Source organism: Streptomyces sp. NPDC047042 (assembly GCF_040644035.1).
GTDB lineage: Bacteria > Actinomycetota > Actinomycetes > Streptomycetales > Streptomycetaceae > Streptomyces.
Window position 1 is genome coordinate 1 of the sequence record NZ_JBEYVP010000036.1, and the last position, 111781, is coordinate 111781.

94 protein-coding genes and 11 pseudogenes are annotated in these 111781 nt (G+C 68.1%); 41 read left to right on the forward strand and 64 right to left on the reverse strand.

Annotation, left to right across the window (positions count from 1 at the left end; genetic code table 11):
- From ABZ855_RS35115 to ABZ855_RS35135, 5 genes are all read left to right on the forward strand, one after another.
- A partial coding sequence (locus ABZ855_RS35115) for a CocE/NonD family hydrolase C-terminal non-catalytic domain-containing protein (RefSeq protein ID WP_360813803.1) occupies window positions 1-201 on the forward strand: 201 nt, incomplete at its 5' end.
- Entirely contained in the window at window positions 198-1856 is a 1659-nt protein-coding gene (locus ABZ855_RS35120; protein ID WP_360813805.1) for an AMP-binding protein, read from the forward strand. The genes ABZ855_RS35115 and ABZ855_RS35120, both read left to right, overlap by 4 nt.
- Window positions 1853-2641, forward strand: a complete 789-nt coding sequence (locus ABZ855_RS35125; RefSeq protein WP_360813807.1) for an enoyl-CoA hydratase/isomerase family protein — start codon at window positions 1853-1855, stop codon at window positions 2639-2641. Before ABZ855_RS35120 ends, ABZ855_RS35125 begins: the two co-directional genes overlap by 4 nt.
- Window positions 2638-3396, forward strand: coding sequence for an SDR family NAD(P)-dependent oxidoreductase (locus ABZ855_RS35130; protein WP_360813809.1), 759 nt, complete (start codon window positions 2638-2640; stop codon window positions 3394-3396). Before ABZ855_RS35125 ends, ABZ855_RS35130 begins: the two co-directional genes overlap by 4 nt.
- A 164-nt stretch (window positions 3397-3560) precedes the next feature.
- Entirely contained in the window at window positions 3561-4199 is a 639-nt protein-coding gene (locus ABZ855_RS35135; RefSeq protein ID WP_360813811.1) for a TetR/AcrR family transcriptional regulator, read from the forward strand.
- A 177-nt stretch (window positions 4200-4376) separates the two neighbouring features.
- Here the strand turns inward: ABZ855_RS35135 and ABZ855_RS35140 are convergent, their stop codons facing one another.
- Window positions 4377-5162 carry a DUF5655 domain-containing protein gene (locus tag ABZ855_RS35140; RefSeq protein WP_360813813.1) on the reverse strand — a complete coding sequence of 262 codons (786 nt, stop codon included), beginning with the start codon at window positions 5160-5162 and terminating at the stop codon, window positions 4377-4379.
- Here ABZ855_RS35140 and ABZ855_RS35145 point away from each other — a divergent pair, their 5' ends adjacent.
- Entirely contained in the window at window positions 5163-5363 is a 201-nt protein-coding gene (locus ABZ855_RS35145; RefSeq protein ID WP_360813815.1) for a hypothetical protein, read from the forward strand.
- A gap of 164 nt (window positions 5364-5527) precedes the next feature.
- Here ABZ855_RS35145 and ABZ855_RS35150 read toward each other — a convergent pair whose 3' ends face one another.
- From ABZ855_RS35150 to ABZ855_RS35175, 6 genes and pseudogenes are all read right to left on the reverse strand, one after another.
- The gene (locus ABZ855_RS35150; RefSeq protein WP_360813817.1) at window positions 5528-6487 is read right to left on the reverse strand and encodes an ABC transporter permease; all 960 of its coding nucleotides are present in this window, start codon (window positions 6485-6487) and stop codon (window positions 5528-5530) included.
- Window positions 6488-6737: 250 nt separating this feature from the next.
- Window positions 6738-7928, reverse strand: coding sequence for an XdhC/CoxI family protein (locus tag ABZ855_RS35155; protein WP_360813819.1), 1191 nt, complete (start codon window positions 7926-7928; stop codon window positions 6738-6740).
- A gap of 119 nt (window positions 7929-8047) precedes the next feature.
- The gene (locus tag ABZ855_RS35160) at window positions 8048-10231 is read right to left on the reverse strand and encodes a xanthine dehydrogenase family protein molybdopterin-binding subunit (protein ID WP_360813821.1); all 2184 of its coding nucleotides are present in this window, start codon (window positions 10229-10231) and stop codon (window positions 8048-8050) included.
- Between the two features lie 115 nt (window positions 10232-10346).
- Complete coding sequence (locus ABZ855_RS35165; RefSeq protein ID WP_360813823.1) at window positions 10347-11342, reverse strand: xanthine dehydrogenase family protein subunit M; 996 nt, start codon at window positions 11340-11342, stop codon at window positions 10347-10349.
- Window positions 11339-11824, reverse strand: a complete 486-nt coding sequence (locus ABZ855_RS35170; protein ID WP_360813825.1) for a 2Fe-2S iron-sulfur cluster-binding protein — start codon at window positions 11822-11824, stop codon at window positions 11339-11341. The genes ABZ855_RS35165 and ABZ855_RS35170 overlap by 4 nt, the downstream gene beginning before the upstream one ends.
- Before the next feature lie 204 nt (window positions 11825-12028).
- Window positions 12029-12255: pseudogene (locus ABZ855_RS35175) on the reverse strand (alkene reductase); the annotation flags it as partial.
- Between the two features lie 224 nt (window positions 12256-12479).
- On the opposite strand from ABZ855_RS35175, the gene ABZ855_RS35180 reads away from it, so the two are divergent.
- Window positions 12480-12614, forward strand: a complete 135-nt coding sequence (locus ABZ855_RS35180; protein ID WP_360813827.1) for a hypothetical protein — start codon at window positions 12480-12482, stop codon at window positions 12612-12614.
- A gap of 78 nt (window positions 12615-12692) precedes the next feature.
- On the opposite strand, the gene ABZ855_RS35185 is transcribed toward ABZ855_RS35180, so the two are convergent.
- Entirely contained in the window at window positions 12693-12836 is a 144-nt protein-coding gene (locus ABZ855_RS35185) for a hypothetical protein (RefSeq protein WP_360813829.1), read from the reverse strand.
- 485 nt (window positions 12837-13321) lie between these two features.
- On the opposite strand from ABZ855_RS35185, the gene ABZ855_RS35190 reads away from it, so the two are divergent.
- Window positions 13322-13735, forward strand: a complete 414-nt coding sequence (locus tag ABZ855_RS35190; RefSeq protein ID WP_360813831.1) for a LuxR C-terminal-related transcriptional regulator — start codon at window positions 13322-13324, stop codon at window positions 13733-13735.
- Between the two features lie 467 nt (window positions 13736-14202).
- Window positions 14203-16125 carry a pectinesterase family protein gene (locus ABZ855_RS35195; protein WP_360813833.1) on the forward strand — a complete coding sequence of 641 codons (1923 nt, stop codon included), beginning with the start codon at window positions 14203-14205 and terminating at the stop codon, window positions 16123-16125.
- A 143-nt stretch (window positions 16126-16268) separates the two neighbouring features.
- Here the strand turns inward: ABZ855_RS35195 and ABZ855_RS35200 are convergent.
- The 3 genes and pseudogenes from ABZ855_RS35200 to ABZ855_RS35210 form a co-directional block, all read right to left on the reverse strand.
- A pseudogene (locus ABZ855_RS35200) lies at window positions 16269-16547 on the reverse strand (transposase); the annotation flags it as partial.
- A 56-nt stretch (window positions 16548-16603) separates the two neighbouring features.
- A pseudogene (locus ABZ855_RS35205) lies at window positions 16604-16811 on the reverse strand (helix-turn-helix transcriptional regulator); the annotation flags it as partial.
- Between the two features lie 582 nt (window positions 16812-17393).
- Window positions 17394-18017 (reverse strand): TetR family transcriptional regulator, encoded by a 624-nt coding sequence (locus ABZ855_RS35210; protein WP_360813835.1) that lies wholly within the window; start codon window positions 18015-18017, stop codon window positions 17394-17396.
- A gap of 220 nt (window positions 18018-18237) precedes the next feature.
- Here ABZ855_RS35210 and ABZ855_RS35215 point away from each other — a divergent pair, with 220 nt between their 5' ends.
- Both ABZ855_RS35215 and ABZ855_RS35220 read left to right on the forward strand, forming a co-directional pair.
- Window positions 18238-19326, forward strand: coding sequence for an alkene reductase (locus ABZ855_RS35215; protein ID WP_360813837.1), 1089 nt, complete (start codon window positions 18238-18240; stop codon window positions 19324-19326).
- 142 nt (window positions 19327-19468) lie between these two features.
- A complete protein-coding gene (locus ABZ855_RS35220) occupies window positions 19469-19567 on the forward strand; it encodes a hypothetical protein (protein WP_360813839.1) in 99 nt (32 codons plus the stop codon).
- A 76-nt stretch (window positions 19568-19643) separates the two neighbouring features.
- On the opposite strand, the gene ABZ855_RS35225 is transcribed toward ABZ855_RS35220, so the two are convergent.
- The 6 genes from ABZ855_RS35225 to ABZ855_RS35250 form a co-directional block, all read right to left on the reverse strand.
- Complete coding sequence (locus tag ABZ855_RS35225) at window positions 19644-19844, reverse strand: hypothetical protein (protein WP_360813841.1); 201 nt, start codon at window positions 19842-19844, stop codon at window positions 19644-19646.
- Window positions 19845-19870: 26 nt separating this feature from the next.
- Complete coding sequence (locus ABZ855_RS35230; protein WP_360813843.1) at window positions 19871-21382, reverse strand: aminobutyraldehyde dehydrogenase; 1512 nt, start codon at window positions 21380-21382, stop codon at window positions 19871-19873.
- A 2-nt stretch (window positions 21383-21384) separates the two neighbouring features.
- Complete coding sequence (locus ABZ855_RS35235; protein WP_360813845.1) at window positions 21385-22422, reverse strand: ornithine cyclodeaminase family protein; 1038 nt, start codon at window positions 22420-22422, stop codon at window positions 21385-21387.
- Window positions 22423-22439: 17 nt separating this feature from the next.
- Window positions 22440-23339 (reverse strand): 4-hydroxy-tetrahydrodipicolinate synthase, encoded by a 900-nt coding sequence (gene dapA, locus ABZ855_RS35240; RefSeq protein ID WP_360813847.1) that lies wholly within the window; start codon window positions 23337-23339, stop codon window positions 22440-22442.
- A 51-nt stretch (window positions 23340-23390) separates the two neighbouring features.
- Window positions 23391-24773 carry an NAD(P)/FAD-dependent oxidoreductase gene (locus ABZ855_RS35245; protein WP_360813849.1) on the reverse strand — a complete coding sequence of 461 codons (1383 nt, stop codon included), beginning with the start codon at window positions 24771-24773 and terminating at the stop codon, window positions 23391-23393.
- A 108-nt stretch (window positions 24774-24881) separates the two neighbouring features.
- A complete protein-coding gene (locus ABZ855_RS35250; protein WP_360813851.1) occupies window positions 24882-26264 on the reverse strand; it encodes an MFS transporter in 1383 nt (460 codons plus the stop codon).
- Between the two features lie 329 nt (window positions 26265-26593).
- On the opposite strand from ABZ855_RS35250, the gene ABZ855_RS35255 reads away from it, so the two are divergent.
- From ABZ855_RS35255 to ABZ855_RS35270, 4 genes are all read left to right on the forward strand, one after another.
- On the forward strand, window positions 26594-27262 hold the full coding sequence (locus tag ABZ855_RS35255; protein ID WP_360813853.1) for a GntR family transcriptional regulator: 669 nt from the start codon (window positions 26594-26596) through the stop codon (window positions 27260-27262).
- Window positions 27263-27705: 443 nt separating this feature from the next.
- Entirely contained in the window at window positions 27706-28641 is a 936-nt protein-coding gene (locus ABZ855_RS35260) for an ABC transporter substrate-binding protein (protein WP_360813855.1), read from the forward strand.
- Entirely contained in the window at window positions 28641-29612 is a 972-nt protein-coding gene (locus ABZ855_RS35265; RefSeq protein ID WP_360813857.1) for an amino acid ABC transporter permease, read from the forward strand. Before ABZ855_RS35260 ends, ABZ855_RS35265 begins: the two co-directional genes overlap by 1 nt.
- A gap of 22 nt (window positions 29613-29634) precedes the next feature.
- Complete coding sequence (locus ABZ855_RS35270; protein WP_360813859.1) at window positions 29635-30441, forward strand: amino acid ABC transporter ATP-binding protein; 807 nt, start codon at window positions 29635-29637, stop codon at window positions 30439-30441.
- Window positions 30442-30546: 105 nt separating this feature from the next.
- Here ABZ855_RS35270 and ABZ855_RS35275 read toward each other — a convergent pair whose 3' ends face one another.
- Window positions 30547-31212 (reverse strand): GntR family transcriptional regulator, encoded by a 666-nt coding sequence (locus ABZ855_RS35275; protein ID WP_360813861.1) that lies wholly within the window; start codon window positions 31210-31212, stop codon window positions 30547-30549.
- Window positions 31213-31307: 95 nt separating this feature from the next.
- Here ABZ855_RS35275 and glyA point away from each other — a divergent pair, with 95 nt between their 5' ends.
- The 7 genes from glyA to ABZ855_RS35310 are packed head-to-tail and all read left to right on the forward strand — an operon-like array spanning window position 31308 to window position 39789.
- A complete protein-coding gene (gene glyA, locus ABZ855_RS35280; protein ID WP_360813863.1) occupies window positions 31308-32612 on the forward strand; it encodes a serine hydroxymethyltransferase in 1305 nt (434 codons plus the stop codon).
- Window positions 32609-33829, forward strand: a complete 1221-nt coding sequence (locus tag ABZ855_RS35285) for a sarcosine oxidase subunit beta family protein (RefSeq protein WP_360813865.1) — start codon at window positions 32609-32611, stop codon at window positions 33827-33829. The genes glyA and ABZ855_RS35285 overlap by 4 nt, the downstream gene beginning before the upstream one ends.
- Window positions 33830-33840: 11 nt before the next feature.
- The gene (locus ABZ855_RS35290) at window positions 33841-34137 is read left to right on the forward strand and encodes a sarcosine oxidase subunit delta (RefSeq protein ID WP_360813867.1); all 297 of its coding nucleotides are present in this window, start codon (window positions 33841-33843) and stop codon (window positions 34135-34137) included.
- Window positions 34134-36989 (forward strand): sarcosine oxidase subunit alpha family protein, encoded by a 2856-nt coding sequence (locus tag ABZ855_RS35295; protein WP_360813869.1) that lies wholly within the window; start codon window positions 34134-34136, stop codon window positions 36987-36989. The genes ABZ855_RS35290 and ABZ855_RS35295 overlap by 4 nt, the downstream gene beginning before the upstream one ends.
- Window positions 36982-37590, forward strand: a complete 609-nt coding sequence (gene soxG / locus ABZ855_RS35300) for a sarcosine oxidase subunit gamma family protein (protein ID WP_360813871.1) — start codon at window positions 36982-36984, stop codon at window positions 37588-37590. The genes ABZ855_RS35295 and soxG overlap by 8 nt, the downstream gene beginning before the upstream one ends.
- Entirely contained in the window at window positions 37590-38963 is a 1374-nt protein-coding gene (locus tag ABZ855_RS35305; protein ID WP_360813873.1) for an L-serine ammonia-lyase, read from the forward strand. The genes soxG and ABZ855_RS35305 overlap by 1 nt, the downstream gene beginning before the upstream one ends.
- A 1-nt stretch (window position 38964) precedes the next feature.
- A complete protein-coding gene (locus ABZ855_RS35310; protein WP_360813875.1) occupies window positions 38965-39789 on the forward strand; it encodes a formyltetrahydrofolate deformylase in 825 nt (274 codons plus the stop codon).
- A 379-nt stretch (window positions 39790-40168) separates the two neighbouring features.
- Here ABZ855_RS35310 and ABZ855_RS35315 read toward each other — a convergent pair.
- The 9 genes and pseudogenes from ABZ855_RS35315 to ABZ855_RS35355 form a co-directional block, all read right to left on the reverse strand.
- Window positions 40169-40423 (reverse strand): annotated as a pseudogene (locus ABZ855_RS35315) (4-hydroxy-2-oxovalerate aldolase); the annotation flags it as partial.
- Window positions 40424-41079: 656 nt separating this feature from the next.
- Window positions 41080-43374, reverse strand: coding sequence for a LamG domain-containing protein (locus ABZ855_RS35320; protein WP_360813877.1), 2295 nt, complete (start codon window positions 43372-43374; stop codon window positions 41080-41082).
- A gap of 287 nt (window positions 43375-43661) precedes the next feature.
- Window positions 43662-44597: a hypothetical protein gene (locus ABZ855_RS35325; protein WP_360813879.1), complete on the reverse strand. Its 936-nt coding sequence runs from the start codon at window positions 44595-44597 to the stop codon at window positions 43662-43664.
- A gap of 282 nt (window positions 44598-44879) precedes the next feature.
- The gene (locus ABZ855_RS35330) at window positions 44880-47150 is read right to left on the reverse strand and encodes a LuxR C-terminal-related transcriptional regulator (protein ID WP_360813979.1); all 2271 of its coding nucleotides are present in this window, start codon (window positions 47148-47150) and stop codon (window positions 44880-44882) included.
- 476 nt (window positions 47151-47626) lie between these two features.
- Window positions 47627-48589, reverse strand: coding sequence for a 4-hydroxy-2-oxovalerate aldolase (gene dmpG / locus ABZ855_RS35335; RefSeq protein ID WP_360813881.1), 963 nt, complete (start codon window positions 48587-48589; stop codon window positions 47627-47629).
- A pseudogene (locus tag ABZ855_RS35340) lies at window positions 48586-49548 on the reverse strand (acetaldehyde dehydrogenase (acetylating)). Before ABZ855_RS35340 ends, dmpG begins: the two are co-directional and overlap by 4 nt.
- Before the next feature lie 14 nt (window positions 49549-49562).
- Window positions 49563-50114 (reverse strand): annotated as a pseudogene (locus ABZ855_RS35345) (fumarylacetoacetate hydrolase family protein); the annotation flags it as partial.
- 122 nt (window positions 50115-50236) lie between these two features.
- Window positions 50237-50443 carry a PaaX family transcriptional regulator C-terminal domain-containing protein gene (locus ABZ855_RS35350; protein ID WP_360813883.1) on the reverse strand — a complete coding sequence of 69 codons (207 nt, stop codon included), beginning with the start codon at window positions 50441-50443 and terminating at the stop codon, window positions 50237-50239.
- Window positions 50444-50463: 20 nt separating this feature from the next.
- Window positions 50464-51198 carry a PaaX family transcriptional regulator gene (locus tag ABZ855_RS35355; RefSeq protein ID WP_360813885.1) on the reverse strand — a complete coding sequence of 245 codons (735 nt, stop codon included), beginning with the start codon at window positions 51196-51198 and terminating at the stop codon, window positions 50464-50466.
- Between ABZ855_RS35355 and ABZ855_RS35360 the strand changes: the two are divergent.
- Window positions 51185-51993, forward strand: a pseudogene (locus tag ABZ855_RS35360) (alpha/beta hydrolase fold domain-containing protein). The gene ABZ855_RS35355 and the pseudogene ABZ855_RS35360 sit on opposite strands and share 14 nt — an antisense overlap.
- Before the next feature lie 236 nt (window positions 51994-52229).
- Here the strand turns inward: ABZ855_RS35360 and ABZ855_RS35365 are convergent.
- Window positions 52230-52667, reverse strand: a complete 438-nt coding sequence (locus ABZ855_RS35365) for a hypothetical protein (protein ID WP_360813887.1) — start codon at window positions 52665-52667, stop codon at window positions 52230-52232.
- Complete coding sequence (locus ABZ855_RS35370) at window positions 52664-54301, reverse strand: GMC family oxidoreductase (RefSeq protein WP_360813889.1); 1638 nt, start codon at window positions 54299-54301, stop codon at window positions 52664-52666. The genes ABZ855_RS35365 and ABZ855_RS35370 overlap by 4 nt, the downstream gene beginning before the upstream one ends.
- 263 nt (window positions 54302-54564) lie before the next feature.
- On the opposite strand from ABZ855_RS35370, the gene istA reads away from it, so the two are divergent.
- Both istA and istB read left to right on the forward strand, forming a co-directional pair.
- Complete coding sequence (istA, locus tag ABZ855_RS35375) at window positions 54565-55800, forward strand: IS21 family transposase (protein WP_360813981.1); 1236 nt, start codon at window positions 54565-54567, stop codon at window positions 55798-55800.
- 5 nt (window positions 55801-55805) lie between these two features.
- Window positions 55806-56594: an IS21-like element helper ATPase IstB gene (gene istB / locus ABZ855_RS35380; protein ID WP_360813891.1), complete on the forward strand. Its 789-nt coding sequence runs from the start codon at window positions 55806-55808 to the stop codon at window positions 56592-56594.
- Window positions 56595-56687: 93 nt separating this feature from the next.
- Here the strand turns inward: istB and ABZ855_RS35385 are convergent, their stop codons facing one another.
- Genes ABZ855_RS35385 through ABZ855_RS35400 form a run of 4 tightly spaced genes read right to left on the reverse strand, consistent with a single transcriptional unit; the run spans window position 56688 to window position 62142 of the window.
- Window positions 56688-58583 (reverse strand): ABC transporter ATP-binding protein, encoded by a 1896-nt coding sequence (locus tag ABZ855_RS35385; RefSeq protein WP_360813893.1) that lies wholly within the window; start codon window positions 58581-58583, stop codon window positions 56688-56690.
- Window positions 58580-59461, reverse strand: a complete 882-nt coding sequence (locus tag ABZ855_RS35390) for an ABC transporter permease (RefSeq protein WP_360813895.1) — start codon at window positions 59459-59461, stop codon at window positions 58580-58582. Before ABZ855_RS35390 ends, ABZ855_RS35385 begins: the two co-directional genes overlap by 4 nt.
- Before the next feature lie 11 nt (window positions 59462-59472).
- Window positions 59473-60483, reverse strand: coding sequence for an ABC transporter permease (locus tag ABZ855_RS35395; protein ID WP_360813983.1), 1011 nt, complete (start codon window positions 60481-60483; stop codon window positions 59473-59475).
- Between the two features lie 48 nt (window positions 60484-60531).
- Window positions 60532-62142, reverse strand: a complete 1611-nt coding sequence (locus ABZ855_RS35400) for an ABC transporter substrate-binding protein (protein ID WP_360813897.1) — start codon at window positions 62140-62142, stop codon at window positions 60532-60534.
- A 931-nt stretch (window positions 62143-63073) separates the two neighbouring features.
- On the opposite strand from ABZ855_RS35400, the pseudogene ABZ855_RS35405 reads away from it, so the two are divergent.
- A pseudogene (locus tag ABZ855_RS35405) lies at window positions 63074-63612 on the forward strand (AraC family transcriptional regulator); the annotation flags it as partial.
- Between the two features lie 254 nt (window positions 63613-63866).
- Here the strand turns inward: ABZ855_RS35405 and ABZ855_RS35410 are convergent.
- The 14 genes from ABZ855_RS35410 to ABZ855_RS35475 form a co-directional block, all read right to left on the reverse strand.
- Complete coding sequence (locus ABZ855_RS35410) at window positions 63867-64040, reverse strand: zinc-binding dehydrogenase (RefSeq protein WP_360813899.1); 174 nt, start codon at window positions 64038-64040, stop codon at window positions 63867-63869.
- Window positions 64041-64603: 563 nt separating this feature from the next.
- Window positions 64604-64759 carry a hypothetical protein gene (locus tag ABZ855_RS35415; RefSeq protein ID WP_360813901.1) on the reverse strand — a complete coding sequence of 52 codons (156 nt, stop codon included), beginning with the start codon at window positions 64757-64759 and terminating at the stop codon, window positions 64604-64606.
- The gene (locus ABZ855_RS35420) at window positions 64756-64914 is read right to left on the reverse strand and encodes a hypothetical protein (RefSeq protein WP_360813903.1); all 159 of its coding nucleotides are present in this window, start codon (window positions 64912-64914) and stop codon (window positions 64756-64758) included. Before ABZ855_RS35420 ends, ABZ855_RS35415 begins: the two co-directional genes overlap by 4 nt.
- 37 nt (window positions 64915-64951) lie before the next feature.
- On the reverse strand, window positions 64952-66394 hold the full coding sequence (locus tag ABZ855_RS35425) for an aminobutyraldehyde dehydrogenase (protein WP_360813905.1): 1443 nt from the start codon (window positions 66392-66394) through the stop codon (window positions 64952-64954).
- Between the two features lie 251 nt (window positions 66395-66645).
- Window positions 66646-67017 (reverse strand): cupin domain-containing protein, encoded by a 372-nt coding sequence (locus tag ABZ855_RS35430; protein ID WP_360813907.1) that lies wholly within the window; start codon window positions 67015-67017, stop codon window positions 66646-66648.
- A 98-nt stretch (window positions 67018-67115) separates the two neighbouring features.
- Complete coding sequence (locus ABZ855_RS35435; RefSeq protein WP_360813909.1) at window positions 67116-67904, reverse strand: SDR family NAD(P)-dependent oxidoreductase; 789 nt, start codon at window positions 67902-67904, stop codon at window positions 67116-67118.
- A 92-nt stretch (window positions 67905-67996) separates the two neighbouring features.
- Window positions 67997-68479 (reverse strand): MaoC/PaaZ C-terminal domain-containing protein, encoded by a 483-nt coding sequence (locus ABZ855_RS35440; RefSeq protein ID WP_360813911.1) that lies wholly within the window; start codon window positions 68477-68479, stop codon window positions 67997-67999.
- Between the two features lie 96 nt (window positions 68480-68575).
- Window positions 68576-69175: an SRPBCC domain-containing protein gene (locus ABZ855_RS35445; RefSeq protein ID WP_360813913.1), complete on the reverse strand. Its 600-nt coding sequence runs from the start codon at window positions 69173-69175 to the stop codon at window positions 68576-68578.
- A 35-nt stretch (window positions 69176-69210) separates the two neighbouring features.
- Entirely contained in the window at window positions 69211-70467 is a 1257-nt protein-coding gene (locus ABZ855_RS35450; protein WP_360813915.1) for an FAD-binding oxidoreductase, read from the reverse strand.
- A 356-nt stretch (window positions 70468-70823) separates the two neighbouring features.
- Entirely contained in the window at window positions 70824-71321 is a 498-nt protein-coding gene (locus ABZ855_RS35455; RefSeq protein ID WP_360813985.1) for a CocE/NonD family hydrolase, read from the reverse strand.
- Window positions 71322-71478: 157 nt separating this feature from the next.
- Window positions 71479-72111, reverse strand: a complete 633-nt coding sequence (locus ABZ855_RS35460; protein WP_360813987.1) for a transposase — start codon at window positions 72109-72111, stop codon at window positions 71479-71481.
- Complete coding sequence (locus tag ABZ855_RS35465; protein ID WP_360813917.1) at window positions 72021-72560, reverse strand: winged helix-turn-helix domain-containing protein; 540 nt, start codon at window positions 72558-72560, stop codon at window positions 72021-72023. The genes ABZ855_RS35460 and ABZ855_RS35465 overlap by 91 nt, the downstream gene beginning before the upstream one ends.
- A gap of 802 nt (window positions 72561-73362) precedes the next feature.
- Window positions 73363-74481: a nitronate monooxygenase gene (locus tag ABZ855_RS35470; protein WP_360813919.1), complete on the reverse strand. Its 1119-nt coding sequence runs from the start codon at window positions 74479-74481 to the stop codon at window positions 73363-73365.
- Between the two features lie 527 nt (window positions 74482-75008).
- Window positions 75009-76703, reverse strand: a complete 1695-nt coding sequence (locus ABZ855_RS35475) for a helix-turn-helix domain-containing protein (RefSeq protein ID WP_360813921.1) — start codon at window positions 76701-76703, stop codon at window positions 75009-75011.
- A gap of 233 nt (window positions 76704-76936) precedes the next feature.
- On the opposite strand from ABZ855_RS35475, the gene ABZ855_RS35480 reads away from it, so the two are divergent.
- The gene (locus tag ABZ855_RS35480) at window positions 76937-78166 is read left to right on the forward strand and encodes an FAD-dependent oxidoreductase (RefSeq protein WP_360813923.1); all 1230 of its coding nucleotides are present in this window, start codon (window positions 76937-76939) and stop codon (window positions 78164-78166) included.
- Between the two features lie 465 nt (window positions 78167-78631).
- Here the strand turns inward: ABZ855_RS35480 and ABZ855_RS35485 are convergent, their stop codons facing one another.
- From ABZ855_RS35485 to ABZ855_RS35500, 4 genes are all read right to left on the reverse strand, one after another.
- A complete protein-coding gene (locus ABZ855_RS35485) occupies window positions 78632-80389 on the reverse strand; it encodes a CocE/NonD family hydrolase (protein ID WP_360813925.1) in 1758 nt (585 codons plus the stop codon).
- A 180-nt stretch (window positions 80390-80569) separates the two neighbouring features.
- A complete protein-coding gene (locus ABZ855_RS35490) occupies window positions 80570-80950 on the reverse strand; it encodes a hypothetical protein (RefSeq protein WP_360813927.1) in 381 nt (126 codons plus the stop codon).
- Complete coding sequence (locus ABZ855_RS35495; RefSeq protein ID WP_360813929.1) at window positions 80902-81255, reverse strand: aldehyde dehydrogenase family protein; 354 nt, start codon at window positions 81253-81255, stop codon at window positions 80902-80904. Before ABZ855_RS35495 ends, ABZ855_RS35490 begins: the two co-directional genes overlap by 49 nt.
- A gap of 109 nt (window positions 81256-81364) precedes the next feature.
- The gene (locus tag ABZ855_RS35500) at window positions 81365-81625 is read right to left on the reverse strand and encodes a hypothetical protein (RefSeq protein WP_360813931.1); all 261 of its coding nucleotides are present in this window, start codon (window positions 81623-81625) and stop codon (window positions 81365-81367) included.
- Between the two features lie 476 nt (window positions 81626-82101).
- Here ABZ855_RS35500 and ABZ855_RS35505 point away from each other — a divergent pair, with 476 nt between their 5' ends.
- The 6 genes from ABZ855_RS35505 (at window position 82102) to ABZ855_RS35530 (ending at window position 87621) form a co-directional block, all read left to right on the forward strand.
- Entirely contained in the window at window positions 82102-82560 is a 459-nt protein-coding gene (locus tag ABZ855_RS35505; protein ID WP_360813933.1) for a MaoC/PaaZ C-terminal domain-containing protein, read from the forward strand.
- Between the two features lie 3 nt (window positions 82561-82563).
- Window positions 82564-84195, forward strand: a complete 1632-nt coding sequence (locus ABZ855_RS35510) for a class I adenylate-forming enzyme family protein (protein ID WP_360813935.1) — start codon at window positions 82564-82566, stop codon at window positions 84193-84195.
- Entirely contained in the window at window positions 84179-84598 is a 420-nt protein-coding gene (locus ABZ855_RS35515; RefSeq protein WP_360813937.1) for a Zn-ribbon domain-containing OB-fold protein, read from the forward strand. The genes ABZ855_RS35510 and ABZ855_RS35515 overlap by 17 nt, the downstream gene beginning before the upstream one ends.
- 5 nt (window positions 84599-84603) lie before the next feature.
- Window positions 84604-85746: a thiolase gene (locus tag ABZ855_RS35520; protein ID WP_360813939.1), complete on the forward strand. Its 1143-nt coding sequence runs from the start codon at window positions 84604-84606 to the stop codon at window positions 85744-85746.
- A 178-nt stretch (window positions 85747-85924) separates the two neighbouring features.
- Window positions 85925-86548 carry a TetR/AcrR family transcriptional regulator gene (locus ABZ855_RS35525; RefSeq protein WP_360813941.1) on the forward strand — a complete coding sequence of 208 codons (624 nt, stop codon included), beginning with the start codon at window positions 85925-85927 and terminating at the stop codon, window positions 86546-86548.
- A gap of 287 nt (window positions 86549-86835) precedes the next feature.
- Window positions 86836-87621 carry an SDR family oxidoreductase gene (locus ABZ855_RS35530; RefSeq protein ID WP_360813943.1) on the forward strand — a complete coding sequence of 262 codons (786 nt, stop codon included), beginning with the start codon at window positions 86836-86838 and terminating at the stop codon, window positions 87619-87621.
- Between the two features lie 175 nt (window positions 87622-87796).
- Here the strand turns inward: ABZ855_RS35530 and ABZ855_RS35535 are convergent, their stop codons facing one another.
- The 6 genes from ABZ855_RS35535 to ABZ855_RS35560 are packed head-to-tail and all read right to left on the reverse strand — an operon-like array spanning window position 87797 to window position 91017.
- Window positions 87797-87997 (reverse strand): hypothetical protein, encoded by a 201-nt coding sequence (locus ABZ855_RS35535; RefSeq protein WP_360813945.1) that lies wholly within the window; start codon window positions 87995-87997, stop codon window positions 87797-87799.
- Between the two features lie 38 nt (window positions 87998-88035).
- On the reverse strand, window positions 88036-89130 hold the full coding sequence (locus ABZ855_RS35540) for a replication-associated recombination protein A (RefSeq protein ID WP_360813947.1): 1095 nt from the start codon (window positions 89128-89130) through the stop codon (window positions 88036-88038).
- A gap of 34 nt (window positions 89131-89164) precedes the next feature.
- Window positions 89165-89590 (reverse strand): PPOX class F420-dependent oxidoreductase, encoded by a 426-nt coding sequence (locus tag ABZ855_RS35545; RefSeq protein ID WP_360813949.1) that lies wholly within the window; start codon window positions 89588-89590, stop codon window positions 89165-89167.
- A 36-nt stretch (window positions 89591-89626) separates the two neighbouring features.
- On the reverse strand, window positions 89627-89989 hold the full coding sequence (locus ABZ855_RS35550; RefSeq protein WP_360813951.1) for an MmcQ/YjbR family DNA-binding protein: 363 nt from the start codon (window positions 89987-89989) through the stop codon (window positions 89627-89629).
- 8 nt (window positions 89990-89997) lie between these two features.
- Entirely contained in the window at window positions 89998-90381 is a 384-nt protein-coding gene (locus tag ABZ855_RS35555; protein WP_360813953.1) for an MmcQ/YjbR family DNA-binding protein, read from the reverse strand.
- 60 nt (window positions 90382-90441) lie between these two features.
- The gene (locus tag ABZ855_RS35560; RefSeq protein WP_360813989.1) at window positions 90442-91017 is read right to left on the reverse strand and encodes a hypothetical protein; all 576 of its coding nucleotides are present in this window, start codon (window positions 91015-91017) and stop codon (window positions 90442-90444) included.
- Here ABZ855_RS35560 and ABZ855_RS35565 point away from each other — a divergent pair.
- The 3 genes and pseudogenes from ABZ855_RS35565 to ABZ855_RS35575 all read left to right on the forward strand — a co-directional run bounded on the left by ABZ855_RS35565 (window position 91010) and on the right by ABZ855_RS35575 (window position 94067).
- A pseudogene (locus ABZ855_RS35565) lies at window positions 91010-91878 on the forward strand (AraC family transcriptional regulator). The gene ABZ855_RS35560 and the pseudogene ABZ855_RS35565 overlap by 8 nt on opposite strands.
- Before the next feature lie 256 nt (window positions 91879-92134).
- Window positions 92135-93793: a choline dehydrogenase gene (locus ABZ855_RS35570; RefSeq protein ID WP_360813955.1), complete on the forward strand. Its 1659-nt coding sequence runs from the start codon at window positions 92135-92137 to the stop codon at window positions 93791-93793.
- A gap of 19 nt (window positions 93794-93812) precedes the next feature.
- Window positions 93813-94067 (forward strand): hypothetical protein, encoded by a 255-nt coding sequence (locus tag ABZ855_RS35575; protein ID WP_360813957.1) that lies wholly within the window; start codon window positions 93813-93815, stop codon window positions 94065-94067.
- 269 nt (window positions 94068-94336) lie between these two features.
- Here ABZ855_RS35575 and ABZ855_RS35580 read toward each other — a convergent pair.
- The 7 genes and pseudogenes from ABZ855_RS35580 to ABZ855_RS35610 all read right to left on the reverse strand — a co-directional run.
- Window positions 94337-94435: pseudogene (locus ABZ855_RS35580) on the reverse strand (IS5/IS1182 family transposase); the annotation flags it as partial.
- Window positions 94436-94594: 159 nt separating this feature from the next.
- Window positions 94595-96286: a CocE/NonD family hydrolase gene (locus ABZ855_RS35585; protein ID WP_360813959.1), complete on the reverse strand. Its 1692-nt coding sequence runs from the start codon at window positions 96284-96286 to the stop codon at window positions 94595-94597.
- Between the two features lie 194 nt (window positions 96287-96480).
- On the reverse strand, window positions 96481-98823 hold the full coding sequence (locus tag ABZ855_RS35590; RefSeq protein WP_360813961.1) for a molybdopterin-dependent oxidoreductase: 2343 nt from the start codon (window positions 98821-98823) through the stop codon (window positions 96481-96483).
- A gap of 34 nt (window positions 98824-98857) precedes the next feature.
- Window positions 98858-100510, reverse strand: coding sequence for a CocE/NonD family hydrolase (locus ABZ855_RS35595; protein WP_360813963.1), 1653 nt, complete (start codon window positions 100508-100510; stop codon window positions 98858-98860).
- Window positions 100511-100584: 74 nt separating this feature from the next.
- A complete protein-coding gene (locus ABZ855_RS35600) occupies window positions 100585-101421 on the reverse strand; it encodes an LLM class F420-dependent oxidoreductase (RefSeq protein WP_360813965.1) in 837 nt (278 codons plus the stop codon).
- A gap of 297 nt (window positions 101422-101718) precedes the next feature.
- Window positions 101719-103161, reverse strand: a complete 1443-nt coding sequence (locus ABZ855_RS35605; protein ID WP_360813967.1) for an APC family permease — start codon at window positions 103159-103161, stop codon at window positions 101719-101721.
- Between the two features lie 267 nt (window positions 103162-103428).
- Window positions 103429-104286 (reverse strand): citryl-CoA lyase, encoded by an 858-nt coding sequence (locus ABZ855_RS35610; protein ID WP_360813969.1) that lies wholly within the window; start codon window positions 104284-104286, stop codon window positions 103429-103431.
- Between the two features lie 237 nt (window positions 104287-104523).
- Here ABZ855_RS35610 and ABZ855_RS35615 point away from each other — a divergent pair, with 237 nt between their 5' ends.
- The 5 genes and pseudogenes from ABZ855_RS35615 to ABZ855_RS35635 all read left to right on the forward strand — a co-directional run.
- Complete coding sequence (locus tag ABZ855_RS35615; RefSeq protein WP_360813971.1) at window positions 104524-106371, forward strand: LuxR C-terminal-related transcriptional regulator; 1848 nt, start codon at window positions 104524-104526, stop codon at window positions 106369-106371.
- A 245-nt stretch (window positions 106372-106616) separates the two neighbouring features.
- Window positions 106617-107654: a ribosome-inactivating family protein gene (locus ABZ855_RS35620; RefSeq protein ID WP_360813973.1), complete on the forward strand. Its 1038-nt coding sequence runs from the start codon at window positions 106617-106619 to the stop codon at window positions 107652-107654.
- 235 nt (window positions 107655-107889) lie between these two features.
- The gene (locus ABZ855_RS35625) at window positions 107890-109593 is read left to right on the forward strand and encodes a LamG domain-containing protein (RefSeq protein WP_360813975.1); all 1704 of its coding nucleotides are present in this window, start codon (window positions 107890-107892) and stop codon (window positions 109591-109593) included.
- Between the two features lie 278 nt (window positions 109594-109871).
- Window positions 109872-110382: pseudogene (locus ABZ855_RS35630) on the forward strand (IS701 family transposase); the annotation flags it as partial.
- Between the two features lie 485 nt (window positions 110383-110867).
- A partial coding sequence (locus tag ABZ855_RS35635; RefSeq protein WP_360813977.1) for a pentapeptide repeat-containing protein occupies window positions 110868-111781 on the forward strand: 914 nt, incomplete at its 3' end.

The following is a 111781-nucleotide window of genomic DNA, read 5'->3' on the forward strand; positions in this document are numbered from 1 at the left end:
GTGTTCCTCCCCGGTCACCGCATCCGCGTGGACATCTCCAGCAGCAACTTCCCCCGCTACGACCGCAACACGAACACCGGCGGCGTCATCGCCCGAGAGGGCGAGGAGCAGATGATCCCCGCGATCAACCACATCCACCACGGACCCGACCACCCCAGCCGTCTGGTCCTGCCAATCATCGACCGCAAGGACCAGTCGTGAGCGCCGCCGACCGGGTCGCCGAGCTGGCCGGGACCTTCGCGGCTCCTTCCCTCGACGTGGCCGGACTGCTGTGCGACCGGCACCCCGCCGACCACGTCGCGTTCACCGTCGTCGACGGCGCCGGCACGGCTTCGACATTGACCTACGGCGAGCTGGCCGCGAACTCGCACCGGTACGCGCGGGCGTTGCAGGGGCTCGGGGTCGGTCCGGGCGACCGGGTGGCGACCCTGATGGGCAAGGGCACCGACCTGGTCACCGTCATCCTGGCGATCTGGCGGCTCGGCGCGGTCTACGTCCCGCTGTTCACCGCGTTCGCACCCCAGGCCATCGCCCTGCGCCTGGAGGGCGCGGGTGCGCATGTCGTGGTCGTCGACCCCGACCAGCGCCACAAACTCGACCCGGGCCCCGACATGCCCGACGACCCCCGGCGCCGCGTCGTCATCACCGGCGCCGGCACCTCCCGCGGTGACCTGGTACTGGCCGGCCTCGTCGCGGCCGCGTCGCCCGGGCCGGTGCCCGCCGTAACCACGAGCGGCGATGGCCCGCTGGTGCACATGTTCACCTCAGGCACGACCGGCAAGCCCAAGGGCGTCATCCACCCCGTCTCCTACATCGCGGGCTGGCAGATCTACCTGGAGTACGCCCTGAGTGTCACCCCGGACAGCAGCTACTGGTGCGCCGCCGACCCCGGCTGGGCCTACGGCCTGTACTCCGCGATCGTCGCTCCGATGGCCGCCGGCATCCCCAGCCTGCTGCTGACCGGCGGGTTCTCCCCGGAGACGACCTGGCGCACCCTCCTCGACCACCAGGTCACCGACTTCACCGCTGCCCCCACCGTCTACCGGGGACTGCGCTCCGCGTCGGTGCCGGTGCCGGTGCCGGTGCCGCAGGGTCTGCGGCTGGAGCGGGCGTCCAGTGCGGGTGAGCCGCTGACCCCCGAGGTCAACGAGTGGGCGGGCACCGCGCTCGGCCTGGCGGTGCACGATCACTTCGGCCAGACCGAGGTCGGCATGCCTCTGGCCAACCACCACCATCCCGAACTCGCCCGCCCGCTCAAGACCGGCTCGATGGGCCGACCGGTGCCCGGCTGGAGTCTCACCGTCCTGGACGACGAGAAGGACGAGGTTGCCGGAGCGGGCGTGCTCGGCCGGGTCGCGATCGACGTCGCGGCAAGCCCTCTCATGACGTTCCGCGACTACCAGCTCCCCGGGCAGAGCGGCTCCAAGTTCACCCCCGACGGCCGCTATTACCTCACGGGCGACGCGGGACGGGTCGACGCGGACGGCGACTTCTTCTTCTCCTCCCGAGACGACGACGTCATCATCATGGCCGGGTACCGGATCGGCCCGTTCGAGATCGAGAGCGTCCTCGCCCAGCATCCCGCTGTCGCCGAGTGCACGGTCATCGGCGCACCCGACGAGGTACGCGGCGAGGTCATCGAGGCGTACGTCGTCCTGCGCGACGGCGCCGAAGGCTCACCTCAACTTGCCGCCGAGCTGCAGCAGTTGGTCAAGATCCGCTACGCCGCGCACGCCTACCCGCGCTCGATCCACTTCATCGACGCCCTGCCGAAGACCCCCAGCGGCAAAACACAGCGCTACCTGCTGCGCAAGCGCCGCCGCACCGAACTCGCCACCACCCCGGAGTCACCTTGACCGGCACGGAACCCCTGCTCGTTGAGCAACGCGGCCCCGTCCGCTGGCTGTTGCTCAACCGCCCCGAGCGGCGCAACGCCCTCGACATCCCCCTTATCGAGGCCCTGGACAGGCAGATCACCAGCGCCGAGGCCGACCCCGGCACAGCGGTCGTCGCGGTGGCGGGCAGGGGACGGAGCTTCTGTGCCGGCGGGGACTTCCACCAGTTCCTTCAGCTGCACGACGCGGGCCACAACCCGGTCGGCTTCCTGACCGACGTGTCGGCCTGCTTCAGCCGTATCGCGGCCAGCCCGAAACCCTGGGTCGCCGTCCTGCACGGTCACGCCGTCGCCGGCGGCCTCGAACTCGCCCTGGCCTGCGATGTCGTGGTCGCCGCCGACAGCACGCTCATCGGCGACGGCCACCTCAACCGGCGCCTGGTGCCGGCCGGCGGGTCGAGCGTGCGGCTGCCCCAAGCGGTTGGCCGTGGCCTGTCCCGCTGGCTCCTGCTCACCGGCGAACTGCTGCCCGCGCCCGCTTTCGCCGACACCGGCTGGATCCACGCGATCGTGCCCGAGGCCGACCTCGACACCACCGCAACCCACATCTGCGAGCAGTTGGCCGACCGCCACAGCCCCGCCCAGCAACACCTCAAGACACTGCTGCACCAAATCGACGGAATGGCCCCCGAGCAGGCCCTGCGCGAGGAACTGGCCACCTTCGCCGACAACTGGACGGCGAGCTCGGTGGCCGACGCCCTGCGGGCCTTCCTCACTCCCCCCACCACGAAAGCGGACAACACGTGAATCGCTACCAGGGACGCGTCGTCGCCATCACCGGCGCCGCACAAGGGCTCGGCCTCGCCATGGCGACCCGGTTCGCCGCCGAGGGCGCCACCGTCGCCCTGGCCGACGTCAACGAACAGGCCCTCACCCAGGCCACAGGCACGATCACCGACGCCCACGACACGAAACATCGCACCGACGTGGTGGACGTGACCGACTCGGCCCGGGTCAACGCCTGGATCGACGGCATCACCGCCGACCTCGGCCGCCTCGACGTGCTGGTCAACAACGCCGGCATCATCCGCGACAACCGTGTCGAGGACATCACCGACGACGACTGGCACGCCGTCATCGACGTCAGCCTCACCGGCGGATTCCACTGCGCCCGCGCCGCCTTCGCCCCCATGAAACGCCAGGGCTACGGCCGTATCGTCAGCTTCTCCTCCATGTCCTGGCGCGGGAACTTCGGCCAGACCAACTACGTGGCCGCCAAGGCGGGCATCGTCGGCATGACCCGCACCCTCGCGCTCGAAGGCGCCCGCCACGGCATCACCGCCAACGCCATCGCCCCCGGCCTCATCGAAACCCCCATGCTCGCCTCCATGAACGGCCCCGCACGCGACAAACTCACCCACAAGATCCCCATGCGCCACACCGGACGCCCCGAGGACATCGCCGAAGCCGCGGCCTTCCTCGCCAGCGAGGCCGCCGGCTACATCACCGGCATCGTCCTCGACGTGGACGGCGGCATCTCCATCGGCTCCTCGATCCGATAGCGCTCCTATGAAGGTGACGCGATGACTGTGGGTTCACCATCGGGTACTGGCGCGACCCTGGGTACTTTGATAGGTACGCTAGTACCCATTCGTAAGGCACGGGCTTCCAGCCCTGGACGACCACCCGCCGTTTTCGGCGGAGACGCCCATGCGAGACTGCTGCGGTGACGGCCCCAACTGACTCGCGTGACCGACGCCCGCGCCGAACGGCGCGCAGGCGGGTCGTCGACACCCGTCGGCGGGACGAACTGTTGCGCCAGGCCGAGGCGATCATCCTGGCCGAGGGCTTCACCGCGGTGACCATGGATGACCTCGCCCAGCGGCTGGAGTGCTCCAAGGCGACCCTGTACAGCCTGGCCTCCACCAAGGAACAACTGGTACTGGCCGTCACCCGCACCTTCTTCCGGGAGGCGACCGCCGAGATCGAGCAGGCCGTCCAGGCCGAGCCCGACCCCCAGCAGCGCATCCGGGTCTACCTCACCGGCGTCGGCACAGCCATGCGCCGCCACTCCAACGCCTTCTACGACGACATGGTCAGCTACGAACCCACGGCGCAGATCTACCACAAGAACTCCGCCGCCGCCGCACAGCGGGTCCACGAATTGATCGAGGAGGGCGTGCAGGCCGGCGTCTTCCGCGCGCTCAACGGGCACTTCGCCGCCCAGGTCGTGGCGGTGACCATCGACGCGGTCCAGTCGGGGGCCCTCCTGGAAAGCACCGGACTGACCGCCGGCGACGCCTTCTCCGAACTCGGGGACCTTCTGCTGGACGGGCTCAGTGCGGGGCAGGGCACGCCCGGATAAGACACTGTCCTACGTGGTGAGGCGGATCTTGACCCGGGCATGGGGCGAGAACGTGAACGTGGATCGTGCCGGACGGGTGGTGAGAGAGGGGGCACCGGCGTCCAGCCGCGTGCCCCCGGGGAGCAGACGACCACAGACCCGATCCCTGACACGCGCAGCCGAAGCACCGACGAACGATCACGCCGCCCCGTAGCTCGCTCGGAACAGATCCTGCGCTCGCTCCACGTCCCTCGCCGTTCGGAGCTGCACCTCCAGGTCACCCGTGCCGTGGTGCCCAAGACCGGACACGTCCCGGGTGAAGCCCGGAACGACGTCTACGTCCTGCGGGTCGACCTTCAGATAGACCAAGAGCTTGCTCCGCTGCGGCGGACAGAGGCAGGCAAAATTCCGCAACCGCTGATACGCCCGGTACTGCTTACGCTCGACGCGGTTCACGCCGTCCCCGAGCCCGAGCAGCACCTCGTCGACCGCGTCTGCCAGCTCCACCATCGACACACCCTGGACGTCGGCCGCCGCCCGACCAACCGCATGGCGACGCGCCCGGCGTGGTACGTGCATGCCGCCGCTCACGGACGCCACGGTCTCAAGCCCGAGCAGGTCATTACCGAAGAGTCGGTAGCGGACCAGGTCGATCGACCTCCGGTGCTCACGGACAGCATGTACGTCATAGCGGGTGAAATCGCCTGCGATACAGATCAAGCGCGGCCCGCTCCACAACACCTGCGCAGCGGCCGTCACCCCGAGCCGCTCGCGGACCAGGTGCTCGAACTCAGCCCGGTGGTCCATCAACCATGACAGGTAGAACAAACCCTGATTGATGACGCCAGCATCGACACCCCGCTTGTACTCGACGATGACCGGCGAGCCGTTCTCGTCCAGACCGAGCGAGTCGATCCGGCCTCCATGGACTGGCCCAGTGCCGTACTCACTCGCCAGGAATCGAACGCCCAACAGCGTCTCCATGTGCCCCTCAACGAGGTCCTGTACATCCGCCTCGGCCTCAGCGAGGCGCTGCGCGACCTCCGCCACGCCCCCATTCGTCGTATGGAACAGCTTCAAGCCCGACACCTTCCCCTCCTCTCCTCGAAGACCGAGAACACCAGCGAGGGGATGATTGTTTCCGCGATCACCTTCGACCGCGTGAAGATGGTCTGGGTGAGGTGAACCCGATCCAGTGCGAGGCGATGGACATGGTCTACATCGACGGTGCTGTGCGACGCCACCGCCATCGCGTTTGCTGGCTCTCAGGGCACTTCGAACTCAGCGCTATGCACAGGATGATCATCGATAACTTCTTATAGCAGTCGATCTGTGCGATTTCTCGTTTGTCAGGCCTGCCGGGCTGTCGCCGTGAGGCGCCGCGCCGGGACGTCCCGCCAGAAGACGAGACCGGCGCAGAGCACGGTCCACCCGGCCAGAATGGCGATGCCCTGCACGAGGCCGTCGTTGTCGAAGTGGGACAGGCCCTGGATGGCGCGCACCCCGACACCCACTGGAAGAATCTCTGAAAACGGGCGCAGCCAGCCGGGCAGGTAGGCGGCTGGCAGGGTGCCGCCGCTCGTGCTGTTGCCCAGGGTGAGCAGGATGACGGAGGCCAACGGGAGGCCGGCCCGGCCGAACAGCCGCATGATCGCCATCGTCGCACTGCCGACCGCGGCGCCCATCAGAGCGACGAGCCCCGCGATCCCGAGGAAGGGACCGGGCAGTGCGCCGAAGCCGAGACTTCCCGTGAGCAGGGCGACGATCACGCCCCCGAGCACGCTGAAGGAGGCCAGGCTCGTCATGCGCCGGCGGAACTCCAGGGTGGGGGCCATCTGATAGGTCATCATGCCGAACAGGAAGCCGGCCAGGACGAGACCGAAGGCAGCGTAGAACACCGACATGCTGCGGGTATCCCCGTCCGCCGCCGGCACGACATCTTTCACGACGAGCGTGCGCCCGCTCGACTGGGCGACCGCCGAGAAAGCACTGCTGACCGTGGCGGTGACCGACGGCCCGTTGGCACCGGCGTACAGCAGTTCGGGCGAGCCCTCAGCGCTCGTCAGGTACGCGGCGTACACCGTCCGGTCCCGCACAGCCTGACGAGCAGCGCTCTCATCCGCATACCGCTTCACCTCGAACCCACCCGGCATGCCACGCTCCAGGCCATCGGCTGTCTGCCGGGTCTGCTGCGCGGTGCCGACGACGGCCACCGGCAGGTCGTGCGGCTCGGGTGCGTGGAAAGCCGCGAGGTACACGCTGACGAAGATGGAGCCGATGAGTAGCACGATGGCAACGGGCAGCAGCACGCCCTTCAGCCCGTCGGCAGGGCGCTGCGGCGGGGCGGCGTCCAGGACATGATCATGATGCTTGGAGTGCGCTGTTGACGGCAGGGGTGTTGATCTTGTGGACACTGGGGCCTGTTCGTTCGATGTGGGGGTCAACGAGGCGTACGAGTGGGTCGCCGCCGGTGATGTGTGCTTCCGGTTGGTGATCGGCACCGCATCCATGGGATCCGCGGTGCGAACGAGAGCCCTGGGGGTTGTTCCGACCGGGCCCTCAGACGGTGAGCACCCCGGCAGATGTGACGCCTGCAGTCGGGGCGGGTGAGGTGTTCCCGTGGACTTGGCGGTCGGTTGGGTCATGGTGGATCGGGGTGTGTGAGTCACTCAGGGGCAGGCCTGTTCCGCCCTGGCGGGAGGCGACGATCTCAGCCGCGATGGACAGGGCCGTCTCCTCGGGTGTGCGGGCGCCGAGGTCGAGGCCGATGGGTGAGTGCAGGCGGGTCAGTTCGGCTTCGGTGAGGCCGACTTCGCGGAGTCTGCGGTCGCGGTCCTCGTGGGTGCGGCGTGAGCCCATCGCACCGATGTACGCGACCGGCAGTCGCAGGGCCGCTTGAAGGAGGGGTACGTCGAACTTGGCGTCGTGGGTGAGGACACAGATCACCGTGCGGTCGTCTGTCTCGGTCTGGTGCAGGTAGCGGTGGGGCCAGTCGACCACGATGTCGTCGGCCTCGGGGAAGCGCGTCCGGGTGGCGAAGACGGGCCGGGCGTCGCACACGGTGACGTGGTAGCCGAGGAACTTGCCCACGCGCACCAGAGCCGCCGCGAAGTCGATGGCGCCGAAGACGAGCATGCGCGGCGGCGGGACGCTCGACTCGACGAACACGGTCAGGTCCGGCTCGCAGTGGGTTCCGTCCCGCGCGATGTCGAAGGTGCCCGTGCGGCCGGCGTTCAGCAGTGAGCGCGTTTCCTGCACAACGGCGCGGTCCAGGTCGGGGTGCCCGCCGAGTTCGCCTTCGTAGGAGCCGTCCTGTCGGACTGCCAGCGCCCGCCCGAGGATCTCTCCCGGGCCGCCGATCACGCGGGTGAGTGCCGTCGCCTCACCCCGGGTGGCAGCCGACAGCGCCGTCTGGAATGTTTTCCTGCCCGGTCCATCGGCGGGCACCGGCGTGACCAGGATGTCCAGGACGCCGCCGCAGGTCAGGCCGACGGCGAAGGCGTCCTCGTCGCTGTAGCCGAACCGCTCGCGCACCGCCTGACCGTCGGCGAGTGCCTGGGTGCACAGGTCGTAGACGGCGCCTTCGACGCAGCCGCCGGAGACCGAGCCAATGGCGGTGCCGTCGGTGTCGACGGCGAGAGCTGCGCCCGGCCCGCGCGGCGCGCTGCCGCTGACGGCCACGACCGTGGCCACGGCGAACTCCCGCCCCTCCTCGAGCCATTGGTTCAGCTCATGCGCGATGTCCAGCATGGCGTTTCTTTCTTGTGGTGGTCGGAAATCGCGGATCTGCCGTGAGGCGGCTCAGCCCTCGTCGCGCCGCGGGCGCCCGAACGGGCCCGGCGCGACGAGGGCTTTTGACCGCCGTCGTCTCAGAGCAGTTTGTCCAGCGTGATCGGCAGGTCCCGCACCCGCTTGCCGGTTGCGTGATAGACGGCGTTCGCCACGGCCGCACCGACACCCGTGACACCGACCTCGCCCGCGCCGAGGATGCCGAGGGGTGTGTTCGGGTCCGGTTCGTCGAGGAAGGAGACGTCGATCGGCGGGATGTCAGCGTGGACGGGGACGTGGTACTCGGCCAGGCTGGGGTTCATGATCCGTCCGTTGCGCGGGTCGACGAGGGTCTCCTCGGCCATCGCCAGGCCCAGGCCCATCACGATGCCGCCGCGCACCTGGCTGGCCGCCGTCTTCGCGTTGATCACCCTGCCGATGTCGAACACGCCGACCCACCGCGACACCCGCGTCTCGCCGGTCTCCGCATCGACCTTTACCTCGCAGAACTGCACACCGGTGGCAGCCTTGATCAACCGCTGGGCCCCGAGCAGGAAGCCCGGGAGGAACCGGGCCCGCCCGGCGATCCGGCCGAGCCGCGTCTCGGATCCGATTTTGGCTTCAATGTGTGGCACCTTCGCTCGGCGGAGAATCTCCTCGTTGCTCACGCCGCCCGTCTTGCGGGCCATGGACTTCAGCGTCTGCTTCAGCTCCTCGCACGCCTGCAGCACACTGGCGGCGGTGCTCGCGGTCTGGACGGAGGACGCGGCGGCCGGCCCCATCGGCAGATCGGAATCGCCGTACTCCACGCGGACCGCGTCGAACGGCACCCCCAGCGCGTCGGCCGTGATCTGGGCCTGGGCCGTGGCCGCGCCCATGCCCATCTCCTGGAAGGCGCAGCGCACCAGGACGCTGCCGTCAGCCGACAGCCGGACCATGACGTTGACCGGCATCGACAGTGCCGGGTGGAACGCCGTGGCCACGCCCGTCCCGACCAGCCACCGCCCGTCGCGCGTCGAGCGCGGCTCGGGGTTGCGCTCGTGCCAGCCGAACCGCTCCGCGCCCAGCGCGTACAGTTCCGGCAGCTTGCGGTGGGAGAACTTCCTCTTGCCGTCGATCGGGTCGACCGCTGTCTCGTTGCGCAGGCGCAGCTCGATCGGGTCCATGCCCAGCTCGTAGGCCAGTTCGTCGATCGCGGACTCCAGCGCGAAGGTGCCGATCGCCTCGCCCGGCGCCCGCGTGAAGGTGCTGGGCAGCAGGTCGAGCTGGACGCGGTCATGCCGCGCGAGGATGTTGTCGGCCGCGTAGAGATGTTGGGACACACCGGTGACCTGCTCGAAGGTACCGCCGATCTCGCTGGCGCGGGTGATGCTGGTGTGCAGCAGCGAGGTCAGCTTGCCGTCGCGGTCAGCTCCCAGCGCGAGCCGTTGGATGGAGGGGGTGCGTCCCCCGACCGTGCGGTAGACCGCCTCCCGTGAGAGCACCAGCCGCACGGGCCTTTTGGTCGCGCGGGCCGCCAGCGCGGCGAGGATGGTGCCGGGCCAGATCTGGAACTTGCCGCCGAAGGCGCCGCCGACGAAGGGGGCCAGTACCCGTACGTTCGTCCTGGGGACCCCGAACCGCAGCGCGAGGTGGGTGCGGAACCAGTCGATGGACTGCGTCGCGTCGTGGACGGTGAGCCGGTCGCCGTCCCAGACGGCGATGGTGGAGTGCAGCTCCAGCGCGTTGTGGCTGTGCTGCGGGGTGGTGTACCGCAGGTCCAGCGACACCTGCGCGGTAGCCAGCGCCGCCTCCGCGTCGCCCCTGGTTGCTCCCCGGGGGAAGAACGAGTCGTTCGGTTGCGGCTGTGCGTCTTGTTCGGACGCCTCGAAGTCGACCGAGGACTTGGTGACGGTGTACTCGGCGCGCACCAGCGCGGCTGCCTCCCGGGCGGCGGCGGAGGTCTCCGCGACGACCACCGCGATCGGCTGCCCCTCCCAGTGCACCTCGTCGCTCTGCAGGTAGTTCACCGAGGTCCCGGAGAACAACGCGGTGAAGTTGAACGTTCCGGCCTTGGGCGCCGGTTTCATGGGGGGCGCGTTGAGGTGGGTGATGACGGCGATCACGCCCGGCACCGCGCTCGCCTCGTCGGTGTGCAGGGCGGTGACGCGGCCTCGGCTGATGGTGGCGTGCACGAGTACGGCGTGCGTGAGGCCGGTATACGAGTGCTCGGCGGCGAACTTCGCCGCGCCGGTCGTCTTGACGCCGCCGTCGATACGGTCGAGCGGTTGTCCGATCGTAGTCATGCCGCCCTGCCTTCCTCAGTACGGCCCGGGCGCATGTCACGCGGAAGCCGCGCGGGCCGGGCAGGGATGGTTGTCACACTGACCGGGCGTGAACCGGTTGTCTTGGACCTCGACATCAGGCAGCACTCCCCTCGGTCAGCAGTTGCCTCAGGGTCGCCACGATCGTGCGCCGCGCGAGTTCGATCTTGAAAGCGTTCTGCGGCCCGCCCTCAGCGGCGGCGAGTTCGGCCTCCGCCGCCAGCCGGAAGGCCTCCTCGGTCGCCGGGCCGCCGAGCAGTACCCGTTCGGCTTCGGTGGCGCGCCACGGCTTGGTGGCGACGCCGCCGAGTGCGAGGCGCACCTCCTTGACCACCCCGTCCTCGACGGCTAGCGCTGCGGCGACGGAGACCAGGGCGAACGCGTAGGACGCTCGGTCGCGGACCTTGCGGTAGCGCGAGTTCGCCGCGACCGGCACGGGGGGCAGCTCGACGGCCGTGATCAGCTCGTCGGCGGCCAGCACCGTCTCGATGTGCGGTGTGTCGCCGGGCAGCGTGTGGAAGTCGGCGACCGGGATACGCCGCACGCCGCGCACGCTTTCCACCTCGACGACCGCGTCGAGCATCACCAGCGCCACCGCCATGTCCGAGGGATGCGTGGAGATGCAGTGCTCGCTCGCCCCCAACACCGCGCCACCGCGAGAGAACCCACCGATCGCGTCGCAGCCACTGCCGGGCACACGCTTGTTGCACGCGGAGGTCTGGTCGTAGAAGTACATGCAGCGGGTGCGCTGCAGCAGATTGCCGCCCACCGTCGCCATGTTCCGCAGCTGAGCAGACGCCCCGAGCAGGATCGCCTGCGCCAGCACCGGGTAGCGGGCACGGATGAGGGGGTCCGCGGCGAGGCGGCTGTTGCTCACCAGGGCGCCGACACGGATGGCACGGTCCGGGAGTTCCTCGATCCCGGTCAGCGGCAGGCGGGTGATGTCCACGACCGTCGCCGGGTGCTCGATGCCCTCGCGCATGAGGTCGACGAGGTTCGTCCCGCCGGCGAGGAATTTCACGTCTTCGCCGTCGGCGATCGTGCGCAGTGCCGTGGCCGTGTCCGGGGCGCTGAGGTAGGAGAACGACTTCACTTCGCGACCTCCTTGATCGCGGAGACGATGCCGTTGTAGGCGCCGCAGCGGCACAGGTTGCCGCTCATCCGCTCCCGGATCTCCGCGTCGTCCAGTTCCCCGCCGCTGTCGGCGAGGTGCTCGGTCGCCGCGCTGGGCGCGCCGTCCTTGTGCTCGGCGAGCATGCCGATAGCCGAACAGATCTGGCCCGGCGTGCAGTAGCCGCACTGGAACCCGTCCGTGCGCACGAACGCCTCCTGCAGCGGGTGGTCGACCCCTTCGATGGTCGTAATCTCCCGGCCCTCGTACTGCACCGCCAGCGCCAGGCACGAGTTGATCCGCCGACCGTCCACCAGCACCGTGCAGGCGCCGCACGCGCCCTGGTCACAGCCCTTCTTGGTGCCGGTCAGGCCCAGATACTCGCGCAGCGCGTCGAGCAGACTCACCTGTGGTGAGACGTCCACTCTTCGGGCGGATCCGTTGATCCGCAGCTCGATCTCCACCGTGTCATTCCTCCGGGTTCGCCCGTGGGCTCGTTCTCTGGGGGGCGCCATCAGGCACAAAGGGCTGGATGAGAAGACTCTGGCCTGCGGCCTGGAACACCGCGTTCCGCCCGCCTTGCCATGCTCGCGAAGGGTGATCTTTGCTCAGGTCCGGCGCCGTCGGCGGGCAGCGCCGTCGGTCACATTTGGCCAGGCGTCGGCCTACTGATCGGTGTGCAGGCCGGGGGGATTGGTGCCCTGGCCGACCGCCGACGGCTGGATGCCCTCGGTGATGATCAGGCCGGCGCTCGCGCGCTGGGCGTAGTACGTGGTTATCAGCTCGTCGCCGTGACTGCGGGAGCATCGGCGCGGCCGGAGGGTAATGGTGCCATCGCGATGCGGTTCGCCAGCGCCTTGCCGCTCTGGTCGATCGGGTCGAGCGCGGTAGTCATAGCGGCTTCCTTCACGTAACGGGTCGGGTGAAAGACGCAGGCGGCGGCCTCGCGGCGTACCGGTTCTCAGCACTCCGTCGGAAGGAAGCCTCCGCGGGAGACTCTACACCCGACTGAGACTAAGTCTCTCGATGATTTGCCGTCCGGTTTGCGGCAATAAGGGTGAGATGCAGCTTTCAATCGAGACTGAGTCGCGAATTAAGCTCCAGATGCATATTCCTTGCGTGATCGATTCTGCCGACTCCGCCGACCGCACCCCGCCGAAGCCGCCCGGTCTGCGCGAACGCGTGCGGGGCAAAAGTTCGCGCTGGGGCCCCACGCCGGAGGCCCTGCTCAGCGCGCTTTACCTGACCACGTGACACGTCCCCGCGTGTCCGAATCGACGACCTGGAGAACCCTGCCCGAGAGCTTGCGGGTTCCGCCCTCCAATCCGGGGGCTACCGCCAGTCTTCCCCGGTGCCTTCGGTCTGGATGCGGCCGAGTCCGTCTGCGCGGGCGAGGACATCGGCCGGGACGAGGTACTCGATCCCCTGGACCGACTGGTCGTCCAGTCCGTCGGTGCCCACCGAGCACGAAGGCATGCCGCGCTACCGGCTGCTGGAGACCATCCGCCAGTACGGGCGGGAGCGCCTCGCCCAGTCCGGCCAGGAGCAGCAGACGCTGCGCCGGCACGACGCCTTCTACCTGGCCCTCGCCGAGCACATCGCCGACAGCTGGTACGGCCCCGGCCAGCACGAGAGCCTGACCCGGCTGCGTGCCGAGCATGCCGGTCTGCGCGCGGCGCTGGAGCGGGGCGGCGACCCGCAGGCCACTCTGGCGCTGGCCGCCGCGCTGCGCTTCCACTGGTGCGAGGGCGGGTTCCTCGGTGAGGGGCGCCGCTGGCTCGACCTGGCGGAGGCCTCGGTCATGATCCGGACCGCGCTGGAGAACGAGCGGGGCTTCAACGACTACGCCAGCGTCGCACTGATGCTGGACAAACTCGCCTGGGTCACCGCCGCGGACGGTGAACACAGGGACGCGGGGCGGCTGCTGGGGGCCGCGCGTGGCTTGTGGCTGGACATCGGGCATGCCCATCGCGGCGTTCGGCCCGCACATGGTCGAGCAGCATGCCCAGTGCGAGGAGGAGATCGTACGGGCCCTGGGCCCGGCGGCGTACGAGAGTGCCCTCGCGGAGGGCGGCGGCCACCGCGGCCCCGACGAGGCCATCGCCTTCGCCCTGCGCACCGCGTCCGTGCCCGAGCCGGCTGCCGTGCCCGTCCCTGCCGCGCCCCTTCCTGCCCCGAGCCCGCTGACGCCCCGGGAGCGGGAAGTGGCCGCGCTGGTGGCCGAGGGCATGAGCAACCGGCAGATCGCCGCCGCCCTCGGACGCTCCCCGCGCACGGTCGACGACCACGTCGAGAACATCATGGCCAAACTCGGCTTCGCCTCCCGTGCCCGGCTCGCGTCCCGGTGGGCAGCGAACCAGGAACCCACCCCGTAGGACAACCCCGTAAAAATACCCGGGTCCGTAGAAAAACCCGGGCTCCGGGGCCCCGACCCATAGAAATAGCCGGGCCTCGGAGCCCGGCCCGTAGAAATTCCCAGGCCCCGGAGGCGGGCCCGTAGAAGTACCAATGGTTCCGGGGCAGACCCCGCGCCGATTCTTCCGGCATGACACACGACGAGGCGTGACCTCCTGCGCCGCGGGTTCCGGACCGGCGGCGCAGGGACGCCCCCCCGCCACACGTGAGGGCGGTCTGGCAACCGAATCCGCAACAGGGACGCGCCCGACCGATGTCAGTCACCGCTTCCGTACCCCGTCGCGTACGGCACCCGGAAGCCACCGCCGGCCAGGGCCACCAGCAGTGCGTGAGCGCCCCCATGCCGGCATGAAAGGCACCGTCAAGATCGGCAACCGCCGCACGCCGCAATCCAGTCAATGGATCGCTGAAACAAAAAGGAACTCAAGTGACGAACACGGAGCGGGGCCTTTCCCGTAGATCATTCCTGTCCGCTGCGACGGCCGTCGCAGCCGCCAGCGCCATGGCCGGCAGCGTCGTGCTTGCCGGCGCCCCCACGGCCGCTGCCGCGACCGGCTCGAACGTCACGTGGCGGATCACACACGAGAACAAAGATGACAGCTTGGGCTATTCCAACATGCTCTTGGGCATCAGGCTGGCAATGGCCGGCAGAGTCGACTCCTTGGGCGGCTCCCCTGTCTTCATCACCGACCGAAACGGAGCAAGCCAGTACATCACCGTCGACATACACGCCGCGGGCGATGGAGGAAGCATTCCCCCATTCGTCCGGCTGTTCCTGCGCCGGTCGGACGCCTACGTCATGGGATGGCGGGCAGGCAATGAAAACGGTGTCGGCGATATTGCCTGGGGCGACTATTACACACTGGACCCCGCGGCGGCGCCCGGCCAGGCCTCGGCGCTGCCTGGCGCCACGGCCGGAAACACTAGAACGGAATATCAAAACCTCGGGAGCTACACCAACCTCGCGCAGCAGAACGCCACGCGCGAAAACATGAACATCGGTACAAGCACCCTCAACAACGCCGTGCTAAACCTCCAGAACGCCAATCGTGCCTTGTCGGGGCTCACCACGCAGGAAATTGCGCGTGCAATCCTCCAAGTGATCGTGGGGGTCTCCGAATCCGTTCGGTTCCGGCAGCAGGGCCGTGATCTCTATTTGGCAATGCGCGCGGGCGGGGAGCTTACCATTACCACGACGCACATGGCCTTCCAAAACAACTGGAGCAATCTCAGCTACGCGTTTATCGTGGCGATCTTGGCGGGGGCCGCCGTCCTCGCCGCTCCTGTCGAGATCGCCGGCATCGTGCTCGAGACCACCGCTGAAATCGCATTCTGGCTCCTGACGGCTCACCACTCGAACCTCGACACCAGGGGCAAGCACCTACTCGAGGGCGCCCTGCTGAATGTCTCGCCGGACGGCGTTGGCGACTACTTCACCGTGCAGGCCGCGATCGATGCCGTTCCCGACAGCGGCACGAACACCATCATCATTGAGAAGGGCGTCTACCACGAGGTCCTCAGCGTCCCGAAGGACAAGAGCTGGCTGACGATCAAGGGCGTTACCGGCAATCGCGCGGATGTCGTCATCTACAACACCAGGTGCAACGGGATGATCAATCCTGCGACCGGCGTGAAGTACGGCACCCAGGGCAGCGCCGTGGCCACCTTCAGGGCGCCCAACCTGACCGTCCGGGACCTCACGATCTCCAACACGTTCGACCGCGCGGCCCACCCGGAGATCAGCCCGTACGAGACCCAGGCCGTCGCGGTCGCCGCCATGGGCGACCGGCAGGTGTACCGCAACGTGGCGATCTGGAGCCATCAGGACACCCTGCTCGTCAAGGGGGAGACGCCCACGACCCAGGCTCGGCAGTACTTCGTCGACTGCCACATCCGGGGCGACGTGGACTTCATCTTCGGCAACGCCACCGCGGTGATCGACCGGTCCTACGTCCAGGTGCTCTACTGGCCCGGCGGCACGGTACTGGCGCCGAACACCGACAAGAGCAAGAAGTACGGAATCCTCATCACCGGCAGCCAGCTCCTCAACAACGGTTCGGCACCCGTGCGTTCGATGTACCTGGGCCGGCCGTGGAACAACTCCGCGGATGCCTGGCCCCAGGCAGTGGTCCGCGACAGTACGGTGGGCCAACAGAACAACGACACCCATCCCTGGACGGACATGGTCCCCGAGTACTCCTGGACGTCGGCCCGGTTCAAGGAGTACAACAACGCCGGTCTGGGAGCGGGCTGGGGCGCGAACGCACCGAAGCTGACCGCCACCGAGGCCGCCGACTACACCGCCCAGAAGTACCTGGCCGGCACCGACGGCTGGAATCCGGTCGGGTGACCACGGCCGAGCCGACAGGCAAACGGTCCACCGGCGGCGCACTCGCGGCGCGGTGAACCGCGGCGGGGCCGGGACGGCACGACCGTCCCGGCCCCGCTGGGTCGTTGACATCGCACGGCCTCAGCCTCGATGCCTTCGTGGACGCCAGCTGCGTGCTGGTGCGCGGGTCGATGCCGGAATCGACGGACAGACTCCGCTCCACCGCGCCCAACCGCGTCGTCGCGGACTCGGACCTGCTCCAGCAGCCTCGCCAGCTCACGTCCCGCTCCCAAGCGGCGAGCGTTCGTGGACCGCTCGCCACGGGCCATGGCACTCGGGCAGATCCCGCCGGGGCGCCCCGGTCCGCGATCGCCACAAAACGCCGTTGACAACTTACTGGTGATCCGCCAGGGCCGCATCCGACCTTCAACACCCGGCAGCAGCGGAGCTGTCCGTTACGCCTCATCCGTCAGCTCGTCCCGACCGACCACAAGATCATTCATCGGACACGGCCTGGTTTCCAGGGAAGCAGACCCTGTCGACGTCGACGACCACCGCCTCGGAGGGGGTGCTCGCTCCCAACTTCCGCATCGCGCTGCGCAGATACGACTCGACCGTTTCGGGAAGAGCCACAGCTTGCGACCGGGTACGGCATCACTACAGCCAAGTGCCACCTGCGCCAGGACGTCGAGTTCCCGCAGCGTCAGGGGCGGGCCCGGCACCGGGTGGGCAACGGCCGGGCCAGCCGCCCGGCCACGACGAGCAGCCGACCGCGCAGGTCACCTTGGGCACCTGCTGCTCGGCGCCTACTGCCTGTCGGAGCCACACGCCGGCTCCGACCTGGCCGCGATGAGCACCCATGCCCGGCGGGACTGCGACGCCCACGCCCTGCGCGGTTACAGGTGTCGACCACCCGTGGCGGTAACTCGGACTTCTACCAGCTGATGGCCCGCGCCTCAGACCATCGGACCCACGGCGGCGTTTCCTGTCTCCGTGTCCCCACAGAGTCGCCCGGGCTATCGGTCGACCCGCCCGAGTGCGACCCGATGTCGAGCCCGCCCGCCTGCGGCGCGTGGCGAGGGATCGTCCATGTCGGGGCGGCCGGGGGAGGTGCGGCTGGCATGAGAGCCGCGGTGCCTACTGTCCCTGCAGTGCATGATCGGGTCTTCTCCGGGTGCATTTGCCCAGCGGCCCACCCCGCACCCCCGGGCGCTGTGCAACTCGGCAAGGAACAGCCGTGGCTCGCCGTCCCGGTCGGTGAGCGCAGGTCGTCGGTCTTGGGTGGGCGGTTACTCCGTCAGCGCGCCCATAGCCCGATCGAGCATGTCAGCGAGGGAAACAGTGCCCTCGCAGGCCACCCACGCTCTCGCGGCCGCATCCAGGCAGGCGAGGGCGGCTGCGACCAGCGCGGTCGGCCTGGGGTCCTCCGGCCGTCCAGGACTGGCCTCCAGTCGCCTGGCGATCTCCGGCACCATCTGTTCCTGCCACTTCAACTGCTTCTCGAAGTGCCGGCCGCGCAGTGACGGCGTCTCGTGCAGCAGACGCAGAAGGATCAACGTCTGCTCGGGTGCTTCCTCGTTCACCCGCACCAGGACGTCGAACGCCCGGCGCAGCGCCACCCAGGGCCGCTCCTCGTCGGGGCGGGCGGCGAGCGCTTCCACGACCTGCGGGCCACTGCCCTCCAGAACGACTAGCACGATGTCTTCCTTGGTTCCGAAATACCGGAAAAGGCTGGCGCGCGACAGTCCCGCTTCGGCGGCGATCTGGTCGGCCGTCGTCCGGCCGAAGCCCTGATCGGTGAAGAGCCGGAGCGCCACCTCGGTCACTTCCGCCCGGACCGTCGCTCGCATGCGTTCACGCAGACCGGGCGGCTTCGGGGGGGTGTGCTTGGCGGTACTGGCTGAGTCAGTCATACAAGGAATATACACACGACTCAATTTGAGACTCAGCCTCAAGGAGTGCATCTCAGCCACATCGCCACTAATCGAACAGCAAATCATTATGAGACTACGTCTCAGATGGATGTATAGTCTCCTTTCAGAGGCTTCATTGCGAACAGGGTGTTGCGAACCAGCAGCCCGCGAGGCCGCCTCCTGCCTCTCACACCCGACCCATTCTGTGAAGGAAGTTGCTATGACTACCGCGTTCGACCCGATCGACCTGAGCGGCAAGGCACTCGCCAACCGCATCGCGATGGCCCCGATGACCCGCAGCCGCGCCGACGCTGCCGCGGCCACGGCGACGGACCTGATGGCCACCTATTACGCCCAGCGCGCGAGCGCCGGCCTGATCATCACCGAGGGCATCCAGCCCTCGGTGGTCGGCCAGGGCTACACCAACACCCCCGGCCTGCACTCCACGGCACAGGTCGACGCCTGGCGGAAGGTGACAGACGCCGTCCACGCCCAGGGCGGCACGATCTTCGCGCAGCTCATGCACACCGGCCGCCTCAGCCACCCCAGCCTGCTACCGGACGGCCTCATCCCCGTCGGCCCCTCGCCCGTCGCGGCGGCAGGCCAGGTCTTCACCTACCAGGGCCTCCAGGACCACGTCACCCCGAAGGAACTCGACCAGGACGACATCGCCCGGACCATCGCCGACTACGCCGACGCCGCGCGCAACGCGATCGCCGCCGGCTTCGACGGCGTGGAGATCCACGGGGCGAACGGCTACCTGATCCACCAGTTCCTCGCCCCCAACACCAACCTGCGCACCGACAGCTGGGGAGGCGGCGCCGCGGACCGTGCCCGCTTCGGCATCGAGGTCGCCACGGCTGTCGCGGAGGCGATCGGCGGCCACCGCACCGGCTTCCGCATCTCCCCCGGCAACCCCTACAACGACATCGCCGAGACCGACCCGGCGGACGTACTGGAGACCTACACCACCCTGACCGCCGCTCTCGCCCGGCTCGACCTCGCCTACCTGCACCTGCTCGAGAGCCCGGACCGCGACCTGACCAACCGGCTGCGCAAGGACTGGCCGACGACGTTCATCCTCAACCCCTTCACCCACCCCGAGACCACCGGCCCCGACGCACTCACCCACATCGAGGACGGCACCGCGGACATCATCGCCTTCGGCGCCCTGTTCCTGGCCAACCCCGACCTGCCCGCCCGCCTCGCAGCCGGCGGCCCCTATAACACCCCCGATCCGGCCACCTTCTACGGCGGCGACCACCACGGCTACACCGACTACCCCACACTCCCCACCCGCAACGCCTGACCTGAAAAAGAGATCTCCAGGCACTCGACAGCGACGCCGCGTTCACCGAGCTCCGGTGCGGGGAAGGTCTCGTTCGGCCCAGGCGGTCATGGCGTCGAAGACGATCTGACACTCCAGCGGCAGGGGGGCCTCGCTGCCGGTCATGGGAACGATCACTGTCGAGGACGGCATGATCACAATCTGGCGCGACTGCTTCGATCCGGCCGAAATCAAACGGCAGCTCGCCGAGATCAAGCGCTAGGTGTACTGACCTGTGAGGTCGGCGGCAGTCAGGGCTCCGATTCGTCCTTCCAGAGCTGCAGATTTCCGAAAGCGGGTCACGGCTGACCACGACGCTGCCGCCGATCATGGTCAGCCCGACGCCGCCACGGGCCTTTCTCGACGTGGTAGGCGCGGTAGCGGTCCTTGGGCAGACCGTCCTCGCTGTAGGCCGGTTCGTGAGATGTGCTGACGATGCGGTTGCGCAGGGTCAGGTTCTTGAGGACGAACGGACTCATCAGGGGGACGGTCAGGGTCACCCCGCACCTCCAGGAGAACGACGCGATCAGCGCCCGTGGTTGTGCATCACGTGCTTGGTGCGCGAGTAGTCGTCGAGCGCGTAGATCGACAGGTCCCGGCCGTAGCCGGATCCCTTGAACCCGCCCCAGGGGACTTCGCCGGCCAGCACGAGATGGGAGTTGACCCAGACGGTTCCGAAGTCGAGGCGGGCGGCGACGTCGTGACTGCGGCGGGCGTTCTCGGTCCACACCGACGCCGACAGACCGAGGGGGACGTCGTTGGCGCGCCGTACCGCTTCGTCCTCGTCGGTGAAGGTCTCGACCGTGACCACGGGGCCGAAGATCTCCTCGCGGGCGGCTTCGGCCCCCTCGGGTACGTCGACCAACACGGTCGGGGCGACGAAGTAACCCGGCCCGTCGAGTGCCCCACCTCCCAGGGCCACGCGGAGGCCTTCGCTCTTGGCTCGCTCCAAGTACCCGGTGACACGCTCGAAGTGGGCCTTCGAGACCATGGGGCCGACCTCGACGTCATCGCCGGCGCCCGGTTCACCGACGACCAGGGCTCCGACCTCGCCGACGAGCTGCTCGACGAACTGCTCGGCGACCGATTCGTGGACGAGGATGCGGCAGGCGGCGCCGCACTCCTGGCCGGAGTTCCAAAAGCTCGCGACGCGCAGGGACGACGCGGCAGCCGCGAGATCGGCGTCCTGGAAGATCACGACCGGGGCCTTGCCGCCGAGTTCGAGGTGCACCCGCTTGAGGGAGTCGGCGGCGGCCCGGGCGACGGCTCGACCGCTGGGCACCGATCCGGTCAGGGCGATCATGTTCACGTCCGGGTGCTCGGCGAGCCGGGCACCGACCACCGGACCGTACCCGTTGACGACGTTGAGAACGCCGGGCGGCAGGAGATCGGCGACGAGTTCGGCGAACTTCAGGGTGGTCAGCGGGGTCTGCTCGGACGGCTTGAGGACCAGGGTGTTGCCGGCGGCGAGAATGGGCGCGATCTTCCAGGCCGCCATGAGCAGCGGGTAGTTCCACGGGGTGACCACGCCGATCACGCCGAGCGGTTCCCGCAGGATGACCGACAGATGGTCCTCGGCGTAGTCACCGGCGGCCATGGAGGTGGTCGCCCGCACCGCACCGGCCATGAAGCGGAAGGTGTCGACGGTCATGCCGATGTCGTCCCGCGACACCGCGAACGGCTTTCCGGTGTTCGCCGACTCCAGCCTGGCCAGGAGCTCGGCGTTCTCGGCCACCCGGTCGGCGATGGCGTGCAGCACCTCCGAGCGGGCCTTGGGGACCAGCCGTCCCCACTGGTCCTTGGCCCCGACGGCGGCGGCGACCGCTTGGTCGACATCCTCGGCGGTGCCCTCGGGGACCTGGGCGATGACGTTCTCCGTGCTCGGGTCGACGACGTGGATGAGACGCTCGGGCGATCCGTCGAGGAACTTCCCGTCGACGAAATGCCGGGCCGGAGGAAGGTCGGCTGTGGTGATCAGAGGGGGTGCGTCCGCTGCGCGTCGAACCGTGGCTGTCGTGGGGCTGGTGGAAGTGGTCATGATCAGTGACTCCCTGAGAATGGTCGTGTGGAACAGCTGGAAGGCGAGGGGTCGGGGTCGGGCTGGGTGGGTCCCAGTCCGCGGCCGATGCCATGAGCTTCGGCGCGCTGGTAGACGCTCCACGCAGCCGCCGCGTCCTGGACGCCGAGGCCGGCGCTGAGGTACGTCACCACGTCGTCGTCGCTGTCACGGCCGCCGGCGTCGCCGGTCAGGACATGGCCGAGCTCGACGACGACCGGCTCCGCCCTCTCGGCTCGCGCACTGGCTGCAAGCAGCGGACCGCAGTTCTGCCGGGCGGTCGGTTCGTGATCGACCACGACGCGGTGACTGGCGTCGAGGACGTCGGGGCCGATCTCGCAGCGGTGCCGGTCGAAGGAACCGACCGTGACGACGGTGGTGCCGGGAGAGAGGGAGCGTGCGGAGAAGAGCGGTTCGGTGGCCAGGGTGGCGCAGACGACGACGTCCGCAGTGGCGATCGCCTCCTTGAGGGAGGGCACCGACTCGACGTCGAATCCCCGATCTCGGAGACGGTCGACCGACGCGTGGAGCGAGGAGGGACGCGGCGACCACATGCCGGTCCAGGCGTAGGGCCTGGTCCGCTGCAGTGCCGCGACGTGCGCCTGCCCCTGGACGCCGGACCCCAGGACGAGAAGGCGGCCGGCCTCCTTCCTGGCCAGCGCCTCGACGGCGAGCGCGCTCGCGGCGGCCGTGCGCAGTGTGGTGAGCGCGGTGCCGTCCATGAACGCCAGCGGGACGCCGGTGTGCGGGTCGAGCACGGCGACCACGGCATGGATGGTCGGCCGCCCCGTCCCCGCGTTCCCGGGGTTGATGCTCCCGAACTTGCAGACGGGTCCGCTTGTGCCGTCGAGGCGGGAGGCGTAGCAGAAGACCGTGTCGGGATCACCGGCGTGGCCGCCCAGGATCTTCTCGGGCTGCCACGCCTCGCCTCGCGCAAGGGAGACGAACGCCGCCCGCTGCGAGGCGATCGCGGTATCGATGTCGAACACGGAACGGACGTCCCGCTCGTCGAGGAATCTCACGGCAGCCGCACCCTTGGTCAGTGGGACTCGGACGGCTGGGACAGCGTTTGGACGAGGGAGGAGATCGTGGTGGTGGTGGCGGCGTCGAGTCCGAGCACGGGCTCACGTGGGCCTCCGACCGGGAACCCGACCGCGTCCAGGGCGGCCTTGACCGCCGGGATGAACGGGGCGGACATGATCGCGTCCATCAGCGGGTAGATCCGTGCCCACTCGGCCCGCGCGCGGTCGAGGTCGCCGGAGCGCAACGCCCGGTGGATGGAGACGAGTTCGGCCGGCATCACGTTCGCGGTCCCCGCCATGACGCCGGCGGCGCCCTCGGAGATCGCCGTGAGAAGGAGGCTGTCCCAGCCGACGAAGGTGGAGATGACGTCGCCATGGCGGTGGATCAGCTGCCCGGCCTGAGCCATGTCGGCGCTGGTGTCCTTGATGTACTGGATGTTCTCGACCTCACGGGCGAGCTGTCCGACGGTGTCCGGCGAGAGGTTGACGCCGGTGGCGCCGGGCAGGTTGTAGAGCATGACCGGGATGTCGACGGCGTCAGCCACCGTGCGCAGGTAGCACAGGGTCTCTTCGAGCGTGAGCGGCTCGTAGTAGGGGGCGACCACCATCAGCACCGAAGCTCCGGCGGCCTCAGCATGGCGGGAGAGTTCGACCGCCTCCCTGGTGCTCAGCGCACCGGTCTGCGCGACGACAGGCACGCGTCCCGCCGTCTGGTCGATGACGGTCTCGACGAGGAGGCGCCGCTCCGCGCCACTCATGGCCGCGAACTCACCGGTGGATCCACAGGCGACGACGCCGTCAACCCCGCCGTCGATGCTGCGGTCGACCAGGCGGCGCAGCGTCTTCTCGTCGATCTCCCCGTCCGGCGCGAACGGTGTGGCGAGGGCGGTCAAGACACCGCTGAGCTGTGACGACATTGTTGAATCTCCTCGGGGAAGGCTGCACGGTGAACAGGCGGGGGGATGGACTTACGAAGCCATCGGGGTCAGGTCACGGCCTGCGGTCTGCCGTTCGGTGGCCAGCAGGCTCCGCGCTTCGTGCGCGGCGGACAGGCCGCTCTGGATCGCGGTCTCGGTGTAAAGGGTGCCGAGGTAGTCACCGGCCAGAAGGACGCGGCCGGTGCGTCGGGTCAGCGTCTGCTGCAGCTTGCCCCGGCCGGGGAAGCAGTACGGCGCACCGGTGGGCCAGCGCTGGATCTCCGCCTCGACGACGTTGTCGGCGAAGCCGGGCAGCACCTGGTCCAGGTCGTCCAGGTAGATCCGGCGGATCTTGTCGTCGTCGTGCTCCAGCAGTTCCCGTGCCAGGCTGCCCGGCGAGAAGGTCATGATGCTGCTGCCGGGAATGCGTTCCCGCTCGTACCCGTGCACGACGTTCGACATGTTCAGAGCCACATTGAAGGAACGTTTCGGCGTCGCGATACCGTAGGCGTCGTCCCAGACCTGACGCTCGGTCTCGTCGCTGAGGAACGCCGCGCTCACATAGGGGCCGTAGACGATCTTCGACAGGGCTTCGCGGACGGCGGGGTCGAGGTCGACGGCGATCCGGTGGGTGACGGTCGCCGGGGTGGCCAGGACCACGCAGCGGGCCTCGACCTCCTGCTCGACGCCATCCTGCCGGTAGCGAACGACCACCGAGCCGTTCTTCTGGACGATCTCGTCGACGCTCGCGTTCAGCCGCACCCGCTCACCCAGCGCCGCGGCGATGCTCTCGGTGAGGGTGGACGGCCCCCCGAGGATGCTCTGCGAGAGGCCGGCGCCGATGTTCCACACGAGGCTGAAGTAACCCACGCCCGCGCCGGCGGAGAGCTGGTCGATGTCGGCGGCGGAGCGGGTCACGGTGGGCTTGAACAGGGCCTCGGCGTCCTCGGGCAGGTCGCCGATGAAGTCCTTGAAGGAGCGGTCGTTCATGAAGTCGTAGACCCGCTGCTGGCGTTGGGCCTCGGTCTCGCCCTTGCGCAGTTGCACGATGCGGGCGTAGCGGGCCACGTGCAGGGCGACCTTGGCGCCGGCCTTGACCATGCCCACCCGTGCCGACATCGGCATCGGGATGCGGAACGGATAGCTCTCCACGCGGCCCTTGAGCAGCAGCTTGCCGTTCATCGACAGTCCGGCCAGCGAGCCGGGTACCTGTACCGAGTCGACGCCGGTGTTGTTCAGCAGCCACGACGTCGCCGAGTTCCCGCCGGCGTACACATGCCCGCCCCAGTTGAGCCAGTAGGGTCCGCGTCGCTCCGATCGGATACGTCCGCCGACCCGTCCCTCCGACTCGAGCAGGAGCGTGTCCCAGTGCCGCAGTCGCCAACCCGCGGACAGGCCCGCGATGCCGCCTCCCACGATCACTACATCTTTCATCGGTACCCTCCTGCGGGTTCACGGGGTGAGGAATGCGTGCACGAAGTTCTTGGTCGTGCGGCCAGGGCGCCGGGCGGGGCCTCCGTCAGGTGGGGCCCGGTCGGCCGGTCAGATGTTCGCGGGGCGAGCCGCAGGTTGGGTCCGGGGCTTGAGCGCGGCGGCCTCGTGGAGGGCCATGCCGCGGGTCTCGGGCGCCCACAGGACGGAGACGACGGCGCCGACGGCGTTGATGGCGGCGGCCGCGAGCATGGTGCCGCCGACTCCCCAGCCGGTCAGGGCCATGGGGACGAGGTAGGTGCCGACGGCTGCGCCGATACGGCTGGCGGACGAGGCCAGGCCGACGGCGGAGCCGCGTACCTCGGTGGGGAAGAGTTCGTTGGGATAGACCCACTGCAGGATCTGGGTGCCGCCGATGATGATGGCGTACAGGGCGAAGAGGGTCATGATCACGCCGGACGGCGCGTCCGGGAAGATCCCGAGGAGCAGCAGGGCCAGGCCCGACCAGACGAAGCTGTGGATGACCAGGGGGCGTCGGCCTATGCGGTTCACACAGAACAGGGCGACGACACAGCCGAGGAGGAACATCACGGTGATCATGGCCTCGCCGATGTTGGCGAGCCCGCCCTCGAGCTGGAGTGCGTCGAGGATCTTGGGGCCGAAGGCGTAGATGGCGAACAGCGGCACGATGGAACAGGTCCAGAAGACCGAGATGTAGAGCATCCGCCCGCCGTAGCCCGAGCGCAGGATCGCCTTGAGGTCGACGTTCTCGCGCTCTTCCGCCTCGTCCGGCAGGTCGGCGATGCTCACGTCGGGGCCGTAGACCTTCTTCAGGACGGCCTCGGCCTCTTCGGTGCGGCCCTTGTTGGCCAGCCAGCGCGGGGACTCGGGAGTGCCGTGTCGCAGGAGGACGATGATCGTGGCCGGCAGGGCGGCGCTCGCGAGCATCCACCGCCAGGCGTCGTCGCCGAGCGAGGACAGCATGATCTCGCCGACGATGTACGCCGCGGCGGCACCGACGAACCACATGACGACCAGCCCGCCCAGCAGCGGACCGCGGTAGCGGCGCGGGGTGAACTCGGCCAGCAGCGAGGTGGCGATGGGGTAGTCCGCGCCGACCGCCACGCCGATCAGCAGCCGCAGCACGAACAGCCACACCGGATCGTCGGCCCAGAACTGCGCGAGGGAGCAGACGATGATGGCGATCAGGTCGATGGTGTAGAGGAGTTGGCGGCCGAAGCGGTCGGTGAGCCAGCCGCCCGCGAACGCGCCGAGGAAGATGCCGATGAGCGCGGACGCACCGATGAGACCCTGCGCGGAGTCGGACAGGTTCTGCTGGTCGGAGATCTGCACCATGGCGACGCCGATGATGCTCAGGACGTAGCCGTCGAGGAACGGGCCCCCGGAGGAGTACAGCGCCAGTTTCTTGTGGAAGCGCGACAGGGGCGCGTCATCCAGTCGGTTTCCCGCGTTCGGTCCTGCGTTCACGGTCATCACAGCCTCCGGGAGCGGTTCCCGGACATGCCCTTACAGGGTAGGTCCGGGCCACGTCGGTGTTGATGTCTTGAGGATTCGTGGCAGACGCCCGGTCCTGATGCCCCGGTGCAAGCCGGTCGACCGGGCGGGGGAAGTCGTCACGCGTGCCCGGGCAGCTCGCCTGGGTGGTGCCCGCCACCTTAGGATGTGATCACAGATCACACAATGGGTTGGAGTGAAATTCAGATGGAGCTACCGAATGCGATCCCCCGACAGGCGGTGCGGCTGACATGAGCGTTCGTCCAACCTCTGCCACCGACCAGGCTGTTTATGATTCAGTCGTGCGTATGTCCAAACGTGTCGAGCCGTCGATCTCTCTCACCGACCGGGTGTACGCGGTGCTGCACGAGGCGATCACCAGCGGCGAGTATCCGGCCGGCTACCGCCTGCGCATCCGTGATCTCGCCGCCGAGGTCGGAACCAGCGTGATGCCGGTGCGCGAGGCCATCCGGCGCCTTGAAGAGGCCGGCTTCGCCGAACGCGTTCCGAACCGGGGCTCGGTGGTGAAGGGCCAGGACCCCACCGAGCTGCTCCACATCTACGACACGCGCCAGATCCTGGAGGTCGAGGCAGCGCGCCGGGGTGCCGCCCAGATCGGCGAGGCCGAGGTCGGGCGCATGCGTGAGGAGTTCGAGCTGATGCGCCGCGCGATCGACGAGGGCGCAGTCGTCGCGTATCTCGATCACGACGAAGCTCTGCTCGCCATTCTCTACGAGGCGGCCGGCAACCCTGTGCTGTTGAACACCATCCGCACCCTCTGGCAGCACTGCCGCGCCTACAAGATCGTCGGAGCCCGGGCGTCTCTCGACAAACCCGGTGACGACTCGCTCTGGCGATACCAGGAGCAACTGCTCACGGCCGCCCACGCACGTGACGCCGAGGCGGCGGCAACCATCAACACCGAGTCACTGGCCAACGCCACCGACCGGATCAAGGCACAGCTGGTTTCGCGGTAGACGCCCCATCGGACCGGCCCCGGTCGCCGAGGTGCAGCCTAGGGACTTCGGCGCCGCGCGATGATCCGGCCGGTGCGGCGCCAGGCATGTGTGGCCCATTGTCAGCCCCATCGGTTACGGGCCGGTTGCCTATTTGCTACGAATTGCACGACCTGGACAGGCCGTAAGCAATAGGGACGGGCCGCCATGCGCCTGCCCGCCCGTTTCGACGCCTTGATCGTCGCGATCGGCCCTTCGGCTAGCTCCTGAAAATTCCTCACCAGCGAGACTTCCCAGGTCGGAGCAGGTTTCGCAGACAACGATGCAAAAAAGATCTGTGATCACATCTTGTCAGACCTCGACGAAGGTGCGAAGTTACCTGCCATCACCGCGCCCTACCTCATCCGAAACTGGGCCTATGTCGTGATTAATCCACCTCGGGCATTTCAGCCACAGGGAGAGTCATGAAGCGTCTACGCGATTCACGTCTGGTCCGCCTCGGGGCGATTGTCGGTTCCGTTGCCCTGGTCGGTTCAACGGCCGCGTGCGGTTCGTCCTCCGACGGGAGTTCGTCCACTGCCGCGTCGGGGAGCGGGACGCAGAAGGTCGACTCGATCGCCGCCATGGTCCCGAAGTCGATCGCCGACAAGGGGACTTTGACCATCGCCGCCGCCACCTACCCGCCCGCGGTGATCGAGCCCGCCAACGGCGCGACGCCCACCGGCTGGGACGTCGAGAACGTGAACCGGATCGCCGCGGTCATGGGCCTGAAGGTCAAGGTCAGGATCGTCCCGTTCAACGGCATCATCGCCGGTCTGCAGGCGGGCCGTTATGACGGCGCGACCGGGGAGATCTACGCTACGGACGAGCGTACGGAGACCGTCACGTTCGTGACCAACCACGCGTCGGCCGATGCCCTCATGGTGCCGGTCGGCAGCAAGATCACCACCGCCGCCGCGGACACGGATCTCTGCGGTCACACGCTGGCCGCGTCGCTCGGCTCCGCCGAGGCGGCCCTGGCCGACAAGATCGCGGGCAAGTGCAGGAGCGCCGGCAAGAGCGCGATCACCGTCAAGACCTTCGACTCCCAGGCCAACGTCAACCTCGCCCTGCGCGGCGGCCGGGTCGACGCGGCGGTGAGCAGCGCGAGCCAGGTCGCCTACGTGATGAGCCAGACCAAGGGCCAGTTCAAACTGGTCGAGCTGCCCTGGGCCCCCAAGTACAAGACCGGTTTCGTGCTGCCGCGCAATAGCGACACAGAGAAGTTCGCCAAGGCGGTCCAGGCGGCCACCGACCACCTCATCGAGAACGGTGAGCTCCAGAAGATCCTCGACAAGTTCAACGCCGGTCAGGGGCTGATCACGAAGGCCGAGATCCTTCCGTCCCCCGGGAGCAACTGATGAACCCGGCCACCGCCACGGACCCCACCCGCGTGGACCCATCAGCCACCCCGCCCACGGAACTCGTCCCGATGCGGCACCCCGGACGGCGCCTTGCCGCCCTGCTCGTTCTCCTGACCGCGGCAAGCCTGGGCTACTCCGTGCTCACCAACGACAACTTCGAATGGTCGGTTGTCCGGGAGTACCTGTTCAACCACGAGATCATGAAGGGTCTCGGCACCACACTGCTCCTCACCGCGGTGGCCATGACGCTGGGCATCACCCTCGGCATCGTCCTGGCCGCCTGCCGGATGTCGGAGAACCGGGTCCTCTCCTACCTGTCAGGCGCCTACCTGTGGTTCTTCCGGGGCACACCGCTCCTCGTCCAGCTGATCTTCTGGTTCAACCTCTCCGCCCTGTACCCCCGGTTGTCGCTCAGCGTGCCGTTCGGCGGTCCTGAGATCGCCGGCGCGGCCACCAACAGCGTGCTGAGTCTGTGGGCCGTCGCCATCATCGGCCTGACCCTCAACGAGTCGGCCTACATGGCCGAGATCGTGCGTGGCGGGCTGCTCTCGGTGCCCAAGCACCAGACGGAGGCGGCCATCGCGCTCGGCATGAACCGGTGGCTGACCTTCCGCAGAGTGGTCCTGCCCCAGGCCCTGAGAGTCATCGTCCCGCCCACCGGCAATCAGGTCATCGGCATGCTGAAGCACACCTCACTGGTGAGCATCATCGCTCTCGCCGACCTTCTGTACTCGGCGCAGCTGATCTACTCGCAGAACTTCCGTACGATCCCGCTGCTCGTCGTGATCTCACTCTGGTACCTGCTGTGCACCACGGTCCTGTCCTACGCCCAGAGTCACATCGAACGTCACTACGGCCGCGGCGTGCAGGTCGGCCCGCTCCGGCCGGGCGGCCTCGCGAAGCTCAGGTCGCTCGGCTCTCGGCTCTCGAAGCGGTCCCAGTCGAACGACAACCCGACTCCGGCGTGACGAAAGGACCCGTGAACATCTGATGAGCGCAACAACCCCCGCGCCCGGCAGTACCGACACCTCGACGGCAGACCCCATCGTCCGGATCATCGACCTCCACAAGAGCTTCGGCCCGGTCGAGGTCCTCAGGGGCGTCGACCTGGAGGTGCGCCGTGGCCAGGTGGTCGTCATCCTCGGACGATCCGGCTCGGGCAAGAGCACCATGCTGCGATGTATCAACCACCTCGAACGCCCGTCGAGAGGCAGCGTCATCGCGGAGGGCGAGGTGATCGGCTACCGCCTCAAGGGCGGCAAGCTGCACGAACTGCCGCCGTCGGCCATCGCGAAGCAGCGCACCAAGACCGGCATGGTCTTCCAGTCCTACAACCTCTTCCCGCACATGACGGTGATGGAGAACCTCATCGAGGCGCCACGCCGGGTCAAGGGCGTGGACAAGGCCGAGGCCGTGCGTGACGCGCTGCAGGCACTCGAGGAGGTGGGTATGGCCCACAAGGCCGACGTCTACCCGAGCACCTTGTCCGGCGGCCAGCAGCAGCGCGTGGCGATCGCCCGCGCGCTGGTCATGAAGCCCAGCGTCATGCTGTTCGACGAGCCGACCTCGGCCCTGGACCCCGAGTTGGTCGGTGAGGTCCTGAGCGTCATGAAGCGGCTGGCGACCAGCGGTATGACGATGATTGTGGTCACCCATGAGATCGGCTTCGCCCGCGGTGTCGCCGACGAGGTGGTCTTCATGTCCGAGGGCCGACTGGTCGAGAAGGGCCCGCCGTCCCAGGTGATCGACGCGCCCGTCCACGAGTCCACGCGCACCTTCATCAACAGCATCCTGTGACGGCGCGCCGGCCTGTCCCGTGGCCGGCCGGCGCCGTCGACGGTATGCAACGCCACAGTCCTCGGCGGATGCGAAGGCCGGGCGCCGCGCGGTGATCGCTGATGCTCAGATGGCATCCCGAATGGCCCGTTCGAAGTCCTCGACATGGCTGCGGGCGAGCCCAGCCGCCTTGTCGGCGTCACCGGCGACGATGGCATCGATCAGCGGTCCGTGCTCCTCGACATGGCCGGCCATGTCGGACAGCCGGTCGACGAAGAGGCACCAGATGCGGGTGGCCAGGTTGTCGTGGCGGACAAGGGTGTCCTCCAGGTACGGATTGTGCGTGGCGGCGTAGACGGCCCGGTGAACCTGGAGGTCCAGGCGCATGAGGTCGGCGGAGTCCCTCCCGGGGGCGCTGGCGCTGTCCAGTTCCCGCCGTAGCGCCGTCAGGCCGGCCCGGTCCGTGGCCGTGGCGCGCCGCGTGGCCTGGGCGGCGGCCAGGGGCTCCAACTCCAGCCGTACCTCGGAGATATGGGCCAGGTCGGTGATGTTGACCTCGGTGGCGAAGGTCCCGCGCCGCGGATAGGTCGTGATCAGGCGCTCGTACTGGAGCCGCTTGAGCGCCTCACGCACCGGTGTCCGTCCCACGCCGAGAGCCTGCCCCAGCTGATCCTCATTGATCGGCGCGCCCGGACGGATGTCGAGCATGACCAACCGGTCACGAATGGCCCGGTAGGCGCGCTCGGCGAGGGTCAGTTCCTCGTCGACGGGCTCTAGCGCCGTCTGTTGCATGGATGCCCCCTTGACCTGTCCGGCAAGCTCACATACCTTACCGCAGAGCTTGATATATCAGTTGCTCACTAGTCGGTTTTCAGGACGGTGCACAGATGGCAACGCAAACGTCGCTCACCACGCCCACCTCTCCTCTCTCCTTCCCGCTCGGCGAGCTCGACCCTGAGATCGCCGCCGCCGTCGACGCCGAGCTGCACCGCCAGCAGTCCACGCTCGAGATGATCGCCTCGGAGAACTTCGCCCCCGCCGCCGTGATGGAGGCCCAGGGCTCGGTCCTGACCAACAAGTACGCCGAGGGTTACCCCGGGCGTCGCTACTACGGCGGCTGCGAACACGTCGACGCGGTCGAGCAGTTGGCAATCGCGCGGGTGACCGAGCTCTTCGGCGCCGAGGCCGCAAACGTCCAGCCGCACTCGGGTGCCCAGGCCAACGCTGCCGCGATGTTCGCCCTGCTCAAGCCCGGCGACACCATCCTCGGCCTCGACCTGGCGCACGGCGGGCACCTGACCCACGGCATGCGCCTGAACTACGCGGGCAAGCTGTACAACGTCGTGCCGTACCACGTGCGCGAATCCGACCTGCGCATCGACATGGACGAGGTCGAACAGCTCGCCCTCGCCCACCGGCCCAAGATGATCGTCGCGGGCTGGTCGGCCTACCCCCGGCAGCTGGACTTCGCCGAGTTCCGCCGGATCGCCGACGCGGTGGGCGCGTACCTGATGGTGGACATGGCCCACTTCGCCGGTCTGGTGGCCGCGGGCCTGCACCCGAGCCCGGTGCCGTACGCCGACGTCGTCACGACCACCACCCACAAGACCCTCGGCGGCCCGCGCGGCGGTGTGATCCTCAGCCGTGCCGACCTGGCCAAGAAGATCAACTCGGCGGTGTTCCCGGGCCAGCAGGGCGGTCCGCTGGAGCACGTGATCGCGGCGAAGGCGGTGGCCTTCAAGCTGGCGGCGAGCGAGGAGTTCAAGGAGCGCCAGACGCGCACCCTGCGGGGTGCGAAAATCCTCGCCGGCCGGTTGCTGGCCGACGACGTGGCCGAGGCCGGGATCACCGTCCTGACCGGCGGCACCGAAGTCCACCTGATCCTGGTCGACTTGAGGAACTCCGAGCTCGACGGGAAGCAGGCCGAGGACCGGCTGCACCGCATCGGCATCACCGTCAACCGCAACGCCGTCCCGTTCGACCCACGCCCGCCGATGGTGTCGTCGGGCCTGCGGATCGGTACGCCCGCCCTGGCCACCCGCGGCTTCGGCGAGACGGAGTTCCGCGAGGTCGCCGACATCATCGCCGAGACTCTGAAGGGCGAACGCCCCGAGGACGAACTGCGTGCTCGGGTCGAGAAGCTCGCCACCGCCTTCCCTCTCTACTCCCACCTCGACGGAGGCCCGGCATGAGTGCCGCACCGCTGCCGGAGCACCCGGACTTCCTCTGGCGCAACCCCGAACCGAAGCGCTCGTACGACGTCGTCATCGTTGGCGGCGGCGGCCACGGCCTCGCCACCGCCTACTACCTCGCCAAGAACCACGGCATCACCAACGTGGCCGTCCTGGAGAAGGGCTGGCTCGCGGGCGGCAACATGGCCCGCAACACCACGATCATCCGCTCCAACTACCTGTGGGACGAGAGCGCGGCGATCTACGAGCACGCCCTGAAGCTGTGGGAGCAGCTCCCCGAGGAGCTGGACTACGACTTCCTGTTCAGCCAGCGTGGTGTCCTCAACCTCGCACACACCCTGCAGGACGTCCGTGAGAGCATGCGCCGTGTGGGCGCCAACCGGCTCAACGGGGTCGACGCCGAGTGGCTGGAGCCGGACGAGGTCGCCAAGATCTGCCCCATCCTCAACGTCTCGTCCCGCACCCGGTATCCGGTCCTCGGCGCCACCTTCCAGCCCCGGGCCGGCATCGCCAAGCACGACCACGTCGGCTGGGCGCTGGCCCGCCGCGCCGACGAGCTGGGCGTGGACCTGATCCAGGGGTGCGAGGTCACCGGTTTCCTCAAGGACGGCGACCGGGTGGTGGGTGTCGACACCAACCGCGGCCGCATCCACGCCGGCCGGGTCGGCCTCGCGGCCGCCGGGCACAGCAGTGTGCTGGCGGAGCGGGCGGGCGTACGGCTGCCCGTGCAGTCCCACCCCCTGCAGGCCCTGGTCTCCGAGCTGCACGAGCCGGTGCACCCCACGGTCGTCATGTCGAACCACGTGCACGTCTACGTCTCGCAGGCCCACAAGGGTGAGCTGGTGATGGGCGCGGGCGTCGACTCGTACAACGGCTACGGCCAGCGCGGCTCGTTCCATGTGATCGAGCAGCAGATGGCCGCCGCCGTCGAGCTGTTCCCGATCTTCGCGCGGGCCCATGTGCTGCGGACCTGGGGCGGCATCGTCGATGTCACTCCGGACGCCTCGCCGATCATCGGCAGCACCCCGGTAGAGGGTCTGTACGTCAACTGCGGCTGGGGCACCGGCGGTTTCAAGGCCACTCCGGCGGCCGGCTGGACGTTCGCGCACACCATCGCCACAGGCGAACCGCATCCGCTGAACGCCCCCTTCGCCCTCGATCGTTTCACGACCGGTGCGTTGATCGACGAACACGGCGCAGCAGCCGTGGCCCACTGAGGAGGACACCCGTGCTGCTGATCACCTGCCCATGGTGCGGTCCGCGCAACGAGACCGAGTACCACTACGGCGGACAGGCCCATGTCCCCCACCCCGAGTCCCCCGCTGACCTCACCGATGAGCAGTGGGCCGAGTACGTGTTCTACCGCGACAACCCCAAGGGCCCGTTCGCGGAGCGGTGGATGCACAGCATCGGCTGCCGCCGCTGGTTCAACGTCCTGCGCGACACCGCCACCCACGAGGTGCTGACCTCGTACCGACTCGACGAGCCACGCCCCGAGATGCCCCAGGCCGGAGGGAACCGATGACCGACCAGCACTTCCGGCTGCCGCAAGGCGGCCGAGTCGACCGCCGCACCCTGCTGCGTTTCACCGTCGACGGCCGGGAATTGACCGGCCACCCTGGCGACACCCTCGCTTCCGCGATGCTGGCGAACGGGCTCGTCGAGGTTGCCCCCTCGCTCTACCGCAGCCGCCCCCGCGGCATCGTCTCCGCTGGCGTCGAGGAGCCCAACGCCCTTGTGCAGCTGGGCGGTTCGTGCTCGGAGGGCATGCTGCCGGCCACGACTGTCGAGCTGTACGACGGCCTGTCCGCCACCACGCTCTCCGGCATGGGCCGGCTCGACCCCACCCCCGACCCCGCCACCTACGACAAGAAGTGGATCCACACCGACGTCCTGGTCGTCGGCGCCGGACCGGCAGGCCTCGCCGCCACCGCCGCTGCGGCCGGCTCCGGCGCGCGCGTGGTCCTCGTCGACGACCAGCCCGAGCCCGGCGGTTCGCTGCTGTCCGGTGCACAGAGCGACCTGAAGTGGGTCGCCGACGTCCACGCGGCGCTCGGCGCCGCCGCCGAGGTCGTCGTACTGCACCGCACCACGGCCATCGGGTCGTACGACGACAACTACCTGCTGGCCCTGCAACGGCGCACCGACCACCTCGGAACCGCCGCTCCCGAAGGTGTCTCACGTCAGCGGCTGTGGCACATCCGGGCCCGCCAGGTCGTCCTGGCCACCGGCGCACACGAGCGTCCGCTGGTCTTCGCCGGAAACGACCGCCCCGGGGTGATGCTCGCTGCGTCGGTGCGCACGTACCTCAACCGGTACGGCGTGGCGTCGGGCTCGCGGGCCGTGGTGAGCACGACCAATGACAGCGCCTACGATACGGTCGCCGATCTCCACGCGGCAGGCGTCGACATCGCCGCCGTCGTCGACGCGCGCCCCGAACTGTCCGACCGAGCCGCTGAGGTTGCCGTCGCAACCGGCGTGCGGGTGCTGAGTGGCAGCGCGGTCGTCGACACGTCGGGCGACCGGAGGCTCACCGGCGTCACCGTCCAGGCGCTCGACGCCGAGGGGCAACTCACCGGCGCACCACAGCCGTTCGACTGCGACCTGCTCGCCGTCTCGGGCGGCTGGAGCCCGGTGGTACACCTGCACAGCCAACGCCAAGGCAAGCTGCGCTGGGACGAGGACCTGGTCGCTTTCGTCCCCGCCGGGACCGTACGGGATCACCAGGTCGTCGGCGCGGCGAGGGGGACGTACGACCTCGACGGCTGCCGGGCCGAGGGCGCGCGGGCCGGCGCGCTGGCCGCGACGGAGGCCGGGTTCCCGGTGACCGTACCGTCCACCGCCGGTGTGCCGTCCTCGGTCGGCCCGACGCGCGCCCTGTGGCTGGTACCCGCCCCTGACGGCGTACCCGCCACCTGGGACAGCCACCTCGTCGACCTCCAGCGCGATGTCACCGTCGCCGACGTATGGCGCTCCACCGGCGCCGGCATGCGCGGGGTCGAGCACGTCAAGCGCTACACCTCGCTCGGCACGGCCAACGACCAGGGCAAGACCTCAGGCGTGAACGCGATCGGGGTGATCGCCGAGGCCCTCGGCGGTTCCCTGGGCGAGATCGGCACCACGGCCTACCGGGCGCCGTACACGCCGATCGCCTTCGCCGCCCTGGCCGGGCGTGAGCGCGGCGAGCTGTTCGACCCGGAACGCACCACCTCCGTCCACGCCTGGCATGTGGCGCACGGCGCCGAGTTCGAGGACGTCGGGCAGTGGAAGCGCCCGCGGTACTACCCGCAGACCGGTGAGGACATGGATGCGGCTGTGGCGCGCGAGTGCGTGGCGGCCCGTGAGGGGGTGGCGTTCATGGACGCCTCCACCCTCGGCAAGATCGAGATCTGGGGCGCGGACGCGGGCGAGTTCCTCAACCGCATCTACACGAACGCCTTCAAGAAGCTCAAGCCCGGCATGGCCCGTTACGGCGTGATGTGCAAGCCCGACGGCATGATCTTCGACGACGGCGTGACCCTGCGTCTCGACGACAACCGCTACTTCATGACCACCACGACCGGCGGCGCCGCGAACGTCCTGGACTGGCTGGAGGAGTGGCTGCAGACCGAGTGGCCCGAACTCGACGTGCACTGCACCTCGGTGACCGAGCAGTGGACGACGATCGCCGTCGTAGGTCCCAAGTCGCGCGAGGTCGTCGCCCGTCTCGCCCCGGACGTCGATCTGTCCAACGAGGCCTTCCCGTTCATGGCCTTCCGCGAGACGACCCTGGCCTCCGGCATCCCCGCCCGCATCTGCCGGATCTCCTTCTCCGGCGAACTCGCCTACGAGATCAACGTCTCCGCCTGGTACGGCCTGACAGTCTGGGAGCAGGTGTACGAGGCCGGGCAGTCGCACGGCATCACCCCGTACGGCACCGAGACCATGCACGTCCTGCGCGCCGAGAAGGGCTTCATCATCGTCGGCCAGGACACCGACGGCACGGTCACCCCACAGGACGCGGGCATGTCCTGGGTCGTCTCCAAGGCGAAGGACTTCGTCGGCAAGCGGTCCTACTCCCGCGCCGACACCGCCCGCACCGACCGCAAGCAGCTGGTCGGCCTGCTCCCGGCCGACCGCACGACCCGGCTGCCCGAGGGCACCCAGCTCATCGCACCGGACGTCTCCCTGGAGACGGTGCCGGTGCCGATGCTCGGCCACGTCACCTCCAGCTACCACAGCCCGGCCCTCGGCCGCCCCTTCGCCCTCGCCCTCGTCGCCGACGGACAGGCGAGGAAGGGCCAGACGCTGCTCGCCCCGGTGGGCGAGGCCCTGGTGCCCGTCGAGGTGACCGACTTCGTCCTCTACGACCCCGAAGGGACCAAGCGCGATGGCTGAGTCCACGATCGACGCACGGGTGAGCCCGTTGGCGCACCTGGAAGAGCGGATGCGGACCGCCGCCGTCACCGGCGCCCGCGGCGTCACGCTGACCGAGTGGCCGTTCCTCACCATGGTGAACCTGCGCGTCGCCCCCGCCTCCGAAGCGACCGACCGCATCGAGAAGACCCTGGGCGCGGCACTACCCCGCGAGTGCGGCCACACCACCGCATCCGGCCCGCACACGGTCCTGTGGCTCGGCCCCGACGAATGGCTCATCGTGTCCCAGATCGAAGTGGCCGCTGTGACAGCTGAGTTGCTGGAGGCACTCGGGACGGACCCGGGCTCGGTCGTGGACGTCTCGGCGAACCGCACCACACTGGAACTGAGCGGCTCAGCCGCCCGCGAGGTGCTGGAGAAGGGCTGCCCGCTGGATTTGCATCCCCGCGCCTTCGCAGCCGGCCAGGCCGTGTCGACCACGGTGGGCCCCATTGCCGTACTGCTCTGGCAGGTCGACGAAACGCCCACCTACCGGCTGTTCCCCCGGTCCTCGTTCGCCGACTACCTGGCCCGCTGGCTCATCGACGCGATGAGCGAGTACCGCGGCCCCGAGGTCCCCTGATGGCGCTCAGCGCGTTCGACCTGTACTCGGTCGGCATCGGCCCCTCCTCCTCCCACACGGTGGGGCCGATGCGGGCGGCCCGGCGCTTCGTCCGGCGCCTGGACGGCGAGAGCCTGCTGCCGTCCGTCGGCCGGGTGCGGGCCGAACTGTTCGGGTCGCTCGGCTCGACCGGGTACGGCCACGGCTCGGACAAGGCGGTCGTGCTCGGACTGGAGGACGAGGATCCCGCCACCGTGGACACCGACCGCGCCGATGACCGGGTCGCGGAGGTGCGGGACAGCAAGACCCTGCTCCTGGCCGGCAAGCACCGCATCGGCTTCGACAGCGATGTGGACCTGGTGCTGCACCGGCGAAGGTCCCTGCCCGCGCACCCCAACGGCATGGTGTTCCACGCCTTCGCCGACGACGGGCGGCTGTTGGACGAGCGGACCTACTATTCCGTGGGCGGCGGCTTCGTCGTCGACGAGGCCGCCACCGGCGCCGACCGTGTCGTCGCGGACACCACCCGGGTGCGCTTCCCCTTCGACTCGGGGGCCGAACTGCTCGCGCACTGCGCACGGGAAGGCCTCTCCATCAGCGACGTCATGCTCGCCAACGAGCAGGCCTGGCGTCCCGAGGCCGACGTGCGCGCGGTGCTGCTGGACCTGTGGTCCGTCATGCAGGCGTGTGTGGAGCGCGGATGCCAGCGGGAAGGGGTGCTGCCGGGTGGCCTGCGGGTGCCCCGCCGCGCGCCCGCGCTGTTCCAGGACCTCAGCGCGAACGCCGGCAGCCCGGATCCACTGCACGTCATGGACTGGGTGAACCTGTTCGCGCTGGCGGTCAACGAGGAGAACGCCTCGGGTGGCCGCATCGTGACAGCCCCGACAAACGGGGCGGCCGGCATCATCCCCGCCGTACTGCACTACTACACGCGGTTCGTACCCGGGGCCGACGACGACGGTGTGGTGCGTTTCCTGCTGACCGCCGCCGCGATCGGCATCCTGTTCAAGCAGAACGCCTCCATCTCCGGGGCCGAGGTCAGCTGTCAGGGCGAGGTCGGTTCAGCCTGCTCCATGGCGGCCGGGGCGCTGTGCGAGGTCCTCGGCGGGACACCCTCGCAGGTCGAGAACGCGGCCGAGGTCGGCATCGAGCACAACCTGGGACTCACCTGCGATCCGGTCGGCGGCCTCGTCCAGATCCCCTGCATCGAGCGCAACGCCGTCGCCAGCAACAAGGCCATCAACGCGGCACGGCTCGCCCTGGCCGGTGACGGCACGCACAAGGTCAGCCTGGACATGGCCATCAAGACCATGCGCGACACCGGCCGGGACATGAAGGTCAAGTACAAGGAGACCGCCCGCGGCGGCCTCGCCGTCAACGTAATCGAGTGCTGACATGACTGATCTCGCTGATTCCGCCACCGAGCCTGTCGAGCACGTGCTCACCGTCGACTGCCCCGAGGCTCCCGGCATCGTGCACGCCGTCTCGCGGTTCCTCCTCGAGCACGGCAGCGACATCATCGACAACCACCAGTTCGGTGACCGCCGTGACGGCCACTTCTTCATGCGGGTGCGCTTCGCCACCTCCGGCAGCGAGAACAACACGGATACCCTGCGCCGCGACTTCGCCGCCGTGGCCGTCCCCTTCGCCATGCGATGGCACCTCGAAACGGTCAATACCCGGCGCCGCGTCCTGATCATGGTGTCGCGCTACGGCCACTGCCTCAACGACCTGCTTTTCCGCACCCGCAGCGGCGACCTGCCCATCGACGTGGTCGCGGTGGTCTCCAACCATCGCGACCACGAGGAACTCGTCGCCTGGCACGGCATCCCGTTTTTCCACGTGCCGGTCACGCCCGCGACCAAGCCCGAGGCCGAGGCCCGGCTCATGGAGATCATCGACCTGTGCGGCCGACTGGCCGGCTGGACGATCAACATCCACCACTCGTTCCTGCCGAGCTTCAAGGGTGCCAAGCCCTACCACCAGGCACACGACCGCGGCGTCAAGCTCGTCGGCGCGACCGCCCACTACGTCACCGCCGACCTCGACGAGGGCCCGATCATCGCCCAGGAGGTCATCGACGTCGACCACAGCCACACCCCCGATGACCTGGCTGCCATCGGCCGCGACGCGGAGTCGGCGGCCCTGGCCCGAGCGGTCCGATGGCACTGCGAAGGCCGGGTGTTCGTCCAGGGCAGGCGCACGGTAGTTCTCCGCTGACGGTCGGACGCCTCCTTCAGGTCACGCGCTTTGTAGGCGTCCGTCCGGCGCAACGCCAGCATCGGACGTTGCGGAGCGTCGGCAGCGGCTCAGGTACCCCTGGTGGTAGCTCCGCGGGCGCCCATGAATCCTGCGAATGGGCCTGTCGGACAGCGGTGGCCACGCAAGTCCGGGGCGCGTGACGAGCCCTCCCGTCGTTCGCCTCGTCGCCCTGTTGGTCGCGGCCGTCGGCCAGATCAGCGGCGGACGGGCGGACGAAATGTGCGGGGTCCGGGCGACGGCGCGGATCGGTTCCGTCACCGCCATAGCCCGGGCCACTCCGCGCCCGGCAGCAGGGAGACTCGAGTCACCGGCGCCGACCGCATGGCCGAGTCTGTGCTCAGCCGGCCGGTGTCACCCCGCTCGCCACAAGGTCGAGGGCGATGTCGACGATCATGTCTCCCTGGCCGCCGACCAGGCCACGTCGGCCGACCTCCAGCAGCAGCGTGCGGGCGTCGACACCGTAGCGCTGGGCGGCGATCTCGGCGTGGCGCTGGAAGGAGAAGTAGACGCCGTCGTAGCCGAGGGTGACGGTCTCGCGGTCGACCTGGAACGGCCGGTCGCGCAGCGGGCGGACCAGGTCGTCGACGGCGTTGAACGGCATGTGGTTGATCATGTCAGGGGCCGGCGGCCCCTGACATGGGGGTTCCCGTCCGCTATGGGGTGCTTCGCAAGGGGACGATGTCGGCGCGGTCGTGGGGCATAGTCGGCCGCGCGGCTTCTGGAGTGGCCAGCAGGGCGACGATGGTGACCGGCTGCTGGCAGTGCCGACAGTTCCGGGTCGCGGTCGGCTCCAGCAGATCACGAACCACGGCGGGCCGCCGTGAGGACAGGCGGGCGGGTGGTGGCGGAAGTTCGATCCGGGCCGCCATCGCGGGTGGTGGTGCCTGGCCGAGGCGGCGGGTCCGTCGCTCGTCCAGGGCCTGGACGCGGCGGTGCTCGGCCCCACGGGCGGCAGACCATTGAGTAGTTGACGGTGCGGACCCTCTTCCTGGCGTGGAACGGGTTTATCGCAGACGGGCCAGGTCCGGATCAGGCGTCGCCCTGGCGGGAACGCGTTGACGTGGACGATGTGTCGGCAGCGCGCCCGGAGCAAGGTGCCGCAGCACGAGGGCGGCCCTTTCGCCGACCCCGCACACTCGCAGGTCCTCGCAGAACTCGCCAATCCATGACGAAGCCGCGAGAACGGCTGCGGGGAGAGGCCCGGGTGACGCGGGCCCCTCCCTGATTTCAGCTGATTGCGGTCGCCTGTCAGGCTGTGGGCGCCTCGAGGAGGATCTTGCCTGGGAAGGCACTCATCAGCGGGTCGGTGACCGACGCCGGAGCGTAGGTGACCACCATCATCTTGTCGGTCGGCCCGTTGTAGGTGACCACCAGTCCGTATGTCGTGTCGCCGTCGGGTTGGATCGCCTGGTAGACCGCGTCGGTGACCTTCTTGATTTCGGCGGCGGTGAACTGCTGGCTCTTGGCGATGGAAAGCTGGGGCCAGCTGGTCGGTGTCTGCCCGGAGGAGTCGGTCCAGTCGGTCGGTGTCTGCACGTCGAGGTCTCCGGTGTAGTCCGACGGGTAGGTGATCACCGGTCCTACGTCGGGGTCGTCGAAGTACGAGATCGCGCAGTTGTAGTCGGCCAGCTCCTGCAACTGCTCCATTCGCTTCGCGGGCGCGTCGGCCCTGTCATGGACCTGGGACGGCGTCAGGGCGTGGTCGTAGACACGGAAGTCGCGCATCCGGCCCTTGAAGTACTTGTCGTTGGCGTAGAGGGATCGGCCGAGGTAGTTCGCGGTGGTCGTTCCGTTGCCGATCGAGCCCGGGGTGATGGTGACGTTGGTGTTGCGGGCCTTCTCCACCCCGTCCTCGTAGAGGATGCCGGTGGTCCCGGTCTGGGTGTAGGTGACGTGTTCCCAGGCGCCGTGCGGCAGTGTGTAGCCGCCCGAGGGCTGGACGTCCTTCTTGGCCGTGTAGTCGGTGAGGGAGACCGAGGTGCGGAAGGTGTCGCCGGTGGTGAACAGGTAGCCGTTGCCGTTGCCGTTGGTGGCGTTGGAGTTGCCGAGCCCGTACATGAAGTACGGGCTGGTCAGGGTGTTGTCGACCCACACGTCGAAGTCGACGCTGATCGAGTTCAGCCCCTTCATGACGTTGAACGGCATCTGGACGTAGGTGTCGGAGCCGTTGAAGCCCAGCCCCTCCTCACCACCCATGTCGGCGGCGTTGTTGATCCAGCCGTCGCGGCCGTGGCCCGAGGAGTCATGGGCGATCTCGCCGACGGGCTCGTCCAGCTTGTAGTCCAGCAGCAGTCCCTGGGTGCTGCCGGCTTGCGCCGGCCGGCACGCGGGCAGTGCGGCAGGGATGTCCGTGGACCTGTCGATCACGAGTTGGCCGGCGTACTGGGTGGTCAGGGGGTCGGTGACCGAGGCTGGAGCGTTGGTCTCCACGATCACCCGGTCGCTCATCCCGTCGTAGTAGACGGCCAAGGCGTACGTCGTGTCGCCGTCGGGCTGTACCGCGGCGTAGACCGCGTCCTGCAGGACGTTGACCTGATCGGCTGTGAACAGTGGGCTCTTCGCGGTGGTGGGGGTGGGCCAGAGCGTCGGTGTCCGCCCGGAGGAGTCGGTCCAGTCCGGCGGCCGCTGGATGTTGTCGATGTCGCCGGTGTAGTCGGACGGGAAGATGAGGACCGGGCCGATGTTGGGGTCCTCGAACGCCGCGAGCGCGTTGTTGTAGCTGGCCAGGGCCTGCAGCTCCTCCGACTGTAGCCCTATGTCGTTGGCTCTGTCCTCGACCTCGGCCGGGGACAGGGACTTGTTGTAGACGCGGAAGTCGCGCATCCGGCCCTTGAAGTACTTGTCGTTGGCGTAGAGGGATCGGCCGAGGTAGTTCGCGGTGGTGGTTCCGTTGCCGATCGAGCCCGGGGTGATGGTGACGTTGGTGTTGCGGGCCTTCTCCACCCCGTCCTCGTAGAGGATGCCGGTGGTCCCGGTCTGGGTGTAGGTGACGTGCTTCCAGGCGCCGTGCGGCAGTGTGTAGCCGCCCGAGGGCTGGACGTCCTTCTTGGCCGTGTAGTCGGTGAGGGAGACCGAGGTGCGGAAGGTGTCACCGGTGGTGAACAGGTAGCCGTTGCCGTTGCTGCCGCTGGTGTTGCCGAGCCCGTAGAAGAAGTACGGGCTGGTCAGGGTGTTGTCGACCCACACGTCGAAGTCGACGCTGATCGAGTTCAGCCCGGCCATGATGTTGTTGGGCATCTTGACGTAGGTGTTGGACCCGTTGAAGCCCAGCCCCTCGGCACCACCCAGGTCGGCGGTGCCGTTGACCGTGCCGTCAAGGCCATGGCCCGAGGAGTCATGGGCGACCGTGCCGGCGGATTCGTCCAGCTTGTACCGCAGCAGCAGGCCGTCGGTGATGTCGGCCTGCGCCGTGGGAGCGGTCGTCAGCAGTCCGCCGGTGGCGACCAGCGCGAGGGAGCAGGTGGCGACGAGACCGGTCCGGATCCGTCGCATGGGCGAGGTGACCGTCCGGGTTCTCACCCCCGGCTCGTTGTTCTTCAGCATGTGCTGCCTTTCGTGTCGGGATGAGCCGGGTGGCTTCGCCGGCGGATTCTGCCGAGGTGGGCGACGGGAGTGCTTTCACTCCTCATCGGCGACCGGCTTGTTTCGAACGACCGTGGCGCACTGGCGCCAGCCCGTGTTCGTCGAGAAGGGGCGGCGCGGAGAACACCTGGGGCGGCCTGCGCCTGCGGGGCTCGGTCGGGCGGCCGGGCGAACCTGAAGCGCGGCGGATTCAGCTAGTGCAGGGTGAACGGGATGTCGCCGAACGGAATTCTTGCGGAGTTTCACGATCAGCGTGCGCACCGGTTGATTGTCGAACAGCCGCGGGTGTACGGGTTCGCGGGCAGGTCGGGGACGTTCAGGTTCGAATAGAACCCGAAGTGGGAATTCGGATCGCTTTCCGGGTTGTAGAGGATCTGCGCCTGCGCGTGGAAAGGATTCCCGACGAAACGATCGAAGCGGAAGGTGACGGTCCGGGGAATTACATCGCGGCCATCTGCGTGCCCCGTCATTCGGTAGATGCGAACGCCGGTGATCGCCTCTCGCGGAATCCGGTGAACGTAGGCCCATTCATCCTGGACGGTGTACCGGCGAAGCTCCACATTCCCTCGGATCTGATCGGGGATGTACAGCGCGTTTCTCGCCCACATGGGATCGATGACGTAGACGAAGGCCTCCGCGGTAACCTGGCCGTGTTCACAGCTTTCCAGCAGGCCACGCCATGGAATGAGTCCGTATATCCAGATCCGCCCGCGCGAACAGCGTGGGTTCGCCGCCATGGAATTCAGGCGCACCATTCCACCAGTGTGCGCGAACGACTCCGCAACGGATCGCGTGCCTGTCGTCGGGATGTAGTTACTGTTGCGATATCTGTCGCCTCGGACGTGCGAGATTATGTCGTCATTGCTCCCCCACGAGGTGAAGCCGTCGCGAAAGATGTCGTTCGGCAGGCGGGTGTCTCCGCGATACAGTACAGACGGGAAACGCCTCTGGGTGACGAGATCTTCGTTTTCCAGGTTGGGGCAGGAAGACGACCCCTCTCCCGAATGGGAACCGCCAGGGCATTCGGTGATCGATACAGCCTGTGCCGACGGGGCTGCTGTCATCGACAGGAGCCCTTGGAGCAGCGCTATCGCGAGGGCAACCGCGAAGAAAGCAGCGAAAGCACGCTTCCCTTTTCTGGATCTGTTCTTTCCGCGTACATGCACTGTGTTTCGCTTGAACATGTGTCCTCCGGGCTGAATGAGGAGAGTACGAGGGCATACCGGCCCGAGGACGGCTTCCACCGAGACCGGCTTCTTCGAAGCGGTCACGAAACGCCGCCTGGGTGTTGCGCATATGCCGTGTTATGGGCGGGTCGCGCCAGCGACATACGGACATGTGCCGGATAGAGTCACGGTCGAACAGCCGATGCGTTCAGCAGGCGCATGTCACTCGTCCGTCAGATCCGCCGTGCTGGGGCGTCCATGACGGCAAGGATCACAGCGGGGGGCACCCCGGCGCATGCGTCATTCACACGGGTCAGGTACCTGATTTTCCGCCCACCAGGTAGCGATCTGGACGCGGCGGCCGTAGCCGAGCTTGGCCAGGATGCGGTCGACGTGGCCGCCGACGGTGCGTGGGGAGAGCACGAGGGCGGCGGCGATCTGGCGGTTGGTCATGCCCTCGGCCACCAATGAGGCCACCTGCCGCTCCCGCCGGGTCAGCGAGCTCGGGGCCGTGGCCGTGGCCGGGGTGGCCGCCACGACCGCCCCGGCCAGCGCGAAGGCGATGCCCCGGCCGGGGCGGTCGTGGCGGCTGCCCTCCGTGAGGGCCTTCTGGTACGCCAGCGGGCCCAGAGCCCCGACGACCGCCGCCGCGCAGCGCGCATGGTGCTCGGCCAGATCAGGGCCGAACACGGAGAGCTTGGTGCCGGTGTCCCGCCACAGCGCGCGCACCGCGCCCAGCAGCCGCCCCGCCCGCTCGTGGTCGTCGCCGGCGGCGCTGATCCAGGCGTGCAGCTCCAGCAGCAGCGCGGCCCCGACGTAGTCGTTGAAGTCCCGCTGGATCTCCAGCCCGGCGCGGGTCAGCACCATGGCCACCGCCAGGTCCCCGCGCGCCAAGGCGTCAAGGCCCAGCGCCCACAGCGCGTATGCGCGGTTCAGGCCCTCACCGTGGGCCTGTGAGATGGCGACCGCCCGCCTGGCGGTCTCGGCCGCGCGGGGGTCACCGAGGAGGGCCTGGGTTCTGGCGAGCTGGAACAGCCAGAAGACCGTCGTGGCCTCCTCTCCCAGTGCCGTGTGAGCGGCCACCGCGTCCTCGAAGAAGGAGACGGCCTCCTCGGGGTGTCCGCGGAACAGCGCCAGCGTCCCCCGGAAACCGAGGACGTTCGCGCGTACCGTCGCATCGTCGAGCTGCTCACCCAGTTCCCCTGCCTCGGTCAGCCACTCGTCCGCCGCGGCGGGATCGCCCTGCAGCAACGCCACCCAGGCGGCGGCCCACAGCGCCCGGGCCCGGGCCGAGGTGGGTTCGGGCGCGCCCGCGAGCGCCCGGTCGAGCCGGCGGCGGCCCTCGCCGAGGTACCTGTCGGCGCACCAGTGGTAACGCAGCGCCGCGGCCAGCGCCAGCTCCGCCTGCGGGTCGCCGCCATGGCTCAGTGCCGCCAGCAGATCGTTGTGTTCGGCGCGCAACCGGGCCAGGGTCTGCTGCTGTCCGGGGCCGTACCACGTGTCGGCGGCGCGTTCGGCGAGGGCCAGGTAGAAGTCGCGGTGCTTCGTCAGCAGCCGCTGTTCCTCGTCGGACTCGGCGAGCCGCAGTCTTCCGTAGTGGCGAATGGTCTCCAGCATGCGATAGCGCGGCAGACCTTCCTGCTCGGTGGCCAGGACGATGGACTGCCCGACCAGCCGGTCCAGGAGGTCCACCACCTCGTGCCGGGCGATGCCCTCTCCCACACAGACAGCCTCGACCGCGTCCAGGGTGAAACCGCCGACGAAGACGGACAGCCGGTTCCACAGCAGCCGCTCGGCCGGACCGCACAACTCGTAGCTCCAGTCGACCAGGGCCCGCAGCGTGCGCTGACGGGGTCGCGCTGTCCGGCTGCCGCTGGTGAGCAGGGTGAAACGGTCCTCCAGACGGTCCACCGCCTGGTCCACGGTGAGAGTGCGCAGCCGGGACGCGGCCAGCTCGATGGCCAGCGGCAGCCCGTCCAGGTCGGCGCAGAGCCGGGAGGCGCCGGCATGGTTCAGTTCGGTGATCCGGAACTCCGGCCGCACAGCGGTGGCCCGGTCCCGAAGGAGTTCGACCGCCTCGTCCGGCACCGACAGCGGCGGTACGACGAGGACGTGCTCGCCCGCGATGCCCAGCGTCTGCCGGCTCGTCGCCAGAACGCGTACCTCAGGGGCGGCCGACAGCAGCGCCTGGGCCAGCTCGGCGCACGCGTCGACCAGATGCTCGCAGTTGTCCAGCACGATCAGCGCCCGGCGCCCGGCCAGATACCCCGTGAACTGCTCCAGCGCGGGCCTCGCGCCCAGTTCCGGCACGCCGAGTGCCGCCGCGGCGGCGTCCGCCACTGCGATCGCCTCCCGCACCGGAGCCAGATCGACCAGCCACACCCCGTCCGCGAAGGCCTTTCTCGACTCGGCGGCCGCCTCGAGCGCCAGCCGAGTCTTGCCCACGCCACCCATTCCGGTGAGCGTCAGCAGCCGCGCCGGACCCAGGACACGGCGGATCTCGGCGATGAGATGCCGACGGCCGACAAAGCTGGTAAAGGCCGCAGGCAGATTGCCCGCTTCGGAGATCATGCTGGTCACGCCGCGCCCTCACCTTCTTCCCTTCGCGGAATCGCCTCGTTCCGGGCAACCCGCCGGTCGGCACGCGCCGCACACTGTGCGACACACGCACGTCGCGGTCACCCCGGCCGTTAGCCATACGAAGGTGCCGCGCACGTGCGCACGCCTGTACGACAGCGCCACCGTAATCCACAGCCCGCGCACAGACAGCTGTGCCCCTGGTCACACGAATGGGCGCGGCAAGGCAGTCGGGCCTTTACCTGGGCACCGGGACCTCATCCCCGCGCGGCTGGAAAATCGTTGAAGGCGACCCGTATGCGTCCTGACCCGCACTGAGCCCGTCCAACAGGAGGTCCCCGAGCTGGGAGACGAGGTCCGGCGACGGCGCGGATCGGTTCCGTCACCGCCATGGCCCGGGCGCCCTCGACTCACGGCAGCAGGGGGGAGGCTCGGGCCACCGGAGCCAGCCGACATGGCCGAGTCTGTGCTCAACCAGCCGGTGTCGCCCCGCTCGTCACGAGGTCGAGGGCAATGTCCACGAGCATGTCCTCCTGGCCGCCGACCAGGCCACGTCGGCCTACCTCCAGCAGCAGCGTGCGAGCGTCGACACCGTAACGCTGGGCGGCGATCTCGGCGTGACGCAGGCAAGAGGAGTAGACGCCGCCGTAGCCGAGAGCGTCCTGGAGGGCGAACAGGTCGCAGCCGTGCTTCCAGTCCTGCAGGTTGGCCACGGCGATCAAGGCCTCGATGGGGCAGTTTCCGGCTCCGGCGCCCTGCCCGGCGAGGGAGGCGTCGACCCGGGTCACGCCCTCCTCGACGGCGATCACACTGTTGGCGACCGACAGGGAGAGGTTCTCGTGCGCGTGGATGCCGATCTCGGTGGTCTCGTCGAGCGCGTCCCGGTAGGCGCGGACGCGCTCGCGCACTCCGTCCGGGGTGAGCCGGCCGCCGGAGTCGGTGACATACACGCAGTGCGCGCCGTAGGACTCCATCAGCTTGGCCTGCGCGGCGAGTTGGGATGCCTCGGCCATGTGGCTCATCATCAGGAAGCCGGAGACGTCCATGCCGAGCTCGCGGGACTTGGTGATGTGCTGGGTGGAGATGTCGGCCTCGGTGCAGTGAGTGTCGACGCGGACCGAGCGGACGCCGAGGGCGTGGGCGCCTTCGAGTTCGGCGATGGTGCCGATGCCGGGCAGGAGGAGGGTGGTCAGGACGGCGTTGTCGATCGCGTCCGCGGCCGCCTCGATCCACTCCCAGTCGGTGTGGCTTCCCGGGCCGTAGTTGAGCGAGCCGCCGGCGAGGCCGTCGCCGTGGGCGACCTCGATGGCGTCGACGCCGGCCGCGTCGAGTGCGGCGGCGATGCGACCCACGTCGTCGGGGTCAATGCGGTGCCGAATGGCGTGCATGCCGTCCCGGAGGGTGACGTCCTGGATGTAGAGCTTGCGGTTCATCGCTGGGCCTCCGCGAACGACTCGGCGACGCGCAGGGCGGCCGCGGTCATGATGTCGAGGTTTCCGGCGTAGGCCGGCAGGTAGTGGACGGCGTCCTCGACCTCGAGGAACACTGAGATCCGGGTGGTCACCGGACCAGCGCCGTTCGGCACCAGGGTGTGCACCGGCTCGGAAGCGTCCACGGGGGTGAACTGCACCTCCTGCTTGAGGCGGTAGCCGGGCACGTACTGGGTCACCCGCTCGGCCATCTCCTTGACCGAGGCGCGCACGACGTCCTCGTCGCCGGGGAGGCAGAGGACGGTGTCCCGCATGATCAGCGGTGGCTCGGCGGGGTTGAGGATGATGATCGCCTTCCCGCGGGCCGCTCCGCCGACGCTCTCGATGGCGTGGGAGGTGGTCTCGGTGAACTCGTCAATGTTGGCGCGGGTGCCGGGTCCGGCCGACTTGGAGGCGATGGAGGCGACGATCTCCGCGTAGTGGACGTCGGTCACCGCGGAGACGGCCGCGACCGTGGGGATGGTGGCCTGTCCGCCGCAGGTGACCATGTTGACGTTGTCCGCGCCCGCGGCGAGTTGGTCGTCGAGGTTGACCGGCGGTACCACGAACGGGCCGATGGCCGCGGGCGTGAGGTCGATGCGCTTCTTGCCGTATGGGCCCAGCTTGTGGGCGTTGGCGATGTGGGCCTTGGCCGAGGTGGCGTCGAAGACGATCTCGATGTCGTCGAAGTGCTCCATCGCGATCAGTCAGTCGACGCCCTCGTGCGTCGTGGGGACCTTGAGGCGGGCGGCGCGGGCCAGGCCGTCGGAGGCCGGGCCGATGCCGACCATGGCCCCGACCTCCAGGGTGTCTGACAGGCGCAGGATCTTGATCATCAGGTCGGTGCCGATGTTGCCGGAGCCGATGATGGCGACCTTGGTCTTCGACCTCTTGGATGTCTTGGACGTCTCGGGGGAAGTCATGCGTCCCTCTTCTCGGAGAATACGGCGGTGACCTCGCCGAGCGAGCTGAGGTCGGCACGGATCCGGGTGCCGGGCGGGGCGGCGACCATGGGACCGAGCGCACCGGACAGGACGACCTGGCCGGCGCGCAGCGGCTCGCCGAACTCCCGCGCGGTGCGGGCCAGCCAGGCCAGGGCGTTCAGCGGGTCGCCGAGGCATGCGGCGCCGGAGCCCTCGGAGACGAGAACGTCGTCGGCGTATATCCGCATGGTGGTCTCACGGGGTTCGAACTCGCCGAGGGTGAGGCGGTGTTGGGCGAGGACGAACAGTCCACTGGAGGCGTTGTCCGCGACCGTGTCGGTGAGGGAGATGTCCCAGTCGGCGACGCGGCTGTCGACGATCTCCAGCGCGGCGACCGCGTAGTCCACAGCCGCCCGGATCCGCGCCGGGTCGAAGTCGCCGTCGGCCAGGTCCTCCCTCAGCACGAAGGCGATCTCCGCCTCGGCCTTGGGCTGCAGCAGCCGCCCGGACGGCACCACGGGCAGGCCCGAGACGTCCATGTCGGCGAAGAGCACGCCGAAGTTGGGAGGGCCTGCCCCCGCTTCGGCTTTCGCCGGACCGGCCAGACTCGGGCAGCACGCTGAGCGCGGTCCCGCCGCTTGGACGTTGCACAACGGTGAGCCATCGGTTCGCATCCGTGAGGGTGGCGCTAGCCGGGAGTGCCGAAGGGAAGACTGTTGACGCTGAACACGTCGATGCCAGACACCGCCACGTCGTCGCCATCAGTGCACGAGCGGCGGACATGCTCGCAAGCCGGGCCGGCCAGTCCGTCATACAAGGTGGCGAACAGTTCCCGCGCCTCGGCTCTCGTCCAGCGCGAGGGCATCAGTTCTGCCGGGACCTTTGGGTCCAGCATAAGAAAGCGCCTGTAGTCGTCTATGACACCTTTCGCGCCCGCAGCGCTTCCCTGCCGTGGAGGTCCCCGGCTCCCAGACTCCCGAGCGAAGGTGTCCAGCGCGCCATGAAGTCCTCGTACGCTGTGGCGATGCCAGTCAGGTCCCAGGCCTCCAGCGGGTCTCGTTCGGCGGTGCTGCCGAGCTCGAACCTTCGAGCCTGGAACGCGGTGCCCGTGGTGGAACCGAGGTCGGAAACGATCTGGTTCGTCTGCTCGGCGACAGGGCGGGGGGAGACCCACAGCCCGTCGAACAGCGGGGCGTAGCCCAGCCGTCGGAGGCGGCCGCGTAGTGCTCGCCTGTCCGCGCTCCGTTCCTGGGGCATGGTGCACGCGACAAGTCGCCAGGTGCCGTCCCAGGCTTCAGCCTGCTGGACGAACGCGACGACCTGCCTTCCACCGACGAGCAGTGCCTGCGCTGCTGCAGGCGTGAGCTGGTAGGGCGTGCGTCGCCCTTGTCTGACGGCTTGGACGACGCCCCGACGGGCGAGACGGTTGATCGCGGTGCGAGCCCCGTCGGTGGTCACGCCGAATTCGCCGAGGAGCGATACGAGGCCGGCCGACGGGATCCAGGCGTGGTGCCGCAGCGTGTAGTCAGCGAGCAGGGTCACGGTGAGGCTCTGCGGGTTACCGCCGGCCTGCCGACGTGGGAGGGACGCGCCTTCGAGAGCGACATCCGGAAGGAGCTCCTGGATGTCGAAGTCAATGGGGTCGCTCAAGGCGGCTGCTCCTTGCCGGCGTCGGGTCCGGAGCGGGAGAGGTACTCTGCACCAGCTACCACCCGGTTCGCGAGGCACAGTCCTCGGGGTTGCCCGGCGTCTACGTGAACATCCACGGCGGTGGATACGTGTGGCGTCACGCCGACCAGGACGACGCGCTGTGCCAGTACGTGGCCCATCACGCTGGCTGCCTGGTGCTCACGTGGACTACGACGTCGCGCCGCAGAGGCCCTTTCCGACGGCGGTGCTACAGGCCTATGGCGCCACCGCATGGGCGTCCCGGCAGGCATCTCTTGGCTGGGACGGGTCCCGGCTGGCAGTCGGCGGCCAGAGCGCGGGTGGCGCTCTGGCCGCGGGCGTGGCGCGGCTCACCCGGGAGCGACGCGATTTCACCCCACTGCTACAGGCCCTCCTGTATGCACCGCTGGACCTGGCGACCAACCCCACACTGAAGCAAAGCCGTACCGCCAAGCCCCGCATCAGCCCCGTCTTGTCGAACACCTTCGCAGCGGCTTACATCCCAGACCTAGGCACCCGGGCCGATCCGCTCGCGTCCCCGGCACTCGCCACCAACCTCGAAAGCTGCCTCCAGCGCTAGTCATCACAGCGGAGCTGGACAGCCTTCGGGACGAGGCGGATGGCTTTGCCAAGGCACTCCAAGGGGCTGGCGTGCCCGTCACGCACCGCGTCATCGCAGGCGTCGATCATGCCTTCACGCACAGCGGCCCGATCGGCCCCGCGGTGGAAGCTCTCGACCTCCTCGCTCGGACGGTTCGCGACTCCCTTGGTACCTGACTGCTCCTCCCCCTGCAGCGCGGCCCCTCTTCCAGCTCTCGCTTCGAGCCCTGACGTGCCCATGGTTCGTCCGTTCGGAGGCCATCTCCATCGCGGCCGCGTTGGCTGTACCGGTGACCAGGCTGGTCCCCGAGCGAGAGCAGATCGTGACCGCGCAGCGGGCGGACGAGGATCGTGGCGCGCGGCCCTCTTGCCCGGCATCGCCGTTTCCTCCCCAGCCGCGCTCTGGGAATACCTCACGGAGTGGGCACGTAGATCGGACCGCGCTCGCGAACGGGGGCGAGCAGTTCCTCGGAGCAGACCTCTTCCGGGGTGGCCTGCGAGATGGGTCGGCGCACCTGCCCTGGGTAGCCAAGCGCTTCGAGAACTGCGGGTGAGATGTAGTACGCGGAGGTCAGCGCGAAGACGACCGCCTCGATGTCGAGGTCGGCCCAGGTTTCGATGTCCTCGAGCGTGCAGGAGTCGCTGGTGGCGGCCGCAGCGCCAACGGCCTTGAGGGGATCGATGAGTCGTGGGTCAGCCGCAAGCACGCGGTCCAGCCACACCTCATGGACCCCGACACTACGTGCGGACGGAAGCTTGCCTGCGCCGGGCAGAATCACATCTGCGACTTTGGCCAGTCCTGATCGCGCGCGCTCGTCAAGAGCAGGTACGTCAGTTTCGACGCTGTTCATGCCGGAATCCTTTGGTCGCTCGCGGTTTCCATCATGTGCTCGACCGCTCGTGCCGCGAAGGCCACGATCGTCGGCGTCGGGTTCACCGAGGACGAGGTGACGAACACGCTGCCGTCCAGGACGAACAAATTGGGCACGTCGTGGGATCGTCCATACCCGTCGACCACGGACGTCGCCGGGTCGTCACCACACCGAGCTGTTCCCAGCAGGTGCCAACCAATGGCAGGCAGGTAGGGAATCTCCTTGGTTTCGACCGCGCCGGCGGCCCGGTGCGCCTCATGCATCCGTTCGAGATTCCACTGCATGTTGCGCCGGCTGTCCTCGGAAATGCGGTAGGTCAACTTCGGCGCAGGTATGCCGGACCCGTCAACGAGATCCGGACTCAGGGTGACCGCGTTGTTCTCGTCGGGCAGGTCTTCGATCTCCGCTCCCCACTCGAATGAGCGTCCGAGGGCGCGCTCGACGATCGCTTGTCCCGCCGCCCCCGTACGTTCCGCCAGCGGCAGGTCCGAATAGCGCATGAGAAGCTCCATCGGGCCGGGGATCGGGTTCGCGCACCACTTGGCTCCTCTCGCGAAGCCTCGTTCGAGGTCTGTCTCGGCGAACTGCAGGGACTGCAGGACAGAACCGAACGGACCGAGCCAGCTTTCCAGCGCCTCTTCGTAGACACCTACGACGCCCACATAGGGATGCATCATCAGGCGTTTGCCCACCAAGCCGGATGAGTTTGCGAGGCCGTCGGGGAACAGGTTGGACGTGGACAGCTGCAGGAGGCGAGGCGTCCCGATGCCGTTGCCACACACGACCACCGCTGAGGCGCGAGTGTGTTGCTCGTTGCCGTCGACATCGAACCAGGTGGCCCCATTGGCGAGTCCCGCCCGATCGACGGTGATCTCGCGTACACGGGCCTCGGTGATCAACGTGACCCCGGCAGCAAGGGCCGCCGGCCACATCGCCACGTCGAACGACGACTTGGCGCCTTCCGGACAGCCGGACATGCACGTCGCCCAGCGCGCGCACGCGCCCCGGTCGCCGTGGTTCTTGGTGTTGATCGCGAGCGAGCTGGGCCACCAGTGCCATCCGAGCTTGTTCATGCCCTCCGCGGCCTTGCGGCCGATGCGGCCGATGGGGACCGGAGGCATCGAATGCTCCAGCCCCGGAGGAAGTGCCGGGTCGCCGGCCAGTCCGGACGTCCCGACCATCTCGCTCAGCAGATCGTAGTAGGGCGCGATCTCCTCGTACGTGAAGGGCCAGTCGTCGGCGACTCCGTACAGACTCTTCACTCTGAAGTCGGAGGGCACGAAGCGGGGCCACTCGGCGCCCCACAAGACGCTGCTTCCTCCGACTCCGTTGTAGTTGAGCGGGTGCATGTCGGAGTCTGCAACATCGCAGGGGTAGTCCCAGCGGTTCCGCCGCACGTTCGGGTCCGGTGACCAGGAGCTGGCGATGAAGACGTCACGCTCGGGCTTCTGGCTGGGGTAGTCCAATCGATTCACCCAGCCGCCCTGCTCGAGGCACGTCACTCGGAAACCACTCTCCGCGAGGATGCGTGCTGCTGTCGATCCGGAGGGGCCGGCACCAATGATGAGCACATCGGTCCGGGTGGCGTCGGCGGGCCGACCGAGTTCTGTCATGAGAGTCCTCCGCACTGGGCGCCTACCTGACGATGCACCGGGTGACATCTGGGCACATCAGACACTTGACGTGCTTCACGCTACGCACCGGGGAATCGCATCGGTACTGGAACAGGACCGAGCGGCGACGTGCGTGCTGTGAACTTTCCAGTGGGGCTGCGCTGTCGTCGTTCCGTGAACCGTGACCCCCTATCGGTCGATGAAAAGTGACCCCTTCCGTGATCAAGTGATCAGTCTGGCTCCATGGGAGTCAGGTGGAAGAGGTGATCGGTGTGGAGGACTGGGCTGAGATCCGGCGGCTCCACCGCGCGGAGGGCATGTCGATCAAGGGGATTGCGCGGCATCTGGGGATCGCCCGGAACACCGTACGGCGGGCCGTGGCCAGCGACGATCCGCCGAAGTACCGGCGGGCGCCGAGGGGCTCGATCGTGGACGCGGTGGAGCCGGCGATTCGTGAACTGCTGGCCCAGTACCCGCGGATGCCCGCGACGGTGATCGCCGAGCGGATCGGGTGGGAACGGTCGTTGTCGGTGCTCAAGCGGCGGGTGCGGGAACTGCGTCCGGTCTATCTGCCGGCGGATCCGGTCTCGCGGACGGCGTATCAGCCCGGCGAGCTGGCTCAGTGTGACCTGTGGTTCCCGCCGGCGGATATCCCGCTGGGCTTCGGGCAGACCGGCCGCCCGCCGGTGCTGGTGATGGTGGCCGGGTACTCGCGGGTGATTACCGCGCGGATGCTGCCGTCGAGGCAGGCCGCCGACCTTGTGTCCGGGCACTGGGACCTGCTGTCGGGCTGGGACGCGGTGCCGAAGGCGCTGGTCTGGGACAACGAGGCGGCCATCGGCTGGCGCCGCGAGGGACGGGCCGTCCTGGGGCATGAGTTCGCCGCGTTGGCCGGGCTGCTGGCCTGCAAGGTGATCCTTTGCCGGCCCCGCGACCCAGAGGCCAAGGGTCTGGTCGAGCGGGCCAACGGCTACCTGGAGACGTCGTTCCTGCCCGGCAGGGTGTTCATCTCCCCGGCCGACTTCAACACGCAGTTGGCCGCATGGCTGGAGGTCGCCAACCGGCGGGTGCACCGCACTCTGGAGGCCCGTCCGGCCGAGCGGTGGGAGGCCGACCGGGCCGCGATGCTGCCGCTGCCGCCGACCGCACCGCCACGCTGGTGGCAGACCTCGGTGCGGATCGGCCGGGACCACTACATCCGCCTGGACACCTGCGACTACTCCGTCCATCCGGCCGCGATCGGACGGGTCGTGCGGATCGAGGCGGACACCGAAACGGTGCGGGCTCATCTGGACGGCCGCCTCGTTGCCGAGCACGCGCGCTGCTGGGCCCGCCACCAGACGCTGACCGATCCGGACCACGCCGATGCCGCCACGGCGATGCGCAGCCAGTACCGCCACACCGGGGCCAGTGCCGCGGCGGTGGAGGTCGCCCAGCCGGATCTGCCTGCCTACGACCGCGTCTTCCAGCTGATCGAGGGCGGCGGCGGAGAGGAGTAGAACTCATGGCCACCCGCACCGCCAGGTCCCGGGACATCACTGCCGAACTGGCCTTCCTCAGCCGTGCATTGAAGGCACCGGCCCTGCTGGACGCCGCCGACCGGCTCGCTGAACGCGCCACCGCGGAGTCGTGGACGCATCAGGAGTATCTGGCAGCCTGCCTGCAGCGCGAGGTCGCCGCCCGCGAAGCGCATGGCGGCGAGGGCCGCATCCGCGCGGCCCGCTTCCCCGCCCGCAAGACCTTGGAAGAGTTCGACTTCGCTCACCTGCGCGGGCTGAAACGGGAGGCGGTGGCCCATCTGGGCACCCTGGACTTCATCACCGGCAAGGAGAACGTCGTCTTCCTCGGCCCGCCCGGCACCGGCAAGACGCACCTGGCCATCGCTTTGGGCATCCGCGCCTGCCAGGCCGGACACCGCGTCGCGTTCGCCACCGCCTCCCAGTGGGTTGACCGCCTGGCCGCCGCCCACACCACCGGAAAACTCCAGGACGAACTGCTGCGTCTCGCGCGCGTTCCCGTCCTGGTGATCGATGAAGTCGGCTACATCCCGTTCGAACCTGAAGCAGCGAACCTGTTCTTCCAGCTGATCTCGGGCCGCTACGAACGCGCCTCCGTGATCGTGACCAGCAACAAGCCGTTCGGACGATGGGGAGAGGTCTTCGGCGACGACACCGTCGCCGCCGCCATGATCGACCGCCTCGTCCACCACGCCGATGTGCTCTCCTTGAAGGGAGACTCCTACCGGCTCAAAGACCGCGACATCGGCCGCACACCAATCGCGGCAACCGGATGAACAACCGCACACGGGGTCAAAACTCACCGACCCCAAGGGGGTCCAGGTTCAGAGACCGCCGACATGCGCCAAGCCTGTTTCCGCAGTTCAGTACTACTCCAGGTCACCGGGGTCGGACAGGCCACTCGTATCCACCACCTGAAGCGGAGCCTTCTGCGCCGAAACGCGCGTCGGTGTCGGCGTAGCGGGTGAGGCGGTCGGGCTGTAGGTCGGGATGGCTTTGACCAATTCGCGCGTGTAGTCGTCGGTGGGCGAGTCGAAAAGCTGGGCGACCGAGCCGATCTCTCTGACGACGCCTTGCTTCAAGACGAGTGCACGATGGGCGACAGCGCGGACGACCGCAAGATCATGGGTGACGTACACCACCGAAGTTCTGTGTTCTGCAGACAACTTGGACAGAAGGTCGAGGATCGCGGCTTGTACGGACACGTCGAGTGCTGAGGTGATCTCGTCGGCCAGGATCAGCCGTGGGTTCGTGACGAATGCGCGGGCGATGGCGACACGCTGCTTCTGCCCGCCGGACAGCTCGCCAGGGTACCGATGAAGCATCGTCTCCGGCAGGTTGACGTCGGCCAGGATCTGGCGGACGCGATCTTCCCTGTCGGCCTTCGAGGATTCCGGTTGGAAGAGTTGAAGGGGCCGCGAGACGAGGCTCATGACGTCATGGCGCGGGTTCAGGGACATGTCCGGGTTCTGAAAGATGATCTGCACGTCACGCCGCATTGAGCGCGGCCGCTTCCTGGCGTCAGGAGCAAGTACGGCTCCATCGAAGCGGACGTCACCTCCGGAGCGCGGGTGAAGCCCCGCGATGGCACGAAGCAGAGTTGACTTCCCACTGCCGGATTCGCCGACGACAGCAAGCGTCTCGCCTCGTGCGACTCCGAAGGTGATTCCCTTGACGACCGGAGTCGCGTGACCGTGCGAACGGTACTCACACCACACGTCGTCGACGGCCAACAGCGATCCCGGATCCTCGATGACTCCGAGAGCCGGAGGTCGCTCGCTGACCGACAGCAGTTCGTGACTGCCGGCACGCATGCACCGGACGCTGTGAGTGGGGCTCACCGGCAACAGGTTCGGGTTGGACTGCCAGCAGCTCTCCACGCTGAACGCGCATCGTGGCGCGAAGGGACACGCTCCATCGACGACAGCGGGCGGTGGGGCACCGGGGATCCCGGACAATGCCCGAGTGCCGGTCGGGTCGGGAACCGCCGCGAGCAGCGCCCTTGTGTAGGGGTGCTCCGGGTTCGACATCACATCTTCAGCCGAACCGGACTCGACGACCTGGCCCCCGTACATGATCGCGATCCGGTCGGAGACATCCGCCAGAAGCGGCAGATCGTGACTTACGAAGAGGGCGGCCGCCTGGTGCTCCTCGATCAGCCGCTTCAGAAGCTCGACGATCCGAGCCTGTGTCGTCACATCCAGGCCCGTCGTCGGCTCGTCGAGGATCAGCACCTCGGGGTTGCACGACAGGGCGATCGCCAGGTTGATCCGCTGTTGCTGGCCACCACTGAACTGATGCGGATAGCGTCGGAGCGCCGCCTCCGGATTCGGGATGCCGACCCCGTCCAGGAGCTCGACCTGCCGGTCGTGCAGCGCTCGCCCCTTCAGGCCGAGGTGTAGCTCCATGGGTTCGGCCATCTGACGTGCGATGGTCAAAGCCGGGGTCAACGCGTTCGACGAGGCCTGGGGTACGTAAACGACCTTGCTCCCCCATATCCGTCGAAGTCTCGGAAGGGGAATGCCCAGCAGATCGACGTCACCGAGCTTCGACTCGCCGCCGAGCACACGCATTGCCCCGGGGCGATAGCCGATCGCCGCCAGCACCGCGGTGCTCTTACCGCAACCGGATTCACCGGCGACTCCTAGGATCTTTCCTCGCTCCAGTGTGAGGTCGACGTCACGCACGACCGTGTTCGTGTCGCCGTTCCGCTGGCCGTACCCGACCGAGAGCCCGCGCACCTCGAGCGCGATCGAGGCGGTCATAGCATCGAGTCCTTTGCGGTGTCGTTGTTCACATGGCGGATGATCGAGTCGGCGATCAGGTTGAGGCCGACCGACAGCGCGGCGATGCCGATGACCGGCGCGAGTGCTGCCCAGGGCTGCACCTGGACGTATCCCAGGCTGCTCGCGACCGACAGACCCCAGTCGGGCGACGGGGGCTGAGCTCCGAGGCCCAGGAAGTTGAGGCCGGAGACGAAGATCACTCCGTAGGTCACCCGGAGGGCCAGATCGGAGATGAGCGGGCCGGCGATGTTCGGTGAGATCTCCCGAACGACGATGGGCACCGCACGCTCACCACGTGCCCGTGCGGCCTGTACGAAGTCGGCGGTGACAACAGCCAGCGTCGCGCCCCGAGCGACGCGCCCGATCTGCGGTAGGTAGATCACGGCTATCGTGACCAGCAGGACCTGGTTCGACGAACCGAAGCCGGCGATGACCGCGAGGGCGATGAGCAGCGGGGGCAGGGTGAGAAGAATGTCGAACACACGGGCCACCACCGCGTCGAAGACCCCTCCCACGTAGCCCGCGACCATCCCGAGCAGACCCCCGGAGATCGTCGCGAGCGCAACGGACGCGAGCGGAATCAGCAGCACTGTCCGGCCACCCGACAGGAAACGGCTGAAGACGTCCCGGCCCAAGTTGTCGGTACCGAACGGCAGGCCGCTACTGGGCGGTGAGAGCGGCAGTCCGACGGCGACCTCGTCGGGTGCGTGGGGAGCCAGCGCTGGGCCGAAGATGATGGCCAAAAGGATCACGCAGACGATGGCGAGCCCGGAACGTCCCGACCAGGTGTGGGTGATCGCTCGCAGGAACCCCAGCCTCCCTGCCGGCCTGCGACCGTGCAGAGCTGCCACGGGCATGGAGTCAACACTCATTTGACTGCCTTCAATCGTGGGTTGAGGTACGTCACAGCGACATCGGCCACGAGGCCGAGCACGATGAACACCGCACCCAACAACACCGTGATCGCAAGAGCCGAGTTGGTGTCGCCTTGCACGATCGCCTGGACCAGAAGCCGCCCCAGCCCCGGGAAGGAGAAAACGTTCTCAACGATGATGGCGCCCCCCATGAGGTAAATGATGTTGAGCGCGACGGCGTTCACGAGTGGGACCGCCGCGGAACGCGTAGCGTGCCCCCACACGACGCGGCGCCGCGGCAGCCCCCGCAGCACGGCGTTCCTCGTGAAGGGTGCGGTCAGGGACTCCGAGACCGTTGCACGTGCGATGCGAGAGACATAGGGCACCACGCCGAGACCGAGAGTCAGAGCGGGGAGGACGAATGCCGCGAACCAAGCCGGACCAACCTCCCCGGACACGGCTCCGGAGCCGACCGGCAACCAGCGGAGCTGAACAGCCAGCAGGATCATGACGCCCAGTCCGAGGACGAACTCCGGAAGCGCGGCGAGGACGGTCAGCACGACGAGTGCGCCACGGTCGAAGACCCCTCCCTTTCGAGCCATGAACACACCGAGCGCGACGGCGACAGGTACCGACCAGAGCAGAGACACGACCGCGAGCTCGGCGGTGTTGGCGAAGCCGGGAAGTATCAGAGACTTCACCGGCACGTTCGAGGTCAGCGTGTTTCCCCAGTCGCCCCGGACATAGTGCGCGAGCCAGTCCAGGTAGCGAACCAGCAACGGGCGATCGAGCCCGTGCGCGGCGATGTAGGCCTGCAGTTGCTCAGCGGTGACACCTCTCCCGAGAGCGCTTCGAGCGATCTGCTGCCCTGACCGGTTCATAGCCGCGAAGGCTACGAACGAGATCAGGACAAGCGTCACGAATGACATCGCGAGGTGACGGGCCAGTGTGCGAGTGCGGGCCAGGCGCCGACCCGGGGGTGCGGCTGGCGATGCGATGACTACGTCTGGTGAAGCGACACTCACGGCCAGCTCCTTCTGCGTGGTGAACGATGACAAGCTGACGCGCTGTCCTCAGGCCAGCCATGCCTTCCGGAAGTCGAAGGAGCCGACGGTCATGACGACACCGTTGACGCGCGGCGCCCGGGCGTACGCCGCGTCCGAGATGACGGGGATCAGATAGCCGAAGGTCTTGCGCGCCTGCAGGTACGCCTGCTGGGTGAGCTCGATCTGCTTGGAGGCGTTGGTGGACGACAAGAGTTCGTCAACGATGCTGTTCAGCTTCGGGTCGTCGAAGCCCGTCTCGTTCCAGCTGGCGTCCTTGCCGTAGAAGGCGTCGAACCCCACTGTGGGGAAGAAGTCGGTCCAGTAGTCCATGAAGGCAGGGCTCGCCATCCAGCCCTTGGTCCAGTACGTGTCCGCAGGCAGCTGGTTCAACGTCACCTTGATGCCGGCCTCTTTGACGAGCTGCTGCCACACCTGGGCGACATCCACCATGCCTGGGACCGCGTCGCTGACGCTCAGCTTGATGTCCAGACCGTCCGGGAACCCGGCATCCGCCAGGAGGGTCTTCGCCCGCCCCATGTCGAACTCGGGCGTGAGGCCCTTCGGGTACCACGACGTCTTGGGGTTGAGCGGCACGTCTGCGATGGCTGTCCCGTGGCCGAGGAGAGCGGTCTGTACGAGCTTGTCGCGGTCGGTGGCGAGCTTGATGGCCTCCAGGACACGCGGGTCGTTGAAGGGGGCCTTCTGCTGGTCGAACGCGAAGATCCAGGAGTTCCTGTTCGGAACTGTCTCGAGGACCACGCCGTCCCGGCCCTTGAGCCCGGCCCACAGCGAGATCGGAATGGGATCGGTGAGGTCGGTCGATCCGGACAGAGCGGCCTGAAGTTTGGCGCCCGAATCCGGTGTGATCGTTACCTGGATCCCGTCCAGATAGGGCGCCCCTCCCCAGTACGCGTCGTTGCGGACGACCTTCCAGCTCCCGCCGGGTGTCCACTCCGTCAACTTGAACGGGCCGGTCCCGGTGATGGTCTTCAGGGTGAAGTCCGTGACGCCGGCCTTGGTGATGACACTGCCGGGGAGGTTCGCAAGCGTCTGCATGAGGACGCTGTTGGGCTGCTTGAGGCTGAGGACTACCGTCGAGTCGTCCGGCGCTGACACTCCGCTCTTGGCGAGATACGGCGCGAGGAATGCGGTCACCTGGCTCCCGACCTTCGGGTCCAGCCACCGGCTGATGCTGTGCAGCACGTCCTTGGAGGTGAAGGCGCTCCCGTCGTGCCATTTCACGCCCTCGCGCAGTCGAATGGTCCATCGAGTCGCATCGGGGTTGGCGCTCCACGACGTCGCGAGAGCAGGCTGTGCCTTCCAGTCCGGATCCAGTGTGACCAGCTGGTCGAAAACCGCACCGGTGACGATGACCGTGCTCGCGGAGATCGGGTGGCTCGGGTCGAGGCTGTCCGAGCTGCTGGCGTCGCCGATCGCGAGGCGCAGGGTACCGCCCTTCTTGGGCTTTCCGCCTGACTGTGCCGGGGACGGGCTGCCGGACGAACCGGCACCGCAGGCTGCCATGAGAAGGGCACCCAGGCCCATGCCGCCGATGGTCAGCGCCTGACGCCGGGTACTCTCGGCCTTGAACGCATTGGCGAGGCTTGACGTGGTCGACGCCTGAGTATTCTGGGCCACGGGAGGAACCTCCAGCTTCGATGCATCGAATAGACCGATGGCGAGTGGGGGGAAGTTATCCAGGAAAGCCCTTGTGGGTTGATTGTGAGATTTCACGACTTAGAGGTCGCTGCTCGTTTTTTCGCCAAGACGGCCGCGTTGAGGGATGCCGTCCCTTGGTGCACCAGTAGTGGTCAGCTCCTACGGGCTCCGAGGGGGCAAGCAGGTCAGGTCGTCGCAGTGCAGGCTCAGGAGTCTCCGGAGTCGTTGTTTTCGCTGCGCTGGAGAGGCGCCACGCCGACCGCTCGGGGCGGCGCCTCGTCCCGCGCATTGGCGCGTGCGGAGGCGACCACTGCGGCGATGTCGGCCAGGACGAAACGAGCCCAGATGGTCGATGATCCTACGGTCGAGGGTGGCGCGTTAGCAGGCGTAAGTGACTGCCGCGTTCAGGGCCACCTGGGACAGTCCCCCTGGCCCAGGCCGCGACGCCCAGTGCGCCGGTGCGGGGGGCGCTGAAGGCAATGTGGAAGCCCTGGTCCTCTCGGCCCAAGGTGAGGCTGGGCGTGAAGAAGCAGGAGACGCCATCGTTACCCGGGCCGGGTGCGGGCGAAGAGCGCGTCGAAGTCGGCGATTCCACCGTGGGATGACCCAGGTCCTGTCTCCGTTGAACCGCCTGATCAGGGTGCCGAGGTCTGTTCGCTCAGTTGCGCGAGAGCCTTGAGAGCCTTCTCGCGGAGTCCGAGATTCGGGCGAGCTTGATGTCCTCGTAGCCGTGGATGATCTCGGCGAGTTGCAGGAGGCTCTCGACGTAGCCGTGGATGAACTCGGCGAGTTGCAGGAGGCTCTCGACCTGATCGGCGTTGTCCGGTGTCAGGTGGATGAGCGTGGTTTGGGCCAGGCGCGCGTATTCCGCGATCAGAGCGCGCTCCTCCTGAGACGGGACTCTCCCGAGGTACGGGCTGAAACCGCCCGTCTGCTCGCCCCCGCCACCGCGCACGACGCGCCCGCCGCCCTGACGCCGCACGCCGACGACGCCCCCTGGGCACAGCGCACGGCCCTCCAGCTCCTTGACGAACACCGCGACCTGGGCCGACGCCCCCTCGACCTCCACCACGCCCTGCGACGCAGCCTGTTGGAGGCCCCGCCTGCTCCGTCTCGCTCATGGCACGGGTTCCTCCTCGCCCGCGCCTGACCGCCTCGGCCGACGCGCCGTCGTGCACCGCCGGTTCCTCGACGCGCTGGAATTGCACTTTCGCGAGCTGCACCACGTGGAGGACTACGCCCGCCTGCTCGGCTGTCGGTCCGCACCCTCACCCGCGCCGCACAGGACGTCACCGGTACCGGCGCACGGCCGTTAATCGACGAGCGCCGTCTCCTCGGCCCTGCCGGCTGGACCGCTGTCGCCGCCCACCTCGGCTTTCCCGACGCAGCCGACTTCGCCGCTTCTTCCGCAACCGCATCGGCCTCGCCCCCGCCGCCTACGCAGCGCAGGCACAGTGCCAGGAAAACACCTCCAGCCACGGTCTCCAAGGTGCCGCCCGGCCGCGCCCTCCACCACCGGTTCGCCGGCCCGCATATCGGGCGCGGTGCGGCAACCGTGCACCTCGGTTCCGGCTGCCCGGCGTACCGCGGCGGCGTGGGTCGGGACGACCGGCGTCCGCCACCGTAAGCCCGCATGTCACCGGATGGTGGCCAGGCTCGTTTTCGTGCTCATCGGCCCGCGAGGTCAACGGGGAGCGTCGGCGTCAGGGGATGACCACGCACTTGCCCACATGTGTGCGCTTGAGGAGATGTGCCTGGGCAGACCTCAGGTCCTCGAGAGGGAAGGTGTCCTCGATCAGGGGTTGAACACGTCCCGATTCAATGAGTTCCGCCAGCCGCCCGGAGGTGTGAGCCGTCGGGTTGGTGATGCCGTACATCTCGAGGTCCTTGTAGATCAGGTCCCGTAGATCGATCTTCGTGGTCGGCCCCGGATCGCGCCGGCGGTCGCGTATCGGCCACCCCGCCGAAGCATCTTGAGGAGAGCGTCGAACATGTCGCCACCGACGACATCGACCACGACGTGGGTGGCCCCACCACGGGGCCCGATGACCTTTTCGACGGCGCCTTACAGATCGGGGGTCTCACGCGCGACGAACTGGTCGGCTCCGAGTTGCCTGACCCGCGCCTCCTTGCCGAGGCCCCCGAGATGGCCACCACCCGCGCTCCCCGGATGCGGGACAGCTGGATCAGGGCGGTCCCCACGCCACCGGCCGCACTCGTGATGACAATGGTCCGGCGTCGCTCAGTGTCGTGTCGACGACGTGGGCGTTGACGGCCGGAACAGCGACGTACTCCGCAAAGCCGCCGTCCAGCTCTGCCCAGATATTCGGTCAACTGGGCCCGTCGCGGGAGGGCGGGGTCGCGAACGGAGGGGTCGATGATCACCCTTTCTCCGATGCGACGGAGGCGACATCAGCTCCCACGGCCGCGATGCGGACGGCTACGGCAGCGCCCTGGATGCGAGGGACCCACGGTTTCCTTGTTCCAGGACGAGGCGGCGCCATCGTCCCGTCCATGGGTGCAGTTCCTCGGTGACCGCGGCCTCGACGACCGGGTCGTACCAGCGGGTGCGGGTGTTGATGTCGGTGTTGTTCACGCCGCGTGCTCCGACGCGCACGAGTACCTCGTCGGGACGGCGGTCGGGGTGGGCACGTCAGTGCGGCGGTACACCAGTGTGTCGAGTCCGCCGTGTCCGGTGAGCACCACGGCTCGCATCGTCGCGGGGATCTTTCCGTCGTCCCTGGGTTCCAAGGGTCCGTCCTTCTGCTGTGGCCGGTGGGTCGTCGACTCAGGGGGCGAGTTCGGGCTTGACCATCACGTGCTTGAATTGCGAGTACTCGTCCAGCCCGTGCCCGGAGAGCTCCTTGCCGTAGCCCGAGTCGCGGAACCCGCCGAAGGGCATCTCCGAGGCAGTGAAGATCTGCTGATTGACCCAGACGGTCCCGAAGTCGAGTTCGCGGGTCAGCCTCATCGTCCGCCCCAGGTCGGCGGTCCAGACGCTGGCCGACAGGCCGTAGACCACGTCGTTCGCCATCGCCAGCATCTCGTCCTCGTCGCGGCCCCGCTGGATGGTGACAACCGGCCCGAACACCTCTCGCTGGATGATCTCCGCCGACTGCTCGACATCGGTCACGACGGTCGGTGCATAGAACCAGCCGGGACGCTGGAGTCGTTCACCACCTGTGCGGATGACCGCACCGTAGCCGCGGGCTCGCTCGACGAACCCGGCGACCCGTTCCATGTGCCTCTCGGAGACCAGGGGGCCCATTGCTGTCTCGACGTCCGTCGGGTCACCGACCCGCAGCTTGCCGACCTCGTCGCAGTAGGCGTCGACGAACTCCTCGTAGGCCGACTCCTCCACGATGATCCGGCAGGCCGCTGTGCAGTCCTGACCGCTGTTCCCGAATCCGAACGCCACGAGGTCGCGGGCCGTCTCCCGGATGGGACTGTCGGCGAAGACCAGGATCGGGGCCTTGCCACCGAGCTCGAGGCTGACCCGCTTGAGCGTGGCGGCGGCGGACGCCGCTACGGCCTTGCCGGTCGAGGTGTCGCCGGTGATGGCGATCATGCGGACCTTGGGGTGCGCGACCATCGCCTTCCCGGCGGCGGAGTCGCCGAGTACGAGGTTCACCACGTCGGGCGGGAGGAACCGGTTGACGATGTCGACGAGCTTGATGGTGGTCTGCGGAGTGACCTCCGAGGGCTTGATCACGACCGCGTTGCCCGCGGCGACGGCCGGTGCGAGCTTCCACACCGCCATTTGAAGCGGGTAGTTCCAGGGCGTGATGAGCCCGACGACTCCAAGGGGTTCGCGTCGGAGCCAGGACGTGCTGCCGTTCGCGTACTCGCCGGCGGCGGGCGCGTGCGAGACGCGTGCGGCGCCGGCGCTGAAGCGGATGACGTCGTACACCCAGGCCATCTCCTCCCGGGCGTGAGCGATGGGTTTGCCCACGTTCTCGCATTCGAGACGGGCGAACTCCTCGGCCTCGGCCTCGATGGCATCGGCGATCTTGAGCAGGAGCTCTGCCCGCTCCACCGGCGGAGTCCGGCCCCACTCCTTGGCGGCAACCGAGGCCCGCCCGACGGCCGCGTCGACGTCCTCGTCGGTGGCGTTGCGGTAGGCCGCGACCCGCTCCTCGGTCGCCGGATTGATGACGACGGACACGCCCGCGTCGCCGGCGTCGGCGGCCCAAGGTCCCGCGGCGCCTTGGAGGTCGACGTACGTACTCATGGTGATGCTCCTTGGTCGGTGATGCGGACCTGGTATCGGCCGGGCGCTGAATGCCTCGTGACCGGTATCGCTTCCACGTCGGCGGTCGGGTTCGATGGCCCGGGCCGGTCCGGCGCCGGGAGGGCAGGACGGCCAAGGGCCTTCCTGGCAAAGCACGCCGTTCGGACAGTGCCGGAGTCTCAGCCTCCTGGGTCGCTGCCGTTCCCCCAGGGACAGGGTGTCCCTGCGTTCCCGCATGCTTGACGGGACATCTACGTCAGCTCGTCGTTGCGCTCCCGCCAGTCGACGGGCGAGATCGACAGCAGGAGCCGAGTGCCCACCGCGGCGCCGTAGCGGACCGTTGTGCCCTTGGGGAGGACAATGAGATCGCCTGGGTTGCCGGTGACCTCTCGGTCGGTGTCGTTCTCGACCGTGATCAGGCGGACCTGGCCTTCGATCACGTAGACGCTCTCCTCGTAATGGAGCGTCCAGGGTTCACTGTGACCGTCGCTGTCGTAGACCATGAAGTAGGTGCCGAGCTGCGACAGACCGGTCCCTGCGGACCGGTGCTCGATCATGCACGGCCCGAACCGGTTGTCGTTCGCGGCGTCATATCGCGGGATGGAGGCACGGGCAGTCGTCATGGGGTTCTCCGGTTCTGCGGTGTGGGTCCAAGCCGTAGCCGGCTCGCCCGATGGTCGGTCGCAGGCGCCCAGTCACGCGCGCTGCGACTGGTGGCGGATCAGGTCGCTGTCCAGCCACCGTCCACGGCGATGACCTGCCCGTTCACGTAGCCGGCCTCGTCAGAGGCCAGGAAGAGCACAACGCTCGCCACCTCGGACGGCTCGGCGGACCGACGCGCGGGGATCAGGAAATCCATGATCTCCGGCGACACGCCGATGCCTCGCTGCTGGGTCGAGACGAGGTCCCCCAGGAGCTCCTCCGAGGTCGAACGGAGGTTGGTTCGGATGACACCCGGGGCGACCACGTTTGCCGTGACGCCGTGCGGGCCTACGTCGATCGCGAGGCGGCGGTGCAGACCTTCGATGCCCGCCTTGGACGCGACGTAGGACAGGCCGTCGGCCGCGCCGCGCTGACCGGCGACCGAGCCGATCGTGATGATGCGTCCGGACTTCTGCGGGATCATGCGGCGGGCGGCGGCCCGGCAGCCGTTGAAGGTTCCGGTGAGGTTCACACCGATCACCTTCGCCCAGAGCTCGGGGGTGGTCTCCTCCACGTCCGCGTATCCGTCGAAGACACCCGCGCAGTTGACCATCACATCGAGCATGCCGGTCACCGAAACGGCTGCTTCGATGAGTGACTCGACCGACGCGTCGTCGGTGACGTCCACCTGCCGGGTGTGCAGGTTGGCTGCGTCGCCGATCTCCTTGGCGGTCTCGTCGAGGCGTTCCTGCGAGACATCGCTGGCGAACACCTGGTAGCCGGCCTCGACGAAGGCACGGGCGATGCCCCGGCCGATGCCGGATCCGGCCCCGGTGATGGCGACGGTTCGGGTCCTGGTGGTGGTCAACGTGGGTTCCTCTTCTCGGGCTGTCAGATGGTGGATCGACGACCGGTTCGTGCTCGCTGCGGAATCCGCGATGCACAGCGGGGCTGCTCGGGTCAGCGACGTCGGAACATGACGAGCCACTGGCCGTCGTGGCACACCTCGTCGCGCTGGTTCTTGACGAGGACATCGAAGGTGACGACCCCTCGATCGGGCTTGGTCCTGGACGGGCGGACCTCGGCGACGGTCTGCTCGACGTGGATGGTGTCTCCGATCAGCACCGGGCGACGCAGCTTCCAGTCCATGCTCAGGAACGCGATGGCCGTTCCCTCCTTGATGCCGAGCCGCGACTCCAGGCCGACTGCTACGGAGAAGACCCCGGGGCCGTGGAAGATCCGGCCTCCGAACGGGGTGGCGCGCGCGAACTCCTCATCCGTGTGCAGCGGGTTGTAGTCCCCGGAGAAACCGGCGAAGTTGACGAGGTCGGCGCTGGTGATCGTGCGCGCCGGCGTCACCCACGCCTGCCCCACGAAGAAGTCGTCGAGGCAGAGGCCACGCCGACCGGGGACGAGCCGCTCGGGTGCGGTGGTCTGGTTCACGGTCGATCTCCTTGATCGGTCGTTGGGAGCGGCAGCGGGCGGCCCGCCCGCAGGCGATGTCTGCGAGCCGGCCAGTCGGGGCGGCATCGGGAGAGGTCAGGTGGTGCTGGTGTCGGAACGTCGGGTGAGACGAGCCCACCACCCGCGAATCAGCTCGGCGAAGCGCACGTACCACGGCACGTGCTTGGCCGGTTCCTGGCCGCCCACCACCTCGACGAACTGCCCGATCGCGTCGCTGAGGATCGAGCGGATGACGGGGCCGCCCATCGCGGCGAGACTGCCGTCGATCCTCAGGTTCGCGGTGTAGTCGAGCAGCGCGTGTCCGGACTCCTCGGCCCGGACCAGTACGCCGGCCGTCCCCTTCAGCTTCATGTTGAGCCGGGTGTCCTCGCCCTCCAGGGTCACCGCGAGGAAGTGACGTGCCGGATCGGGTTCGATGGCCGCTTTGAGGTCCCAGTTGGCGCTGATGCCCATGACGGTGTAGACCATGCGGGCGCGGAACACGTTCTCGCTCTCGGCCACGAGGCTCCCTGGCACGAGTCCGGGAAGGCACGAGGCGACGAGCGGCACGTCCTCCAGCCGCGTCCATGCCGTGGCCGGCGTCACGGGTACGACGACCACATCGTCGAGCACGACGGTGGTACCGGCGGTCTTCTTGGCGGTGCGCCTGCTCCAGTCCGCCTCGCGGGAGGTCATTCAGGTCTCTCCAGTCGTCGATTCGGTGAGGCGGGTCAGCCGAGACTCACCGCGCGGGCCATGCCCTCGGTGATGGCGGGACGGTCGTAGCGGAACGCAGCGATGTCGATCTCCTGCGGACGGCCGAGAACGAGGTCAGCCAGAACACGGGCGCTGCCGGGGCCGACGGTCGCGCCGTAGGCGTGTCCGGACCCGACGTAAAGCCCCGGGAGGGCCGCCACGTCGGAGAGGACGGGCAGGCCGTCACCGGTCTGCGGTGCGATTCCTCCCCACGTCCGTTCGACGGGGATGTGCTGGAGGGACGGGACGTGGTCGCCGAGGACACCGAAGGTCTGGGCCATGCCGGCGACGGTCGGATTCGGCGAGGCGTCGGGGCCATCGACAAACTCGATCGGGCAACCGAGCCACAGGCGCCCGTCGGCGCGCTGGCAGATCAGTTCGAGGAGTCCCACCTCGGGCATGATGTGCTGCAGGGGGTGCAGGACGATGTCGTCGTCGTAGCCGGGAAGCTCGCGGACGAACGCGTACTCGTGGAACAGGCTCGGCCCGTACGCCGCGGTGTCGAGGCGCTCCTCGATGGGTGCGGTCTCCGCCATCTGCATGCGCATGTGGAGCACGTGGAACGGCAGGCCGGCCTTGGCCAGGAGCTCGGCGGTCCACGACCCGGCGGTCAGGGCGACCGCGTCGGCACGGCGGACGCCGCTCGGGGTCCGCACGCCGACACACCGACCGCCCTCCACGACGAGATCCAGAACATCGGCCCTGACGACGTCGGCGCCCTCCTTCACGGCGGCGGCCGTCAGAGCGTCCACGAGCTTCTCCGGGTGGAGATAGCAGTCGCTCTTGCTGTGGATGCCACCGATGACTTCCTCAGGCAGGAGCGGGCAGAGCTCGCGCGCCCGGTCGCCGTCCACGATCTCCATGGGCAACCCGTCGGCCTGGCGCCGTTCGACGAAGCCCTCGATCAGCGGCAGTTGCTCCTCGTAGTAGTAGACGAGGGCCCCGTTGGCGCGGAACTCGAAGTCGTTGAGCTCCTCCGCAAGCCGTGAGTAGAGCGTCCGGGACAGCTGCGCCAACTCCAGCTGCGGGCCGCCGGAACGGGTGATCATCGAGATGTAGCCCGCGTTCCGGCTGGAGGCACCCCTGCCGGCCTGGTCGCGGTCGACGAGCGTGACCTGCACGCCCTCCCGTGCGAGGAAGAGGGCGGTAGCGGCGCCGATGATCCCCGCGCCGACGATGATGGTGCTCGTCGGCTGCTTCGCGCCGGTGGAGGATGACGTGGTGGTCCACATCGGTGTCCGTCCTTCTTCATGGATCGACTGGGTGTCGCCTGCCGTTCTCAGCAGGGTTCTTGGTCCGGGCGGCTCGGAGCAGTGCATCCAGCGTGTGTTCCGGATGACGGCCTTCTGACTTCATCGTGAGCTGCCACCCGGATTGCGGCCATTGGTCCTCTTGCGAGGAAGCTCCGTGATCATTGGTCGTTTTCCAACGCTGGCCCGTGCTGACGACGGGAGGCGGATCTCAGCTTGAAATGGACGCGTCCTACGCCTCGCCACTGCTGCCCCGGGACTCGTCCGGAAGGGTCACGAACGATCGGTCCGCCCTCCCACATGGACCGTCTGAGCGGCCACGCGCATCTCGCCGGTCCTCAGTCCGCCGTGTTCGGATTGCGGTCCCACCGCGGGAAGCAGCTCGACGTCACCTGTACGCGAATGCGGTGGCCCACTTGAAAAGCCTGCTCGTCGACCACAGGTCGACCTCGACCGTGGCGACCTCGCCAGGGGACGGCTTCCACCCGCGTGATCCCGGCCACGACGTTGAACGAGCGACCGTACGGATGGACATCGCACAGGCGCACGACCCAGTCGGTCGTGAGGCAGTCGGTCGCCGCCGTCAGGGTGGCGGTCACCCAGCCCATCACCTCGGCATCCCCGGTCAGCACATCGCTGGTGAAGACGAGCACGTCGGCACGCTTTTCGACCGTGCGCTGTTCGAACGTGCCCGTCGGCGGATACGGCATTTGGATGGCGCCGCCGACGGTCGGGACGGGATTCTCAGGGGCGTACGTGAACGTCAGCCCGATGCCGAGGGCTCGCCATCGGCACTCAGCGTGCCCGCACCCGCGAGGAGAAACGCGTGGGCACAGCCCGGTTCAGCGGCCACTCGGGGTCCGAGCGCCATTCGTCCGCACCCATGACGTAGATCTTCGACGGCAGGGACTCGTCCGAGGCCTCGCCTGTGGTGGGCCACGAGTGCAGCCAGTCGAAGGTGAGACCGAGAACCGAGGCCGAGTACTGAGCTTTTCAGGTTGGGTTCGGTCGGTGTGAAGTGATGGCCAGTCCGGTCTCGGTGAGGCAGCCGTCGATGAGTTCGGGATGACGCTGGAGATGGGCAAGTCCTCGGCGGAGGGTGTGTGCGAGGTGGTCGGGGTCGCTGAACGCGGTGTTGGCCATCGGACCGTGCCGTAACAGCGACCAGACGCCCTCCACGGGATTCAAGTCCGGGCTGTAGGAGGGCAGTTGGACGACAGTGAGCCATTCGTGGTCGGCAGCGTACTTCCTCATCCCGGCGGCACGATGGGTGTTGAGGTTGTCCCAGACGACGACAATAGGGGCGCCGAGTTGCAGGTGCGCGCGGACCAGGAGGTCACGGTAGTCCTGCCAGGAGAAGCTCTTGCGTGCTCCTTTCAGAAGCAGGTGGAAGCGGGGCCGGTAGATCAGCCGGGACCTGTCGCCGGGCCGGTAGCAGCACAGCGCGGCGACCGAGATCCGACGCCGGGAGCGTCCCCGCACTCTCACCACGGGAGTCTGTCCCCGCCGGCCCCACGTGCGGGCGCGCGGCGGCGTCATCGCGAACCCGGCCTCGTCCTCGAAGACGATCCAGGCCCCGAGCGCCGCCGCGGTCCTTCCACCTGCGGCCACACGTCCTTCTTCCAGAGCTCGATCGCGTGCTCGTTGCGTTCCAGCGCACGGCGGGCGGGGCTCTGCCAGGACCAGCCGTGGCGGTGCAGCAGCCGCCACACTCCGGCGATGGAGCAGTCGATCCGGAACTGGCGGCTGATCAGCGTCCTGACACGTTCCAGGGTCCACCGCTGATCTTCCCAGCCATGTGCGGCCGGACCTCTGGCCAGCTCCGTTTCCAGCAGGGCGAACCGTTCGTCCGACAGCTTCGGCAGTTTCGCGGGCCCCTTCGACTTCAGACCCTCCATCCCGCCTTCACGCCAATTGCGGCGCCAGTTCTCCACCGAACGCTCGCTCACCCGAAGGTCCTTGGCGATGTCCGAGGTCCTGTCACCTCGCGCGAACCTCTGCCCGGCCTCCAGCCGGATCCCCTCACGCGCAGCCCGCCGCCCAACCGTCAGGCCCCCACCATCCGCATACCGCATAACACCGGCATACCGCAGGGATCACCCAACGTCACACCCGAAGGCAACCCGAAAAGCTCAGTAATCGATGGCGAAGCCGTTCCCCACGAACCCGAAGTTCACGTCACCCTGCATCGCGGTCTGAGCGATGTGGACCATGGGCCGACCACCAGCTTGGCCGACGTGTGCCGCGCCGCGGCACAGTAGTTGTCGATCTTCGGCCGGCCGAACACGCCGTACCAGCCGGCGATGTGCAGTCTGGGCACATGACGTTCTCGTGATGGGGAGGTACTTCCGCCGCGGCCCTGGACTCGGGTGCCGCAAGGCTGGGGAGGTTGCGCCGGGGATGATGGGGTCGGTAGCCGTCGGCAGTTCCAGGTACGTCGGTCCGGGAATGCCGTCCAAGGCTGCGGCGAGGCTGATCAACTGCTCGGTGAGCTCCTTCTCGTCGTCGGCGTACCGTCGCATGAGCGCGTCGAAGCCCGTCCCGAGCGCCCAGCTCCGGGACGATGTATAGCTCGTGAGCACCGCCTCGGAAGCCCAGCCCGTTGTCGGTCTCCCGACATGTGAACGTCGGCGCGATGGCCTTGAGCGGAGACGATGACAGGCCACGGTCCCTCGCCCGCCGGACGGTACGCGTCTGTCTTCAGCACTATGCCGTCACGCATCCGACCGGCACTTTGTACTCGGTCGTCATGTCCACCATCGCGCTTCTCCTGCGTCCATCTCATGTCTTTCCAAGATCGGCGCTTCACCCCGGCCGGCCCCCTCGCCGCATCGAGGGTGCGATGACCTCCCAAACCGCCTGCTCGGGCGGATCGGGCTAATCGAAGTCCGTGACCTTCTGCAGATGCTCGAGCGCGTCGCCATATTCGTTGAGCATCCGCTCGATCTCTCGCTTGACGGTCGTGTGACCCTTCATGTCACCGACGACCTGTCCGACGGCATACGTCCAGTAGTCGAGGTTCCTGCCACGCTCGGCGCGCCGGTACGAGTAGCCGTTGAGGATCGACTGCATCGGCCAGGTCAGCAGCTCGGGGGCGTCGGGAGCCTGCCACGAGTCGACGTACTTGGTTCGCAGCATCCGACCGGGCTTGCCGGTCATGACCCTCGCCAGGAGTGCGTCCTCGGACTCCGCGGCGAAGAGCCGCTCACGCATCTCCTGGCTGAGTTCGCTCTCAGCGGTCCCCAGCCACAGTGACCCGGTCCACACGCCCTGGCAGCCCAGCGAGAGTGCGGCGAGGATGTGTGAGCCGCGGGAGACCCCTCCGGCCGCCAGCACCGGTACGCCGGCCGCGGCCTCGACGACCTGTGGCCACAGGACCATCGATGCCACGGTGCCGACGCTGCCGCCCGCCTCGGTCCCCTGTGCGACCAGCAGGTCGACGCCCGCCTCACGTTGCTTGAGCGCGTGCTTCGCATTGCCGACCAGCGCACCGACCTGGACGTTGCGGGAGTGGGCCTTCTCCACCACCCAGTCGGGCGTCACGCCGAGGGCGCCGACGATCAGGCTGACCGAGTCCCGGGCCAGCGTCACATCGAGCTGCTCGTGGCTCTTCCTGTTCGTCATCGCCATCTTCTTGGCGTTCTCGATCATGTAGGCGTCGCGGTCCTCGGGAGTGAGGTCGCTCAGGCCGCCTTGGTCCAGCATGTCCTTGACGAACGCCATGTATCGGTCGGGGATAGCGGCCAGGTACTCGTCAGGGGTCTTTTCGTCGTCCATGGCCGTGCCCGGAAAGACGAGGTCCACGCCGAACGGCTTGCCGCCGACCTCGTTCTCGATCCATTCGATGGACATGTCGAGTTCTTCGGGCGTCATCCAGGCGGCACCGAGGACGCCCATGCCTCCGGCCTGCGTGACGGCTGCGATCACGTCTCGGCAGTGAGAGAAGGCGAAGAGTGGGAGCTCGATGTCGAGGCTCTGGGTCACATCAGTTCTCATGTCGCACCTACGTCGAGTCGAGGGGGCGCCGTCGTCGGTCGAAGCCTGGCCGGAAGATGGTGGGCGGAGAAGCGGTAAGGCGGTGGAACCCGTCGCCAGTCCTTCGGCGCTAACCAGCACCGTCAATCACAAGGCAGGGGTTGCCCCGGGGCAGTCACGCTATGTCGGTCGTACTGCCGCGGCATACTGCACTTCTTCCAATGGCCGGAGCGGCCTTTGGTGAGGGTTCCGATCGGCCTGCTGGCGGGCAGGCTACGGATTCCTTTGGAACATGACGATCCGCTGGCCTTCCTGGCAGACCTCATCGCGCTGGTTGGTTTCACCCGGACGTCGAATGTGACGACGCCGCGGTCCGGCTTCGACAAGGAGGCTCTCGCCTCGGCGACTTCCTCGTGGATCTTGATCGTGTCGCCGATGAGCACCGGTGGCATCAGGCTGCGGCCACCGAATTGCGTCTTCCTGGCGAACTCCTCAGCGCGCCACGCATGGAGTTTTCCAGGGGACAGGGCCGGTGACGGGCAGCGCCGTCACCGCTCGGGGCCCACTGCCGCGCCGAAGCGCGCGGAGAGGCGCTCGCTGTCCGTACTGAGCACGGCACCTGCGGCCTCAGAGCCCCGGGTCTCCCCCACCTGGGGGTTTCGCGCGCCCGGAGTTATCCGGCGTTGGGGCTGCGACTGGGCTTCGACGATGGACAGGGCGGTCAGCGCGAGGAAGAGCGACGACACGGCGGACGGATCCCGCAGGTTGAGGTCGAGGGCGGACTCGATCTTCGACAGGCGGTATCTGAGCGAGTTGTGGTGCACGGCAAGGGCCTCTGCCGCCTCCATGATGTTCTGCCGGTGCTCGAAAAACGTCGAGAGCGTGACGAGCATCGTCTGCTTGTCCTCGAGTGGCTGCAGTAGCTCGTTCGCCCATTCACTCATCTTGTCGAGGCCCACATCCGAAAAGAGGCGGGTCGCGAAGTCGAAGTCCTCGTACGACATAACCCTCTTGCCGGTCCCGTCCCGTCTCAGGAAACGCACCGCGAGCTGGGCATCATGGAAGGAGTCGACCACATGGCCCACGTCGACGGCATTGCGTCCGACCCCGAGCAGAAAATCCTCGGGCGACGCCCACGTCTTCACGAAAGTGCGCCTTACGGTGGCCGTAGAGGCCTGCAGAAGACCCACCACGGCGCTTTCCCTGAGAACGAGGAGATGCGGGATCCCGTCGGTGTCCAGCTGGCGCTGGAGACGGAAGTAGATGGCCTCCAGGGCAGCGGCGGCCCGCGCGGGCGACAAAGCCCTGTCCAGTTCCGCGACCATCATGCGGGTCTCGGGCTCGAAGGAGATCCCCAGAGAGGCGACTCGCCCGGCGAGCTCGGCGTCCTGGCGCTCCAGACGCATGGCCAGTGCCTCTTCGAGTACTGCGCTGCGCACTGCTCGCTCTTGCCGCTGCGCGGCGAGGTTGATCTGGAAACTGGTCTCGGCGAGGGAGGCAGCAATGTAGAGGGCCGCCTCTGAGTAGCGGTCGGGAAAGTGGTCACGTCGGCTGGCGGCGAGCAGCCAACCGGTCTTATCACTCTCGGAAGCACTGGTGGCGACCCTGACGGCCATGCCGTACCAGCCGCCGACGGCGAAGGTCTGCGAGTCGCTCTGTGTGCGGCTGATCTGCGGAATAAGCATGGCCAATGGCAGCGGGCCTGTGGCGTACTCGGCTCTGCCGCCGGTCCCGACGATGGTGACGACCGCGTTGCAGACCTTGGCCACCCGCGAGGTCAGAGCCTTCAGCGGATTCGGTTCGGCGAGCGCTTGCGTGAGTGAGCGCTGCAGCGCTGTCAGACGCCTGGTCAGCTTGCTTTCCATGAGAGTGGCCGCTTGGGCGATCTCGCCGATCAACTCCGCGGGATCGGCGTCGGCCGGAAGGCCCAGCAGGACGTGACGGCCCGCCACCTGCTCCAGCCCTTCTGGGGGACCGCCCGACGGCAGCCAGACGACGATCATGTGCGAGCCCGGGAGACCCTGCAGGCCGGAGAGTCTGGCGAGCAGTGCCGGGCCGTCTTCCGCCGGATCCACGCTCACCAGCATGACGTCGTCCCGAGCACTGCCGGCGTTCCGGCCGAGTAGTTGTGCCCCGCGCACCGGGCGGGACAGGGCCCCGGGGTTTTCGACGAGCAGGGTCAGCCCCAGCCGGTCGCTCCTCAAGAGGTCGCCGAGCGAGCACCCCATCGCCATGTCCGTCATTTAGGAGGTTCCCCATTAAGTCCGGAAACTTCGGCAGTCCACCGTGTATGGCGTCGTGATGAAACCAGCCTAGACACATACGGCCGACGCCAGCGCTTGTTAGATCCACCAAACTTTCCGCGTACCTCAGTAATCCCCCAGTGTGCGCGCGGGGTCCTCTCTGACGACGCTTGACAGCGAGGCACCGCGACACTATGAGGTGGTGTCCGGACCACGGTACCCAGGGAGGCAGCATGGACGGGCCCAGGGCCCTCGACACGGCTGACATCGTCGTCGTTGGAGGCGGCATCGTCGGCCTGTGCAGCGCCTTCGAGCTGAGCAAACGCGGATTCGACGTGGTCGTCGTGGAACAGCGCTTCATCGCCTACGGTGCCACGGGGCGCAACCCGGGTGCGCTGTGGCTGCAGGTCCGCCGCTCGGGTCTGGAACTGACCATGGCGCAGCGCGGCCTGGAGTACTACGCCAAGTATGAGGAGGAGCTCGGCCCGACGTTCGAGTTCCGGCGCAAGGGCGGGCTGTTCTATTTCGAGAACGAGGCTCAGGAGGCCGTGCTGCAGGAGTACGTCGAGGATCGTCGGGCAGCTCTTCTCGACGTCTCGTTCGTCACTGCGCGTGAGGCGCGCAAGCACTGCGCGGTTCTTCCTGACTCCGCGATCGGTGCCGTCTACTGTCCGGACGACGCACAGATCGACGCGCAGGCGTTCGCCCGTGGTCTCAGCTCCGCCTGCCTGCGGCGCGGCGTGCGCGTCTACGAGAACACCGCGGTGCTGGGGACGGCGCGCCGCGGTGACGCGGTGATCGGTGTGCGTACGGTCCGCGGCGACATCCATGCGAGCGGCGTGGTGTGGGCGACCGGAGCTTGGTCGATGAACCTGAAGTCGGAGGGCATCGACCTGCCGATCGAGACCTACCGGGTCGGCCAGATGCTCACTCAACCGACCACCCACGCCCCAGGCGCCATCCTGCACGGACCCCGGGGCGTGGCGTTCTGCGGCGCGCTGACGGACCTGCCGTCCTACGACCCGCGTCTGTTCGCGCCCTTGCAGCCGACGGGGGCGGAGGAGGACTTCAGCTACGACGACGTCACGGTGCAGAACACCGAAGGCGGTCTACTGATCGGCAACAGCATCGACGGCATGGGGTCTCTCAACCCGCACATCAGCATGTCGGCGACCCAGTCGATGATCGACACGACGCTGGCGCGAGGGACCCGTATGGGGGAACTCGGGATCACCGGCTTGTGGGCGGGCCTGGTTGGTCACGCCCGTGACCAGTTGCCCATTGTCGACCGCGTCGACGGCATCTACGTCAACACCGGGCATGTGTACGGCCTGGCGACGGGTCCCGTGTGCGGAGAGGTCCTCGCCCAGTTGATCGTCGACGAACCCGGCCCCCTGCGTAAGCAGCTCTCCGTCGAGCGACCAGGACTGCTGGCCGTGCCATCGAGGAACCAGAAAGCTTGACACTTTCCCGAATTGGAGTGGCTCGCATGACCTCGACGAGGGTGGTGCACATGCCGCTACATGGGGTCCAGGGCCAGTTCCCCGGGGACGGGTGCAGGTGGTCGCGGGCCTGAAGGCTCTGGATCAGCCGGCCCCGCGGATGCTCCGGCCAACTCCGGGCGTGGCATCGCGCTGGGCGGCTGCGGGAGGTGTTCACTCGCTCGCTGGGACTATCGCCGACGCTGCGGCCGCCCGTGAGACCCGGGAGCGAGCGGGCAACCGCAACGCCGCTGCCGGCGCGCCGATGGCGGCGGCGTCGGCGCCACCACCGGACCCAGGGTTCGCCCCACGGCAGGGCACCATCGACGAGGGCCTGATCCGCCACCGCCTGGAACCTGGCCGACGAGGGCTACGCGTGCTCGAACTGCCAGGTCCGGGTCGCGGCGGGGTACGACGGCGGGAGGGGAGATTCTCAGAACCTCGCCGTCAGTGGGGATTCTCCACCACCGGCACCTTGAGGTAGGAGAGGTATCCGGGGCCGGTGTGGATGACATGGCTGCCGGTGTTCTCCGCGCGAGGATGTTCGGACGCCACGCGTGAAGCGCGCACGACCTCGTCCTCGGTGGCGTCCACTTCGACGCAGGTCCCGCGGACGTTGTATCCGGCCACGGTCAAACGCAGTTGCTGTCCTGCCTCCACGTAGTACGACCTGGGCGTGAAGCCGATGTCGACGGGGACGATCTCCCCTGCGGCCAGCTTCCGGTGGCGGCGAAACGCCTGTATTGGCACGAAGTCGGTCGACAGGTCCGGATCCAGCTCGCGCAGCGAGACCCGCAGGCGGCCGGGCGCGCCGGGCGGTGAGATCGAGTAGGTGTCGGCGAAGTGCCGGTGCGGAGCGAGCAGATTGCCATCGGCGTCGAGCTTCTCGACGAGCAGGAACAGGTCCATGTCGTCAGCGTCCTGCGCCTCGACCCACAACCGCGCCGACATGTACCCGAGCAGGGTCGTGTCCTGCTCGAACGTGATCGTGAAGGTAACGGCTCCGGCTGCGCCGGGGTAGCTGACGGACGACGCCTCCGTCGGAGGTGTCATGGACAGGATCTCGCTGTGTGCGTCCAGGTACAGCTGCTGGTAGCGCGTCTCGTGCACTGGCCACTGGGTGAACGGCACGTCGACGAAGTCCTCACCGCCGGCGTTGATGATCGACGCCCGAACCCTCGGCGTTGTTTCCCATCCGTTGTCGATGTCCTTCAGATAGCGGTCGAAGAACCGCAACACATCCTCTTGGTACTGCTGGGTGTACTGGTCGTACCACTCATGGGTGTTGTTGATCCGGAACCACTTCTCGGTCGAGCCCAAGCGCCGGAACGCCTCGGAGGCACCGAACGGGTGGATCCCCGTGACACCGTCCATGACGATGTAGGCGGGGATCGTGACCTTCGAGAGGTCAGGGATCTTGTCCTCCCAGTATTCGTTCAGCAGCGGCTCCCTGACACTCATGTCTCCGATTCGCTCGACGGAGCTGTTGGCGCCGCGAATCAGAAACTGGAGGAAGTCGAAGAAGCCGGGATTGGGGATGCCTCCCCACACCATGTGTGTGCGGTAGGCGTCATAGATGCCGTTCCAGGGCGCGATCGCGGCAAGGTGCGGGGGCCGGGTCGCCGCGATGCCCCACTGCGAGATCGCCAGCCACGAGGCACCGTACAGTGCGACCTTTCCGCTGCTCCACGACTGCTCGGCCGCCCATTCAACGACGTCGTAGCCGTCGTGGGACTCGACTGAGCCCCAGAAGTGAATGTCGCCCTCGGAGTTGCCGGCCCCGCGTGCATCCGGATTGACCAGTGCGTACCCGTGCTCGAGCCAGAACGCGGCATCCGCGCCTTCGAACTTGCCGAGGCCCGAGAACATCTCGGGCGGCACGCCCCGTGGCGGGCAAGGGTATGCGGGCAGCGACTTGCCGTACGGGCTCCAGCTGACGAGGGCAGGCAGGTTGGTGTCCTGATCCGCGGGACGCAGCACGTCGGTGTAGATCACCACGCCATCGCGCAGGGTTATCGGAATGTCGCGCTCCCAGACGACGTCGCACGGCAGCGGCTTTCCTCCCGGGATGAAGACCGTCCCAGCCTCCAGGTGCGTCGTCTCACGACCGACCTGGTAGTCCTCGGCCAGCGGTGTGGAGGGCCCGAACGCGACCTTCCAGTGCGCCGGATACGCCGACGGCCGCTCTTTGTCCTCAGCGTTCATCTCGCCTGCTCTCCTCTGCTTCTTCTTCGGCACAGTTGCGGGGTGTTCGCGGTTCATCTGCCGAGCTTGGTGACTCGATTACCGCGGAGGTCGATCGAGGTCGGAGTTGATCTGACCAGGGCGGACACCGGACGCGTTCCTGCAGGACCTGGACCTCGAGCGGGGTCCGGTCCCGGCTGGTCAGCCCTGCTGGGGTGGGGTGCTGAGCACAGCGGCGCGTAGGGCTTCGCCGACAGTGACTGGTCGACGTCCTGGATGACGGACTTCTTCTGGGTGTAGGCGCGATGGCGTCCGGACCGAGCTCCCGGCCGACGCCGCTTTGCTTGAAGCCGCCGAACGGCATCTCCCGTCGGTAGCCGGGTCGGCAGGGTCGCCGACCATGAGCGTCCTCATCCGCTCGACCATCCGGGCGACGGAGGCCGCAGGCTGGCCGCCGCCGATCAGGAACGGCCACAAGTCGACTGCCTTGGGCATGTCGGCGTCCTCCGGCACGATATTGGTGCCCTTGCCACTCAGCTCGAGGGTGACCGGCTTGATGACGGCGGCCGGGTTGGCCAACACCGTGCGCCCGGTTGTCCTCGGGCGGTAAACGACACCTTCCGGGCCTTCGGATGGGGGCAGCCGGGTGCCGACGGCGTCACGTCGCCGAACACCACGTTGCATAAGCCGGCAGAGCGGCCCACCTCGGCGAGGCCGAGGACGGAGGACGGCGTCTTCTCGTCGGCCTTGAGCACGACGGCGTTACCTACGGCCAGGGCTTCGATCGCCTTCCAGATCACAATCGTCAGCGGCATGTTCCATGGGACGATGCCCGCCACCACACCGGACGGGTCACGCCGGACGATGCCCCGTAGCCCACCCACCACGGTGTCATCGGGCGTGACCGCGGTGGTGTTGACCGCCGATCCCCCACCCGGCCGTCACCACTCAACCGACGAGCGCGGCGAGGCGAGCGGCAGGTCGTCGCGCAATTGGTCAGGAAGGCTGCGACCACGTGGTCACCGGATGCGAAGCGGGTGACCCCCGGACCACCTCCTCGACGTCGGCGCCCTCGTGACCACCGACCGCGGGCATCCGCCCGGCCATGTCACCGGCCCTGAAGGGGTCGTCGAAGTAGCACAGGCCACTGGTGGTGTAGCGGACCAGGACCTCGTTCGCCCTCGGACCGTCGAGCTCCATCTCCTCGACGCTCCAATCGGTCCCCGGGCCCCAGATGACGGCGGCTTCCATCTTCATCGATCGAGCACCTCCACGTCCCGGCCATGATCCCGCTTTGGCCCGTCGTGGCATGACGCTATGACTGACCTATCGATTCAGTCAATAGCTCTATCGAACTCACGCGGAATCGATAGAGCTATTGATTTTATCGGTTGTGCGACCGTACTGTCTGTCTGCCTGATTCCGACGCTCGCTGACGTCGCTGCGTCGACGGTCGCCGGGCCGATGTGCGGCACTCGCCGATGAGGAACGCCATGATCACAGTGCTGCCAACGCTCGCCGAGCTCGGCCGGGCAGTGGGATCGGGGACCTCCGCAGCGATCTCGACCTACTGGCGCTCAGCCTCGCCCTCAGCCTCGTCGCGATCGTCCCGGTGCCCACGCATCTCGGACGGGCCTCTGCCGAGGACGTCTCCGACCGCCTGGACCCCGCGGTCGCGGGCGTCCGACCCTGGCCACGCCCTCTCCCTTTCGTCCATTGATCAAGGAGACACAATGACTCTCGGATCACGCGCCCGGCACTGGAACGACTTCACTGTCGGCGAGCGCCTTGAGACCACCGGCAGAACGATCGAGAGCGGCGACGTCAGCCTGTTCGCCGGCCTCTCCGGCGACTTCAATCCGATGCACATCAACAAGGTGCACGCGGCGAAGGAGATGTTCGGTACCAGGATCGCCCACGGTTTGCTCACCCTGGCGGTGTCGTCCGGACAGCTGAACCAACTGGGCGTCTTCGAGGGGACGACCCTGGGTTTCCTCGGCATGGACAATGTCCGCTTCTCCAACCCCGTGCGCTTCGGCGACACGGTGACCACGACAGCCACGATCACCGGAACTCGAGCCTCGAGCAAGCAGGGCCGAGGTGTGGTGTCCATGCGGATCGAGGTAACCAACCAGGACGAACTACCCGTCCTCACCTACGACCAGACGCTGCTCATGTCCGGGACGGACTGAGCGGTGTCCGGGCTCACGGAACTCGACGCCGCGGTCGCCCGGACACCGGGTGACCTGCTGAGACACCGCGCCCGCCACGACGGCAACTCGGTGGCCCTCGCCTTCCCCGGGCACGGCACCATCATGACGTTCGCCGATTGGGATGCCCAGGCCGACGACCTCGGCCGCGCGCTCATCGATCTCGGGCTCACGCCGGGGGACCGGGTGGGGCTCCTGGCGGAGAACCGGGTCGAGTGGCCCGTCGTCCAGGTGGCCGTCGCTCGGGCCGGTCTCGTGCTCGTACCGGCGAACACCCACTCCCGCTCCGAGGATCTCCACCACGTACTCGCCCAGTCCGGCGCACGGTGCGTGGTCCTCACCGAGTCCTTTCGGTCCGGGATGTTCTTGCAGCTCGTCGAGTCGTTGCGGGAGAGGCTGCCCCAGCTGGAGCACGTCGTCGTCGTCGGAAGCTCGCACATGGCGGTGAGCGGGCATCGGCACTTGGACGAGCTGGTGACCGCCGGAAGCCACTCCGCCACGGCGTTTCCCGACGTGCGCGGCGACGATCCGGCCGTACTCATCTACACCTCCGGCACGACCGGCCGGCCGAAGGGAGCGGTGCTCAGCCATGGCTCCGTCTCGGCCAACGGGCGGCTCGTCTTCGAGCGTCTCGGAGTGGACACCACGGATGTGGTCACCTCCATCGTGCCGATGTTCCACAGCGCCTCCTTCTGCACGGCGGTCCCCGGCTGTCTGGCGACCGGCGCCCGGTTCGTTGGTCTCGACGCCTTCGACCCGGTCGAGATGATGCGAGTCATCGAGGCCGAGCGAGCGAGCGTCCACATCGCGGTGCCGACGACGCTGCGGGCGATGCTGCAGCACCCGCGGCGCGGCGAGTTCGATCTCTCGTCGCTGCGCGTCGGCACCTGCGGCGGCGCGGACACCGATCCCGAACTGCTGGCCGCGTGCATCCGCGAGTTCCCGTTCCCGGGACTCGTGCAGATGTACGGCCTCACCGAGGCTGCGGCCATCGTGACCTGCCCGGCACCTGTTGCCGGGCGGGACCTCACCACGGCAGGAACTCCCCTGCCGGGGTACGAGGTCCGCATCGCCTCGGCCGACACCGACGAGGTGCTGCCCACGGGCACGACGGGCGAGGTTCAGGTGCGCACCCGCCTCCGAATGACCGAGTACTTCCACCTCCCGGAGGCTACCGAGGCGGCCTTCACCGCGGACGGCTGGCTCCGCACCGGCGATCTCGGCGAGCTGACCGCGGCCGGCGAGCTCCGGCTCACCGGCGGCCGACTCAAGGACATGATCATCAGGGGCGGGGAGAACATCTATCCCGTGGAGGTCGAGAACACGCTGCTCCGCCATCCGCAGGTCCGCGAGGTGGCGGTCTTCGGACTCCCCCACGAGGGGCTCGGGGAGATCGTGGCGGCCGCCGTGCTCTGCAACGGGAACCCGACGGCGGCCGAGCTCACCGATTTCTGCACCGAACGGCTCGCTCGCTTCAAGGCGCCGACGGTGTACTTCGGCGTCGAGGAGTTCCCGCTGACCCCGAGCGGCAAGATCCGCAAGGCGGTCCTTCGCGAGCGCAGCCTGTCGGGCGCGCTGTCTCCTCTGGCCGGAGGTGCCGATGTCGACGCCCAGTGATCTCTCCCGGCCGCTCCCGGTCCCCACTCCGGAGACGTCCCACTTCTGGGCGGGGACCCGGGCCGGCGAGCTGCGCCTCCAGCGGTGTCGCGCGTGCGACGTGCCCTACTTTCCGCCACGTCCGTTCTGCCCGCGATGCGGGGGCCGTGACATCGAGATCGTCGTGGCATCGGGGCGGGCGACCCTGGCCTCGTATGTGATCTCGCACTTGCCGGCCCCCGGATTCGACCCGCCGTACGCGATCGCCCTCGTCGAGCTCGAGGAAGGTCCGCGGATGCTCACGAACATCGTCGACTGCCCTCAGACCCCCGAGGATCTGCAGCTGGACATGGCACTCGTGGTCACCTTCGCCGAGCGGACCGCGGAGATCACACTGCCGTACTTCCGACCGGACGAAGGGTGAACACAATGCACCAGCCCATGGCGGCCGTCGTCGGCGCGGCCGAGACGACCGAGCTGGGTCGGATTCCCGACGCGTCACAGATCCAGCTGCACGCCGATGCCGCGCTCAATGCCCTCGCGGATGCGGGGCTTCGGCCGAGCGACGTGGACGGCATCGCGACGGCCGGGGAGACCCCGGAATCGGTCGCATTTCACCTGGGCATCACGCCCAGATGGATCGACGGCACCGCTGTCGGGGGCTGCTCGTTCATGATGCACGTGCGGCACGCGGCGACAGCCATCCAGGCGGGGCTGTGCGACACCGCGTTGATCACGCACGGTGAAAGCGGTCGCAGCCGCGTGGCCGGCACCGGATTTCCCACGCCGGTGGCCGGCAGCCTCACCCAGCAGTTCGAAACCCCGTTCGGAACCGTGGGGCCGCCCACGATGTTCACCCTGCCGGTCATGCGCTACTTAAAGCGCTACGGCCTCGACGAGGAGGTCCTCGCGCTGGTCGCGGTCGTGCAACGGGAGTGGGCCGCGCTCAACCCCCGGGCGAGCGTCCGCGAGCCGCTCACGGTGGACGAGGTGATGAGCTCGCGCATGATCGCCTACCCGTTCCGCAAACTCATGTGCTGCCTTGTCACCGACGGGGGCGGTGCCCTCGTGCTGACCAACGCCGACCGGGCTCGCGACTTTCCCGCCCGGCCGGTGTACGTCATCGGCACCGGCGAGAGCGTCGAGACACCGATGGTCAGCCAGATGGCAGACCTCACTTCGTCGTCGGCCTACCGAGTGTCCGCCGCCGAGGCGTTCGCCTCGGCCGGCATCACCCACGCCGACGTCGACCACCTCATGCTCTACGACGCCTTCGCCCACCTGCCACTTTATGGACTCGAGGACCTGGGCTTCTGCGCGCCCGGCGAGGCCGCGCAGCTCCTCAAGGAGCGGCGGACCGCTCCCGGCGGGGCGCTCCCGGTCAACACGAACGGCGGCGGGCTGAGCTACATGCATTCGGGCATGTACGGCATGTACGCCCTGCAGGAGAGCGTGCGGCAGCTACGGGGAACCGCTGCGGCCCAGGTACCGGACGCGCGGGTCTCCGTTGCCCACGGGGTGGGCGGGATGTTCGCGGCCGCGTCGACCATCGTCCTCGCGAACGAGACGTGAGGTCGTCATGGCCCGGGAAGCGATCCGCAGCGAGGAACCCGCAGGTAGGCGTTCCACCCTGAACCACACAGCCCCCACTCAGGCCGAGAAGCCCGGCATGCATACTGGTCGGGTGCCGCACGAACCGTCTGTCGACCGAGCCCCTCGACGTGGGCGCGCGCTCGACAGGGGGACCCGCGTGTCGGAGAGCGCCGCCGAACGGCTGCTCGACGCCGCGATCGAGCTGTTCGCCGAACTCGGCTACGACGGGGTGAGCACCGGTGCCGTTGCCAAGGCTGCGGGCATGACCCAGTCGATGGTGCACTACTACTTCGGCAGCAAGGCGACGCTGTGGGAAGCCGCTGTCGAGCGGGTGATGCGCCGCCGAGGCGGTAGCTTCGAGATCCGGCAACAGGACCTTCAGGACATCGACCCGCTCTCCCGACTCAAGGTGATCATCCGTCGCTTCGTCGCGGCCAACGCCGCGGACCCGGACCTCACGCGGATCCTCATCCACGAGGGCATCTCGCGAAGCCCGCGGCTGCGCTGGCTCGCAGAGCGTTTCATGCGACCGGGCTACCTCCTGTTCAACCGTGCCATCCAGGACGCGATCGATGCCGGAATGGTCCGTGACCTTCCCCCACGGGACGTCACCAACATCATCGTGGGCGCCTCGACGCTGACGTTCAGCCTCAGTGCGCTCCTGGCCGAGGTGTACGACGACGAGGACGCACTGGCCCCCGACGTCGACCGCCTCAGCGACACACTCATCGACATCCTCCTCAGTGGGCTCGCCGTGCCGCGGAGCGACCGGACCGGCTGAGTCGGTCAAGCTGCAGATCGCCGGCCTCCTCGACGGGGCCGACGAGATCATCGTGCACCACGACGCGGCCCTCGGACGGCAGGTAGCGGTTCGCTTCGCGGCCGGCCGCCCGGCTGCCGTGGAAGCGCCGAACGTGCCCGGCGCGCGCGTCGCCTGCTGCGAAAGAGGCTGCCCCTGTCCCCCCTGGAGAAGCCCGGCAGCCCGCGTTCGATCTGTCCGCGTCCGCCAGACAACTCGGGCAGGACCCCGTCGCCACCATCCGAAGCCGATCTCGAGAAAGGCAAGCAGTGGACCTGGGAATTGCAGGAAAGACGGCGATCGTCGCCGGCTCGAGCGCCGGCCTGGGCCTAGCGTGCGCCCGCGCGCTGGCCGAGGAGGGCGTCCGCCTCTTCATGTCCGCCCGCGGAAAGGAGCGGCTCGACGCCGCCGCCCGGGCGCTACAGGTCGAACTCGGCGCGTCGGTCACCCCGGTCGTCGGCGACCACGGAACCACGGAGGGGCGGGCCGCCCTGCTCGAAGCCTGCCCCCGGCCCGACATCATGGTCATCAACTGCTCTCCTCCGCGGATGGTCGAGAGCTATCTCGACATGGAACCCGAGGATTGGGCCGAGAGCTGGTCGACAACCTTCCTCGCGCCGGTCGAGCTGATCCGGGCCGCCACCCCCGGCATGGTCGAACGCCGGTTCGGCCGCATCGTCAACATCGCCACAGTGGGAGCCAAGTTCCCCCTGGAGGAGCGACTGCTCTCGGGGGCGACCAGGGCGGCGCTCTCGAACTACACGGTCGCAGTGGGACGGGCGCTCGTCAGGCACAACGTGACGATCAACAACCTGCTGCCCGGGATCTACGAGACGCCCGGGCTCACGCACATCCTCGGCGGTCAAGGTGTCACCGCAGGTCAGGGGCCGGACGGCCTCGCGGTCAGCCCGTTCGGCGGAACGCTCCCGGCGAACCGTCCTGGGAGTCCGGACGAGCTCGCCGCGCTGTGCGCTGTCCTTTGCGGCGAACGTGCCGGCTACATCGTCGGGCAGAGCGTGGTGGTCGACGGCGGCCTGACCCGCTCGACCTTCTGACTGCGGCGTAGAGCGTCATCTCACGGCGGTACGGTGCGCTCATCGGCATCGAAAAGCCCTCCAGGCCGACGGGATGGCGTTGTCGGGCACAGGCGTCACACCAATCCCGGCCTTTGCCAGCCGGACACCCGCCGAGATCTGAGGGGTTGATGGTGAGGACAGCTTTCGGCGTTCGTCAGTTCTCCGCCTCCCGGCGTTGCCTGCGCAGGCTCGACCACCGCTCCAGTCGTCGGCGGATGTGTTCCTCGTAGCCGTTGGAGGTGGGGCGGTAGAACGTCTCGCGGTCCATGCCGTCGGGGAAGTAGTCCGCGCCCGAGAACCCGCCCGGTGTGTCGGGGTCGTACTGGTAGCCCTCCCCGTAACCAATGTCCTTCATGAGCCGGGTAGGCGCGTTAAGGATGTGCGCCGGCGGCATCAGGGAACCGGTCTGCCGCGCGCGCTGCCGCGCCGCGCCGCGCCGAAGGCGCGGTACACGGCGATGGACTTCGGGGCGGTCGCCAGGTGAACGACGGCTTGGGCGATCGCCAGCTCACCCTCGGGTGATCCCAGGCGTTCGTACACGTCCCAGGCTGCCAAGGCCTGTTGTACGGCCTGGGGGTCGGCCGAGGCGATGTCCTCGCTCGCGAAGCGCACGAGTCGGCGGGCGATGTAAAGAGGGTCCTCGCCGCCGTCAAGCATGCGGGCGAGCCAGTACAGGGCCGCGTCGGGGTCGGAGCCGCGCATGGACTTGTGCAGCGCCGAGATCAGGTTGTAGTGGCTCTCCTGGGCCTTGTCGTACAACGGTGCGCGCCGCTGGATCTGTTCGGCGAGCGCGGTCGTGTCCAGCGGGGGTGTGCCGACGGGCAGCGACTGGAGTTGCTCGACCATGTTGAGCAGGAACCGGCCGTCGCCGTCCGCCATGGCCACCAGAGACCGTCGGGCGTCGTCGTCCAGCGGAAGCTCCCGCCCGGTCAGCTGCTCGGCGCGGATGATCAGGGTGTCCAGGGCGGCGGCGTCCAGGCGTTGGAGGACAAAGACTCGGCAGCGGGAGAGCAGGGCGCCGTTCAGCTCGAAGCTGGGGTTCTCCGTGGTGGCGCCCACCAGGACGACCGTGCCGTCCTCCACATACGGCAGGAAGCTGTCCTGCTGGGCCCGGTTGAACCGGTGGATCTCGTCGACGAACAGCAGCGTGCCCTGGCCGATACCGCGTCTGTGCCGGGCCGCATCGAAGACCTTGCGCAGGTCGGCGACGCCGGAGAACGTGGCCGACAATGGCTCGAAGGCCAGCTCGGTCCGCTGCGCCAGGAGCCGGGCGATGGTGGTCTTCCCGCATCCGGGCGGCCCCCAAAGGATCGCCGACACCAGCCGCCCCTGCTCCACCATGCGCCCGAGCGGGGCGTCGGGCGCGAGCAGGTGCTCCTGCCCGACGACGTCCTCCAGGGTGCGCGGACGCAGCCGGTCGGCCAGCGGGCGCTGCGTGTCCTCGTCGAGGTCGGCGAACAGCGACGGAGTTTGTTCTTCGTGCTTCATGGGCAGGTCCGTGACTCGGGCGGGCGGGTGTTGGTCAGTCGGTGACGCCGCGGTAGGCGATGACCTTGGTGGGGTGGAGGCGGACCACGACTTCGCCGGGAACGCCATTGCGCCTGCCGAAGGCCTCGGCCTGGTCCGCGCCCATGTACCGTGCGCCGGCCCGGGACGCGACGTCGACGAGTTCGTCCAGGTCCTCACTGAGCGTCACGTCGCCGCGTACCTCGACGTAGGCGAAGGGCGGCGCGTCGTCGGCGACACAGAGGGAGGCGCGGGGGTCGCGGCGCAGTTTGCGGGCCTTGGCCGAGGCTCCGCCCGTGGTGAACAGGAAGTCCTCGCCGTCGAAGACGTACCAGACGGGGGCGATGTTCGGCATACCGTCTCCCCCGACGGTGGCGAAACGGCCGGTCGGCGTGGAGCGGGTGACGAAGGCGTGCCATTCCTCGGTCGACATGGTGTGCATGGGGATCCTTTTTCGCGTTCGGTCGATGGCCATCGGTCATCCGGGGCGGCGGCCGCGCGGAACCGTCTCCAGGACGAGGTGGTAGGAGTGGTCGACGAGGTCGGCGACCAGGTCCGCCGTGACGCCGCGACCCGCGCCCACGGAGATCCAGTGCCGCTTGTCGAGGTAGCGGCCCGGAGTGATCGAGGGGTGTCGGCCTTGCAGCAGGCGGCCGTACTCTGGTTCCGCCTTGACGGTGAAGATGAGCTCGTCCGGGTCGTCGGTGACGATCAGGAAGACCTTGCCCGCCACCTTGTAGACGTCCAGATGCTCGGTGAACGGACGCCCGTGGCCGACCCCGGGCAGAGCGAAGGCCGTCTCGCGAGCGGTGTCCTGAAGCCGCTCTCCGCCGAAGTCCATGACGCGGATCAGGCTGGGCGTCCGTAGGTGTGCGGGTCGACGGGTTGCTCGGACTTGGGCAGATGACCGACGACGAGACGGTAGGACTCGGTCACGAGCTCCTTGACCAGCCCCTCGTCGATCGCGTCGCCGCCCTCCAACGTGATCCAGTGCTTCTTGTTCATGTGGTAGCCGGGAGTGATCTCCTCGTTCTCCTCGCGCAGCGCCCGAGCCTCGCCCGGGTCCGACTTGAGGATCACCACGGGGCGTCCGGGAACCTCAGTCATCAGCATGAAGACCTTGCCGCGCACCTTGAAGACCTCCCAGTCAGGTCCGAAGGGATGCTCCAGGCCGGCCCCGGGCAGTTCCTCGGCGTGGTCGGCCGCGGTCTTCAGCAGCGCTGTTCCGTTCATGGTGGTCAGCTCCTTTGCGCATGGTCACTCGGTCGGCGTGACACGGTCGGTGACATCAGTTCAACTCTCCAGGAGACAGCTGCCCTTCTCGGCCGCCGACTGCATGTGCACGCGGCGTCGAACAGCCGTTGAGGCAGGCCGGATGAGCGGCGGGATCCGAACTCGCCCGCCGACATGCAGGTGGGCCAGTCCCGGCAAGGGCTCTTCCACGTCGTCCGGGACTTCGGCGCCCCCGTCGGCCTGGGTGAGCGCGCCCCCGCCCCCGCGGTCGAACTCCTCCGCCCACGCAAGCCCCTCTTCCCCGAGGCGCATGCCGAGCCCGCCGAAGAGCTCTTCGCCGGTAAACGCCATTGCTGCGAAGCCCCTTTCTTTCACGGGCAGATGTCTGGGAAGAGGACCGAGCCCGCGATCGCCGACCGTCCTCACCATCCTTTCCCCGAGATCGACAATCCGGACGGTAGGCTGCGGACACATGATGGTCGACAAGCGACACTCCTCGAGTCCGGAGCAGTGTCCCGCCGCCGTCTCCTCCGCGCGGCCCCGGCCCCCTTTCATCCCACAGCCCGATTCGACTTCGGTCCCGTTGTACGGCTTCCAGCCACCGGTCGGCACCCCGTACGGCCTGGAGGTGACCACGGTCGAGGACTTCCACGGCCACCACGACGACTGGCCTGGAATCCGCCCCGTCCGAGCCGGGCCACCTTCCACTACCTGATCCTGGTCACCGAGGGCCTACTGCGGCACGACGTCGATCACGTCACACACACCGTCGCTCCCGGCCAATGGCTGTGGGTACGCGCCGGGCACGTGCAGTGCTGGCACGATCCCAGCACCGCCCGCGGCCCCTTCGTCCTGTTCGAGCCGGAGGTGCTCCGGCCCGACACCGCCCACCTGCTGGCGCCCCTCACCTCGCACCAGGCCCCCGCCGTGCTGACCCCGCATCCCGACGATGTCCCGCGGCTGGAACAGACCGCGTACCAACTCCTCGACGAACACCGTGCGCCGGGACGACTCCCGCTCCCGGCTCACCACGCACTGCGATGCAGCCTTCTCGAAACTCTGCTGCTCCGCCTCGCCCACTCCCCAGGTGTCCTGGGAGCTCCCGCCGAGACCAGCCCCTCAGGCGACACCTCGCGCCCCACGCTCCCAAGCGGCTGCGGCAGGCGCCACCCCATCCACGGACGATTCCTGGACGCCTTGGAACTGAACTTCCGAGAACTGCACCGCGTCGACGACTACGCCCAGTTGCTCGGCTGCTCGGTGCGCACCCTCAGCCGGGCCGCCCAGGCCGCCACCGGCAGCGGGGCGCGGGAGATCATCAACGAACGCCGGCTGCTCGAAGCGCGCCGCCTCCTCGGCCGCGCCCACTGGACCGCCCGCGCGGTCGCCGTCCACCTCGGCTTCACCGACGCGGCCAACTTCGGCCGCTTCTTCCGCCACCACACCGGCCTCACGCCCGCCGCCTACACGTCACGGCAGGAGGCACCCGAATCCTGACTTGATCCTCCATGTCTCCGAGGAACTGTGAGCCCGCCGGATCAACTACGGAGCACCGTGCCAGAGGCCGTGAGATTTCCAATTACCTCGCGCTGACAAGAGCCCTTAAGTTGCGGCCATGCCCAGTCGACATCCGATCGTCACGGCCTGGCCCGCCGCTTGAGATCGTGGACGCCAGTCGCCGTTGTAGGCCTGTCCGTCGATGCCCTTCCTGCCGCATCAGGGAAACACACGAACCATGGAAGAAGGACGTCTCTTGAAGCACGACAGCTACGACTACATCATCGTTGGCGGCGGTTCGGCCGGCTGCGTGCTCGCCAACCGGCTGACGGCCGACGGACGGAGTCGGGTCCTGGTCCTCGAGGCTGGTCGGCGGGACTCTCGGTTCGACTACCCGGTGCGAGTGCCGGCGGCCTTCCTCTTCGTCATGGGCAACAGGCTCTACGACTGGCAGTACAAGTCCGAGCCCGAGCCCATGTTGGGCAACAGGAGGATCGAGCACTATCGGGGAAAGCTGATGGGCGGCTCGAGCGTCATGAACGGGATGTTCTTCCAGCGCGCCAACCCCCTCGTCTATGAGCGCTGGGCCGAGGCACCGGGCATGGACACCTGGGGCTACAACCACGTTCTGCCGTACTTCAAGCGTCTCGAGCGATGTGCCGACACTGATCCGACCAATGTCCACCGCGGTCGTTCGGGACCCATCCCGGTTCACAGACACAAGGCGAAGAACCCACTTTTCGGTGCCCTGTTCGAAGCAGCGCGGCAGGCCGGCCACGAAGTGGTCGACGACGTCAACGGCTACCGTCAGGAAGGGTTCTCCCCCTTCGACTGCAACATCGAGAACGGCGAGCGCTACGACGCGGCACGCACGTACGTCGCACCGATCCGCCACCGCAAGAACCTGGAGGTGATGACCGGTGCGCTCGTCAGCCGGGTCGTCTTCAAGGGCAAGCGCGCGGTGGGCGTCGAGCTTGCCTCCCGGCGTGAGGGCAGGACGGTCGTACGCGGGAACGAGATCATCCTCTGCGGTGGGGCGTTCAACTCGCCTCAGCTTCTGCAGCTCTCCGGCGTAGGCAATGGCGAGGAACTCGGACAGCTCGGCATCGACGTCGTCGAGCACTTGCCCGGCGTCGGTGAGAACATGCAGGACCATCTCGAAGCGTTTGTCATGTACGCCTGCACGCAGCCCGTCTCGATGGCTCACATCCTCAAGCCGAAGAGCTGGCCTGCCATCGGGGCCGCATGGCTGTTGAGACGCGAAGGCCCGGCCGCGAGCAATCACTTCGAGGCCGGGGGATTCGTCCGGTCGAACGATGACGTGCCGATGCCGAATCAGATGCTGACGATGCTCGCCCTGGGCGTGCGCAACGACGGTACGCCCGCTCCGACCGAACACTCTTACCAGATCAACCTCGGACCGCAGCAACCTCAGTCGAAGGGGCACGTGAAGCTCCGGGCGAACGATCCTTTCCAGGCCCCGGTACTCACCTTCAACTATCTGTCGACCGAGCAGGACCGCCGCGAGTGGATCGAAGGTGTGCATGTCACCCGCGACCTGCTGAACCAGCCGGCGTTCGCCCCGTTCAACGGCGGTGAGCTCTCGCCAGGCCCTGACGTCAAGACCGATGAGGAGATCCTCGCGTGGGTGGCCCGGGATGCCGAGACCACGTACCACCCGTGTGGCACATGCAAGATGGGCACCGATGACCAGGCCGTGGTCGATCCGCAGACCATGCGGGTTCACGGTCTGGAGGGGATTCGCGTCGTGGACGCCTCGGTGATGCCCACCATTCCGAACGCGAATCTCTATGCGCCGGTCATGATGATCGCGGAGCGGGCCGCAGACCTGATCCTGGGCAAAGAGCCGCTGGCTCCTGAGAATGTCGACTTCTACCGCCACAAGGTTTCATGACAAGCGATTTCTGCCATCGATGACCGTGCAGATCCACTGCCACGCGTACTCGACCCTCGGTGTGGCCGTGCAAGGCAAGTCACTGGCGGCACTCGGCGCGGGCGACGTCGTCGAGGCCACCGGATGCTGCCGCGTCGCTGGGGGCTTCGGTTTCGAGGCCGAGCACTGCAACATCTCGATGAAGGTCGCACAGCAGGCCCTGGCCCCCCGCCCTGGCGGTGCCGATGTCACGCAGGGCGCGTTTCACTCGGCGATCTCCGGGTGTGGCAGGTGAGGAAGGCGGCCGTGGCACGGTGCTGTTCCTCAAGGCGGTGATGGACGTAGGAGCGAGCCGGCCGCCGTTGGCCAGGGCGTCCGCCAGTCGGGCGAGGTGATCGGCCAGGGCCTGCCGAGTGGCGGAGGTGAGGGCGCTGTTGCGGCAGGCCAGCGGCTGGCAGTCGGTGATGGTGGAACGGTCCGCGCCGGCCCGGCACCACCGTTCCCAGGCGACACCGAACGCCGCCTGAAACACACAAGATCGTCCTCTACGAAACCCGGTTCAGCTCATTCGGGACTGCACCGAGATCTGCGGAAGATGCGCCAGGACTTCAGGCGTGCCACACCGCGCTCGACCGGTGGCCGTGCCGCAGACAGCGCCCGGTTGAAGGGCCAGTCCCCGCTTGCGCATGGGCGACGACGCGTCGGCTTTCGGGAGGACGCCAGGAGTCGAAGAGGTGCTTCTGGGCTGCGCCGTCGCGCCATATGTCATCGCCGTGGCCGGGTCACCCGGCCACGGCGTTCGTCGTCCTCGGTGCCTCGTCGTCAGGAAGCCGGTACGACCGGGAGGACGATACGGGACGGCCGTGCGGCGTCGTGCGCCACTTCCTGGTGGGCCACGCGCCAGTCCGTCGCGCGTTCGACGGGCTCGCCGGTGTTGAGGTTCCGGGCCCAGCGCGGGAAGTTGCTGGAGGTGATCTGCACCCGTAGACGATGGCCGGTGCGGAACACATGGCTGGTGGACCACAGATCCACCTCATGCTCGGCGAACTCGCCCGGCGACGTGGTCACGCGGACCACCCCGTCGACGATGTTGATCGACACGCCGTCGGCGTCGACGTCGCAGAGCCGGACCACCCAGTCCGTCGTCGGGGCGTCGGTCGCGGCGTGGAGGAAGGCCCGGATCCGTCCGGTGACCTCGATGTCCTCGGTCAGGGGCTCCGTGGTGTAAACGAGCACGTCCGGACGCGCCTCCACCCGGGCCTGGTCCAGGGGGCCCAGTCGGAACTCGTCCTGAAGCAGCGCCGCGCCGCCGGTTGTCGGCACCGGGTCGGCCGGATCGTAGACATACCTGTCGCCGCCTTCGTCCTCCTGGGGCGGGTCATCGGTGAGCCGACCGTCCGCGCGCAGGAACAACTCCGTGTCGGCGGCGCGGCTGAGAGGCCATTCCTGTTCCTCCCGCCATTCGTTGATCCCGGTCACGAACAGCAGAACCGGTGGCAGGTGCGGCTGTACAGGGCCTCCGTCGCCGGCCTCGGCGTCCGGCGTCAGCCACTGCCGGAACCATGCGTGCTGTACGTCGCTGAGTGTGCCCCGGAAGCCGAGGACCTCCCCGCTCGCCGCCGTGCCGAAACTGACGTCACCCACCTGTGCGTCGAAGTGTCCGTGGGTCCACGGCCCCATGATCAGGTTCGCCGCACGACCGGCCGCCCGCATCGCCGCGAAATTGTCGAGGGTTCCCTGGCAGAAGACGTCGTACCAGCCACCGATGTTCAGGCTCGGCAGGTCGACCTCTCCGTGGCGCCCGGCCACCCGGCACGACGCGGTCCACTCCGGCTCGCGCCGTGAACGCTCGAATCCGATGTCTTGCACCTGGTGGCGCTGGAGCGCCGGATGGCGTCCGGACGGCAGTTCCCAGTAGCCGGCCGTCGCGAGGCTGTCGACGTCGCGGACCAACGCGGCGAGCGCGGCGGTGCCGGCAGCCGAGTCGTCGGTGTGCCGACGCATCAGGGTGTCGAACCCCTGCCACAGAGACCACGACACATTGAGGCCCAGTTCTTCCGCCCCGCCCCGGGAGAACAGGCCGTCGTCCGGGTCCGACCAGGTGATCGTCGGAGCGATGGCCTTCAGCTCCGGAGGCTTGGACAGGGCCGCCATCCACTGGGTGTTTCCGAAATAGCTGGCGCCGTACATCCCGACCGAGCCGTTGGAGTCCGGGAGCGCGGCGGCCCACCGGACCGTGTCGTAGCCGTCGTCCGACTCGAACGTCCAGGGCTCCCAGTCGCCTTCGGAGGCGAATCTGCCCCGGGTGTCCTGGACGACCACGATGGTGCCCTTGCTTGCCATGCCCATCGGATCGAGCAGGGTGATCATCAGCGGGGAGTTCTTGCCGTAGGGCAGCCGGGAGAGCAATACGGGCCACGGCCCGCTGGTCGTGGGTCTGTAGACGTCGGCCCGCAGGACGGTGCCGTCCCGCATCGAGGCGGAGACGTTGTACTCGATGGTCACGTCAAGCATGTGTCGCTCCTGAACCTTCACATCGTCGGGGCTGGGGTCTGGCAACCCGATCGCATCGCCACCGCGTCCGAAAGAGGGCGGCCAGAGCAGGGAGGAGCCTTGCGGATGGCATGTTCCGGCGACGGCCCCGCCGTCGTGATGACGGGCTTCGCCTGGTCCTATGACGCCCACTCAGATGGGCGTCAGGGCACAGATCATCGCGAAGGAGGCTGGGCCGACGGGGATCCCGGTTCGACCGTCTCCGGCGGCACGAACGGCCGCGGCTCGGGTGCCGTCGTGGGATCGACGCGTTCGGCCTCGACAAGTGTCGTGCCGGACGTCGAGCCTTGGGCGAGCCGCGAGGTGCCCACGTCGGCGGTCAGGACGTTCGGGTTGCCGTGCCGTTCCAGCGAGCCGGGCACGCCCGGCTCTTCGGGATCGAACCACGCGCCCGTCGCCAGGACGACCACGCCGGGGCGGACTTCGTCGGTGACGACCGCTCCGGCGAGACAGGCGCCCCGGGCGTTCGACAGCCGGACGACATCGCCCGAGGCGATGCCTCGCTCTCCCGCGTCGACCGGGTTGATCAGCACCGGCTCACGCCTGGCGACCTTGCCCTCGCGACTGTAGGTGCCGTTGTCGTACTGACTGTGGAGCCGTCGGCTCGGCTGGTTGGACACCAGGTGCAGAGGGAGGCGTTCGCCGGCGGGAGCACCGAGCCACTCGCGTGGCTCCCACCACGTCGGATGGCCCGGGCAGTCGTCGTATCCGAAGCCCGCAATGGTCGCGGAAAAAATCTCGATCTTGCCGGACGGCGTGTCGAACGGATACATCTCAGGGTTCTCACGCAGCAGTGCGAAGCTTCCCGCCGTGGGGTCGGGCGGCGGCGGCAAGGTCACCCCACCGCGTTCCCAGAACTCGTCGAAGGGCGGGAGCTCGACGGTCTTCGCCAGACCGGCCCGGGTCCGCTCGAACAGTTCCCGTACCCACGCGCGGGCGTCACGCCCTTCGGTGAACCCGTCCTCGAAGCCGAGGCGAGCCGCCAGCCCGCTGAAGATCTCGTAGTCGGTGCGCACCCCCGGCGGAGGGTCGACGGCGCGGTGCATGGCGCTGATCGCGAGGTCGAACGTCCCCCCTGCGAAGTCCTCCCGCTCCAGCGTCGTGGCGACCGGGAACACCACGTCGGCGAACCGGGCGTGCGCGTTCCACCACGGCTCGTGCACCACGATCGTTTCAGGGCGCTGCCAGGCCTGTACGAGGCGGTGCAAGTCCTGGTGATGGTGGAAGGGGTTGCCTCCGGCCCAGTACACGAGCTTGATGTCGGGGTAGCGCAGCGACTGCCCGTTGTACTCGAAGGGTTCACCGGGCATCAGGAGCATGTCGGCGATGCGGGCAACCGGGATGAAGCTCTTGACCGGATTCTCGCCCTGCGGGAGTGAGGCTTTCTTGTACGAGCCGCGGCGCACCCCGACCTGGGTGATGCCCAGTCCCCCGGCGAAGCCGCCGCCCGGCCGGCCGAGTGACCCGGAGATGGCTGAGAGCACGACGCCCATCCAGTGGGACTGTTCGCCGTGGTCCATCCTCTGGACCGACCAGCTGACGTTGATCACCGTGCGCGAGGTAGCGATCTCCTCGGCCAGCGACCGGATGCGGTCGGCGTGGATCTCGGTGATCCCGGAGGCCCACGCCGCATCCTTGGGAATGCCGTCGCTGCGGCCGAGAAGGTATGCGGCGAACTCCTCGAAACCCACGCAGCAGCGGGCGAGGAAGTCCCGGTCGTGCCGGTCGGAGGCGACGATCTCGTAGGCCAGACCGAGCATCAGTGCCACGTCGGTTCCGGGCCGGATCGGCAGCCAGTCGGCGCCGAGGTCGTCCGCCGAGTCCGAGCGGACCGGTGAGACGTTGACGAACCGCACACCGGCCTCGCGGCAGCGCTGCTGCAGCCTGGGCGCGGCGTGGTCGGCGATACCGCCTTGCTCGATCTCGGTGTTCTTGCGGGCCATTCCCCCGAAGGAGACCACGAGCTGACCGTTGGCGGCGATCTCCTCGTAGGTCGGGCAGCGCCGCCAGATACTCATGCCGGCACCGCCGATGACATGGGGCAGGATCACCTCCATGGCGCCGACGCTGTAGCTGTTGACGGAGTCGGTGTAGCCGCCCGCCATGCGCATGAACCGGTGGATCTGGCTCTGGGCATGATGGAACCGGCCCGCGCTGGACCAGCCGTAGGAGCTCGCGTAGATCGCTGGGTTGCCGAAGGTGCTCCGCACCCGCTCGATCTCCGCGCTGACCAGGTCGAGCGCGTGCTCGTGCGACACGGGCACGAAGCGGTCACGACCGCGCCGGCCGTTCGCCGGTCCGGGCCCGTCGGCGAGCCACCCCTCCCGGACCATCGGCTGCGTGATGCGGACGGCGTCGCGCTGCGCACTGGCCATGCCGGAGCCGATAGGAGAAGGGGCGCTGTCCCCCTGGGCGGGTTCCAGCGCGAGAACCCGCCCGTTGTCGCTGACGACCGTGTAATTGCCCCAGTGAGCGACTGTGGGGGTGCGCCGCGTCATGGCTGACCCTTCGACGAGGTGAGGGGGAGGAAATTCAGTTGCTCGGAGGAACCACCGGCAGCGTGATGAAGGAGGCGTCGGCTCCTCCGAGGTGGACCGTCTGGTGAGCGATCCGCGCCGAGCCGGACTCGAATCCGTCCGCCGTGTTCAGGTTTCTGTCCCACCGGGGGAAGCAACTCGACGTGACCTGCACACGAATACGGTGGCCTGCCTTGAACACCATGCTCGTCGACCACAGATCCACTGTCACGGCTGTCGGCTCGTCCGGTGTGGTCCGCACACGGGCGATACCGTCGGTCACGTTGTGTGAACGGCCGTCGGGGTGAACGTCGCAGAGGCGCACCACCCAGTCCGTCGTGGGGCCGTCGGTCGCCGCGGTGAGGGTCGCGGTCACCCGTCCGGTCACCTCGAGGTCTTCGGTCAGTGGCTCACTGGTGAAGACCAGGACGTCCGGCCGCTCCTCGACGGAGCTCTGGTCGAAGACGCCCGCAGGGCTGTGCGACATCATGGTCGCGCCACCCACCGTCGGTACCGGATCGGCGGGGTCGTACGTGTACGCCATCGTGGCGGCGGCCGGCTCGTCGGCCGGGGCCAGGGAGCCCTCCGGTCCCAGGAACCACGGTGTGTCCACCGCTCGTGCCAGGGGCCACTCCGCTTCGGAACGCCACTCGTTGGCGCCCATCACGAAGATCTTCACGGGGAGGTCGTCCTCGGGCGGGGTGTCGTCGGACGTCAGCCGGGCCTGGAGGAAGTCGAAGGAGAGCCCGGAGATCGACGTCGCGTAGTCCACGGCGAAACCGTTGCCGGAGAACCCGAAGTCGACTTGTCCTTGCTGAGCGAGCGTCGAGATGTGGTTCCAGGGCCCGATCACGAGCTTCGAGGACGTTTTACGGCGAGCAGCCCGGTAGTTGTCGATCGTTCCTTGCAAGAAGATGTCGAACCAGCCGCCGATATTGAGGCTCGGAACCGTGACCGCGTCCTGCCGGTCCGCCACATTCGCGGCCGCCATCATCTCCGGCCGTGCCGACGATACGAGGCCGTGCCGCTCGAGCACGGGATCAGAACCAGTCGGCAGCTCCCAGAAGGTGTGTTTCGAAAGGCCGTCGATGTCCCCAACGAGCCCCATCAGGTGTTTCGTCATTTCCTCCACGTCGCCGGCGTACCGACGCATGAGGAGATCGAATCCGGTGCCCAGGCCCCAGCCGATGACGGTCCCCAGTTCCTTGGCGCCACCCCGGTAGGCAAATCCGTCCTCGGGACGGTGCCAGGTGAACTGCGGAACGATGGCCTTCAGGGCCGGCGGGCGCTCGGCGGCGGCCAGCCACTGCACATTCCCCAGGTAACTCAGCCCCCACATGCCCACGTTGCCGTTCGAACCGGGAAGCTGCGCCGCCCACGCGATGGTGTCCACGCCGTCCGCGGCCTCGGCCTCGATGGGTCGCCACTCGTCGCCTCCCTCCGACGCGTATCGCCCCCGGACGTCCTGGACGACGGTGAGGAATCCTCGCCGGACCGCGGCCCAGGGGTCGATGTAGAGCAGTTCCGACGCCTCGGTCTTGTCATAGGGAGTCCTGGCGACGATCACGGGCCACGGCCCCTCGCCCGCGGGCCGGTAGACGTCGGCGCGGAGTACGACGCCGTCGCGCATAGGGACGGGAACGTCGTACTCGATCACTGCACCCGACATGTTGGTTCTCCTTTGAGGAAGCGGGGCCTCGCCCCAGGCCTCGTTCTGCGAGGATCAGGAAAGGTTCGCCGGCGTCAGCGGATACGGTCCGCCAGCCGATCGAGGTCTCTGGCGACATCCGAGGTGTCGCCGTTTGGCAGTTGGAAGAGGAATCGTTCGACACCGGCGGCCTCGTAGCGCTCCTCCAGGCCCGCTTCGGACGGCGCGTCGAACATCGTGACCGGGATGCGGCCCCGTCCGGCCTCGGCCGCACGCTGCTGGAGCCTGGCGACGCGGTCGGCGAACTCGTCGAGTTCGTCGAGCGGCACACTCTCCGCCAGCCAGCCGTCCCCGACGGACAGGATGCGGTCCTCCACGGTCGGGCCCATCCCCCCGACGAGCACGGGCAGCGGCGACTGAAGCGGCTTCGGGTAGGCCCAGATCGGGTCGAAGTCCACGAACTTGCCGTGGTACTCCGCCTCCTCGGTGGTCCAGATCTGACGCATCGCCGCGAGCCGCTCAGTCATCAGCGCCATCCTGGTACGCGGATCGGTGCCATGGTTGGCCATCTCCTCACGGTTCCAGCCGGCGCCCACGCCGAAGAGGAACCGGCCGCCGCTGAGGCGGTCGACGCTGGCCACTTCCTTGGCCGTCGTGATCGGGTCCCGCTGCACCACCAGGCAGATCCCGGTGCCGACCTTCAGACGGCTCGTCGCCGCCGCCGCCGCGGTGCACGCGACGAAGGGGTCGTAGGTGTGCAGGTACTCGTTGGGGAGTTCGCCGCCGAGCGGGTACGGCGTTCGCCTGCTCGCGGGGATGTGGGTGTGCTCGCAGAAGAACAGCGACTCAAAACCGCGTTCCTCGGCGGCCTCGGCTACTTCGGCGGGCCCCATGCCGTAGTCCGTGGGGAAGTAACACAGACCGAATTTCATCAAAATCTCCTCGGAATCTTCAGCCGTACCGTCAGTGCAAGGTCGGGTCGCAAGGACAATGTCTGTGCCTGTGTCCTCGGTCTCGCTCCCGAATGTCCCTCCGGCCCGGGAAGCGCCGCATCGGCGGATACGCGAAATCGATGCTCTGATTTCGTAGGGCTTCCAAGCGTCCGGAGCCAGAAGTTCCTCCGACGGATTGACGAAGGCTTGGCTAGGCCTCGCCGTTCCGGCGCGGAAAGCACCTTGATTGTCTGGTGCCGTGTACCACGGTCTTGCTGGGAGACCGTGGTCATGGGCTTACTGACGACCGATCTTGCTGTAGACCTCAGGCCGAGTGCGTCGGTAGACGAGGGCCATGACGACGCCGGCGACGAACACGCCGATGAGCGCGGCCAGCAGAGCCATCGCGAGGCCCGTGGAAGTGCCGAGCAGTAGAGGGAATTTTCGGACGGTCATTATCAGCTCAAAGGCCAGTCCGACGCCTGCGAACACCGGCGCCAGGACGGTGCTCCAGATGCCGAACTGGTCCTTGTGGTGCTTGCGCAGGTACAGGGCGATGGCGATGTTCGCCAGGAAGATGGCGGCGACGCCCGTGAAGCTGGCCAGTCCCAGTGACGCGGCGAAGAACTTGTTGACATCGGCCCCGATGAGCACGGTGATGGCGAGCACCACCAATCCAATGCCGCTGGTGGCGAGAGAGGCCGCGTGCGGAGATCCGTGCTTGGCGTGCACTCCGCTCAGCCGGCCGGGCAGGATCCCGTCCGCGCTCAGGTTGAACACGTAGCGGGCACTGATGTTGTGGGCTGCCAGAATGACGGCGAACGTGCTGGTGGTGACCATCACCGTCGCCAGGTCGAACAGCAGGTGACCGCCGAAGGTCTCGATGCTTCCCAGGATCGACCCGGCGGGATCCGCGCCGGCTGTGGCCACGGCCTTGTCGACTCCGAGGGAGTTGATGTAGAGCCAGGCCGTGCCGGCGTACAGAACCATCGCCACGGCGATGAGCCCGAAGGTCGCGCGGGGAACGGTACGAGTGGGGTGGCGCACTTCGTCCCGGAAGAGCGCGGCGACTTCGAAGCCGCCGTACATGCCGAGGCCGTACAGAAGCCCGACCGCGAAGGATCCGTCGAACCAGTGACTGGGCGCGAAGGGCGCCGCGGACAGGCTCGACGCTCCCCCCTTGAACATCACGGCGCCGTCGTACACGACTATGACCGCGAGCTCGAGGAACAGGAAGACGGTCAGTACCTTCGCCGACAGGTCGATCTTGAGGTAGCCGAGCACAGTGGTGGCGGCCCAGAGCAGGGCTCCCCACACCCACCAGTCGACGTCGGGCCCGTGAAAGGTGTCACGAACCAACGACTGGAACACCACACCGCCGAACCCGTAGCTGCCGATGTTGACGCTGAGGTAGCCGATAAGGGCCAGGAAACCGGATCCCAGGCCGATCGCTCTTCCGAGCCCAGCCGTGATGTACACGTAAAAGGCGCCTGGGTTCGGGAAGACTCTCGCCATCCTGGTGAACGGAACGGCGAAGGCGGCGACGATGAGGCCGGCGGCGAGGAACGCTATCGGCGTTCCCACCCCGTTTCCGATCGCCAGCATGATCGGAAGAACACCGATGACGACGACCAGGGGGGCGTTGAAGGCCATGACGCTGAAGAAGAGATGCAGAGCGCCGAGATTTCCACCCAGGCGTGGTCCGGTGTCAGCGGAGACCACTCTGTCTGTTGTGCTCATTCGCAGCCCTTTTTCATGGGGACGGAAGGTTTGGTTTCGCTGTGGGATTGGAACAGGTGGCGGGCGGAAGGCTGCCATCCCGTCGGTTCGCTCCCCGACGAGGGGTGCCGGATATGCTGCCTACACCAGGAAAAGACGGGAATTGGAGTGCATCCTAAGCAACTGGGTGACTTTGGCGGATTTCCAACGGGGGCTCGGCGTACTGATCAGCAAGAAGCACGGACCGGCCACGACTGATGACCCAGGGTGGCGGGCGGCCGATCTGCGTCAGTCCTGGGGCAGCTCACGCCATCGCTCGTCCCAGCCTGCCGCCTCACGGGCGGCGGCGAAGTCTCCGGTGGTCCCGGCCGTGTAGGCGACGGAGTCCCGCGGCACTACCCGGATCGGTTTGTTAGCGGCCAGTTCCTCGGAGACGTGCGCGATGACTCCTGGAAGGGTCGACAGGACGGCCAGGCCGGTACCCTCCTCCGGGGTAAAGCCCAAGCTGAGCAGCACCGCAGCCATGACACCCACGTCGTTGATCGGGATGTCCGACTTGCCCGGGAGCCGGGTGAAGGCCCGGTGGACTGCTTCATAGACCTCCGCGGCTTCACTCCACAATCCTTCCTCGACGGCGACTCCCTTCAGCAGGGCGCCTCGCGGATCGACCTTCTTGAACACGGGATGCCCAAGTCCCGGCACGCGTTGCTTGGCCGCGCGCAGGCGAGCGACCTTGGCGTCGGCGAACTCGTCGAGTGCGAGGCCGGAGTCCAGATACTCCCGGTGGGTCGCGACGATGAAGCGCCCCGTGTCCTCGGTGGCGAGAGTGTGCGCACCGACCGACATGCAAGCCGCCGCCATGCCGATGGCCATGCTGGGGTTGGCGGAGACCGCGTACCGTGCGGCCACGGTGCCCGGCTTCTCGAGCGCGTAGTCGAGGACACCACTGAGGACGGCATCGAGGAGGCGCGTCTCCTGGGGCGTCGGCACCCGTCCCCGGACCATGAGGAAAACCGCCGCGGTGAAGGGGATCTGGCCGATGAGATCCTCGAGGTCGTAGCCGCGGACGTAGACCTTCTCGCCGACCACCTTGCTGACGGCCGACGTCCAGTACGCGTCCTGTGCGGCTGTGCTGCCTGAGTCCACTTTTCCTCCGATTGTTCGCTCACTGTGCGTAGAGTGCGGCGGCCGTTCCGGCCCGGTCCCGGGGGCGTGGGCTGCGGAGCACAGGGGCAAGTGCGGCTTCGCGTCGGCGGAGGAGACACCTGCGTGAGGGCGGTGTGCGTGAGCGAGAGGTGCGCGGACGGGTTCGGGCACGTTCCAGCCGGATGACAGGACGGTAGGCGTCGTGTCAGGAGAGCCGGTACTGGAGATCCACCGGATTTGCCCGGCGCGAACCGTGAGACTTCCGAACTCCTGCGGGACCGGGCCACCGCCGTACGGCCCGACTTCCGTGTCACCGACTCGAACTGGGACGCGGTCACCCGGCTGTGCGCGGACCTGGACGGCCTGCCGCTGGCGATCGAGCTGACGGCGTTCCGGCTGCGCACGCTCAGCGTCGAACAGGTGGTGAACCGGCTGGCGGACCGTTTCACGCTGCTCACCGGGGGCAGCCGGACCGTACGACCCCGGCAGCGCACGCTGCGCGCGCTGATCGACTGGAGTTACGAACTGTGCTCCCCGGCCGAGCGGCTGCTGTGGAACCGGCTGTCGGTCTTCGCCGGCGGCTTCGGCCTGGACGCGGCCGAAGAAGTCTGCGCCGACCGGAGCGACGAGGGCGTCGCGGGCGACGAAGGTGTCCCCGCGCACGAGGTGTTGGACCTCCTCGACCGGCTGGTCGCCAAGTCCGTCGTCCTGCCCGCAGGGCACGAGGGTCAGGGCCCGCCGCGCTACCGCCTGCTGGAGACCATCCGCCAGTACGGCCAGGAGAGGCTCGCCGAGTCCGGCGAGGAGGAGCGCCTGCTGCGGCGGCACCGCGACTTCCACCTCACCCTCGCCGAGCGGACAGCCGACAACTGGTACGGCCCCGGCCAGGAGGAGGCCCTGGCCCGCCTGCGCGTCGAGCACCCCAATCTGCTGGCGGCACTCGGCCACGACGACGACCCGCAGGCCACTCTCGCGCTGACCGCGGCACTGCGCTTCCACTGGTGCGCCGGCGGATTCCTCGGTGAAGGACGGCGACAGCTCGAGCGGGCGCTCGCCGCCGCGCCCGAACCCACCCCCGCCCGCGCCCGGGCGCTGTGCGCCGCGTCCTGGGTGGCACTGCTCCAGGGCGATCACGCGGCGGCCGACCAGTGGCTCGCGGAGGCCGGTCAGCTGGGGGAGCAGCAGGACGATCCGGTGGTGGGCGCGCACGTCATGAGCTTCCGCGGCTCATTGGCGGCCTTCCAGGGGCGGCTGGAGGAGGCTGTGGGCCTCTATGAGCACGCGGTTGCCGCCCACATGGCGGCCGAGGGGGGAGCCTCGGCGGTCTTCCCGCTGTTCCAGCTGGCCGTCGCTCGGATCAGCCTCCGGGACCCGCGTGCTGTGGAGGCCGGCAGGCAGGCGGTCGCTCTGGCGGAGGCGCACGGTGAGCGGTGGGGTCGCGCGCACGCGCTGTTGACGCTGGGCTATGACGCCCAGGAGCGCGGCGACTTGGAGGAGAGCCTGGCGCTGATGCGGGCCGGGCTGGCGATCGAGCGGGGCTTCAGCGAACCGCTCAGCGCCGCGCTGATGCTGGAGACGCTCGCCTGGGCCACTGCTCTGCGCGGTGAGTACGAGCGGGCGGGACTGCTGCTGGGTGCCGCGCGCGGACTGTGGCGGGACATCGGCACCGGCATCTCCGCGTTCGGCCCGTTGATGGCCGAGGCCCACGCACGGTGCGAGCAGTCGATCGTACGAGCTCTGGGCCCGGAGGCATACGAGCGGGCCCTCGTCATCGGAGGCGGCCACGACAGCCCGGGCCGCACCATCGACCACGCCCTGGGCACAGGCACCCCAGCTCCAGCCCCAGTCCAAGCTCCAGCTCCAGCCCAGGCCCAGGCCCAGGCCCCGAGCATCCTCAGCGGCCGGGAGCGGGAGGTGGCCGCGCTGGTGGCCATGGGCATGAGTAACCGTCAGATCGCCGCCGAGCTCACGCTCTCGCCGCGCACGGTCGACTTCCACGTGGGGAACATCCGGGCGAAGCTCGGCTTCGGCAGCCGGGCGCAGGTGGCTGTCTGGTGGGCCAGGCAGGAACCCCCCACCTCGTAGAAGTACCTGGTCGGCGGAGAAACCGGTATTCGCACGAGTAGTGGGACAGGTGCCCCAGGCACGACTCTTGTGCCACGTCACGGCAGGCCGAACTCCCGGCGAACGGCGGCCTCTAAGGCCTGCCGGGCACCGCCCCGTGAGGGGGGTCGTGATGCGAAGGTACGCGCCTGCCGCAGCCGTCCGTCGACGCCCTGAAGCGGTCAGCCGCAATCCTGCACATCACGCACCTGGAGAGCGCAGAGCCCATGAACAGACGTGTCATCGGCGAGGTTCCCGCCTCGCACCGCGAACCAACGGCCGCGCCGCCGCGCCGGTCCCTGAGCCTGGTCCACGGCGGTCCCCTCGCCAGGCCCCGCACCATCACCCTGCTGGCTGCCCTGGTGCTGGGGCTGATCGCCACGCTGGTCGGCCCCATGGGGAAGCTGCCGTCCGCACGTGCCAACGACGGCAACCCGATGTTCAGGGTCGGGGCCGACGACGGCATCGACTACACCGAATTCATCAACGAACTCCGCAGACGCATCAATGACGGCAGCACCGCCAGGGTGCCCGGTGCCGGGGATCCCTACATGGTGCAACACACCAACACCACCCTGGCGCCCGGATCGAACTTCCCCCAGGGCCGCGACCGCCACGATGCGTACCTGCAAGTGGACATCCAGATGTGGGGTAACCCGAACTTCGTGCGGCTGCAGTTGCAGCGGTCGGACCTGTACATCATCGGCTGGTGGGACCGCAACAACGTCTACCACTACACAGGCAGCCAAACCGTCCCGCAGGAGGAACGCGAGCGCAGGGAAAACGGCGTGATGCGCAACGCCTCGTCCATCCGTCGTGCCCCCTTCGAAGAGAACTACGTCGGTATGCAGACCGCGGCCGGCGAGCGCCGCGAATATCTGCCGATCAGTCGCGGCGGGATGAATGGTGCTGCCTGGGATCTCTACGACTCCACCAACAACCAGAACATGGCGCGGGGATTCCTGAGGATGACCCAGTTCATCGCAGAAGCCGCCCGGATCCGCCCCATGCGGGACAGCATCGCCCTGGTCATGGGCAATGCCATGACCTGGTACATAAACCCGCAATTCGTCTGGCTGCAAAACAACTGGGCCCGATTGAGCGGCCGCTTCAACTGGCTCCTCGGCATGCCCCAGGGCTACCGCGACACCCAGCCCATCACCGCTTACAGACGAAGTGGGTTGAACGATGCCACGACGATCATCCTCTACACGGCGATCCAGTACGCGCACTTCGTCCTCGGGACGTCGAAGGGTCGTAACTGATTTCTGCGATCGCGGCTCGCGCGGAAGGCGCTTGCGCAAAGAGCCGAGGCGCGCGAACCCGCGACTGGCACCTCGCCGTGCCCCGACGCCGACGGGTGGCGAACCGTACTTCTGTCCTTGCCCTCTCCGGGCCCGTCCGGGAGGGAACGAACTCCCAGTACCCGGCCGTCGAGGTCGACAGCTACGCGCAGCTTAGAAAGGCAAACCGATGCGAAGAAGAAACCATGCCGACCCGGTGAGCGCAGCCGCCCCTGGCCGGCTCCCGGGACGGCGCAGACGTGCCGGTCTCGTCGCGGCCCTCTCCGCGGTGATCGTCGCTGGGACGGCGCTCACCACCGCCTCCCCGGCACAGGCCGAGATCACCAACGGTCTGATCCTGCGCTACAAGCTGGACGAGACCTCCGGCACCGTCGCCCACGACTCTTCCGGCCAGAACCACGACGGCACGGTGGGCGGCACCGCCGCCTGGAATGGCGATCAGGGGCTGAGCTTCAACGGCTCCAACACCTACGTCAAGATGCCGGACAACATCATGGCCGGGCTGAACTCGATCACCGTCGACTTCGAAACATGGATCGACCCGACCATGGGCAGTCCCTATTTCCTCTACGGGCTCGGCAACACCAGTGGCTCCAACGGCAACGGCTACCTGTTCACCACCGGGAACAACTTCCGCACGTCGCTGTCGATGACCGACTACACCGCCAAGCAGGACATCCAGCCCTCGGGTGGGCCGTACCAGCTGACACGCGGCATGTGGAAGCACGTCACGTACACCCAGACCGGCACCACCGGCATCCTCTACGAGAACGGCGTCGAGAAGGCCCGCAAAACCAATGTGACGATCACTCCGGGGGCAATCGGCGGCGGTACGACCACCGCTGACTACATCGGCCGCTCGTTGTACTCCAACGACCTTTACTTCAAGGGCCGGATGCGGGACTTCCGCCTTTACAACCGGGCGCTGTCCTCCTCCGAGGTGCTGACGAACGCCGGCGCCACCGAACTCGAGTGGGCGCAGATACGTGCCATCGCCTCCTACAACGGCGCGCTCACGGCCTTTCAGGACAACACCGGGTACGGACCGGTGATCATTTTCCCCAAGGACTACGCCGGTGACTGGAACAACCCGGAGATCCCGCCCGGGTGGACCGACGACTACGCGAACACCCCCACCTCCTGGCCCGACTTCACGCGCGGGATCAGTCAACTGTTCACGATCGGCGACCTCTCCGCCATTGAGGACGCGGTCACCGCTCAGGTGCAGCCGGAGGGCAGCACCTACCGACTGGAGGTCTCCTACGACGGGTCGATCGACCAGGTGGTGGTGAAGACCAACGCCCCCTCCTCGGTCACCGACCCGTTGACCGCCCAGTACCCGGGCAAGCTCGTGATCGAGAGTGACAAGGCCCCGGACGGCAGGTGCGCATCGTACGAGACCGCCATGGCCAACGACATCGCCGACTCCGCGGCGCCGAAGAGCGGTGTCAGTGACGGACGGACGTCGCTGCAGTGGCAGCAGGTCCAGGCCCTGGCCGACTACAACTGCGCGCTCACCGCGTACGAGGACCCCACCGTCGGACCGGTGATCGTCTTCCCCTCCGACTACACCGGCAACATCAACAACCTGGCGAAGCCGCCCCACTGGACCTCCACGAACGCGCAGATCCCGACCGACTGGCCCACCCCGACGACCGCGAAGAGCGCTCAGTTCACCTTCGCCCAGATCAAGGCCATCCAGACCGCGGCCGTGGACCGGATCGCGGGCGCCAGCAGCGACACCACCAACTACGGCGTGACCGTCCGCTACGACGGCGTGAGCGACAAGGTCCTGGTACAGACCGACGCTCCCGCGTCTGTCACCGACCCGCTGGTGGCCGCCTACCCCGGCAAGGTGGTGATCGCCACCTTGCCGGCGGCCACCTTCAGCGACAGCTAGAAGGCTGCTGAAAATCCTGCTGTGGGGCTGCCCGGCCGGAGGCCGTGCAGCCCCACAGTCACCTTCAGAAGCCTTCTAGCACTCCGATCGCAGTTCGCTATCACCGCAGGTCAGGGCCGGGTTCATGAGCGCACTCGGCTGACGTCCCGTCAGGTTGCGGGAGTTCGCGACCTCGGGTGCGGCGGGCCGTTGTTCTTGGCGTGCAAGATGATGTGCAGCCCAATGCCTGGTCCGCGGAACTGGAAGAAGTGCTCGTGCGGATCGGCCACCGGTTCGGTCGGGTGGATCTGCGGCGGCGGATGCGCGCCTACGTGCACGGCCTGATCGGTCCAGTGGGCCGCAAGAACACCGGCAGCTGGCCGAGCATGCCGGTCACCCACTCCTGCGAGGCTGCAGCACCTGTTGAGCCGGGCCTGCTGGGATCCCGACGAGGTACGCGATGACCTGCAGGAATACGTCGCCGAGAAACTCGGGAATGCGACTGGAGTACTGATCATCGACGACACAGGGTTCCTCAAGAAAAACACGGTCTCGGCCGGCGTGCAGCGCCAATACTCCGGCACCGCTGGCCGCACCGAGAAATGCCAGATCGGCGTCTTCGCCGCCTACGCCTCACCCAAAGGCCGGGCCCTGGTGGACCGGGAGCTGTATCTGCCCAAGTCCTGAACGTCCTACGCGGATCGCTGCCGAGCGGCGAAGATCCCCGACGAGCGGGAGTTCGCCACCAAGGGGGACTTGGCCAAGGTCATGGTGAGGCGTGCGCTGGACTCGCCGCTGCCCGTCGCCTGGTGTCGGCGTTCGCGTGGAAGTGCCCGGCCCGGTAGACGCGAACGTACACAGGGCGCCGTACGCCAACGGCGCGCGGCGGCCTGCACCCGGACAGCGCGGTCGGGGGCTTGGGGAGTCGCGGAGCAGGTGAGACCGATAAAGCGCTCAGTTCGCTGAATGCCCGGTGGTGGCGCAGGGCGGAGTGGCAGGCTGTCACGGGTGACGGGTGAGTGGCTGAGACGTTCCGCCGGGAGCGGCAAGTGCTGGCGTGAGTTTCGCGGTTGGCGTGGCGGCTGGAGCAGGCCGGTCAGGAATGTGACTGCGCTTTCACTGCCGTGCGGGGCGGGCTTTTCTGTGTGGAAGCTCGTTGGGGCAGCGGGGCTGTCGTCGGCCCGGGTTCACCAGTTCATCAGGAACGCCGATCGGCAGGTCACCGACTCTGGAATGCCTTGGCGAGCGCTTGCCCTGACACCCCACCAGAGCCGATGCCCCGGAGCCTCCAAGCCATGAGCACGCCCCCCGCGCCGGCCTGGCCGTACTGCGGACACGGTGCGGACCCCACCACCGACCCCGTCGGCTGCCCTGGCATCGACGTCCCCGGCAACACCGCCTGCCTGGCCCACCTGAACGACACCGACCGCACCTCCTACCTCACCAGCCTGGCACCTGGCGCCGATATCGACCATCGCGGCACCCCCATCACCGAACACCTCCTCCAAGCCCTCCTCCGTGCCCTCCACGACCCCTCAACCGGAAAACCCAACCTCGGCACCGCCCGTTTCCAGGGAGCGACGTTCACCGGCGACGCCCGGTTCGATGGGGTGACGTTCACCGGCGACGCCTGGTTCGACGGGGCGACGTTCACCAGCACTGCCCGCTTCGACGGGGCGACGTTCATCGGCGACGCCGAGTTCGTCGGAGCGACGTTCACTGGCGACGCCCGATTCGTCGGCGCCACGTTCATCAGCACCACCGGGTTGGGCAGGGCGACGTTCGCCAGCGACGCCCAGTTCTTCGGGGTAACGTTCACCGGCACCGCCTGGTTCGGCGGGACGACATTCTCGGGCACCGCCTGGTTCGGCGGGACGAAATTCTCCGGCGACGCCCAGTTCGGCGAGGCGACGTTCACCAACGACGTCCGGTTCGACGGGGCAACGTTCTCGGGCGACGCTCAGTTCGGGGGGGCCACGTTCACCGTGTTGTCCTCGTTCGGGCCGATTCTGTGTGCCGGGCGGGTTGATCTGTCCGGGTGCGCATTCGGGGCGCCCGTGACGATGGAGATCGCAGCGGGCGAGGTGGACTGCGTCCGGACGCGGTGGGAGTCAACGGCCACATTCCGCCTGCGCTACGCGACCGTGAATCTCAGCCACGCAGTGCTGTCCTCCCCTGCCGCTGTCACCGCCCATCCCATCCCGTTCAC

Excerpts from the sequence above, each read along its gene's own strand:
- ABZ855_RS35140 (WP_360813813.1), bottom strand. The coding sequence starts at position 5,162 with ATGGAGACGCTGTTGGGCGTTCGATTCCTGGCGAGTGAGTACGGCACT.
- ABZ855_RS35155 (WP_360813819.1), bottom strand. The coding sequence starts at position 7,928 with ATGCTGGACATCGCGCATGAGCTGAACCAATGGCTCGAGGAGGGGCGG.
- ABZ855_RS35160 (WP_360813821.1), bottom strand. The coding sequence starts at position 10,231 with ATGACTACGATCGGACAACCGCTCGACCGTATCGACGGCGGCGTCAAG.
- ABZ855_RS35185 (WP_360813829.1), bottom strand. The coding sequence starts at position 12,836 with ATGCCTTCGTGCTCGGTGGGCACCGACGGACTGGACGACCAGTCGGTC.
- ABZ855_RS35190 (WP_360813831.1), top strand. The coding sequence starts at position 13,322 with ATGCCCATCGCGGCGTTCGGCCCGCACATGGTCGAGCAGCATGCCCAG.
- ABZ855_RS35210 (WP_360813835.1), bottom strand. The coding sequence starts at position 18,017 with ATGACTGACTCAGCCAGTACCGCCAAGCACACCCCCCCGAAGCCGCCC.
- ABZ855_RS35215 (WP_360813837.1), top strand. The coding sequence starts at position 18,238 with ATGACTACCGCGTTCGACCCGATCGACCTGAGCGGCAAGGCACTCGCC.
- ABZ855_RS35220 (WP_360813839.1), top strand. The coding sequence starts at position 19,469 with ATGGGAACGATCACTGTCGAGGACGGCATGATCACAATCTGGCGCGAC.
- ABZ855_RS35230 (WP_360813843.1), bottom strand. The coding sequence starts at position 21,382 with ATGACCACTTCCACCAGCCCCACGACAGCCACGGTTCGACGCGCAGCG.
- dapA (WP_360813847.1), bottom strand. The coding sequence starts at position 23,339 with ATGTCGTCACAGCTCAGCGGTGTCTTGACCGCCCTCGCCACACCGTTC.
- ABZ855_RS35245 (WP_360813849.1), bottom strand. The coding sequence starts at position 24,773 with ATGAAAGATGTAGTGATCGTGGGAGGCGGCATCGCGGGCCTGTCCGCG.
- ABZ855_RS35250 (WP_360813851.1), bottom strand. The coding sequence starts at position 26,264 with ATGACCGTGAACGCAGGACCGAACGCGGGAAACCGACTGGATGACGCG.
- ABZ855_RS35255 (WP_360813853.1), top strand. The coding sequence starts at position 26,594 with ATGTCCAAACGTGTCGAGCCGTCGATCTCTCTCACCGACCGGGTGTAC.
- ABZ855_RS35260 (WP_360813855.1), top strand. The coding sequence starts at position 27,706 with ATGAAGCGTCTACGCGATTCACGTCTGGTCCGCCTCGGGGCGATTGTC.
- ABZ855_RS35265 (WP_360813857.1), top strand. The coding sequence starts at position 28,641 with ATGAACCCGGCCACCGCCACGGACCCCACCCGCGTGGACCCATCAGCC.
- ABZ855_RS35270 (WP_360813859.1), top strand. The coding sequence starts at position 29,635 with ATGAGCGCAACAACCCCCGCGCCCGGCAGTACCGACACCTCGACGGCA.
- ABZ855_RS35275 (WP_360813861.1), bottom strand. The coding sequence starts at position 31,212 with ATGCAACAGACGGCGCTAGAGCCCGTCGACGAGGAACTGACCCTCGCC.
- glyA (WP_360813863.1), top strand. The coding sequence starts at position 31,308 with ATGGCAACGCAAACGTCGCTCACCACGCCCACCTCTCCTCTCTCCTTC.
- ABZ855_RS35285 (WP_360813865.1), top strand. The coding sequence starts at position 32,609 with ATGAGTGCCGCACCGCTGCCGGAGCACCCGGACTTCCTCTGGCGCAAC.
- ABZ855_RS35295 (WP_360813869.1), top strand. The coding sequence starts at position 34,134 with ATGACCGACCAGCACTTCCGGCTGCCGCAAGGCGGCCGAGTCGACCGC.
- soxG (WP_360813871.1), top strand. The coding sequence starts at position 36,982 with ATGGCTGAGTCCACGATCGACGCACGGGTGAGCCCGTTGGCGCACCTG.
- ABZ855_RS35305 (WP_360813873.1), top strand. The coding sequence starts at position 37,590 with ATGGCGCTCAGCGCGTTCGACCTGTACTCGGTCGGCATCGGCCCCTCC.
- ABZ855_RS35310 (WP_360813875.1), top strand. The coding sequence starts at position 38,965 with ATGACTGATCTCGCTGATTCCGCCACCGAGCCTGTCGAGCACGTGCTC.
- ABZ855_RS35320 (WP_360813877.1), bottom strand. The coding sequence starts at position 43,374 with ATGCTGAAGAACAACGAGCCGGGGGTGAGAACCCGGACGGTCACCTCG.
- ABZ855_RS35325 (WP_360813879.1), bottom strand. The coding sequence starts at position 44,597 with ATGTTCAAGCGAAACACAGTGCATGTACGCGGAAAGAACAGATCCAGA.
- ABZ855_RS35330 (WP_360813979.1), bottom strand. The coding sequence starts at position 47,150 with ATGATCTCCGAAGCGGGCAATCTGCCTGCGGCCTTTACCAGCTTTGTC.
- dmpG (WP_360813881.1), bottom strand. The coding sequence starts at position 48,589 with ATGAACCGCAAGCTCTACATCCAGGACGTCACCCTCCGGGACGGCATG.
- ABZ855_RS35350 (WP_360813883.1), bottom strand. The coding sequence starts at position 50,443 with ATGCTGGACCCAAAGGTCCCGGCAGAACTGATGCCCTCGCGCTGGACG.
- ABZ855_RS35365 (WP_360813887.1), bottom strand. The coding sequence starts at position 52,667 with ATGAACAGCGTCGAAACTGACGTACCTGCTCTTGACGAGCGCGCGCGA.
- ABZ855_RS35370 (WP_360813889.1), bottom strand. The coding sequence starts at position 54,301 with ATGACAGAACTCGGTCGGCCCGCCGACGCCACCCGGACCGATGTGCTC.
- istB (WP_360813891.1), top strand. The coding sequence starts at position 55,806 with ATGGCCACCCGCACCGCCAGGTCCCGGGACATCACTGCCGAACTGGCC.
- ABZ855_RS35385 (WP_360813893.1), bottom strand. The coding sequence starts at position 58,583 with ATGACCGCCTCGATCGCGCTCGAGGTGCGCGGGCTCTCGGTCGGGTAC.
- ABZ855_RS35390 (WP_360813895.1), bottom strand. The coding sequence starts at position 59,461 with ATGCCCGTGGCAGCTCTGCACGGTCGCAGGCCGGCAGGGAGGCTGGGG.
- ABZ855_RS35410 (WP_360813899.1), bottom strand. The coding sequence starts at position 64,040 with ATGTACGGCATCACCAACCCGACGGCTCACACCTCCGGGCGGCTGGCG.
- ABZ855_RS35425 (WP_360813905.1), bottom strand. The coding sequence starts at position 66,394 with ATGAGTACGTACGTCGACCTCCAAGGCGCCGCGGGACCTTGGGCCGCC.
- ABZ855_RS35430 (WP_360813907.1), bottom strand. The coding sequence starts at position 67,017 with ATGACGACTGCCCGTGCCTCCATCCCGCGATATGACGCCGCGAACGAC.
- ABZ855_RS35445 (WP_360813913.1), bottom strand. The coding sequence starts at position 69,175 with ATGACCTCCCGCGAGGCGGACTGGAGCAGGCGCACCGCCAAGAAGACC.
- ABZ855_RS35450 (WP_360813915.1), bottom strand. The coding sequence starts at position 70,467 with ATGTGGACCACCACGTCATCCTCCACCGGCGCGAAGCAGCCGACGAGC.
- ABZ855_RS35465 (WP_360813917.1), bottom strand. The coding sequence starts at position 72,560 with ATGCGGTATGCGGATGGTGGGGGCCTGACGGTTGGGCGGCGGGCTGCG.
- ABZ855_RS35470 (WP_360813919.1), bottom strand. The coding sequence starts at position 74,481 with ATGAGAACTGATGTGACCCAGAGCCTCGACATCGAGCTCCCACTCTTC.
- ABZ855_RS35475 (WP_360813921.1), bottom strand. The coding sequence starts at position 76,703 with ATGACGGACATGGCGATGGGGTGCTCGCTCGGCGACCTCTTGAGGAGC.
- ABZ855_RS35480 (WP_360813923.1), top strand. The coding sequence starts at position 76,937 with ATGGACGGGCCCAGGGCCCTCGACACGGCTGACATCGTCGTCGTTGGA.
- ABZ855_RS35485 (WP_360813925.1), bottom strand. The coding sequence starts at position 80,389 with ATGAACGCTGAGGACAAAGAGCGGCCGTCGGCGTATCCGGCGCACTGG.
- ABZ855_RS35500 (WP_360813931.1), bottom strand. The coding sequence starts at position 81,625 with ATGAAGATGGAAGCCGCCGTCATCTGGGGCCCGGGGACCGATTGGAGC.
- ABZ855_RS35505 (WP_360813933.1), top strand. The coding sequence starts at position 82,102 with ATGACTCTCGGATCACGCGCCCGGCACTGGAACGACTTCACTGTCGGC.
- ABZ855_RS35515 (WP_360813937.1), top strand. The coding sequence starts at position 84,179 with ATGTCGACGCCCAGTGATCTCTCCCGGCCGCTCCCGGTCCCCACTCCG.
- ABZ855_RS35520 (WP_360813939.1), top strand. The coding sequence starts at position 84,604 with ATGCACCAGCCCATGGCGGCCGTCGTCGGCGCGGCCGAGACGACCGAG.
- ABZ855_RS35535 (WP_360813945.1), bottom strand. The coding sequence starts at position 87,997 with ATGAAGGACATTGGTTACGGGGAGGGCTACCAGTACGACCCCGACACA.
- ABZ855_RS35540 (WP_360813947.1), bottom strand. The coding sequence starts at position 89,130 with ATGAAGCACGAAGAACAAACTCCGTCGCTGTTCGCCGACCTCGACGAG.
- ABZ855_RS35545 (WP_360813949.1), bottom strand. The coding sequence starts at position 89,590 with ATGCACACCATGTCGACCGAGGAATGGCACGCCTTCGTCACCCGCTCC.
- ABZ855_RS35550 (WP_360813951.1), bottom strand. The coding sequence starts at position 89,989 with ATGGACTTCGGCGGAGAGCGGCTTCAGGACACCGCTCGCGAGACGGCC.
- ABZ855_RS35555 (WP_360813953.1), bottom strand. The coding sequence starts at position 90,381 with ATGAACGGAACAGCGCTGCTGAAGACCGCGGCCGACCACGCCGAGGAA.
- ABZ855_RS35575 (WP_360813957.1), top strand. The coding sequence starts at position 93,813 with ATGACCGTGCAGATCCACTGCCACGCGTACTCGACCCTCGGTGTGGCC.
- ABZ855_RS35585 (WP_360813959.1), bottom strand. The coding sequence starts at position 96,286 with ATGCTTGACGTGACCATCGAGTACAACGTCTCCGCCTCGATGCGGGAC.
- ABZ855_RS35590 (WP_360813961.1), bottom strand. The coding sequence starts at position 98,823 with ATGACGCGGCGCACCCCCACAGTCGCTCACTGGGGCAATTACACGGTC.
- ABZ855_RS35595 (WP_360813963.1), bottom strand. The coding sequence starts at position 100,510 with ATGTCGGGTGCAGTGATCGAGTACGACGTTCCCGTCCCTATGCGCGAC.
- ABZ855_RS35600 (WP_360813965.1), bottom strand. The coding sequence starts at position 101,421 with ATGAAATTCGGTCTGTGTTACTTCCCCACGGACTACGGCATGGGGCCC.
- ABZ855_RS35605 (WP_360813967.1), bottom strand. The coding sequence starts at position 103,161 with ATGAGCACAACAGACAGAGTGGTCTCCGCTGACACCGGACCACGCCTG.
- ABZ855_RS35620 (WP_360813973.1), top strand. The coding sequence starts at position 106,617 with ATGAACAGACGTGTCATCGGCGAGGTTCCCGCCTCGCACCGCGAACCA.